This is a genomic window from Kribbella sp. NPDC003557 (assembly GCF_040610805.1).
Lineage (GTDB): Bacteria > Actinomycetota > Actinomycetes > Propionibacteriales > Kribbellaceae > Kribbella.
Map to the genome: position 1 here is coordinate 1 of NZ_JBEXMY010000002.1, position 114,587 is coordinate 114,587.

Genomic DNA, 114,587 nt, shown 5'->3' on the forward strand with positions numbered 1-114,587 from the left:
CTCCCAGGACAACCCCCAGGCCGCCAGCGCGATCAGCGCCTAACCAGACAACGACGAATCACCAGACCTCGTACACCACTTCACAGGACTTGACCCTGGCCTCCGCCGTCTCCCGACCCGCCGCAGCACAACAGCCTCCTGCCCACGGCTCCGCGAGTAGGAGGCCGTTGTGTTGCCTCGCCTCCGCCGTCTCCCGACCCGCCGCAGCACAACAGCCTCCTGCCCACGGCTCCGCGAGTAGGAGGCCGTTGTGTCGCCTGGCCTCCGCCGTCTCCCGACCCGCCGCAGCACAACAGCCTCCTGCCCACGGCTCCGCGAGTACGAGGCTGTTGTGTTGTCGGGGTCTCAGCCGGTGGCTGCGAAGTCGGCCGCTTGCTGGAGGGCAGCCTCGTCGGCCCGCCATCGCGAGCGGTCGGCGACGGTCTCCACCACGACGCCCTCGACCGCCCGCAGGCCGACGTCGGCGGATTCGGTGGGCTGGGTGGGCTGGGTGGGCTGTGTGGGCTGTGTGGGCTCGGACTCGCGCGGGCCTGTCCTGCCGCTGGGTGGTCGGGCGCGCGGCGATGCTGTGCGTCGGGCTACGGCGGGGGTGTGTGCGGGCTCGGCCCAGCTGGGGCGGGCGACGTGGACGACGCCGTCGAGGATGGTGATGGTCCAGTGGCCCCTGTGCAGGTCGACGTGGTGACGGCGGCACAGCAGTGCCAGGTTGTCGACCTTGGTGTCGCCGCCGTCGATCCAGGAGACCAGGTGATGGGCGTCGCACATGATCGGCGGCGCACCGCAGACCACGCAGCCGCGGTCGCGGGCGTCCAGGGCGCGCCGCATCGCCTTGGTGACCAGCCGCTCGCGGCGCCCGACATCCAGCGGCTCGGAATTCGAGCCCAGCACCAGCGGGATCACGTTCGCGTCACAGGCCAGCCGCCGGATCGTGGCCGCCGACAGCCCACCGCTGTAGACGGTCCGCCCGACCGCGTCCGCGGTCGCGGCCTTCAGATCCTCGAAGTCGATCGTGACCGTGATGGTCGCCTTCGCGCCGTACCCGGCCACCCGAAGATCCTTCCCCACACTCCCCGCACTCCCCGCACTCCCCGCACTCCCCGCACTCCCCGCACTCCCCGCACTCCCCGCGCTGCCCGCACTGGCGGCACTGGCGGCACTGGTGGCACTGCTCGCGGCGGCTGTGGTCGCCGCTGCAGGTCCGGGAGATCCGGTGGGCGCGGTAGGTCCGGTGGGCGCGGTAGGGCCGGTCGTGTCCCATGCGGCGGCGGCGATGCCCAGCGCGGTGGACAGGGCGTCGGCCTGGCGCTTGTCGCGGGGGCGGGGGTCGTGTTCGCCGTCGACGGTCTTGTGCGGGCGGGCCCCAGCGTGCACGACCGCACGGAGGAGCTCGGCGTTCTCGTTGGCCAAGAACCCCTTGAACTTCACGCCGTTGTCCGCAGCCGACAGCGTCAACGACTCCCGTTCATACGCCTTCAGCTCCTCGGGTTCGGGGCCGTCGGAGTCCAGCAGGTCGGCGATCTCCTTGGCCGTGGTACGCAGCTCGCCGGGCGACAGGTGAGCGGCCAGCCCGACCAGCTGTTCCGCGGCCGCGTCCAGATGCTCCACCGGCACCCGCGACCGGACCCGCTCCAGCCCGAACACGATCGCCGCCGCCTGCCCCGGCCGCAGCAACCACCCACCACCAGCACCGTCCCTGGATCCACCGTCCCCAGATCCGCCGTCGTCCGGGACGCCGTCCCCGGATCCAGCCTCCCCGGATCCGCTGTCGGGTACGTCGGCGGTACCGGTGGAGGCGGGCGAGGCGGTGCGTTCGAGGGCGGTGGATACGGCCGGGTAGTGCGGGGCGGTCTGAGCGAGGCGGAGGGTGCGGCGGGCGGTTGGTGCGTCCAGGCGGTAGCGGAAGCGCAGCAGTTCGGCGGTGTCGCGGGCTCCGAGTTCTTCGGCGTACCCGGTGGTTTCGATCGCGGCGATCACGCTCAGCCGGTAGGCCTCCAGGCGGGCGAGCTCGGACTCGAGCGTGTCGAGGGTGGACAGCAGTTCGCTGCCACCCATCGACCACGCCGGCCGTTCGCCCAGGAGTTCCATGGCATCGACTCTAGACGGTCCCACCGACAGTTTCCGGGCCGGAATCCCCTTATTTTGTGGGCAATTCGGGGGCCAACACCAGCAAACACCACGCGCCACGACTGCACCCGCTCGGCCTGCGGCGCCTGGCAGGCAAGGCCGGAAACCAACTCGCCGACCTCCTGGCGATCCAGCCCCACTGGGACTGAGACCGCGTCAACCCACCAGCGAGGGACGTGAAGTGGCCGATGGCGCGTGCGACCGCGGGCTGTACTAGCTGCTGCGTTTGCACGGGACGGTGGCGCTGGTGCCGAGACGCCGTTCCATCAGCAGCAGCATCACCTGCCGTTATGACCCTATGTTCGGCACTCTGATGCGCTGACTGTCGCTGGTCCGGCAAACCCTGCCACGCAGCCAACTCCCACTCTCTCTGAGGGCTATTCAGAAGTCACCATCCGAGGCGGTAGAACTCAAGGCGGCTGGTGGTGCGGATGATATTGGGTAGTTCGGTGAGTCGGCCGCGGAGCCGCCTGTGAGTATTTTCCAGTTCTTGAGGTGGCCGATGGCGCGTTCGACGGCGGACCTGCGGGAAGAAATTGTTCGGTCGACGGTTTCTTCGTAGCCGGTGAGGTCATGGTATTTATTGCGCTTGGACGGGACGGTCGCGGTGGTGCCGATGTAGGCATGGATGTTCAGGCCCTGCCGCAGCCGTTTGCTGGAGTAGTTGTGCTTGCTGTGCGCCCGATTCCCGGTCGGCACGAGCGGTCCCGTCGACGATGACCTCACGGTTGGCCAACACGCTGGTCAGCTCGGGTTCGTGCCGGCATAGCACCTGATCCAGTAGCGGCATCACCGAGCGACAGATCCGACCTGCCTGTACAACTCCCAAACTCGGCGGGCGGCCGCCCGGCCAACTCAGCGATCTCGTCGCGATCGAGCCCGAGTGAGGGTGATACCGCATCGACCCACCTGCATTAAGTTTTAGAGCCTGGTAACTTCAATTCTTCTCTCGCGGTGGGTCGATGTGTATCTGCCACGCCGAACCGGCGGCCGATCGGCCAACTCTCACCAGGCCAACCACCCTATATTTCTCTTACCTTTTCCTGTTCTTTCCTGCCTTCAGATCATCCCACCTTCTGAATGGCGCTCGGGCACAACGAACCGGCGCGGTGCCCAGTCGGCGCCGCGCCGGTTTGTTCGTGCGTCAGCCCTTGTGGACCGGGAGGGCTGTGCCGGGCTCGACGTCGGAGTCTTCGGGGAGGACGTGTAGGCAGCAACCCGCGGAGGCGCCGGCGAACAGGCGGATGACCTCGAGGTCGGACTCGACCGTTGCGGCGCGGGTGAAGACGCCGCCGTAGCCGTTCACGACCGTGAAGACGCCCCAGTTGACGATCCACGGCACCGGGTCGCCGTCGGGCATCGGGAACAGTTCGGGGACCGGGCGGATCCGGCGCTGCACGATCCACGGCTCGTCCAACGCCTCCCGGACCCGCTCCTCCCACAGCTCCGGGCTCGTGTCGTCGCGCCAGCCGAGCAGCACGCCCTCACCGCTGTGGCGTGAGGTCGGTTTGAGGACCAGGTCCTCCTGGTGGCTCAGCACGTAGTCGAGCAGCTCGACCTGACTGCCGTCCTCCAGCGTCACGGGGCCGGTGCGCACCATCCGCGTCCAGGGCAGGATCCGGTCCAGGCTGACCAGGGTCTCCTGGTCGAAGTACTGGCGGTTCGCCTCGTCGGACAGCATCGCCAGAGCCGCCTTGCTGGCGAACATCTCCGAGTCCATCGGCGTGAAGATCTTCACCTCGCCACGGGCGGCGGCGTCCAGGACCGGATCCATCAGGGCGTGCGCGTCCGGGTCCTCGAGCAGGTCCTGGAGCATGAACAGCCGCTGGATGATGTCGATCTTCAGGTCGCCCAGCCAGACGCCGCCGTCGCGGACCTCCAGCTGGCCGATGTGCCCGACGTGGGCGTCGACGCCCATCTCGTGCAGCCGCGTCGCGAAGTGGTGCATGTACGGTTCGAGCGTCTCGTAGCTGCTCGGCCAGTCGATGGTCGCCAGCACCGGCCGCGACCCGTACTCGAAGCCGCACTCGACGAACATGTTGTTCACCTGCTCGCGCATGGTGTCGACGTACCCGAGGCGGTGGGTCTGCGCGAACTCGGCCAGCACCGGCTGGTCCAGCAGGGCCCGGGCCATGTCGGACTGGTCGATGCCGCCGAGCGCGCTGCCCATGTTGAACTCGAGCAGCTTGAAGCCGGACTCGTCCATGTACAGGTCGGCACGGCTCTGCTTCGTGACCGTCGTACCGCGGCTGCGCAGCACGGCCGAGACCTGGACGTCGGTCAGCCCGACGGCCCGGCCGAACGCGGCCAGGTCGCCGCCGTACAGCTTGTCGGGCAGGCTGATCAGCGCGGCGTGCATGGTCAGGATGTCGTTCGCGAGCTGTTCGCACTCCTCGGCCCCGAGGAACACCGGCCGGGGCAGGTAGCGCCCGCCGTAGAACGACTGCAGCCCGACGGACTCGGGCTGGGTGCTGACGAGTTCGGCGGCGGAGATCCCGCGTCGCTTGATCTCGTCCAGGTACTGTGCTGTGAGTTCAGCTCGGCTCAAGCCGGTCTGCATGATCGGGACCTCCGGGGGTCGACGCGGAATCAGAGCGCTCCTGCTCGGTCAGAGGCGACCACCGGCGGCCGGAAATACACTGCCGTGCGGAGGTATCTGATCGCGGGACCCGCGCGCTCTTGTCGGCATGAACCTCATTTCCGACGCCGGCACCGCGACCACCACCGCCGACCTGCCGCGCGACGCCGTGATCCGGCGAAGCACCCACCGCCGGTACCTGATGTGCCCGCCGGCCCATTTCGACGTCACCTACTCGATCAACCCGTGGATGAATCCGGCCAAGCCGACCGACCAGCCGATCGCGATGGCGCAGTGGCAGCGGATCCACGACCAGCTGGTCGACCTCGGCCACACCGTCGACCTGATCCCACCGGTCCCGGGGCTGCCGGACATGGTGTTCGCCGCGAACGGCGCCACCGTCTGGGGCGACCGTGCGCTGGTGGCCCGCTTCCGGCACGCCGAGCGGGACGCGGAGTCGGCGTCGTACCTGGAATGGTTCGCCGGCCGTGGTCTGCACGTCCAGCAGGCCTCGACGGCCAACGAGGGCGAGGGCGACTACCTGACCGCCGGCCGCTGGTTGCTGGCCGGCAGCGGCTTCCGCACAGACCGCCGGGCGCATCTGGAGAGCGAGCAGTACTTCGACCGCCCGGTCATCGGCCTGACCCTCGTGAACGACCGGTACTACCACCTGGACACCGCGCTGGCAGTGCTCGACGCGGACACCGTCATGTACTACCCGGGCGCCTTCACCACGGGCAGTCAGGCGATCCTGCGGGAGCTCTTCCCGACCGCGATCCTCGCGGACGCCGAGGACGCCGCCGTGTTCGGCCTGAACGCCGTGTCCGACGGCCGTCACGTGCTGATGTCGGCCGGCGCGACGAACCTGATCGCGAAGTTGCGCGCGGCCGGTTTCGAGCCGATCGGTATGGACGTCTCGGAACTGCTGCGGGCCGGCGGCGGCGTGAAGTGCTGCACGTTGGAACTCCACGATCCGGCGGGTGGCTGATGATCGACTACAACGGCAGGAAGTTCTCCCCGGCCGGCGACGAGGCCGGGGACGGCGAGGCCACGGTCGCCTCGTACCGCCAGCACGGCGACCTGCTCTGGGCGGACTTCAGCGGCGGACGGGTACGACGGGGCGCACTCACCGGCCTGTGCCGCCCGGACGACACGCTGGAGTTCAGCTACACCATGGTGCTGGCCGACGGCGAACTCGTCGTGGGGCGGTGCGAGAGCACACCCGAGGTGCTGCCGGACGGCCGGATCCGTTTGCACGAACGCTGGGAGCGGTACGGTCCGCGGGCCGCGACCGGCGTCTCCGAACTCGAGGAGATCGACCCCGGCTGATCGGCGGGATGTATCAGACCGGCGCGGATCGCCGCTCTGTTCGTCATGGATCACGCCGCGGGGAAGGAGGTCAGCGTCGACGGCTTGTCCGTCGTGCTGACCAGCGTGTCGTCGGACTCGCACACCTGGAATCTTGTCGTCCTGCAGTTGCTGCTCGAGGAGCTCGGTCATGAGGTCCGCAACCTCGGCGCCTGCGTCCCGGACGACCTGATGGTCTCGGAGTGCCTGCGCCTGCGGCCCGACCTGATCGTCGTCAGCACGGTGAACGGGCACGGCTTCCACGACGGCCTGCGGCTGATCGGCCAGGTCCGCAACCACCCCGAGCTGGCCGGCACCCCGATGGTGATCGGCGGGAAGCTGGGGATCTCCGGACCCGGGAGCGACCGCAGCCGCGCACAGCTGACGGCCGCGGGGTACGGGGCGGTCTTCGAGGACGGCACCGGCCTGACCGCGTTCCGGTCGTACGTCGGTCGACTGACCACCGGCCGGGCTTCGTGACCGGCCCGGGCACCGGCTCGTTCGGTGACTTCGTCGCCCGCGCGCACCGGTCCGGCCGCCTGGTGGTGCAGCCGCGGATGGGGGTCAGCGATCCGGCCGCGATGCGCGCCGGTCTGCTGGCCACCAAGAGCGCGGCGGCCACGGCGGTCGGGACCATCACGCTCGACAGCTACACCCGGATGGGCGACAACGTGAACGCCCAGGCCGCGCTGGCGAACGGGATCGAGCTCAACGGGTATCCGATCGTCGCGCACGATCCGGCCACCACCCGCTCGGTCCTGGACGGTGTCGCCGAGCCCGACTTCCCCGTCCAGGTCCGGCACGGTTCGCCCTGCCCCGAGCCGATCGTGGCCGCGCTGATCCGCGCCGGGCTGCACGCGACCGAGGGCGGCCCGGTGTCGTACTGCCTGCCGTACAGCCGGATGCCGCTGTCGGAGTCGATACCGAACTGGGCCCGCAGCTGTGACCTGCTGGCCGAGGTCAGGTCGACGGGGGCCGAGCCGCACGTCGAGAGCTTCGGCGGCTGCATGATGGGCCAGCTCTGCCCACCCGGCCTGCTGATCGCGTTGAGCGTGCTCGAATGCCTGTTCTTCCGCCAGCACGGGATCCGCAGCGTGTCGCTGAGTTACGCCCAGCAGACCAATCCGGACCAGGACGTCGAGGCGCTGCTGGCCCTGCGCCGGCTGGCCGCACAGTGGCTGCCGGACGTCGAGTGGCACATCGTCGTCTACACCTACATGGGTGTGTATCCGCGCACGCCGGACGGCGCCTCCCGGCTCCTCGAGGAGGCCGCCCGGCTCGCGGTCCGGACGGGAGCGGCCCGGCTGATCGTGAAAACAGTTGCCGAGGGCTACAGAATTCCGACGTTCGCCGAGAACATCGCCGCCCTGGAGACCGCGGCGCACGCCGCCGAACACTGCCTCACGATCGCCGGCGAGACCGCCGACACCGGCATCCACGCCGAGGCGAGCGCCTTGATCGAGGCCGTGCTCGACCTCGGTCCGGATCTCGGCACGGCGCTGGCCACCGCCTTCCGGCGCGGCTACCTGGACGTGCCGTACTGCCTGCACCCGGACAACGCCGGCCGGGCCCGCAGCTACCTCGACAGCACCGGGCGGTTGCAGTGGTCGTCCGTCGGCGCGATGCCGATCCGCGGCCGGGTCGGTCCGACCGACCCCGCCGACCTGACGGCGGCGGGGCTGCTGGCCTCGCTGTCGTACGTGGAACGCACCTACGACAACGCCAGCCTGGAGCAGGAGTACCGCGCCGCACCCGCACGCACGCAACTTCCGACCCCGATCACACCGCCCCTACCGGGCGCCTCAGCAGGGAGCACAGGAGATGACCGAGACCCGGATCCCGGAGACCGAAGCCCGGCTGCCAGCCAGTCCGCGTGAGCACCTCACCTCACCTGTCACCCGCTCGGTGCTGAAGATCCAGCACCGGATGCTGGCCGCGGCCCGGCAGTTCCTCAACGCCCAGGGGTTCATCGAGCTGCTGCCGCCCGTCATCGGCCCGGTCACCGACCCCGGCGCTCGCGGCGCCAAGCAGGTCGACGTGGACTACTACGGGCACCGGTACAAGCTGATGACGAGCGCGATCCTCTACAAGCAGGCGGCGCTGACCTCGTTCGACAAGATCTTCTTCATCGCGCCGAACATCCGGCTCGAGCCGCTCGAGACCGCGTCGACCAGCCGGCACCTGGCCGAGTTCCACCAGATCGACATCGAGGTGGCGAACGCGTCCCGGGACGACGCGATGACGATCGCCGAGGAACTGGTCCGCCAGATCGTCCGGGAGGTCGTGGAGGCGCTGCCCGGCGAGTTCGAGGCCCTCGGCCGGGACACGTCGGAGTTCACCGAGCTGCTCACCGAACCGTTCCGGCGCCGCACGCACGCCGACGCGGTCGCGGACCTGCGGGCGATGGGCCACGACCAGAACCCGGACGCCGAGCTCGACTGGGAGGGCGAGGCGAAGCTGTCGGCGAAGGCCAGCCGGCCGTTCTTCGTCACCGACTACCCGAAGGGCTCGCGCGGCTTCTACGACCGGGAGAACAAGGACCTGCCCGGAATGCTGCGGAACTTCGACCTGATCGCGGCGGAGGGGTACGGCGAGCTGTGCAGCGGCAGCGAACGCGAGCAGGACTACGCGACGATCATCTCCCGGATGCGAGAGACCGCGGAGAACCCGGCGAAGTACGCGTGGTACCTGCAGATGCTCAAGGACGGCGTCCCGCCGAGCGCTGGTTTCGGGCTCGGCCTCGAGCGGTTCACCCGGTACGTCGCCGGGCTGGACTCGGTCTGGCAGGCCAGCGCGTTCCCGAAGGTGCCGGGGATCGCCTCGCCGTGACCGCCCGGTTGCAGCGAAGATGTCGCGTATGACAGAAACCACGGCGGCGGGGGCGGGCAGGCTCAGCCTCGGACAAGGTGCGGCGCTGTATATCGGAGCCGTACTGGCGACGGGCGTCATCGCGCTGCCGGCGCTCGCCGCCGACGTGGCGGGCCCGGCCTCGTTGCTGGCCTGGCTGGGACTCGCGGTCGTGTCCGCTCCGCTGGCCGCGACCTTCGCCGCGCTCGGTGCGCGCTACCCGGACGCGGGCGGCATCGCGACGTACGCGCGGCTGGCCTTCGGCGAGCGCGCTGCCGCGATCGTCGGCTGGTGCTTCTACCTGTCCGTTCCGGTCGGCGGCCCGGCGGCCGCGTTGTGGGCGGGCGGCTATGTCGAAGGGGCGGTGGGCGGCGGACGCACCACCGTCGTCGCCACCATGGTCGCGCTGCTGGTGGTCGTACCGGCCGCCAACGCCTTCGGCATCCAGGTGACGGGACGCGTCCAGATCGCCCTGGCAGGACTGCTGACGGTCTTCCTCGGTCTCGCGGTCGCGCTGTCGCTGCCGCACGCGGACCTGTCGAACCTGGAGCCGTTCGCGCCGCATGGCTGGCAGGCGATCGGGCCCGCCGCCGCCCTGCTGGTCTGGAGTTTCGTCGGCTGGGAAACGGTCACGTACCTGACGGCCGAGTTCCGGCGGCCGGCCCGCGACGTGCCGCGGGCCACGGCGATCGCGGTGATCGTCGTCGGCGTGATCTATCTGAGCGTCGCCTTCGCCACGGTCACCGTGCTGGGTCCGCGGGCCGCCGACACCGCCGCGCCGCTCGGCGACCTGCTGGCCATCGGCCTCGGCGGCAACGCCCGGGTGCTGGCCGCGATCGCCGCGCTGCTGCTCACCTTCGGCGCGATGAACGCGTACTACGCGGGCGCCTCCAAGCTCGGCGCCGCCCTGGCCCGCGACGGGGCACTCCCGGCCTGGCTGAACCGCGGCAGCTCAGCAGGCGAGGTCCCCCGACGCAGCCTCGCGGTCCTGAGCGCGATGTCGATGACGACCGCGGCGATCGTGGTGGTGGCCCGGCTGGAGCCGCAATCCCTTGTCCTGCTGACGACAGGACTCTTCGTCACCGTGTACGCCGTCGGCGTCGCGGCAGCGGTGAAGTTGCTGCCGCGACGCAGTGGTGCACGTTTCGCCGCGCTCGTGGCGCAGGGCGCCGTCGTCGTGCTGCTCCTGATGGCCGGGGTGTACCTGCTCTGGCCGTTGATCGTCACGATCGGCGCGCTGCTCTATCTGCGGCTGACGCGATCAACGGTGCCCGTAGAGCGCTCGCAGACCTAGCACGTCGCCACGGCCGAGCGTACGCATATGGCCTGTGCAACGCCGCACGCCGGGGTACATCGTCAGGTTGACGTCCTCGGCCGCACTGAGGTTGACCAGCCCGTACACGTGGCCGATCTCGTGGGTCAGCACCGACTCCACGTCGTACCGCCAGCGATCCTGGTCCGGCGGCAGGGCCGGCTGGCAGGCAGGGTCGTCGGACGGGTCGTAGGTCCACTTGTAGTCAGTGTCGTTCATCCTGATGTCGGCGGAGACGGCCATCGTCACGCCATGCCGGGTCTCGGCCCAGGTGCACGTCCAGGCCAGCGTGGCTTCGAGGAAGTCACCGGGCAGATCGCCCGCGTCGATCACGTTGCGGCCGTCGGACGTGCCGCAGGTGGTCTGGCCGTCGGCGTAGACGAAGTTGCCACGCTCGTTGGTGTGCCCCACGAACGCGCCGGCCGCATGGATACCTCCGCGCAGGCCGCAGGTGTTGCGCCCCTCGGTCATGTTGGCCGTGGCCCTGCGAGCGGCCGCGTCGAAGGCGGCCTGGCTGTGATTGGCGAGAACCGTTCCCCGCGTCGTCCGGAACAGCCACGGTTTGTACCACTTGTACGAGCGGAGGCTGTAGGTGTCCCGCTCACACGCCCCGGGTCCGGGCAGGTCGGGGAACTTGCTCGCCTGGTGGTGTGAGCCGGTGCTCACCACGCCTCGGGCGTCGGTGGCGAGGGTGAAGGTCTGGGCTCCTTCCGGATACAGCATGTCCAGTGTGACGCTGCTGCCCGGCGGCTGGACCGGAAGCGGCACACCGTTCCCGGCGTCAACGAGCCGGCCGACGGCGCCGCACTCGACCGCGGACCGGGACGCCAGGTCCTCGAGCTTCAGGACACCTCGTGGCAGGCCGCACGGATCGGCCGCGACGGCACTTCCGATGGTCAACGGCACTGCCGGGCCGACGCCGAGCGTCGCACTGACCAGCACCGCGATGGCATGCGTGTACCTCATGATGTTCCCCCCTTGGCGCTGCTACGCCGTACATCCGTGAGAGGCTCCGCGGGCGCTGCGGTGATACGGCGTATTTTCGGCGCGCCGACACCGCCTCTTCCGGTCAGAGACCGATCGAAGGAGGGCATCCTGTACGCCGATGGGTTCCCCGAAGCCGCGATCCGCGAACGCGCCAAGGCCGGCGCCGCCGACGCGTTCCCACCCGCCGAGGACTACGGCCAGGCGCTGTTCGGCGCCGGCTACGACGGCTCTGACGGTGCCGGCACGCACCTGCCGGACGACCACCTCGACCGGCTGCGGCTGGTCCCGCCGGTCTTCGTCCCGCAGCGGCTGGCCCAACTGGTCGAGCTGGCCCGCGAGCCGGTGTACCGCGACGTGCGGCTCGAGACGACGATCGGCGGGTTCCGTTCCACGCTGCCGGTCTACCTGTCGGCGTTCGGGTCGACCGAAGCGGCGAGCGTAGCTCTCGGGGTGGCCGCCGCCCGGCAGGCCGGACGGCTCGGCATCCCGATGGTCATCGGCGAGAACGTGATGCCGGTCAACAGCTACGGCCGGCTCGAGGCCGACGCGGAACGGTCACTGCTCGGCCGGATCCGCGCGTACCACAAGGAGGCGCTCGACTCCTACGGCGGTGTGGTCGTCCAGCAGAGCACCGAGGACGCCGACGCCGAGGTGTGGAACCTGGTGTACAGCGACCCGAATGTCCTTCCGTTGCTGGAATCCGGGCGACTCGCCTTCGAGCTGAAGGTCGGTCAGGGCGCCAAGCCGGGCCTGGGCGGTATGACGCTGGTCGACGCCAACGCCGCCGCGCGGCTGACGAGCGCGTACCTCATCGACCCCGTGTTCGGCGGCGACCAAGTATTGCGCAGCAGCAGCCCCGGAACCTTCACCGAGGAGATCCTGCGGCAGCAGATCCGCCTGATGCGCAACAACTACCCGCGGGCCCGGGTCTGGGTGAAGCTGCCGCCGGCCCGGGACGTGTCGGCGGCTGCCCAGGTGGCCTGGGCGGCCGGTGCGGACGCGGTTTCCGTCGACGGCGCGGAGGCCGGCACCGGCTGGGCGCCGCGAGCCTTCCTCCGCCATGTCGGGCTTCCGCTCGGCGAGTGCCTGCTGCGGATCGGCCATGACCGAAACGCGGCGGATGCCTCGTGCCTGCTGGTGTCCGGGCGGATGTGGGAAGGCGCCCGGGTCGCCAAGAGCCTGGCCCTCGGCGCGAACGCGGCCGGCCTGGGCCGGGCCGCGCTGATCGCGGTGGACACCGACCCGGAGCACGGTCTCGTCAACCTCGTCGAGTGTCTGGCACTGGAGCTGCAGTTCCTCGTCAGCGCACTCGGCAAGTACCACGTGGACGCACTCGACGTCGAGGATCTGTGGAGCCCGGCCGACCGCTGAGGTCGAGCCAGGGCCCCACAGATCCAAGCGATTGCTTTACGCCAAGGTCCTTCTGGACGCGAGATAGCGGCTCTGGTCCAACCGCGGAATGTCGGCCACGTTCGTCCGCGGACGGACCCGCACCTGTCGGCTGCGCACGAGGTTCACCAGCTCCGCCGACGGTTCGACGCCGAGCTCGGCCGCCAGGCTCCGCTCGAAGAACTCGAGCCGGCGGATCGCCTCGACCACGTTGCCCTCGGCGAGATGCACCTCGATCAGCACCCGGGTCGCGCTCTCCCGCAACGGCTCCAGGCGGACCGCGGCCATCGCGGCCTCGATCGCCTCGGCGTAGCGCCCGGTGCAGGTCAGCTGCTGGGCCGTCAGCTCGAGCGCGTGCAACTGGAGCTGGCGCAGGCGTTCCCGCCCGAGCAGGACCCAGTCGTCGTACCAGCCCGGCAGCAACTCCCCCATTGCCGCGAGCGTCGGCAGCAGCCCTTGGTCGGCTCCGCATTCGCCGTCGTTGATCACCCGGCGGATGGCGGTGATCAGCGTGTTCACGTCGACGTCCACGGACTCGTCGACGCGCAGCGTCTCGTCGCCGGTCACCAACGGCTGCACACTCAGCTGACGGAGCCGCCACAGGGCAGTCCGCAGGCAGGCCTGTGCCTTCGAGTCCGACACCTCCGGCCAGAGCGTCCCAGCCACTTCGGCACGGCTGGACCGTCCGCGGAGTGCGACGAACGCGACGACGCGACGCGCGCTGAGCGGGATGGACAAGGTTTGTTGACCATCGACGACCCAGAAGCCGTCGAGCATGCGAAGCCGCACCGTTGGGTGGGCTTCATCAGGCGGGATCTCCGGATCCGGGCGTTCCGCCGGTACAGGCTGCGCGTGCATCTATCGATCTCCCCCACTGGATGCGTATTCCTCACGACCGCCACCGATCGACGATGCTCTCCCCCAGCGAGAACCTTGGGCGGGCAGGCTCCCAGGTGCAGGCATAGACGCCTCCTCTTTGCGTGGCTGCCGAGCTACCTTCCGTGAAGTCTGAGCCGTCAACTACTCGAGTGCAAGCTGTCGGGGCGACGGATATCCCCTGCCGACGACGGCACTTGGTGTATCACCAACCACGGGTCAGCCGCTCTCGTTCGTCAGTAACAGCCCCCGGGAGGACGGCGTGACCGACAACACCGAAGGTGTCGTGCTGCAGCTGAGCAGCGGCTTCCAGCCGTACCGCGAGTACCTGATGCGAGGAGCCGCGGCCCGCGGGCCGCTGTGGCTGATCGACGACGAACCGGCCGGCTGGCAACAGCCGTACATCGCCGGCAGCTCCGTGGTCCTGCCGCTCGAGGGCGCGGGACTCGCGCTCGACATCGATCGTTTGCTTGCGGTCGCCGATTCAATCGCTCGTATCCATGGGGTTCGCGGCGTCTTCACGTACGACGAACCGTCGGTGGTCGCGACCGCTCTGGTCGCGGACCGGCTGAAGCTGCCGGGCCTGACGCCCCAAGGTGCGCAGGGCTGTCGCGACAAGGCGCGGACCCGGCAGGCGCTCACCGACGCCGGTCTGCCGCAGCCGCGGTTCGCGGTCGTCACGACGGCCGCAGAGGCCCGGGCCGCCGCCGCGAAGATCGGCTATCCGGTCGTGGTCAAGCCGCGCGGCATGGCCGCGAGCATCGGCGTCGCGGTCGTGGACGACGCCGCCGGAATCGTTGAAGCGTTCGAGCGAGCGGACAGTTCCAGCCGCAGTGGTCCGGCCGAGTATCACGGCGGGGCGCTGATCGAGGAGCTCGTCGACGGTCCGGAGATCAGCGTCGACGGAGCGGTCGTGGCCGGCGAGTACCAGCCGTTCTTCGTTGCCCACAAGCAACTCGGCGCACCGCCGTACTTCGAGGAGATCGGGCACATCGTCGACGGCGCGGACCCGTTGCTCACCGATCCCGAGCTGCGCAAACTGCTGCAGTCCGCGCACGAGGCGATCGGCACGCCGTACGGGATCACGCACACCGAGATCCGGTTCAGCGCCCGCGGCCCCGTCGTGATCGAGGTGAACGGACGCCTCGGCGGCGACCTGATCCCGTACCTCGGCAAGCTCGCGACCGGGATCGACCCCGGCGCGATCCTCGTCGACGTGGCGCGCGGCAACCGCCCTTACCTGGAAGCCGATCACCGCACCTGTGTGGGCATCCGGTTCTGCTACCCGCCCGAGGACTGCCGCGTCGTGAAGATCTCCGTCCCGGAGCCGGGCGCCGTGCCCGGCCTGGTGGAGGCGCATCCGATGGTGGCCGAGGGCGCGACGGTCCGGCTGCCGCCACGGGCGCACATCGGGCGGCACGCGTACGTCATCTGCACCGCGAACGATCCCGCGACCCTTGCCGACCGGCTGACCGCCGCGGCAGAGCTCGTCGAACTGAAGTACGACGCACTGAACGAGTCCGACTACTCGGGCCGGCCCTGGTAAGCCACGACCCTATTTGGAGCCCTCATGACCAACCACGAGGTCGAACTGCTCGCCGTCGGCGCCGGGCCGGCCAACCTCGCCCTCGCCGTCGCACTGGAAGAACTCGGTGTCGACGGCCTGGCGGAGAACTCGCTGTTCATCGAACGCGGTCAAACGGTCGAATGGCAGCGCGGCCTGCTGCTGCCCTGGACGAAGAGCCAGGTGGCCTTCGCCAAGGACCTGGTGACGCTGCGGAACCCGCGCAGCAAGTTCACCTTCCTGAACTACCTGCGCAGCGTCGGCCGGCTCGACGACTTCATCAACATGGGCAGCTTCACGCCGTACCGGGTCGAGGTGTCCGGTTACCTCCGGTGGGTGTCGGAGTCACTGCGCAAGGTCCGGCTCCAGCTCGGCTGCGACTGCGTGTCGATCGAGCCGGTCCGGAACCCGGCCGGTGCGCTGACCGGATGGCTCACCCGGCTCGGCGACGGCAGCACGATCTCCAGCCGGTACCTGGTGATCGGCGCGGGGCGCGACCCGTACGTCCCGGCCGAGTTCGCCAAGTTGCCGGCCGACCGCGTGATCCACAGCACGCAGTACCGCATGCGGGTCGCGGCACTCGACAAGACCAAGCAGCACCGGGTCGCGGTGGTCGGCGCCGCGCAGAGCGCCGCCGAGATGTTCCGGGCGACACAGATCGACCTGCCGAACAGCGACGTCAGCTGGGTGATGCGCTCGATCGGGTTGCGCGCCTACGACACGAACAAGTTCACCAACGAGCTGTACTACCCGTCGTACATCGACAAGTTCTTCGAGGCCCGGCAGGAGGGCAGGGACCAGATCCTGCGGGAGATGCACCTGACCAACTACTCCGGCGTCGAGACCGATCTTCTGCAGGAGTTGTACACGAGCATGTACCTGGACCGGCTGGCCGGCGTCGACCAGCGGCGGCTGGTGCCGATGACCGACATCGTCGGCGCGCGCAGCGAAGGGGACGAGGTCGTGCTGGAGCTGAGCGACCGCAAGACCGGCAAGGTCAGCGAGCTGCGCCGCGACCTGGTCCTGCTCGGCACCGGCTTCGTCCGGGAGATGCCGAGACTGGTCCGTGGGCTCAGCGAGTCGATCGGGCTCGACCGGATCGAGGTCAACCGGCAGTACCGCCTGCAGCTCGACGAGCCGTCGGACGCGGCCTGCTACCTGCAGGGCGTGAACGAGGCGACGCACGGCATCGCCGATTCGCTGCTCAGCGTGCTCGGCAACCGGGCCGGCGACATCGCGCAGGACATCCTCGCGCATCGCGCCGGCCGGCGGACCAACGGCGTGCACCGGCCGGCGGCCGAGCGGCTCACCGCGGTGCCGGTGTCCGCCGACGGTGCTGTCCCGGCCTGAAGAGGAGCCTCGATGGAGCGGCGCGACGGCTCGTTGTTCCCCCTGCCCGGCCGCGCCACGGCGGTCGGTGCCCTGCTGGTCGCCGGCGCGGCCGCACTGGTCGGCGTCGGCTACGCCGCCGGCTGGCTGCGGCCGGACCACACCGCCGCGGCGGCGCCCGCACCAGGCGCCGCCGGCCCCTCGGCCGCGCAACAGATGTGGCGGCTGCTGCTGGCGATCGCGGTCATCTGCGCGCTGGCGACCCTGTGCGGCCGGCTCGCCCGGCGGATCGGGCAGCCGGCCGTCGTCGGCGAGATCATCGCCGGACTGGTACTCGGTCCCTCGGTGATCGGATCGCTGGCGCCCTGGCTGTTCGACGCGATCCTGCCGGCCGAGGTCCGGCCGAACCTGGGCCTGCTGGCCCAGGCCGGGCTGGCCGTCTTCATGTTCACCGTCGGGAGCGATTTCGGCCGGGACCGGATCGGCCGGGACCGCGGCGCGATCGCCGCCGCCAGCGTCGCGATCATGGCCGTCCCGTTCGCCCTCGGCCTGCTCGCGGCGCTACCGCTGTACTCGACGCTGGCCGGTCCCACCGTGCACCGGCTGCCGTTCGCCGTCTTCATCGGTACGGCGCTCAGCATCACCGCGTTCCCCGTCCTGGCCCGGATCGTGCAGGACTGCGGACTCCAGGGGACGCGGCTCGGGTCGCTGGCCATGCTGTGCGCAGCCGTCGCCGACGTCCTCGCCTGGTGCGCACTCGCCGTCACGATGGCGATGATCCAGTCGGCCGGTCCCGGTGAAGCACTGCTGGCACTCGGCCTGACGGTCCTGCTGGGCGCAACGGCCCTACTGGTCCTCCGGCCGCTCCTGCACCGACTGGCGCAGCGGTACTCCGGCTCCGTGCCCACGCCCATCCTGGTGCTGCTGGTCCTGGGCCTGATCCTCGGCCTGGCCGCCGCGACCGACGCGATCGGCGTCCACGCGATCTTCGGCGGCTTCCTGGCCGGCGTGGTCCTGCCGAAGGACAGCCCGCCGGTGGCGGCCGTGGCCGAGCAGATCGGCGGACTGAACCGCGCCCTGCTGGTACCGGTCTTCTTCGCCTCGATCGGCCTGCAGACCGACGTCAACGCGGCGATCTCCCAGCCGCAGGTGCTCGCGGCAGGCGCACTGCTGCTGGCTGTCGCGGTCATCGGCAAGCTGGGCGGAGCCGTACCGGTGGCCCGCGCCGGCGGTCTGCCCGTGCGGTCCGCGGTCGGCCTGGGGGTCCTGATGAACGCTCGCGGGATCACGGAGATCGTCGTACTGTCGGCCGGGCTCGGTGTCGGCATCATCAACCACAGCGCCTTCACGGTGATGGTGATGATGGCGCTGATCACCACCATGATGGCCGCGCCGCTGCTGCGCCTGCTCGGGCCGACGCTGCGGGATCGGAGCGTTACCGACCGGTCGCCGACCGACACATATGCAAACGGTGACGCCACAAGCACGATTCCGTGACGAATTGACTACGTCTGCGTGACGGGTCCGGTGATCGAATAGGCGCCGAAGGCAGCACTGACGACGACCACGGGGGCATGGTGAGGCAGAGGGCCGTCCAGAGTTTTGCCGCAGCACGGCTTCCCCGAAGCCGCTGATGCCATCGGCTTTCGGGCCGGTGCGTTCGCGCACCGGCCCGATCTTCCCCTGCCCACGCGCGCTCCGTCGCCACCTGCGCGGATCAGCGAAAGGAAGTGAAGCGTGTCGACGATCTCGCTACGCAGCACTGCACGGCCGGCCGAAGGAACCCGTCACCACCGCGATTCCATCCACTCGAGCACGATCGAGGACGTCCTGAACCGCGCACTCGCCTCGGACTGGTCGGCCTGGAAGGAGCTGGAGCGCCGCTACGGCTCGCTCCTGCTGCACACTGCTCGCGGAGTCGGCCTGAGCCACAGCGACGCCTTCGACGTCGCTCAGCAGACGTGGCTGCGGTTGTGGCAGCACGGCGGCCAGATCCGTGACCCGCAGTGCCTTCCCGCGTGGCTGGCCGCGACGGCACGGCGGGAGGGTCTGCGGGTGGCGATCAGCCGGAAGCGGTACCTGCTCTACGCCGATCCGACCACCGAGCACGGCGACGGTCAGCGCGCGGCCGTGGTCGACGTGTACCCGGCCGACGGCGAGTACGAGCCGTCCACCGAGCGGGCCCTGGCCCGGCTCCCAGGGCGCTACCAGCGGCTGATCCGGCTGTTGATGTCGGACAGCTGCCCGTCGTACCTGGAGATCGCCGAGACGCTGAACCTGCCCATCGGAAGCATCGGACCGATGCGGATGCGGGCCCTGCAGATGCTGCGCCGTACCCCCGAGCTGGCCACCGCCGGCCGGTGACTCCGCGCCGCCGCGAGCTCCGGTGCCCCTGACCGGGACGCACCGGAGCTCGTCGTCCAGAAGGCGGGTTTCTGGGTTTGAGTACTGCCGTTTCTGCTGGAAAACAAGGGGTTTCACACTTGTCGTGACATGGGGCAGACTGGGGTTCCGTGACTGATTATGTGGCGGCCGAGAGCCGGTACGACGACCAGATGAGCTACCGGCGGACCGGACGGAGCGGCCTGCAGCTGCCCGCCATCTCGCTCGGTCTGTGGCACAACTTCGGCGACGACAAGCCGTTCGCGACGCAGCGCGACATCCTCCGCCGGGCGTTCGACCTCGGCGTCACGCACTTCGACCTGGCGAACAACTACGGCCCGCCGTACGGCTCGGCCGAGACGAACTTCGGGACCCACTTCGCGCGCGACTTCACCCGGTACCGCGACGAGCTGATCATCTCGACCAAGGCCGGCTACGACATGTGGCCGGGACCGTACGGTCAGGGCGGCGGCTCGCGGAAGTACCTGCTCGCCTCGCTCGACCAGTCGCTGAGCCGGATGGGCCTGGACTACGTCGACATCTTCTACTCGCACCGGTTCGACCCGGACACCCCGCTCGAGGAGACGATGGGCGCGCTCGACGCCGCGGTCCGCTCGGGCAAGGCGCTGTACGCCGGTATCTCGTCGTACTCCGCCGACCGGACCCGGGAGGCCGCGCGGATCCTGCAGGAGCTCGGGACGCCGCTGCTCATCCACCAGCCGTCGTACTCGATGCTGAACCGCTGGATCGAGGAGGACCTGCTGGACGCGGTCGGCGAGCTCGGGGTCGGCGTGATCGCGTTCTCGCCGCTGGCCCAGGGCGTGCTCACCGACCGGTACCTGGGCGGCATCCCGGCCGACTCCCGCGCGGCGCAGGGCAAGTCGCTGAACCCGGACTCGCTCACCGAGGACACCCTCAAGCACGTCCGCGCGTTGAGCGAGATCGCCAAGCAGCGCGGCCAGTCCGTCGCCCAGCTCGCGCTCGCCTGGACGCTGCGCGACGAGCGGGTGACCAGCGCGCTGATCGGCGCCTCCAGCGTCGCCCAGCTCGAGGACAATCTCGCCGCCGTCCGCAACCTGAAGTTCAGCCCCGACGAGCTCGAGGCCATCGACGCCGACGCGGTCGAGGCCGGAATCAACCTCTGGAAGAAGAGCTCCGACGCCTGACCCGCATCCGCTCCGTCACGCCCGCCGTGCCCTGTGCGCGGCGGGCGTGCGCGTTCCGGAGTACGGCTGGATTACGGAGCGGGGTGGGGCGGTTGCGGTTCGGGTGGGATGGGCACACGCTGGAGGGAGACCCTCTGGAGGTGGTTGTCGTGACCGCTTCGACGCTCGAAATGGCCCTGACCTACGAACACGCACGGATCCGGGAGCTGGCCGAGCCGGCGCATCACCCGGACGCCGCGCACCCTGAGCAGCGGCACCAGACGGACTGGTTCTACGCGATCGCGGCGCAGCATCTGGCCGCGGCCGAGGACGTGCTCCTCCCGCACGTGCGCCGGCTCCCCGACGGGGACGAGCTGGTCACCAGGTACGTCGGCAACGCGAAGGAACTCGAACGCTCGCTGCGCTTCCTGAAAGGACGGCAGTACGGCGACAGCCGGTTCGTGGATCTGCAGCACGACGACCTGTGGCGGCAGATCGACCGGCTGCTCGACGAGCACGAGTCGATCGAGGCGACGTACAGCCGCCGGATCTCCGAACAACTCGACGGCCAGGATGTGAACCGCCTGACCGAGGACCTGCTGGAGGCCGAGGAGGTCGCCCCGACCAGGGCGCACCCGTACTCCCCGCACACCGGGACCGCCGGCCGCCTGGCGCACCGGATGTGGCGGATGGCCGACACCGCGTGGGACAGCGCCGAGGGGCGCGTCGTGCCGACGAAGTACCACGCCCACCCGAAGCGCGACTCCGCGCTCTCGCACTACCTGTACGGCACGCCGATGCCGCACGAGGAGGAACACCAGTAGAGCCCGGCCCCGGCGGATGCCTCCGCCAGGACCGGGCCCGGTTGCCGACCGTCACTGCGCCTGGTTGTGGGGCCGGCGTGGGTCCCGTCCCCGCTGCGCCTGAAGTGCGGAGCCGGGGCCCTGCGTCCTCCCCCGCTGCGCCTGGTGTGCGGGGGAGGACGGTCCGTGAGCCTGGGTACCGCAACAGCTACCGGTACCCAGGGCTAACTATTTGAGTCCGTCGAGCGCCTTCTTCGCTCCCGGGTGCAGCGGCACCGGGTCGGTCTTCGCGGCGTTGTCGAGCGTGATGCCCTTCGCGGCCGCGTTCACCGCGACCAGGGCGTCCATGTTGTCGTACAGCGTCTTGGTCAGCTGCTCGGCCAGCTCGTCCTTCATGTTCTTGCGGACCAGCAGCACGTTCGGTACGACGATCGTGGCCACGTCGGCCGGTTGCTTGTAGGTCGCCGCGGGGATCGGCGCCTGCGAGTAGACCGCGCCGTACTTCTCCTGCATCTTCGGCAGCAGGTCCGCGATCGGCAGCAGCTTCACGCCCTTGCCCATGCTCGTGGTCAGGTCGGTGATGCCGCCGGTCGGCAACCCGCCGGACCAGACCAGGGCGTCGATCGACCCGGACTTCATCGCGTCCACCGACTCCGGCAGGCCGAGCCGCTGCGCGGTCACGTCGGTGGCCGGGTCGAGCCCGGCGGCCTCGAGCAGCCGGCGCGCGATCACCTCGGTGCCGGAGTTCGGCGACCCGGTCGAGACCCGCTTGCCCTTCAGGTCCGCGATCGAGTTGATGTTCGCCGAGGCCCGGACCGCGACCTGCGTGTAGTTGTTGTACAGCCGGGTCAGCGCGACCACGTCCTGCTTGGACTTGAAGCTGTTCTCGCCGTTCACCGCGTCTGCCGCCGAGTCGCCGAGCGAGAAGGCGATGTCGTAGTTCCCGCCGACCAGGCCCTGGATGTTCTGCACCGAGGCACCGGTCTCACTGGCGGTCGCGCGGTAGCCGGACATCTTCTGCGAGATCACCGAGGCCAGCGCGCCACCGAGTTGGTAGTACACGCCGGTCGTGTTGCCGGTGGCAATCGTCAGCCGGCCGCCGGACTCCGATCCGGACCCGGACGGTTCGCGCTGACCTCCGCAGGCGGCCAGCGACAGCACGGTGACAAGTGCCACTGCAACGGTTCGGAGTCTCATCAGGCAACGGTTCCTTCCTCGGCAGCGGCCTGGCGTTGCCGCCGGACCAGGTTGATGACGACGGCAACAAGAAGCAAACAGATTCCGGCGGTGATGGTTACGGGCGCGAGGTAGAGCAGCAGCGCGGCGGCCGGTACGCAGACCGCGCGCTCGAGCCAGGTCGCCCGGACGAACACCCAGCCGCCGGTGACCACGGCCAGCGCGGCCACGGCGAGCATGGAGACCAGCGTGGTCCACACCATGGCGGCGAACGAGCCCTGGCCGAGCAGGTGCGCGCCGTTGTCGGTGAGGACGAACGCGAACGGCACCAGGAACGCCGGCAGCGTGTACTTCCACGCCTGCCACATCGTCGGCATCACCTTGCCGCCGGTGATCGCCGCGGTCGCGACCGCGGCCAGCGCGGTCGGCGGCGACACCTCGGAGAGGACGGCGTAGTAGAAGATGAACATGTACGCCTCGGGCTGGCTCACGCCGAGGTTCACCAGCGCCGGCGAGATGATCACCGCGGCGATGATGAACGACGCGGTCACCGGCACCGCGAGCCCGAGGATCAGCACGGCGAACGCGGACAGCACCACGGTCAGGATCAGCACCGCGGTGTGGTTGTCGGTCAGCCCACGGGCCGCGTTGACGATGATCTCCGCGAGGTTCAGTCCCAGGCCGGTCTGCGTGGTGACCGCGACGATCACCCCGGCGGTCGCACAGGTGGCCGCCACCGGCAGCACCGAACGGGTGCCCTGGGCAAGCGCTTTGAACAGCGGCCGGCCGGTCAGCCGGTGCTCGCGGTCCAGGAACGACAACCCGAACTGCACGATCACCGCGTAGACCACGGCCTTGAACGGCGGGACGTCGACCGCCATGAACCCGATGATCACGAACAACGACAGGAAATGGTATCCGAACCGCAGGAACAGCCGCCACGCCGACCGGTCGGACACCTCGGTCGACGTCGTCCCGTGCTTGCGGGCGTCGATCTCGATCGCGAGCAGGATGCCCAGGTAGTACAGCAGCGTCGGGATCACGGCGAACCCGAGGACCTTCAGGTACGAGACCTGGAGGAACTCGGCGATGATGAACGCGGCCGCGCCGAGGGTCGGCGGGGACAGGATCGCGCCGATACCGGACGCGGCGAGCATTCCGCCTGCCGGTTCGGGCGGGTACCCGGCCCGGCGCAGGATCGGCCACGAGACCGTGCCCAGCGACACCGCGGTCGCCGTACCCGAGCCCGACACGCTGCCCAGCAGGAAGCCTGCCAGCGTGACCGTCCGGCCGGGCGCCGTCCGGCTGCGCTTGAAGGCCGCGAACGACAGGTCGATGAAGAACTTGCCCGCGCCCGAGTAGTCGAGCACCGCGCCGTAGATGGTGAAGAGCACGATGTACGACGCGGCGACGTTCAGCGGGGTCCCGTAGAACCCCGCCGTACCCATCGTGAACTGGGCGATGATCGCGTCGAAGTTGAAGCCCTGGTGCGCGAGCGACCAGGTGTAGGGCAGGTAGCCGCCGTAGTACGCGTAGGCGATGAAGACCAGGCTGAACACCGGGAGCACCCAGCCGGTCGTCCGGCGGCACGCCTCGAGCAACAGCACCAGCAACACGGCGCCGACGAGCACGTCCGTCGCCGACGGGGCCTGCCGGCGCTCGAGGTACCCGTCGAAGTCGAAGAGTGGATAGACGCACACGGCCAGCGCCACCAGCGCCAGGATCCAGTCCGTCACGCCGGGGTCGTCATGCGGGCGGGCCCGGAACGGATTGATGACCGCCGGCACCTTCCAGCCCCGGTAACACAGCAAGGTGATCGGCAGAACCGCTGCGAGAAAGATCACCAAGTAGAACTGCGTGCCTTGTGGTAAGGGCACGAACACCTGCGCGAGCACGCCGACGCTGACGATTGCGCACCAGACCGAAATCACCAGGTCCAGGGCAGGCCGGAGCCGCCGAGCGGGGCGTTCCTGCTCGTACTCGGCCAGTTCTTCCTCGGAGGGCACGGTCGCGCCACCCCCGCTGCGGATACCGACAGTCATCTAGCGGTTCCCTCCTGTGTCCGGAAGGCTAATGTTGCCGAACACTGGGTGGAGTCGCGTGATTACGTCTTTACCAAGATCTGACACATCAGGCCGTGACCTGGCCTACGATCACCGCATGAGTGGCGCGGTCCGGATTCTGCTGGTCGAGGACGATCTCGATATCGCCAATGCCCTGATACCCGCCTTGCGGCGCTACGGCCTGATGGTGACGCACGTCCGGACGGCCGCGGACGCCCTGGCGGCCGACCCCGGCGACCTGGTCCTGCTGGACCTGGGACTGCCGGACGGGGACGGCATCAACGTGTGCCGGCAGATCCGTACGGTGTCGGACGTGCCGGTGATCGCGGTGACCGCACGGGGCGAGGCGGCCGACCGGGTCCGGGGCCTGCGCAGCGGCGCCGACGACTATGTGGTGAAACCGTTCGCCATTTCCGAGCTGCTGGCCCGTATCGATGCTGTACTTCGTCGTACCGGCCTCTTGCAGCCCCGCCCCCGGGTGACCGTCGGCGACCTGACCGTGGACATCGAGGCCCGGACGGTTCAGGTGGCCGACAAGCCCATCAGTCTGACCCGCAAGGAGTTCGACGTGCTCGCAGTGCTGGCCGCGCACCACGGCCGGGTGGTCCCCCGTGAACAGGTCGCGCTGTACGCCTGGCAGTCGGTGTTCGAGGCGTCGTCGCGCACCATGGACGTGCACGTCGCCAGCCTGCGCGCCAAGCTCGGCCGGCCCGAACTGGTCCAGACCATCCGCGGCGTCGGTTACCGCCTGGGTTCGGACTGACCGTTGCGCCGTCGACTACTGCAGTCCCTCGTTCCGATGGTCGTCGCGCTGGCGATCGTCGCCGTGATCCCGCTGGCGAACTTCATCGCCACGAGCACGTCGCGCACGCTCTTCCTGTCCCGCAGCAACGACGCCGACTGGTTCGCCGCGATGGCCGAGTCGCCGTTGCAGACCGGCGACATCGCGAACCTGCGCGAGCTCGCGGTCCGCTACCAGGAGCTCTACAACACCCCGGTCTTCGTCGTCGACGTCGACTCCCGCGTCGTGGCCACCTCGGTGTCCGGTGTGGACGTCAAGGAGGACGACATCTCGGCCGCGCTGCACAGCACGCTGGCCGGCCGGCTGCCGGCCGAGCCGCCGCCGCTGTGGCCGTGGCGCTCCGGCGAGATGGTCGTGTCCCGCCCGGTCGTCAACAACGGCAGCGTGCTCGGCGCCGCCGTCCTGCGGGTGCCGACCGACAAGGCCCGTGACCAGGTGCAGAGCGGCCTGCTGCTGCTCCTCGGCGGCCTGCTGATCAGCATCGGCGCGATCATCATCGGTATCGTCCGGCCGATCACCCGCTGGGTGCTGCGGCCGCTGCAGGACCTCGACAACGCCACCCACCAGATCACCCGCGGCGCACTCGACACCCGGGTGTCGACCGACGGACGCGCACCAGAGCTCCGCCGGCTGGGCGACAGCTTCAACTCGATGGCGCTGAGCCTGCACCAGGCGCGGCAGCGTGAGCGTGAGTTCGTCGCGGACGCATCGCACCAGCTGCGCACGCCGCTGACGTCGGCCCGGATCCACATCGAGGGCTTGTCCCGGCTGTCGCCGACCGCGCGGTTCGCGCTCAGCGACATCGACCGGCTCGGCCGGATCGTCCAGCGGCTGTCCCGGCTGGCCGGCTCGGACCGCCCGTCGGCCGATGCCGAGGGCAACGAAGAGCCGCTGGACCTGGCCCAGGCGGTCAAGGAGCGCCTGGTCGGCTGGAAGGCCGTGTACGCCGCCGACGACCTGGAGCTGATCGTCGGCGAGATGGTGCCGGGCGGGGTCGCCCCGGAGCTCGAGGTCGACGACATCCTCGACGTCCTGCTCGACAACGCGTCGAAGTACGGCGCACCGCCGGTGGAGGTCTCGGTCACCCGGGACGGCACCGAAGTGGTGATGTCGGTCCGCGACCACGGCCTGGGGCTCGGCTCGCGGGACCTGAAGAAGGTCGGCGAGCGGTTCTGGCGCAGCGCGCACCACCGGGAGATGCCGGGCACCGGCCTCGGCCTGGCGATCGTCCGCTCCGAGGCGGCCCGCGTCGGCGGCCGCGTCGTCGCCCGCCCCCCGATCGGCGGCGGCCTCGTGATCGAGGTCCGCGTCCCCCTGATCGACGACTACGACGCTTAGATGTGGTTCTGCCGGTACCAGCGCTCGGCGGCGGGGTGCAGCGGAACCGGCATGGTGGCGATCGCCGAGCGGGGGTCCAGCGCGCCTGCCTCGGGGTGTTTCGGGATCAGGTCGTTCTGACGGCGGAACAGGGTGTTGACCGTCCACCAGGCCCACGAGTCCGACAGGTTCGGCTTCGCGATCAGGTAGTTCGGGATCGCCAGCGTCGGCACCGAGCTGGCCAGCCCGTACTGCGACGGCGGGATCGCCGACACCATGAACCCGCCGAACTCCTTCAGCGCGATCGCCTCCGCGACACCGCCGATGTCCAGCAGCCGGAACCCGATGGTCTTCTGCAGCTTGGCGATCGGATCGGTCGGCACCCCGCCGCTCCAGATGAACGCGTCGAGCGAACCCTTGGCGGCATTGGGCTTCGGTTGCACCGCGGCGACCATCTGCCCCAGTGACAGGTTCTTCCGGACCACGTCGACCGTGGCCGGGTCGAGCGTCGGGTTCTTCCCGATCACGTCGGCCCTGGCCTTGTCCAGGATCAGGTTCGCGACGATCTCGGTCCCGGAGTCCTTCGGGCCGACGCCGACGACCATCTTCCGCGTCGGGTTGTCCTTGCTCGGGAACAGGTCGTCCAGGCTCTTCGCCTTCGACGCCATCGGCACGACGACGTGCACGTAGTTGTCGTACACCCGGGCCAGGGCCGAGAACCGCAGCGGACCGGTGCTGAACTCACCGGTCCCCTCGTAGGCCGCCAGCGCGGAGTCCGACGTACAGAAGCCGAGGTCGGCCTTGCGGCTGGCGACCTTGATCAGGTTGTCGACCGACCCGTCGCTGACGACCGGCTTCAGCTCCATCCCGGTGACTTCGCTCACCAGGGCGCTGAGCGCCGTCCCGAACAGGTTGTAGACGCCGTCCTGGTTGCCGGTCGTGAAGATACCGGCCTCCGACGGCGCCGGCTCGTCCGCGCGGCCGCGTGAGCAGCCGGGGAGCAGCAGTCCGGACGCGGCGGCGGCACCGAGGCCGAGCACGCTGCGCCGCGTCATCCGGGCGGGGGCCGGCAGGCGGGGGCGATCCATGCAGGACAACCTAGACAACAATGAGGCCTTGCGGGTAGCCGTGTCGGCGGCCCGCAACCCAACCGCTACGCACAGAGATGCCGCACGGATGCCGCACAGATTCCACACAGCGAGAGACAAACTGCGTCTGGACGCATCCGGGGTCGGTGTGACAGCGTTGTCATCTGCGGCCGCGTCGGCCGCGTGAGGAACCTTTCCCGGAGGCTGATTTCGTGCACGACGACCGTCAACTCATCGAGGAGCGGCTCAAGCGCGCCCTGCGGGAGCGACTCCGCCCCGCGATCTACGGCGCGGCGGTCCCGCTGGACATCGAGGTGTGGCACGCACCCGGTGAGCCGGTGTCCCCCGCCGAGGCGCTCGCCCAGACCTACGAGAAGGCCGAGATCGGCCTGCCGTGGGGTCCGGCCTGGGGCACCGCGTGGTTCAAGTTCAGCGGCCAGGTGCCGGCCGAGTGGGCCGGCCAGGAGATCGAGGCGGTCATCGACCTCGGCTTCAGCGGCGGCCCCGGCTTCTCCGCGGAGGGCCTGGTGCACACCACCGGCGGCCGCCCACTGAAGGGCCTGCACCCGCGGCAGACCTACGCGCCGCTGTCGATCCTCGGCCCGGACGGTACGGCGGCCTCGCCCGGCGACCGGATCGAGTTCTACGTCGAGGGCGCCGCGAACCCGGAGATCCCGCTCGACAACGCCTACGCGAAGGTCGACATCGGCGCCAAGCTCGGTGAGACGCCGATCTACCAGCTGACCCGCGCCGACCTGGCCGTGTTCAACGCCGAGGTCTGGGACCTGATCCTGGACCTCGAGGCGCTCGACGGCCTGCAGCGCGAGCTGTCGCTGCAGGACCCGCGCCGCCGGGAGATCCTGCGCGCGCTCAGCCGCTCGCTGGACGCGCTGAACTACGAGGACGTGGCCGGCACCGCCGCGGACGCCCGCGCCCAGCTGACCGAGGTCCTGAGCCGGCCCGCGCACGCCAGCGCGCACCAGCTGTCGGCGGTCGGCCACGCGCACATCGACTCCGCCTGGCTGTGGCCGCTGCGGGAGACCCGCCGCAAGGTGGCCCGGACGGTGTCCAACGTCGCCACTCTGGCCGAGGAGTACCCGGAGCTGGTCTTCGCGTTCTCGCAGGCCCAGCAGCACGCCTGGGTGAAGGACAACTACCCGGAGGTCTGGGAGCGGCTGAAGAAGGCCGTCGCCGAGGGCCACATCGTCCCGGTGGGCGGCATGTGGGTCGAGTCCGACACCAACCTGCCCGGCAGCGAGGCGCTGGCCCGGCAGTTCGTGCACGGCAAGAAGTTCTTCCTGGACGAGTACGGGATCGACACCCAGGAGGTCTGGCTGCCGGACTCGTTCGGCTACACCGCGGCGCTGCCGCAGCTGGTGAAGCTGTCCGGCTCGAAGTGGTTCCTGACCCAGAAGATCTCCTGGAACAAGGAGAACAAGTTCCCGCACCACACGTTCTGGTGGGAGGGCCTGGACGGGACCCGGGTGTTCACCCATTTCCCGCCGATCGACACCTACAACTCCGACCTGTCCGGTCGCGAGCTGGCGCACGCGCAGCGGAACTTCCAGGAGAACGGCGCCGCGACCCGCTCGCTGGTCCCGTTCGGGTACGGCGACGGCGGTGGCGGCCCCACCCGCGAGTTCGTCGCGACCGCGCGCCGGGTGGCGAACCTGGAGTCCTCCCCGCAGGTGACGATCGAGTCGCCGACGGAGTTCTTCAGCGCCGCCGAGGAGGAGTACCGCGAGCACGCGCCGGTCTGGTCCGGTGAGCTCTACCTGGAGATCCACCGGGCGACGTACACGTCGCAGGCCAAGACCAAGCAGGGCAACCGGCGGACCGAGCACCTGCTCCGCGAGGCCGAGCTCTGGAGCGCCGCGGCGGTCGTCGCGGGCAAGCTCGACGCGTACCCGTACGAGGACCTCGACCGGCTGTGGAAGGTCGCGCTGCTGCACCAGTTCCACGACATCCTGCCGGGCTCCTCGATCTCGTGGGTGCACCGCGAGGCCGAGCGGACGTACGCGAAGATCGCCGACGAGCTGGACGCGATCATCTCCCGGGCGCAGCACGCGCTGGCCGGCGAGGGCTCGGAGCAGATCGTCTTCAACGCCGCGCCGCACGGCCGCAACGGCATCGCCGGTCTCGGCGCGGGTACCGCGGTCGCCTCCGGCCAGGCGGTCACGGTCGAGAACGGCGTGATCGACAACGGCCTGATCCGGGTCACCGTCGACGAGCGCGGCCTGATCACCTCGCTGTACGACGTCGAGGCGCAGCGCGAGGTCATCGCACCAGGTGCCGCGGGCAACCTTCTGCAGCTGCACGTGGACACCCCGAACCACTGGGACGCGTGGGACGTCGACTCGTTCTACAAGAACAACGTCCGGGACGTGACCGAGGTCGACAGCGTCGACTTCAGCACCGCCGACGGCGAGGCGACCGTGGTCGTGAAGCGGTCCTTCGGCCGGTCCGTCGTCACCCAGACGCTGCGGGTCAGCCCGGGCACCAAGCGGGTCGACATCGAGACCGAGATGGACTGGCACGAGACGGAGAAGTTCCTCAAGGCGGCGTACCCGGTCGATGTGCACGCCGACCGGTCGGCGTCCGAGACGCAGTTCGGGCACATCTTCCGGCCGACCCACCAGAACACCTCGTGGGACGCGGCGAAGTTCGAGATCGCGGCGCACCGCTGGGTGCACGTCGGCGAGCCGGGGTACGGCGTCGCCGTGGTCAACGACTCGACGTACGGGCACGACATCAACCGGACCGCGCGCGAGGACGGTGGCACCACGACCACCATCCGGACGTCGCTGATCCGCGCGCCGCGGTTCCCCGACCCGCAGACCGACCAGGGCGTGCACGTGGTGAACCACGCGCTGGTGGTCGGCGCCGGGATCGGCGAGGCGATCGAGGAGGGCTACCGGATCAACCTGCCGGAGCGTCTCGTCACCGGTGCGGCCGGCGTCGAGCCGATCGTTGCCGTCGACAACGACAACGTGATCGTGGAGGCGCTCAAGCTCGCCGACGACCAGTCCGGCGACGTCGTCGTCCGCCTCTACGAATCCAGCGGCGGCCGCTCCCGCGCGACGGTCACCCCGTCGTTCCCGGCGGCCTCCGTCACCGAGGTCGACCTCCTCGAGCGCCACCTGGCGGACCGGGACCTGACGGACAACGGAGTCACCTTCGAACTCCGCCCCTTCCAGATCCTCACCCTCCGCTTCAAGCGTTCCTGACCCACGACCGGGGTCCCAGGCCTCCACCCCTCCCCCCACCCCGGAGGCCTGGCCCACCCCACCCGAAGGCCCGCCCAATCCCCCCTGGGCGGGCCTTCCCCTTTCCCGACTCAGTGGGCGGCCGCGGCGATTGTCACGTTCGATGCCCGGCGTTCACCCGGCTGACGTAGCGTGAAAAGCATGGCTCCGACACCCTTGCTCGGTTCCCGGACGCTCGACCGTCAGACCGCCCGCACGCTGCCACCCGGCCCGAAGCTGCCGACGCTCGCGCAGACCGTGCTGTTCGCGAGTCACCGCAGGACGTTCTTTCCCCGGATGCGGGACAGGTACGGCGACGTGTTCACGATCCGCCTGGTGCCGTCGAGCCGCGTCTGCGTCGTCCTGAGCCGCCCGGAGCACATCCGGGAGGTGTTCGGCAGCCCGCCGTCGGTGATGCACGCCGGCGAGGGGAACACGGTGCTCGAACCGATCATGGGCTCGCACTCGCTGCTGCTGCTCGACGACGAGGACCACGTCCGGATGCGCAAGCAGCTGATGCCGGCCTTCTCCGGGCCGGCGCTGCGCGGGTACGCCGCGATGGTGCTCGAGCTCGCCCGCGCCGAGGTGGCGAGATGGCCGGTCGGCCAGCCGTTCAAGGTGCATCAGCGGATGCGGAACCTGACACTGGAGATCATCCTGCAGGTGATCTTCGGTGTCACCGACGTCGACCGGCTGAACACGCTGCGCCCGCTGATGGACAAGATCGTGTCCGTGTCGCCGGTGATCATGCTGGGCGGCTTCTACCCGCAACTGCTCCGTGTCCGGCCCTGGAAGACCTACCTGGACACACAGCGGCAGGTCGACGAGATCCTGTACGACGAGATCGCCGCGCGCCGCGAGACCTTCGCCGGCCGGACCGACGTCCTCTCGCGCTTGCTTGCCGCCGGCAACTGGTCGGACGTGGAGCTGCGCGACCAGCTGGTGACCCTGCTGCTGGCCGGGCACGAGACGACGGCGACCGCGCTGGCCTGGACGTTCCACGAGCTGGCCCGGCGGCCGGCCGAGCTGGAGTTCGGGCAGCGCGCCGCCGACGCCGGGGCCGACGACGAACTGGAAGCGATCGTCAAGGAGGCGATGCGGCTGCACCCGGTCGTCTACCAGGTCGGCCGGCGGCTGACCGAGACCGCGGACATCGCCGGCTACCGGCTCCCGCGCGGTACGACGATCATGGCCGCGATCGGCCTCGTCCACCGCGACGGCGAGCACTTCCCGCTGCCGCGGGAGTTCCGTCCGCAGCGCTTCCTGTCCGACGACCCGCCGGCGCCCGGCACCTGGATCCCGTTCGGCGGCGGCGCCCGGCGCTGTATCGGCGCCGGTTTCTCGCTGATGGAAGGCACCGAGATCCTCCGCGCCGCCCTGGCCGCGTACGACTTCCACGCGCCGCACCCCAGGCCGGAGCCACCACAGGCCAAGAACGTCACACTGGTCCCGCGGCACGGCGCGGAGGTCTCGGTCACTCGCCGCTGACCCGCGGCGGTCAGTCCTCCAGGTCGCCGACGTCGCCGAGGTCGACGTCGCGGTAGTTCTCCAGGTCCTGCTCGTCGTCGTCCTCGAGCTCGAAGTCGTCCTCGTCGTCGACGACGTGCACGGCCGCCTCCTCCGCGCCGGCGGCGGCGCCGTCGATGCCGACGTCCTCGGCGTACAGCTCGCTGTCGTCGTCGCTGTGCGCGCCCTCGTCCGAGGCGACCAGGCGACCGGAGCGTTCCGTGCCGACCTGCGGGCCGCCGACGTCCTCGCCGTCCTCGGCGTACGGGTCGACGTCCGGGACCTCCTGGGCGATCCGCTGGTCCAGGGACTCGCCCTGCAGCGCCTCGTCCGCGGTCGTCCCGAAGCCTTCGCCCGCGGACCACTTCTCCGGCGGCGAGTACCCCTCGTCGAGCAGATCCGCCACGCCCCGGTCGTCGAGCGTGTCCTCCGCCTGCAGCTGGTCCTCGTCGTCGACGGAGTAGCTGCCGTAGTCCTCACGGTTGTTCTCGGTCATGAGGCAACATTGGCCCCCACAGCACGGGTGAATCAAGCTGGCCGCTCACATCCCGCAGAATGGGGCGCGTGGATCCGGTCAGGCTGACGTTGGACCAGTTGCGGGAGCTGCGCGACGACATCGCGCCGCAGGCCGCGCGGCGGTCGCGCGCCTCGATCGACCGCCGGATCGAGCGCTGGCGCAGCCGGGTGTTCTTCATCGCCCAGTGCGCGCTCGCGGCCGGCGTCGCCTGGGCCCTCGCGCGTTATGTCGTCGGTCACAAGCAGCCGTTCTTCGCGCCGGTGGCCGCGATGGTCTGCCTCGGTTTCAGCTTCGGTCAGCGCCTGCGCCGGGTCGCCGAGGTGATGGTCGGCGTGGCGGTCGGTGTCGGCGTCGGCGACCTGTTCGTCCAGGTCTTCGGGACCGGGGTGCTGCAGCTGATCTTCGTGATCGCGCTCGCGATGAGCATCGCCGTCCTGCTCGGCGCCGGCAACCTGATGACCACCCAGGCGGGTGTCCAGGCCGCGATCGTCACGACGCTGCTGCCCAATCCCGGCGCCGCCTTCAGCCGCTGGCAGGACGCGGCGCTCGGCGGACTGGTCGCGCTGGCCGCCGCCACGATCGCGCCCGCGGCGGCGATCCGGCGCCCGCGGCAGCAGGCGTCCGGAGTGCTGAACGAGCTGGCCGAGATCCTGGTCGAGACCGCCGACGGTCTGCGGACCCGCGACGAGGAGGCGATCACCGACGCGCTCCGCCGGGCGCGGGCCAGCGAGTCCCGGCTGGACGACCTGCGCAGCGCCGCCGACGAAGGGGTCGCGGTCGTGCGGCTGTCCCCGTTCCGCCGCCGGCACCGCGGGCGGGTCCAGGAGATCGCCGATCTCGTCGTACCGCTGGACCGCGCGATCCGGAACACCCGGGTGCTGGTCCGCCGCTGCGCGGTGTCGGTGTGGCGCGACGAGGCCATGCCCGCCGAGTACCCGATGCTCCTCGAGCGCCTCGCCGACGGTACCCGCCTGATCGGCGAGTCGCTGTTCGAGCCGGCCGCGGACGTGGCCGCGCACCGGGTGCTGGGCGAGCTGGGCCGGCGTACGGCGGACCTGCCGCTGCCGACCGGCCTGTCCGCGGTCGTCGTGCTGGGCCAGCTCCGCTCGACGATCATCGACCTGCTCGAGCTGACCGGCACGTCGTACGACGAGGCCCGCACCCTGGTCCCGCTGCGCCTGGACGGGCTCGACGAGACGTAGTGACTCAGGTCACAACGCGGATTCCCGTCATACCTTCCGGGCGGGGGCGTCTCACCGGCATGACGATCCACCGACTGATGACCACGATGGCCACCGAGCAGGTCCGTGAGCTCGAGGACCTCCTGGCCCGGACCCCCGACGACCGGACCGACGCCGCCGCCGAGCAGTAAGGCGCCAGCCGGACGAACGGACCCGGGTGGCGCACCCGGACGGTCTTGCCCACCGAGCCAGACCGCACGGACGTCGCACACAAACGCAGAGGCGCCCCAGTGCGAAGCGCCCCCGGATCCGTTACCGGTGCACCGCCACAGAGGTGCACCACACCACCCGCCGACCGTCCTGACGCCGTTTGCGCGAGGCTCAGGCCGGCCGGCGGGTGTTTTCTTCCGAGTGGAGAGTCATACCGCATCGACCCACCTGCATGAAGTTCTAGAGCCTGGTAACTCCAACTCTTCTACCGCGATGGTCGATGTGTATCTGCCACGCCGAACCGGCGGCCGATCGGCCAACTCTCACCAGGCCAACCACCCTATATATCTCTTACCTTTTCCTGTCTTCAGGTCATCCCACCTTCTGAATAACCCTCTGCTTCTTCTCTTCTTCTTTGATCCGTCAGCCGGCAACTGTGATCTCGGTGGTCACGGAATTCGCGATGAAGCACTCGCGGTGCGCCAGCCCGTGCATCCGCTCGAGCGTGGCGGCGTCCGGGCCGGCGCCGTTCCAGACGATCTTCGGGTGCAGCGTCACCTGTGTGATCGCCAGCCGCCCGGTGGGTCCGGGCGCCATCACCCCGACCGCGTGGTCGTCGTACGCGTCGACGACCAGCCGCTTGCGGGCCGCGATCGCCAGGAAGGTGAGCATGTGGCAGGACGAGATCGCCGCCACGAATGCCTCCTCCGGGTCGACCGGGCCGGGGTTCCCCAGGTACTTCGGGTTCGCCGAGCCCGGCACCGTGACACCGCCGTCGAAGCGCCACTCGTGGTCGCGGTCGTAGGTGTCGTAGGTGAACTCGTGCCCACCACGGCTCCAGCTGACATCGACCACGTGCTCCGACATGCTCAGGTCACCTTCCCGCGACGTCTCCGCGGCACCAGGTCGGCGCCGTCACCGGATTGCATCGTACGGCGGTGTGCCCGGGCAGCTTGGCGACGAAGTCGCTGTCGTACCGCGCGGCCATGCCGGCGACCGGCCAGTCGGTCGTCACCACCTGCGCGCCGCTGGCCAGGGCGATGCCGAGCCGGCTGTAGTCCTTGTCCCGGATCGTCGCCATCGGCTCGTCGGACCGGGTCCGGATCAGGTACCCCTTCGCGACCAGCCGCTGGATCTCGGCCTGGTTCGCGCCCCGCGGGTCGTTCACCTGCGTGATCGCGGCGTCCGGCTCACCTTCGGGACCGCGGGTGAAGACCGCCCGGCCCTCGAGGTTCTGGTGACCGGTCCGGTACAGGTCGCGGAGCGCGCCCGGGCCGCCGTTGTCGAAGTAGAACAGCACCTGGCCGCGGACGTCGTCGAGCTTCGGCCAGCCCTTGGTCAGCACCGACTGCTCCAGCGTCAGGCCGGGCTTGCGGACGTCGTCCGGCGTCAGCAGGTCCTGCTCGGAGAACACCGACCGGATCTCGCGGTCGACGCCTTCGAGGTTCGGGGCGTCCCACGGCGGGGACTGCACGCCGCCGGCCGCGACCACCTTCGGGTCGGACTGCTTGAGCTCGAGGTTGATCGTGATCGGCACGTGGTTCGGGTGCTGGTCCGACCAGGACTTCACCTGCTGCAGGCAGCGCACGAAGGTGTCGCAGGTGGTGTTGTAGTCGAAGTCCGGGATGTGCATGACCTTGATCCCCGGCTGCGCCATGGCGGGATCGGTGAGCGGCCCCTGCCCGATCAGCTTCCGGATCAGCGGGTAGGTGTAGAGGCCGCCGTCCGGGTCCGGCAGCAGGTCGAGCTCGAGGGTGCGGACGTTCTGGTCCTCCAACTGCTGGGTGATCGGCGCGTGCGAGTACCAGAGGTCGACCGATCCCGGGTTCTGGGCCTGCTGGACCTTCTGCTCGGCCGGGCTGAGCTCGCGGTGGTACGAGTTGTGCGACCCGATCATCTGCACCTGGTTGAAACGCAGACCACCGCCGCTCTCGCTCGAGTGGTCCCGGCTGAGCGTCGTACCGGCGACCCCGGAGGCGGCCAGCGCGACGGACGCGAGGCCGACGACGGCGGATTTGTTGATGCGCATACGAAGTTCCCCTCCTCGTGAGCAACTGTCGGCAATCTGTCACAAAGAGGTGGCAACGTTGTCCCCTGATGCGTGGACAATGAGTGAATGGTGACTTCGGGGGCCTATCCGCTGCGCCGGACGCCGACCCAGGACCGGGCCAGCCGGCAGGTCGAGCGGATCCTGGACGCGGCCTGCGCCGAGGTGGTCGAGCGCGGGTACGACGCGGCGTCGACGAGCGGGATCGCGAAACGGGCCGAGATCGCGGTCGGCAGCGTATACCGGTACTTCCCGGACAAGCGCAGCCTGATCCAGGCGATCGAGCGGCGGAACCAGGCGCGCTACACCGACGCGGTCCGCGAGCGGCTGGCGGACGTGACCAGCTGGCGTGCGGCGGTCGACGTCACGCTGGAGACGTTCCGGGAGATGCACCGGACCGACCCGGGCTTCAAGGCGGTCGTGCTCAGCGGGCTCGGCGATCCGGAGCTGGAGGCGAAGCCGGGCGAGTTCGACGACCAGCACGCCGGCGAGTTCGCGGAACTGCTGGCGGTGCGGTTCGGCGCCCGCGACTCGCGGGACTTCCGGCTGGCGGTGACGCTCAGCATCACGATGGGCGAGGCGCTCGCGCACCTGGCGGACCGGCTGTCCGCGGACGAGGCGGAGTACGTTCTGGATCAGGGCCGGCCGGTGCTGTACAACCTGCTCGCCCCCCATCTGCCTGCTTGAGCCGGAGAGGAGGCTCAAGCAGGTGAACCGTCAGGCCGCGGAAGGCAGGCCCAGGGCCGGCCAGTGGCTGACCCGGCCGGCCAGGCGAGCCCGGCGCGGGGTCCGGACGTCGTACGCGACGATCACCCGGTCACCCTTGGCGTAAGTAATCCTGCTCCCGACCGGGAACTTGCGAGCGACCTCGTACGGTCCCTCACCCCGGCGGGTGTAGTACTCGACGATGACCTCGGTGTAGATCGCCGGGGCACCGCTCTGCAGTTGGCCGCGGACCGGGCCACGCACCCGGATCACTCGTCCCGCGGTCTTTTCTTCCGTGCCGGTGGGGATCTGGGACGGCCGAAGACCGGCCAGAACTTCGGTCACGATGAAGGCTGCGACCACCAGCACCAGGCCGAACCCACCGAGTACAACGATCGTCAACATGGCACTCACCCCCGACGCGCCGCCCGCGAGCGACGCGGTCGTTGTCGAAACTGCCTTGCGCGGCCCTTGCCGCACACCGGTGGGACGCCACCGGACTCCACTTGGTTCCAGGTAAGTACAAAAACTTTTCTACAGGACCATAGTAGAGTCCGGTGGAGTGGTGTTTCTAGAGGTAGAGTTGACCTGAAGTTGTCAGTTTCCGCCCATTCCGAACTGGTACTGCGGCGGTACTGGCCGGTGCGTGCCAAGTGCCTCCTCCGCGGCCAGCCAGTAGTCGGTCAGCGGATTCGCGCCTTCCCGGACCGTGGCCAGCTGGATCCCCGCGGCCAGCAGTTCGTGCGCCGTCGCCGGGTCTCCGGTCTGCAGCGCGTGCCGGACCCGCAGCAGCTGGATCCGCGGATCGTCGGGCGCGTGCTCCAGCATCCGCTCGGCCAGCGGTACGTCGGTGTCGAGCGCGGCCGCGACCGCCTCCTCGACGAGCGGCACCAGGTCGGGCCGGAGCGCGACGGCACGCTCGTAGTACTCCAGCTCGCCCGTGACGAGCCCGAGGTTGCGGAGCGCCCACACGTTGTCCCCTGACTGCCGCCACGCCTCGACCGCGCCGTCGGCATCACCGTCGTAGTGCCGCGCCACACCCCGGTGGTACCAGACCAGCCAGTTCTCCTCCGCCGCCTCCAACAGGTCCCGCCACGCCACCAGCGTCCCGTCCGGTACGTCGTCCGTAGCGGGCAACTCCCCGTCGAGCAGCGGCAGCCACGCCTGCTCGCGCGACGTCAGCGTGTCCTCGCCGAACGGCGTACCGTCCGACACCGTCCAGCCGGTCCGCTTCAGCTCCAGCGCGCCCCACCCGGACCCGACCGCGAGCCGCTCCACCGGCGCTGCATCCATCACGCCGAGCCACGCCTCCTCCCGGGCCGGCAGCTGGTCGAGCAACGGCTCCAGCGCCGCGGTCCCGCCGTCCCGCGCGGTCTTCCAGTCCTCGGAGTGCGCCACACCGGCGTCCATCGACAGCCGTCCGTACGCCTCCAGCCAGTGCCATGAAGTCCCACCCGGCAGCCGCAGGTGCTCCAATTGCGTCCGAGCGAGACCTGCCTGAATCTCGGCGTACCCGTCTCCATCCAACCCGGGCGACAACCACTCCTGCCAGCGCCGCCCGCCGTCTCCCTGGCCCCAGACGAAGAGCTTCCGCCCCTGGAGTCGCTCGGTCGACGCCTGCACGAGCCCGGTGCCCGATCCGTCGACCGACGCGATCCACGAGCGTTCCTGCGCCAGCGGCTCGAAGAAGTAGTCGATGGCCCGCGGATGCCGCATCGGATACGTCAGGTCGGTGGTGACGTCGACGAGGTCGAGCCGGCTGCCGTACCCGAACTGCCAGGCCTGGTCGGCCGGCACCAGCACGCGGCGGTCCGGCGACTGCGGGACCGCGATGTTCGACCACCAGTACGCCGGAACGTCGCCGTCGGACGGGTTCTGCAGCCGGACCCCGACATACAAATACTCCGAGTCCTCCGGCAGCCAGAAGTCCAGCTGGGTGACGAGGTTCCGGGTGCGTTCGAGCTCCCACAGCCGCAGGACCGGCGTACCGTCCGGGCCCTCGACGCGGGCGGCGTGCATCGGCGCGCAGGTGCCGGTCCAGTGGCCGGTGCTACCCACGTTCCACTCGACGCCGCCGGCGAACCAGGCGTTGCGCAGGGCCAGGTTCGCGGGCTGGAAGACGGGATTGCGGTAGAGCAGTTCCTCGCCGTCGTGGACGAGCGAGTAGAGCCGCCCGCCGAGGCCCGGCAGAACGGTCGCGCGGACATGGTCGTTCTCCAGGACCACCGCGGGGAGCGTGGTCTCGACCAGGGTGCGGTCGTACCCGTCCTGGTTCAGGCACGGCAGCGGGCTGTGCAGCCGCCCGTACTCGACGTTCGCCCGGAGATCGGCGGGGAGCTCGGCGATGTTCTCGACGTGGTGCGGCTCGCGCTGGGTGCGGAGCGGTGCCAGCGGGTTCTCCGAACCGAGCGAAGCTGCGGGAAGTACGACGTTTTGAACAGAAAAGATCGTCACTGCCACATCTTCCCAAGTGCGCTATACATGGTCGACATGGACGCTGATGTGATCGTCGTCGGGGCCGGACTGGCCGGTCTGGCCGCGACCGCCGAGCTGGCCGACGCGGGCCGGAAGGTGCTGCTGCTCGACCAGGAACCCGAGGCGTCGCTCGGCGGACAGGCGTTCTGGTCGTTCGGCGGGCTGCTGTTCGTGGACTCCCCGGAGCAGCGCCGGATGGGGATCAAGGACTCCCGCGACCTCGCGCTGCAGGATTGGCTCGGCTCGGCCGGGTTCGACCGGCTGGACGACGAGGACCAGTGGGCCCGGCAGTGGGCCGAGGCGTACGTCGACTGGGCGGCCGGCGAGAAACGCCCGTGGCTGCACGGGCAGGGGGTGCGGTTCTTCCCGGTCGTCGGCTGGGCCGAGCGCGGCGGGTACAACGCCGACGGTCACGGGAACTCGGTGCCGCGCTTCCACATCACGTGGGGCACCGGGCCGGGGCTCGTCGCGCCGTTCGAGCGCCGCGTCCGGGAAGCCGTCGCGAAAGGGCTGGTCGAGTTCCGGTTCCGGCACCGGGTGGATGAGCTGACGGTGACGGGCGGCGTGGTCGACGGTGTCGCGGGCAAGGTGCTCGAGCCCAGCGACGTACCGCGCGGGGTGGCGAGCTCGCGCGTCGAGGTCGGCGACTTCGACCTGAAGGCGCAAGCGGTGATCGTCACGTCCGGCGGGATCGGCGGCAACCACGACCTGGTCCGCTCGCAGTGGCCGCAGCGGATGGGTGAGCCGCCGAAGCGGATGATCAGCGGCGTCCCGGCGCATGTGGACGGCCGGATGCTCGCGATCACCGAGCAGGCCGGCGGCCGGTACGTGAACCGCGACCGGATGTGGCACTACACCGAAGGCATCCAGAACTGGGACCCGATCTGGCCGATGCACGGCATCCGGATCCTGCCCGGGCCGTCGTCGCTGTGGTTCGACGCGACCGGCAAACGGCTGCCGGTGCCGCTGTTCCCCGGGTTCGACACGTTGGGGACGCTCGAGCACATCATGCGGACCGGGTACGACTACACCTGGTTCGTGCTGACGCAGAAGATCATCGAGAAGGAGTTCGCGCTCTCCGGCCAGGAGCAGAACCCGGATCTCACCGGCAAGGACATCCGCGGCGTGCTCGGCCGGGCGCGGGGCGGCGCCACCGCGCCGGTGCGGGCGTTCATGGACAAGGGCGCCGACTTCATTGTCCGCGGCAACCTTCCGGATCTGGTCCGGGGGATGAACGACCTGACCGGCGACGGGCTGATCGACCTCGACGACCTCGAGCGGCAGATCGTCGCGCGGGACCGGGAGCTGACCAACACGTTCACCAAGGACCTGCAGATCACCGCGCTCCGCGGGGCCCGCAACTACCGCGGCGACAAGCTGATCCGGGTCGCCTCACCGCACCGGATCCTCGACCCGAAGGCCGGGCCGCTGATCGCCGTCCGGCTCAACATCCTGACCCGCAAGTCGCTGGGCGGCCTGCAGACGGACCTCGACTCCCGGGTCCTGCGGACCGACGGCACCCCGCTCCCCGGTGTCTACGCGGCCGGCGAGGTGGCCGGCTTCGGCGGCGGCGGTATCCACGGCTACCGCTCACTCGAGGGAACGTTCGTCGGCGGCTGCCTCTTCACCGGCCGTACGGCGGGACGCGCCGCCGCGAAGGCTGTGTCCTGACAGACCATCGCGGGACCTGAGGTTGTGTGTTCCGATCCGATGTCCGGGCGGAAGGACGGCTTCTAGCGTGACGCCATGCGCCGCCTTCTCGCCTTGTCCTCCGCCGTCCTGTTGCTGGCCGGTGTGACCGTGCCGGCCAACGCCCACCGACAGCTCCGGGTCCCGGGTGCCGAGTACCAGCAGCTCGCTCAGCTGGACGATCTCACCACCACCGGTACGGTCGCGTCCGGCCATACCAATCCCGCCGACTACGTGGGCCTCACGCACTCGGGGCTGCCGCAACAGTCCGGCGTACCGGGGCTGCAGATCGACGGGTACTTCCCGGACACCTCGCACACCAACACCAACCACGGCTGGAACCACGACGCGCAGTTCGTGATCCGGCTGCCGCGGCGGTGGAACGGCGGGCTGGTCGTCTCCGGGTCGCCCGGCGTCCGAGCGCAGTACGCCAACGACCGAGCGATCTCCGACTATGTGCTGTCCCTGGGGTACGCGTACGCCGCGACGGACAAGGGCAACACGGGCGCAGCCTTTTACACCGACGGCGTCCGCCCCGGCGACGCGATCGTCGAGTGGAACCTGCGGACGACGCAACTCGCCCGCGCCGCACGCGCCACCGTCGCGCAGCACTACGGCCGCCCTGCGCGCGAGGTGATCGCGGCGGGCATCTCGAACGGCGGCTACCTGGTCCGCTGGCAACTGGAGAACCACCCCGAGCTCTACACCCGCGGCGTCGACCTCGAAGGCACGCTGTGGACCGCCGCCGGCCCCAACCTCTTCACCTACTTGCCCCAGGCAATCAAAGGCTACGAGAACCACGACCAGGGCGCGATCGTCGCGGCGGGCTTCGACCCGCGCTCGGACTTCGTGTGGGACTACCACTACACGGTCTACTGGAAGCTCACCCAGCGCATCTACGCCGCCGAACTCGATCCGGCGTACACCGGCACCGAAGCGGACTACGACTACGCCCGGCGCCCGGAAGCTCACCAGGCCGTCGCCCGGATCGCCCTGACCGGAAACATCCGCAAACCGCTCGTCACGATCCACGGGACGTACGACAGCCTGCTTCCGATCAGCCAGGACTCCGACGTGTACGCCGAGATGGCCGAGCACACCGGCCTGCACACGTACCAGCGGGTCGAGGCAGGCAACCACGTCGACGGTCTCGTCGACACCTACCCCGACCGGCTGGTCCCCCTCGTCCCGTACCTCCAGCGCGCGATCAGAACACCATCGTGAGCAGGTCGGCGAACAGCTCCTGTTCGTCGATCTCCAGGCCGCGGTTGGTGAACCAGGCGGCCATGTTGTGGCAGTCGCGCAGCAGGAAGTCCATACCCTTCGGGTTGCCGACGATGTCGACCACCTGCGGCAGGTCGATCATCACGATCCGGTCGTGCTGCGCGAGCACGTTGTACGGCGAGAGGTCGCCGTGCGCCAGGCCCGCGCGGGCCAGTTCGCGCATCCCGTCGCGGAGCTGCTCGAAGTACACGCCGAGCAGTTCCTGCGACGGCCGGACCTGGGCGAGCCGCGGCGCGGCGCCGCCCTCGCCGTCGTCGATGAACTCCATCAGCAGCTCCGTGCCGTCGACCTGGACGGGGTACGGCACCGGGACGCCGGCCTTCCACAGCCGGTTGAGGGCGTCCCACTCGGCGTACGCCCACTGCCCGGCCGCGACGGACCGGCCGTGCGAGGTCTTCTTCGCCATCGCCCGGCTGTCGCGGCTGTTGCGGGTCCGGCGCCCCTCGACGTACGCCGTACTGCGATGGAAGGACCGGTGCTCCTCGGTGCGGTACCGCTTCGCGGCCAGCAGCGAGGACTTCGCCGGGTTGTCGCCGATGGCTTCGACGGCCCGTTCGAGCAGGAAGACGTCGGCTTCCTTACCGGTTTTGAGGACGCCGAGCTCGGTGTCGATCGCGGCCTGTTCCGTCACCACCCAGTCCGGGCGGGGATCAGGCCCGCGAGAGCCGCGCTCGACGTCCAGCCAGGTGGACCACCGCTGGTCCGGGCCCAGTTCTTCGTCGACCGTGTGGAACTTGAAGACGAAGGCGTCGGCCGGGTCGGGGTCTGCGTAGTTATCGGTGAGTTCGTACTCGGGAAAAGACAACGGGAATGCTCCTGAACCGTGAAGTGGGACTGACGCGGACATGCCGCAGCACAGTGATGGCCATCCGTCAGCCCTCCTTAGGTCCAGGCAGCGCATATCGCCGCTCGGGTCAAACCAGGATGCCGGGCGCCCCCGCGCCCCGCAACGTATTTATCGCAGCTGCGATCCCGCGGTCGGCCGCAGCCGCAGCTCCTGGGCCGGCTTCGCCGAGCGACAGACCAGTTCGGGCTGCACCTGCTGCTGCCACACGCGCGACGCCGCGAGCCGCCGCCGATGCTCGTCGTACGCCGCGTCGTCGGCGAACCGCGCGAACCAGGCGAGCACCACCTCGTCCCGCAACGGCAGCTGCGGGAAGTTGTTCTCGGCAACCAGGCTCTCGAACACCGCGACCGGCTCGGCGCCGGTCGCGGCCAGCACCGGAGCGACGTGGTCGGTGAAGAACTCGACGAACCCGTCGTCCTCGGCGGCACGGTGGTACACGGCCCCGGCGATCACCGACTCCGGCGCCGCGGCCGTCCGGGGCGCGTCGAGGGCCGGGTAGCCGGCGCCGAGCCGCACGGGCCGCAGCAGCAGGGCGTTGTCGGAGTCGATCATCGTCGCGTTGGCGGTCGCGGCGTGCGCGCGCCAGTCCGGGCCGAAGTAGAACGCGTTCAGCGCGTCCGCCCGGGCCGGCAGGTCGCGGAACCCGCGGATCCAGACGAACCGGTCGGGGTCGTCCAGATCGCGGAACTGACCGACGATATGCATCCCGGTCCGCTCCTGGCCGTCGACCAGGTAGGTGTCGAAGACGTCGATCAGATCGTCCCGCTGTCCGGGATGCAGGGTGTACTGGCGCAGGTCGACCACGGCGCAACACTCGTTCATGCGTGAGAGCAAACCATTGAAACCTGACAGTTACTGTCAGGCGACAAGCGTTTCAAACAGCCGTAACAGGCGGGCCCTTGAAAGGACCGGCCGAGTTTGATCTGGTGGAGACAGGTGGTTCAGCCCCCTGCCACCCGACCTGCACGACGACACGACGAGGTATCTCCCGTGACGATCGCAGCTGCCGAAGTCTCCAAGCAGAGAATTGCCGATGCCACCCACGAGCTGCTGCTCGAGGCCGACACTGTTCCCGATCCCCGCCACCAGGAGTGCCTCGACGAGGTCATCCTGCTGAACGCCCCGGTGGCCAGATCGATCGCTTCCCGCTACCGCAGCAAGGGGGTCGACGCCGACGATCTCGAACAGGTCGCGTACCTCGGGCTGGTGAAAGCCGCGAACGGGTACCGGCTGGACGCGTCGACGGCCTTCCTGTCGTACGCCGTCCCGACGATCCGCGGCGAGCTGAAGCGGTACTTCCGGGACTGCGCCTGGACCATCCGGCCGCCGCGCCGGGTGCAGGAGATGCAGGGCAGCATCGCCGCGGCCGAGCCCGAACTGACCCAGCGGCTCGGTCACGTGCCGACCGACCAGGAGACCGCCGACGCACTCGGCACGCACGCGTCCGAGGTCGCCGAGGCCACCTCGGTCCGCGGCTGCTTCAGCACCCTCTCGCTGGACGCACCCGGCACGACCGACGGCGCGACGAGCCTGATGGAGACCGTTGCCGACGCCGAGAACGGCTACGACCTGGTCGAGAACGTGCACACGCTCACCCCGGCGGTCGCGAACCTGGGCGACCGGGACAAACGCATCCTCCAGCTCCGGTTCTGCAACGGCTTCACCCAGGAGGAGATCGGCCACGAGCTCGGCGTCAGCCAGATGCAGGTCTCCCGCCTGCTCCGCGGCATCCTCGAAACCCTCCGCACCGAACTGGCCGAACAACGGGGGACCGTGAGCGGCTGAGTCGGGTACCGTCGCCTGGTGGACTTCGAGGAGGCGGCGGATGCGGTGTACGCGGCGCCGGCGGCCGACTTCATTGCTACTCGCAACGAGCTGGCCAAGCAGCTGAAGGCCGACGGCGACGCGCTCGGGTCGACCCGGCTGAAGGCGCTGCGCAAGCCGACGGTCGCGGCCTGGATCGCGAACCTGGTCGCCCGCAGGCTGCCCGACGAGCTCGACGACCTGCTCGCGCTCGGCGACGAGTTCCGGGAGGCGACCGCCGATCTCGACGGCGAGCGGCTGCGGGAGCTGACGCCGAAGCGGCACCAACTGCTGGACAAGCTGTCCAAGGAGGCGGGCCGGCTCGCGGGCGAGGAGGGCCAGAAGGTCAGCGCGGACGTCGGCCAGAAGCTCCGCGAGACCCTCGACGCGGCGCTGGTTGATCCGGCCGCGGGTGACGCCGTCCGCGAAGGTCGGCTGAGCAGCGCGCTGCGGCACGTCGGCTTCGGCGTGGTCGACGAGAACGGCGAGCCGTCCAACGTCACCCCGCTCACCGACGAGCGTCGCCAGGCGGCCCGGGACCGCCGCAAGACGCAGCAGGTGCAGGAAGCCGAGGAGACCAAGGAGTCCGCGGCAGCCACGAAGAAGCGCGAGGCCGAGGAGCGCGAGCGGCAGGAGCAGGAGGAGCGTGAGGCCGCCGCGAAGGCCGAGGCCAAGCAGGCCTTCGAGGACGCGGTCGCCGCCGCGCAGGAGGCCGAGGCGAAGGTCGAGGACCTCGACACCCAACTCGACGATGCCCGCGAGGCGCTGAGCGAGGCACAGGCCCTCGTCCACCGGCTGGGCAGCGAACTGGACGAGGCCCGCCGCGCCGCGCGGGACGCGCAGAAGGAGAGCCGCGAGGCCCGCAAGCGCTACAACCGCCTCTGACCCGTCGAGGTACGAACCGCTGCGATCTGGGTACCGGCTGGGCCGACCGGAGAGGAGCCGATCATGGCGCGGGCGATCTGGAGCGGGTACATCAACTTCGGGCTGGTCTCGGTGCCGGTCGGGCTGTACAGCGCGACCCAGGAGCACGAGATCGACTTCCACCAGTTCCAGAAGGGGACGTCGGACAGGATCCGGTACAAGCGGGTGAACGAGCGCACCGGCCGCGAGGTGCCGTACGACAAGATCGTGAAGGGGCACGACGTCGGCGGCGGGGAGTACGTGATCGTCGAGCCCGACGAGCTGGACGACATCGCGCCGGGCAAGTCCCGGTCGCTGGAGATCGACACGTTCGTCGACCTCGACGAGATCGACCCGATGCACTTCCAGAAGAGCTACTACCTCGGCCCGTCCGACGCCGAGAACGCCTCGTCGTACGCGCTGCTGCGGGACGCGCTGGCGAAGACGAACCGGGCCGGCATCGCGAGGTTCGTGATGCGCGGCAAGGAGTACCTGGCGACGATCCGCGCCGACGGCAGTGTGCTGGTGCTGGAGACGATGTTCTTCGCCGACGAGATCCGCGACCCGGACGAGGAGCTCGGCAAGCTGCCGCGGAAGTCGGGCGCCGGCAAGCAACTGTCGATGGCCGTGGACCTGATCGAGGCGATGAGCGGCGAGTGGAAGCCGGCCTCGTACGAGGACACGTACACCGAGCGGGTGAAGGAGCTGGTGAAGTCCAAGCACCAGGGCAAGGAGATCGTGTACTCCGAGGAGGAGCCGCAGGCCACGAACCCGACCGACCTGGTCGCCGCCCTCCGCGCGAGCGTCGAGGAGGCCCGCAAGTCCCGCGGCACCCGCAAGAAGACCGGTCCGGCGAAGAAGACCGCCGCCAAGAAGACAGCTGCCAAGAAGACAGCTGCGAAGAAGGCCGGGGTGAAGAAGGCCGGGGTGAAGAAGGCGGCCAAGGGCAGGAAGAAGGCGGCCTGAGCGCGGCGGCTAGAGTCTGCGGGCGTGGGTGGGCTTCTGCTGGGCAGCGTCGTACTGCTGGGAGCGTCGGTCCAGTGGATGACCGGAATGGGATTCGCGCTGGTGGCGGTCCCGGCCCTGGTCCTGGTGCTCGGCCCGCACGACGGGGTCTCGCTGGCCAACTGCGGCGCCGGGCTGATCTGCCTGGCGGGCCTGGCGGAAGGCTGGCGGCAGGTCCGGCTGCGTTCGATGCTGCCGCTGATCGTCGCTGCCGCGTGCACGGTCCCGCTCGGCGGCTGGTTCGCCCGGCGTCTGCCCGAACCCGTCCTCCTGGTCACCATGGGCGCCCTGGTGACGATCGCCGTACTCCTCCTGCTGCGTGGTCTCCGCCTGCGCGCCCTGAGCGGCGTCGGCGGAGCAATCGGCGCCGGCGCGGTCGGCGGCTTCATGAACGCGTCGGCCGGCCTCGGCGGACCGCCGATGTCGCTGTACGCCGTCAACGCGGGCTGGACGATCCGCGAATTCGTCCCGAACGCGCTCTTCTACGGCGCGATCGTCAACGTGTTCTCGGTGGCGACGAGCGGGCTCCCCGGTCTCAGCGCGGGTCATTGGGCCGCGGCCGTTGTGGGGCTGGCGGCCGGAGCGGTCGTCGGGCGGACACTCGCCGGGCGGGTGTCCGAGCCGCGGGCACGGATGCTGGTCCTGATGCTGGCGTTGGTCGGCGGCGCGACGACGCTGCTCAAAGGTGTGTGGGGCCTTCTCCCTGTGTAGGGAGCAGGTAGCGGCCCGGGTTCGCCGGCGCACCGGCGTCCAGCCAGCGGTGGAAGCCGTCGGGGTTGCGGCGCTCGAACTCGTCGAGGCAGATCCGGCGGACCTCGGCGACGGCCTGGCGGTCGCGCAAACCGGCGCCGTGCGCGAGCTGTGTGGCGGTCTCGGACCACACCCCGCAGAGCTCCTCGATGCTGAGCGGGCACTGCAGGGACGCGATCAGCCGCTCGTCCTCCACGAGCTGCGTCTCCGACAGGCGCTCCAGCTTGCGCTGCCGCCGCGACGGCCGCGGACCACGGTCAGGTACGGCGAGGTCGACCAGGACGAACAGGGCGGCGAGGGCCAGCGCGGCGGTGATCCCGAGCGCGCCCCAGGCGAGCAGCCGGACCATGCCCGGCAGGCACAGCACCGCGGTCGCGGCCGTTGCCGCGACCAGGACCGCCGAGCCGTACGGCGCGTCGTCGGTCACGTGCCGGACCACCGCGGCCAGCGGCCAGACGAGCACGAACACCACGACCAGCAGGATCGACGCCGCGAGCGGACCCAGCAGCAGGACACCGGCCATCGCGCCCGCTGTCCCCACTCCCAGACCGGCCGCGTATCCCGCCCGCCGCGCGGTCCGGGGAACGTGCATCACCACAGCTCACACACCGTCACCACACCCCACAGAGTCCCGCTCGCCAGATGAACGAACAAGCCCTCCGTACGGTTCCCCCGGGATAATCCCGGATCATGGGTGAGATGAGGACCTTCGCCGACCGCGTCCGCGGCCTCGCCCCGGCCCCGTGGGAGCACGACGCGGAGTTGCTCCGCGGTCTGTTCGACGCTCAGCTCGGCAGCCGGCACGCGGACCTCGCGGCCCGCTGGATGCAGTCCCAGGGCACCGGCTTCTACACGATCGGCTCCGCCGGCCACGAGGGCAACGCCGCGGTCGCCGCCGCGCTGCAGCCGACCGACCCGGCCCTGCTGCACTACCGGTCCGGCGCCTTCTACCTGGCGCGGGCCGCCCAGTGCGGCTCGAAGGAGGGACTGCGCGACATCCTGCTCGGTGTCGCAGCGGCGACCAGCGAGCCGATCGCCGGCGGCCGGCACAAGGTGTTCGGCCGGCACGAGCTGTCGGTCATCCCGCAGACCTCGACGATCGCCTCGCACCTGCCGCGGGCGATGGGCGTCGCGTTCTCGATGAACCGGTCGGCCAAGCTCGGCGTCCCGTCCCCGTGGCCGGCCGACGCGATCGTCGTGACCAGCTTCGGCGACGCGTCCGCGAACCACTCGACGGCGACCGGTGCGATCAACGCGGCGCTGCACGCGTCGTACCAGGGTCTGCCGATGCCGTTGCTGCTGGTCTGCGAGGACAACGGCATCGGGATCAGCGTGCGCACCCCGGACGGCTGGATCCGGCAGGCGTACGGCTCCCGCCCCGGTCTGCGGTACTTCGACGCGGACGGCACCGACCTCGACGCGGCGCTGTCGATGGCTCGGGAAGCGGCGACCTTCGTCCGGCGGAACCGCCGGCCCGCGTTCCTGCGGCTGCGCACGGTCCGGCTGCTCGGTCATGCCGGCTCCGACGTGGAGACGGCGTACCGCTCCCCGGCGGAGCTGGCCGCGGACGAGGAGCTCGACCCCCTGCTCGGTACGGCGCGTTACCTGCTCGGCGCCGGCCTCACCGCCGACGAGATCATCGAGCTGTACGACGAGAAGCAGGCCGAGGCGCTGAGGATCGCGGCCGAGGTCGCGGGCCTCCCCCAGCTGACCTCGCCCGAAGCCGTCGCCGCGCCGCTGCGCTTCCCCGAGCCGGACGCGGTGGCCGAGGCACTGCCGCGACCGACCCCGACCGCGGAGCCGTTGACGCTCAGCCAGTCGATCAACCGCGCGCTGGGCGATGTCCTCGCGTCGTACCCGGAGGCGATGGTCTTCGGCGAGGACGTCGGCCGCAAGGGCGGTGTGTACGGCGTGACGCGCGGGCTGCAGAAGGCGTTCGGCCCGGCCCGGGTGTTCGACACGCTGCTCGACGAGCAGTCGATCCTCGGCCTCGCGCTCGGCGCCGGTGTCTCGGGGCTGCTGCCGATCCCCGAGATCCAGTACCTCGCCTACCTGCACAACGCCGAGGACCAGTTGCGCGGCGAGGCGGCGTCGCTGAAGTTCTTCTCCCAGGAGCAGTACGCGAACCCGATGTTGCTGCGGATCGCCGGCTACGGGTACCAGAAGGGCTTCGGCGGCCACTTCCACAACGACGACGCGATCGGCGTCCTGCGGGACATCCCGGGCGTCGTGATCGCGTCACCGTCGCGCCCGGACGACGCGGCCGCGATGCTGCACGCGTGTGCGGCCGCGGCCCGGTCGTCGGGCACGGTCAGCGTGTTCCTCGAGCCGATCGCCCTCTACCACCGGCGCGACCTGTACGCCGCCGGCGACGAGCGGTGGCTGGCGCCGTACGGCGGCGAACCCGCGGAGATCGGGCGCGGCCGGACGTACGGCGACGGCACCGGGCTGACCATCGTGACGTTCGGGAACGGCGTGCCGATGAGCCTGCGGGTGGCCGCGCGGGTGCCGGGGATCCGGGTGCTCGACCTGCGCTGGCTGGCGCCGTTGCCGGTCGAGGATCTGTTGCGCGAGGCAAACATCACCGGGCGGGTCCTGGTCGCCGACGAGACCCGGCGCTCCGGCGGGGTGTCCGAGGGCGTCCTGGCCACGCTGATCGACCACGGGTACGCCGGGCGGCTGGCCCGGGTGACGAGCTACGACTCGTACGTCCCGCTCGGCGCGGCCGCGCACGAGGTGCTGCTCAGCGAACAGACGATCGAGGACGCGGCCCGCGAACTGCTCAGCTGAACAGGCGCTGCCAGAACGACTTCTTCCGCGGCCGCTGGTCGTCGGCGGGCTGCGGGAGCGGCGTACGGGACGGGCGGTCCATCCGCCACTGGGCGACGACCGCGTCCTCGTTCACCGGGCCTGTCGGCACGACCGGTCCGGTGGTGTCGCGGATGGCCAGCCGGATCCGCTTGTTCAGGTCGGCCAGGTACTCCCGGACCTCGGATTCGCGCCGCATCCCGCGGACCTTCTCGTGGACCTGCTGCTTCTCCTTGCGGAGCTGCACCGCGGACGGCAGCAACGCCTCGGTCTCGACGTCCTCGCGGCGGATGAACTCCTTGACCCACCAGTCGGGATCATGCTGGTCGGCGAGCCTCAGCGGCTTGCCGGCACCGGGCAGGTCCTCGAACTCGCCCTGGTTCTGAGCCAGCTTGATCTGCGACTCGACCCACTCCTGGTTGCTCATCCCCGGTGGTCTGCGCTTCGTCATGGCCACACCTCGCTGTCGTCGTCGACAGTTGCTCCGAGACCCCAGCCTACCGGCTTGTGATTGCATTCACAAGGCATACTCGTGGTGTGCAGCTGACCGACGAAGAGATCGCGGCGATGACGCCGCAGGAGCGGCGGGAGCTGATCCTGCGGCTCGCACCGCGGCCTGCCGGGCTGCCGTCGCGGCGGACGATCGACCGGATCCGCAAGTGGCGGACGGTCCTGATGCTGGTCTGCGCGGCCGCGCTGATCCCGTGGACCGTCTACCTGGCGATCACCCTGCCCAGCCACTACGTCGCCCGGAACTGGGTCGCGACCTGGGTCGGGTTCGACATCCTGCTGCTGACGATGCTGGTACTGACCGCGCTGGCCGGCTGGAAGCGCAAGCAGTTCGTCTTCCCGACCGCGTTCGCGTCCGGGGTGCTGCTGATCTGCGACGCCTGGTTCGACGTGATGACCAGCCAGCGCGGCGGCGACCTCACCCAGGCACTCCTCAGCGCGTTCCTGGTCGAGCTCCCACTCGCCGTCGTCCTGATCGCAGGCCCGCTGCGCCTGCTCCGGTACGTCGCGATCCGGCACGGCATGATCCACCCGGACTCCCACCTCTGGCGGATGCCGATCCCGATCCCCGACCTCTACCCCGACCAGAAGGTGCCGCCGCCGACCTAAGCTGAGGTATGACCGAGTTGGAGGTGCCTGCGGGCGCGGGCGAGGTCTCGGCAGCTGTCGGCGATACGGTCGTCTTCCGGCTACCGGAGAACGCCACCACTGGCTACGTCTGGTCCGTCGCCGAGCGTGCGGCCGGACTTGCCGTCGCCGATTCGATGGTGCCGACCGAGGGCACGACCGCCGGCGGGGGCGGCGAGCACGTTTTCCACCTTCGGGCCGAGCGGCCGGGTGTCTGGCGCTTGAGGTTCCGGCTTGCGCGGGAGTGGGAGTCCGCCGCTCTCGACGAGCGCTTCCTGACCGTTCGGGCCAGCTGAGACCTGGAACGGCCCGGACCCGCGCGTCCCGCCGGGTCCGGACCGTGGCGATCGTGCATCACCAGAGATAGATCTCGTAGATCATCCCGTCGGCCTCCTCGCGAAGGCTGGTGGGCCGGTTGGTCTGGCGGGCCTGACCGGCCAGCGTCACCAGCGCCAGGAAGGCGCCATCGCGAAGGTTGACGATCTTGCGCCAGCCGACACCGACGATGTGGATGAACGCGTTGCGGGGCTGATCGATCGCCCACAACGCATCGATCTGCACGTTGGTGTGCCAGGTCACGGTGACAGCACCGGCACCGGCACCGGCCGCCTCGACGGCCGCGGACGGCGTCAGGGTCGGCGCGACCGCCAGGTCGACGTTCAGCGCGGCGACCTGCTCATCGGTGATGGTCGGGGCCGACGTTCCGGCGGCACCGGACGAGGACTCCGCACCGGGAGGTGCCTGCACCGGTCCGTTCTGCGAATTGGTAGTTGTCATGTCCGGTCCCTCACCATGCGTAGATCTGCGTGACGCTGCCGTTGTTCTCGTACAGACCGACCGGGCGCCCCAGCGCCTTGGCCGCGGCGAGCTCGGACAGCATGGCGTGCGACGTGACCGGCGAAGCGCCGTCCAGATGGAGCCAGCCGCGCTGCGAGCCGTACGCCCAAATGTTTCCGTCCGCCTGGTTGCTCCACAGCGCGGTGATCAGCTGGTTGGGCAGCCACGCCGTCACCGTGACACCGCGCACCGCGCAGGTCTGGAACGACTCGATACCGCACTCGCCGTACCCGATCCGGAAGTAGCCCGAGTCGCCCCAGCCGAGGCCCCAGCTGTTCCGGGCGATCCAGCACTGCTGCGCGTCGTCGTACCCGATGAGCACCACGCAGTGGCCGCCGGCGAGGCCGCCGGTGACATGGCGGTAGACGCCACTGCGGTAGCTGAAGAAGTCCTGGAAGACGTTGAAGCAGGCGGTGATCGCGCCGTAGCTCGAGATGTCGTTCTTCATCTGTGCCGCGTTGCCGGAGATGTTGGCCCAGTCCGTGACCTTTGCCAGCTTGTTGGGCCAGTCGGGGTTGATCTTGCTGTTCCCGTCCTGGTCACCGGCGGTGTACGGGTAGTAGTCCTCGAAGGTCACCCCGGTGGCCTTCGCATGCGTCAGTGCGTGGTCCGGCCACCAACCGCTGGAACAGTTCATCCCCTCCGACCGGGCATAGATGTAGAACAACTGCGCCTCGGACAGGTCGAGCGGCATGGTCGTACGCCGCGAGTACTTGAACACGACCTCCGTGGCACCGGCGGTTCCGAACGCGACGCAGGAACCACACCCGCCTTGGTCCTTCACGGGCGAGTCGTAATTGACGCCGCCGACCGCGCGGACGTCGAAAGCAGCCGGCGCGCCCACGCTCTCGGCTTTGGCCGCGATCGCGGCCGCCGTATCGGCCTCCGCCCGGTCCTGGAGTTCCGGGCGCGCAGGGACACCCAGGCGGAGGACCCTGTCCTTCTCGTCGAGTGCCGTGATCGACGTGTACGCCATTTCCCACGGCTGGCCGGCAGCCTCCAGCGCCTCCGCCAGCTTCGTCAGGTCCAGTGAACGCGGCCGTGGATCCGAATTGTCAGCCATAGCAAAATACCCCCTCGAGTGCTGACCTTCCCCATTTCGAACATAGACCTCCTCCAGACACCCAGCAACGGGGGTGCGCCGATTATCGGAAATTGTCAATTAATGCCGATTCCCAGCCCGGTCAGGAGAAATTCCACACCGTTCCGAACATTTGATTCAGGACGGGGGTTGGCAAGCCCGGGGCCGATGACAGAGAGTGGACGGCATCCCGGCCGAACCCGAGAGGACCCCGCCTGTGTCGTCTGTCATTCTGTCCGTCGTCGCCGGAGCACGCCTCCAGGATCCCGTTCGCGTCGGACCGTCGACCAACCCCGCGCGGTTGAGTGAGGTCGTCGGGACGGTCGGTAGTGCCGGGGCGGAGGTGTTCGTGCGGGCGGCTGAGGCTGCGCGGGCGGCGCAGGGCGGATGGGCTGCGACGCCGGCGCCGCAGCGCGGGCAGGTGATCTCGAATGTCGGCCGGTTGATGACCGCCAACAAGGACCGGCTGGCCGCGCTCGTCACCCGGGAGATCGGGAAGCCGATCGCCGAGGCGCTCGGGGAGGTGCAGGAGATCATCGACACCTGCGACTTCTTCCTCGGCGAGGGCCGCCGGCTCTACGGGCAGACGGTGCCGTCGGAGATGCCGGACAAGCAACTGTTCACGTTCCGCCGGCCGGTCGGCACGGTCGCGGTGATCACGGCCGGCAACTTCCCGGTCGCGGTCCCCTCCTGGTACATCGTCCCGGCGTTGCTCTGCGGCAACACGGTCGTCTGGAAGCCGGCCGAGTACTCCGCGGTCGTCTCGGACGCGTTCTACGAGATCTTCGCGCACTCCGGCGTACCGGCCGGCGTGTTCAACGTGGTGTACGCCGACGGTGCGGACACGTTCGCCGGCCTCGAGCAGGCGTTGCGGGCCGGGCTGGTGAACAAGGTCGGCTTCACCGGGTCGAGCGCGGTCGGCACCCAGATCGGCGAGCTGTGCGGACGCCACCTGCAGACGCCGTGCCTGGAGCTCGGCGGGAAGAACCCGATGGTGATCACCGAGGACGCGGACCTCGACCTGGCCGTCGAGGGCGCGCTGTTCTCCGGTTTCGGCACGGCGGGACAGCGGTGCACGTCGCTGGGGACGGCGATCGTGCACCGGTCCGTGTACGACGAGTTCCTGGACCGCTTCGCCCGGGCGACCGCCGAGGCAGCGATGGGCGATCCGACGCGGGACGTCCTGTTCGGGCCGCTGCTGGACGAGAAGTTCGCGGCCGGGTTCGAGAAGTCGCTGGGCTGGATCGCGGCCCACCACCGGGTGATCGGCCGGGTCGGGCGGGTGACGGCGGAGAACCCGCGCGCCGGGTTCGTCGGCGATCCCGCGGCCGGGCTGTTCTACCACCCGACGATCGTGGCCGGGGTGCGGGCCGACGACGAGCTGTTCCTGAACGAGACGTTCGGCCCGATCGTCGGCGTCACGCCGTACGCCACGCTCGACGAGGCGATTGCGTTGGGCAACAAGTCCGGGTACGGCCTGTCCAGCTCGATCTACACGACCGACCCGAACAAGGCGTTCCGGTTCGCGCAGGGGATCTCGGCGGGCATGGTGAGCGTCAACAACTCGACGTCCGGCGCCGAGGCGCACCTGCCGTTCGGCGGGAACGGCAAGTCCGGCAACGGGTCGCGACAGAGCGGGATGTGGGTGCTGGACCAGTTCACCCGCTGGCAGTCGATGAACTGGGACTACTCGGGCAAGCTGCAGAAAGCCCAGATGGACACGGAAACGGTGGAGGCCGACCTGTCGTACGAGCTGCCGTGACGCCGGCCGGCCTGCCGCCGTCGGCGGAGGTGGTGATCGTCGGCGGCGGGGTGGTGGGCACGAGTATCGCGTTCCACCTGGCCGAGGCCGGCGTGCGGGACGTGCTGCTGCTGGAGCAGGACCAGCTCGGCTCGGGCTCCACCTGCAAGGCGGCCGGCGGTGTCCGGGCGAACTTCTCCGACGAGGTGAACATCGCGCTCGGCGCCCGCAGCCTGGAGGCGTTCGCGCGGTTCGGCGATCGCCCGGGCCAGGAGATCGACCTGCACCGGGTCGGCTACCTGTTCCTGCTGGAAACCGCCGAGCAGGTCGAGCATTTCCGCGAGAGCACCGCTTTGCAGAACAGGCTGCAGCAAACCGCCGGACTGCCGACGCGGATGGTGTCCGTCGACGAAGCGATCTCGCTGGCGCCGATCGTCGCGCCGGACGGACTGATCGGCGCCTGCTTCTCGCCCACCGCAGGACACTGCACGCCGGAATCGGTTGTCCTCGGCTACGCGTCGGCCGCCCGGCGACTGGGCGCACGGCTGGCCACCGGATGCGAAGTGCTGGACATCGATGCTGTGGGCAACTACATCTCGGTGGTACGGACGAACCACGGCGACGTCCGGACCGGGACGGTGATCTGTGCCGCGGGTGCCTGGTCGGCGCGGATCGGCGAGATGGTCGGCGTCGGGTTGCCGGTCGTCCCGCTGCGGCGGCAGATCGTCGTCACGGAGGCGGTCCCCGGCCTGCCGACGACCCTGCCGATGACGATCGACTTCGGCACGACGTTCTACTTCCACCGCGAAGGTCCCGGCCTGCTGGTGGGGATGTCCGATCCTGACGAGGAGCCCGGGTTCCACCTGAACCGGACCGACACCTGGATCCCCCGGCTGACCGAGGCGATGGCCCGGCGGGCGCCTTCGCTGCTGGAGGTCGGACTGAGCGGCGGATGGGCCGGCCTGTACGAGGTGACGCCCGACCACAATGCGCTGATCGGCGAGGCTGCCACGGTGTCCCGTTTCCTTTATGCCACAGGCTTTTCCGGCCACGGTTTCCTTCAGGGCCCGGCCGTCGGTGAGGTGATCCGGGACCTCTACCTCGGTCGCGCGCCGGTCGTCGACGTCGGTCCGCTGGACGCGCGGCGGTTCGAGCGGTCCGGGGCGCGCGCCGAGCGGAACATCGTCTGATGACGCTGCTGCTGACCCGTTCGGACATTCTGCGCTCACTCGAGATCCCCGCCGTTCTCGACGCGTTGCGGTCCGGCTTCCGCGCGGCCGCCGAGATCGAGCCGCTGCGCGTCCGCACCGACCTCCCCGGTCCGGGAACGGCGACCGCGCTCCTGCCCGGGCTGATTCCGGGCATCCCGGCGTACACGGTGAAGGTCAACGCCAAGTTCCCGGGCGCCACGCCGGCGCTTCGGGGTGTCGTCTGCCTTCACGACCTGACCGACGGCACCCTCCTCGCGCTCCTCGACAGCTCCACCGTCACCGCCTGGCGCACCGGCCTGGCAGCCGCTCTCGCCACGGATGTGCTGGCATCAGCAGGGACGCCCGAGGGTCCGGACGATCGCACAGGAGAACGCGCCGGGCAGCCGGACCGTCGGCCGGCGCGTGGTGTCGTCGTCGGGGTGGTCGGGGCGGGAGCGCAGGCCGCCATGGTGCTTGCCGGACTGACTGCCCTCCGGCGGGTCGACCGTCTCGTCGTGCATGACGTCGTACCGGCGCGGTCTTCGCAATTCCTTTCCGGGCAAGGGATTCCTGGCGTCGTGGCGGGCAGCGCGCGGGAGGTGGCCGCGGCGGCGGACGTCGTCGTCCTCGCCACCTGGTCGCGTGAGCCGCTGCTCACGGCGGCGGACGCGCGGCCCGGCCTTCACCTCACCACACTCGGCGCCGACGAGCCTGGCAAGGTCGAGCTCGGCGCCGACCTGTTGTCAGCCGCGCGCATGGTGGTCGACGACCGGGCACTCGCCGTACAGATGGGTGCCCTGGGCAACGTCGGTCTCGGTGCCGAAGCTGCCGTGACACTGACGGACGTGCTGACCGGTGCGGCCGCGGGACGGCGATCGGCTGAGGAGATCACCGTCTATGCGCCGGTCGGCCTCCCCTGGCAGGACCTCGCGATCGCCTGGCCGGTGTACCAAGCCGCATCCGGCCACCCCCGCACCGTCGACTTCCTCAGCTAGCCACCATCTCCGTCCAAACCGAGGCTCGCCGGTCGTGCCGGGCGAACCCTCCACCTAAGTGGGCATCCCCTCACCTGGAGGGTCGCCCACCGAGAATCCGAAGGGGCAACCGTCCAGCTCGGTGGGCAAGCTAGTTGACCACTGCGCCGGCGGTGAGGTTCAGCGCGGTGCCGGTGATCGAGCGGGCCAGGTCGGAGGCCGCGAAGACGGCGGCGGCGCCGACGTCGGACAGCGTGGCGGCCCGGTTCAGCATCGTCTGGGCGGCGGTGTGCTCGGCGACCTCGCGGCGGAAGTCCTCCGGGTAGGTGTCCGGGTTCGACTCCGGGATGCCGTTGGTCTGCAGCGTGACCACCCGGACGCCGTGCGGGCCGAGCTCGGCGGCCAGGGTCCGGCGCATCGCCTCGACGGCGCCGAATCCGGCCTGGAAGGCACCGAGGTTCGGCGCCGGGTCGCCGTACCCGCCGAAGGTCAGGATCACGCCGGAGCCCTGCTCGACCATCCGCCGGGCGGCCGCGCGGGACGTCAGGTAGAACGTCCGCAGCATGTTCCGCACCGGTTCCTCGACCTCGGCCGGCGACATGTCGATCAGCGGCGTCCCGAAGAACTGCCGGTGGCCGATCAGGTTGAACGAGACGTCGATCCGGTCGAGGGTGCCGGCGTGGTCGTCGACGGAGCGTTCGTCGAGCGCGTCGACGACCGCGATCTCGGCCTTGCCGCCGGCCGCGCGGATCTCGCCGGCCACCCGGTCCAGGCGTTCCGCCGTCCGTCCGGCGAGGTGGACGGTCGCGCCTTCGGCGGCGAACGCCTTCGCGACCGCGCCGCCGATCGGTCCGGCCGCGCCGTACACGACCGCTTGTTTGTTCTCGAGCATCATCAGTGGGCCTCCTCGGCCAGTTCGGTGACGAGGGCGTCGAGTTTCCGCATCGAGGCGCGGAGGCCGTGCTCCATGCCGCCGCCGACGTACAGGTCCCGGTCCTCGACGGCGAAGAACACGGTGTTCTGCGTCAAGGTGGTGACCCCGTCGGCCTCGTCGAAGGTGATCAGATTCAGGTAGACGGTGCCCGGCGCCTGGTCGAACTCGTACGTCTGCACGATCCGCTCCGGCGTCGGCTCCCCGTGGTACAGCCCGTGGAACGCGTAGCCCTTGCCGGCGCTGTCGTAGTGCGTCCACCGCCAGCGGCCGCCGTGCCGCGGGTCGAGCTGGTTCACGACGAGCTCGAGCCGGGCCGGCCCGAGCCAGCGCTTCACGAGATCCGGCTCGGTGTACGCGCGGAACAGCAGGTCCCGCGGCGCGCGGAACTCCCGGACGACGACCACCTGCGGCACACCGGGCTCCGCGATGATCTTCACGACTCCTCCCGCAGGTCGCCGAGCAGGTCGTCGAGACGGTCGAAGCTCTCCGTCCAGTAGCCGCGGTAGTCCATCAGCCAGCCGACGGCCTCCCGGAGCGGCTCCGCCTCCAGGTGGCTGAGCCGGGCCGTCGCGCGTTGCGAGCGGCTGATCAGGCCGGCCTGCTCCAGCACCTTCAGGTGCTTGGAGACGGCCGGCTGCGACATGCTGAACGGCGCCGCGAGCTCGGCGACCGTCGCGTCGCCGCTCTTGAGGCGGGTCAGGATCGCCCGACGGGTCGGGTCGGCGAGCGCCGCGAAGACCCCGGTCAATCCGTCTTCATAACCAGATGGTTTCAGAACCATGTGGTTAAGAATGCATGCGGACTGCGGCGGGCGTCAAGGGTGCTGCCGGCGCTCCCAGTTCGCCGGGTCGCACCAGGACGGGTCCAGACCGCGGTCGATGCAGTACTGCCGGAGGATCTCTTCCCGGGTCGACGGGCGGTCGGTCGGACGCGACGGCACGACGGTCGGCGTACTGACGGTCGCGCGGATCGGCGTCGACGTGATCCGCTCGGAGGTCCTGGTCGCGGTCGGCTTCCTGGTCGGGCGCTGGGTCGGCCGCCTGGTCGGCCGGGTGGTCTGCACCGGGATCGTCCGCGGCGGCGTGACCGCCGTTCGCGGTACGGCGGGACTCGTCGAGCCGGCCGCCGGACTCGCGGACGGCGATTCCGCCGCGAACGTCACGGCCGCCGGGTCGTCCGATCCGCCACCGAACAGCCCGATCACGGTCACCGCCCAGATGTTCACCCCGAGGAACACGAGCAGCGACGCGGCCCCGGCGTACGCGGCCCGGCGGGAGGGACCGCCGTACCGGCCGATCGGGCCGAGCACCGCCTTGCCGTTGCCGTCACGCCAGAAGTGCCAGCCCGGCGGCGCCGGCGGCCAGGACGGCTCCGGGCGCCAACTCTCCGGCGGGATCCAGTTGCGCCGGGGCGGAATCGGCCAGTTCGGCGGTGCCACGAACCGCTTCAAGAGAACTCCTCCACTCCACCGACACGACCCTCGCACCAAGCCAACGACACAGACCCCGCGCGGGCTACTTGCGTCTTCAGCACGAACTGCGTGTCGGCTGGCTTTTTCGATCAGTCCGGTAGCCGGAGGACCTCGGTCAGGAGGCTGGTCAGGTCGTCGCCGAACGGGCGGTCGGCGTCGATCGGTGGTACGGCGGCGTCGACCGCGCGCATCAGGTCCTGCAGGCCGGGTGGGATGTCGCGGGTGGAGAGCGCGAAGGCCTGGCGTACGGCGAGCAGTTCGCAGGCGATCGTCGTACGGGTCAGGCGGATCGCGTCCATCAGGTTGCCGGCGGCTTCCCAGGCGAAGGCCTGGACGTCCTCCTGGCCGTTGGAGGTCTCCGCCGTACTGATTGCCGTGGGCAACGTCAGGCGGCGGAGCTGGTGGGTGGTCGCGACGGCACGTTTGTGGACGGCGACCAGGCCGGCCTGTGGACCGGGGTCGCGGGCGAGCTGCGCCGGCAGGCCGGTCACCGCCGGATCCAGAAGCCGGTGCAGTCGGGCCGCCGATACTTCCGCGGCGTGGGCCAGCGCGGCGGCCAGGTGGTCGCAGTACGCCGCGAGCTCGATCCCGTGGAACCCGGCCGTGCTGACGAACTCGCCGTCGAGGTACGCCGGGGAGTCCGTCACGCCGCCGAACGCCCGCTCGACCGCGCCGTCCAGCTGCTCGATCGTCCGCCGTACATGTGCGACCACGTGCCCCGCCACCCGGAACGAGACCGGCGCCTGCAAACTCCGCGGCTCCGGCTCAGGCCCCGCCAGCTCCCGAATCCGCGCCAACTCAGCCGCCAGCACCTCGTCCCCCCGCCCCGCCGCCGCCCGATACGGATCCCGACTGGCCCCCACCACCGCAACAGCCCCGGCCCCCACAGCCGTGAGCTGATCCGCGACCCGCCGCCCCCGAACTACCGCAAGCGCCGCCCGCCCAGTAGCCCCAGGAACACCCGCCAGCAGGGCGATGCCTTCCTTGGGCCCTAGCTCTAACGCCGGCAGCACCCCCGCTGCCGCCACCAACCCCGCCCCAGGACAGGCCCTAGGTGGGTCGGAGGTCTGGGGTGGTGGGGGTTGGAGGCGGCCTAGGCCGACCAACGCGCCGGCCGCGTGGGCCAAGGGGATGATTTCGCCGGCCGAGCCGGCGCCTTCCATCGGGATGGCGGGGGTGTAGCCGCTGTTGATGAGGCTTACGAGTTGGTGGATGAGGGGTACCGAGACGGCGGCGTCGCCGGTGAGGAACGTGCGGAGGCGGGCCAGCAGGACGGCTCGGGCTTCGTCGGGCGGGAGCCAGGGTGGGCCGCCGACGGCGCGGGCGAGGAGCAGGTTGTGTTGGTGGCGGCTCTGTTCGGCCTCTGTCAGGCGGACCTTGCTGAGGTTGCCCATGCCGGTGTTCACGCCGTACACCGGCCTCCCGGACCCGAGCGTGTCCAGCGCGGCGGCACGGATCGCCGCGAGCCGGTCCAGGAGCTCGGGTGCGAGCACGATCTCGTCGGTGCTCGCCGGATCGAGATCCGCCGGTTCCCGGATCACCCGCACGACCATCAGTGGAACCGCAGCATCGTGCCGGTGTCGGCGGCTTCGGCGCGGCGCAGGATCAGATGCGCGATCGCGACGTCCAGCAGCGACAACCCCCGATGCCAGAAAAGGTTGCGCTCGGCATCGTTCTCGCGGCCGGGCTTGCGCCCCGCGACGATCTCGCCGATCTCGGCGTACAGAGTCCGCGGCGACAGCCGTCCGCTGTCCACGTGCCGGCGCAACGCCCCGAACCGCCCGGACTGCGCCTCCCGCCAGTCGTCCACGACGACCTTGTCCATCACCTCGAGCAGGTCGAGCTCGACCGCCGACACGGTCCCGTACGGTACGACGAACGCGCCCGGCCGCACCGCCGCCGTCCGCAGCAGCGGCTCCGGCTCGGTCAGCCGCGTCGCCTCGACGAGTACGTCGGCGCCGTCGAAGGCCTCCTCCGCCGTCGCACACACCCGCACCGGCGTGGTCAGCTCCGCGGACAGGTCCGCCGCGAACTTCTCCCGCGACTCCGGCCGCCGCGACGTCACCCGGATCTCGTCCAGCTCGAAGAGGTCGTCGAGCATCGTCACGTTCCACCAGGCGGTCCCGCGGGCGCCGGCGTGCGCGAGGACCTTGCTGTCCCGCCGGGCGAGATGCCGGGCGCCGACGGTCGTCATCGCACCGGTCCGGGCCGCGGTGATCATCGTCGCGTCCAGAACGGCCAGCGGTACGCCGGTGGTCGGGTCGAAGAGCGTCGCCATCGCGAGCTCGCTCGGCAGGCCCTTGCGGTAGTTCGGCACGAAGTCGCCGACCACCTTCACCCCGCTGATCCCGTGCTCGCCGAGGCCGTCGAGGTGCCCGCGCAGGATGTTGAAGTGCCCGATCCCGCCGTTGTCCGGCGTGAGGTGCACGCGCGGCTCGAAACTGGTCCGCCCCTCGCCGTGCTCGCGGACCGCGTCCTCCACGGCGTCGACGATCTCCCGCCGGGTCAGTCCCAACCCGTCGATGTCCGGGCCGCTGAGGAACCGCAGCCAGATCCCTTCCACCACGTGGCTCCTTCGGTCGCCGTCGCTCGATACTTTAGTTGCGCCCGCACTTCGTAGGTTCACGCTACGTTCGGGAGATGGGGTCGACGACTGCGGATCGCACGGTGATCGGGCACTCCGCCGCGGACAAGGCGATGCTGTTCGGCGGGCTGCCGCTGGCCGGGCTGGTGCTCGGCTTCTTCGTGCCGCGGATCGCGGACTGGGCCGAAGGCCGCGAGTGGGTCCCGTTCCAGGGCCCGTTGCGGCTGATCGCGGCCTGGGACAGCTGGTGGGTCGTGGTGATCTGCCTGGCCGTCGGGCTCGTGGGCGGCGTCCTGCTGGCCGGGATGGCGCTCGACGACACGCTGAAGGTGACGATCACCGGCCAGTCGGTCGAGTTCCTGAAGAACCAGACGACCGTGACGGTGCCGCGGGTGAAGGTCGCGGTGGCGTTCCTCGACGGCAAGGAGATCGTCCTGCAGGACGCGTCGTCGCGGGAGCTGGCTCGCGAGAAGCACGACCAGTTCAAGTCCGAGACTCCGAAGATCGCCGCCGCGTTCCGCGCGCACGGCTATCCGTGGTCGGAGGCCGGCGACCCGTACGCGTCCGAGTTCCGCCGCTGGGTCGAGGCCGATCCGGATCTCTCGCCCGCGGCCAACGCGCTGCTCAGGGCCCGGTCCAAGGCGTTCGACCAGGGCGACAAGGGCAAGGCCGACCTGCGCGAACTCCGCGGCGAGCTCGCGGGTATCGGCTACAGCGTGAAGGACAAGGACAAGAAGCAGTACTGGCGCGCGACCGGCTAGCCGTCCAGCAACTCAAGGACGGCTTCGGCGTACGCCTGCTCGGCGTCGTCCGCGGTGCAGGCGCCGTTGGCCAGATTGACCCGGTAGCCGTCGGGTGTGGCTTCGAGGGACCGGAAGTGCGGGCCGAGGAGCGCCCGCAGCTGCTCCTCGCGCGGCAGCCAGATGACCTCGCGCTGCTCGATGCTGTCCAGGGCCCACTCGGTGGTGCCGTTGAAGCCGATCACCTTGCTGCCCTGGTAGTCGTGCACCTCGACGGTCATGTCGCTCACCACGAACACGTCGTCGTCCATGTCGCGGTCCGGTACGACGAAACGATCCCCGGCCGAGGGGGTCCACAGCACCCCGGCCTTGCGCAGTCGTCCGGCCTGCTCGATCGTGATCACCCCTCCATCCTCCCCACGGGAGGCAAACCGCGCAGGTCCACGCGAGCCGCGACCACCGAGATGCGGCTCGCGCGGAGGACGCGGAGGGTCAGCGTTCGAGGGCGGTGCGGAGCTCCTCGGCACGGTGTGCGATGCGGTCGCGGCACTCCGTGGTGAGCGGCAGGTCGATCAGCGCGGTCGCCTGCAGGTGGCTGAGCCCGAACTCGTCGCGCAGGCGCCGTACGGCGGTCGCGCGGTCGGCGGAGGCGCGCAGGACCGCGGCCACCTCGTCGCGACGCTCGAACGCGGCCAGCACGCCGTCGTAGATCTCCAGCTGGGTGTGCGCGGACCGGTCAGGCTCCGGCATCGTGTGCTCCGTCTTGTCACCGGTCCGGATCACCTGCCGCCAGAGAGCGGGTACGGCGAGCCGGGCGCGGGTGTAGCGCCGGGTCAAGGGCTGGGCGTAGGTCATGGTCATCTCGGTGTTCCCCCTAGTGATCAATCTGGCTTGGCCACCGCGTGCGGTTCGCGCGGCGGGCACTTCGTACCGGGCGTTGTGAGCGCCTCGAAGTGCCAGGGTTCGTTGTCGTACCGGCGGCACACGCCGTACCGCCAGCCGTTCTTGTTCAGCCACGTCATGGCGGCCGTCGGACCGATGTCCACGGCCTTGCCCTGCACATGCGCGGAGTACTTCGGCGGCAGCACCCAGCGCGTCGCCGCCTTGTACGAGCCGTACTTCCGGATCGCCTCGTTCAGCAGCCGCTGCTGCTTCGCCGCGCTGCGCCGGCCGGAGGTGATCCGGATCGTGACGCCGTCCGCCTTCGCGGCCGCGATCGCCTTCGTCAGCCGCTTCTTCAGCGTCGGCGAGAGGCCGTCGATGCTCTCCTCGCGGGAGGTCTTGGCCGGTTTCTTGGTCGGCTTCCGAGTGGGCGTCCGGGTCGGCGTACCGGTCGGCGTCGTGGCGGTCCTGGATGGCGTGGACGGCGTGGACGGCGTGGACGGCGTCGGGGTCGTACGGCGGGACGGCGTCGGGGTGGCGAGCGTCGTCATGGGAGGTTCGCCGATCGCGGGCGCGCCGACGGTCGACACCACCGGCGTCTTGTCCGCGCCCAGGCCGAGCGCGTCGGTGACCTGGCCGTGCCACAGCAGCAACGATCCGGCGACCGCACCGACCCCGACGACACCGATCACCGACAGCAACCGGGTCCGCGCCGCACCGTTCGGGCGCGGCGGCAGGTCCTCACTCATGGGGTACAGCCTTTCGGATCGGGGCGGGCGACACATCGGTCCCAGGGACCGTTCTGCTGCCCCATCTGTAGCCCCTGAGTATCAGTTCGGACGCCGAGCCTCCTCCAAAAGTTGGAGCCGGCGCCCGTCCGGGCAGATGAAGCTTTGGCAAACACAGGCTGACTACGCTGGGCGACGTGAAGGGTATCTGGCGCCGATTGTCGCAGGGGCAGCAGGATGTGCTGCTCGCTGCGCTCATCGGGCTGGTCTGGTTCGTCACGCTGAACTTCGTCAACGGCACCGGTCTGCGCCCGCACAACCCGGCGGTCTCGGTGGTGACGGGCGTCTTCCTGGTCGCCACGGTCGCGTTCGTGCGACGGATCCCGCGCACGATGCTCGTGATCGTCTCGGTCCTCTACCCGTTCCTGTACGCCGCGGTCGGCACCGGCCTGGCGGCGCAGCTCGGCTTGACGATGTTCGGCCAGCCCGAGATCAGCGACGCGGCGCTGCAGTCGGAGATCCACCTGGTCCCGCTGCTCGTCGTCGGCTACCTGGCGGCGTCGGCGGGCGTCCGGCGGTTCACCTGTCTGTTCTTCACGATGGGCAGCCTGGCCGGGCTGATGATCGGGCTGCCGACCGTGGTCGCGGTCGTCCTCAGCCGCGTCAACCGCGCGATCCTGTACGGCGACCGGTACCGGAGCCTGCCGCGGGACGTGCCGAGCCTGTACTCCTACATCGACGTGTCGCTGTTCGTCTTCGCGGAGGCACTGATCTGCGGGATGGTGCTGCTCGGCGCGGACGCACGCCGGCGCCGCAAGTCCGTGGCCCTGCTCGAGCAGCGCAACGCCGAGCTGGTCCGGCTGCGCGCGGTCGAGGCGGAGCGGGCCGCCGTGGCCGAGCGGACCCGGATCGCCCGTGACCTGCACGACGTGATCTCGCACCATGTGAGCGCAGTGGTGATCCGGGCGCAGGCCGCGGACCGGGTGGCAGACCAACGGCCAGAAGTACTCCGGGAGGCGATCCGCTGGATCATTGCCAGCGGCAAAGAGGCGTTGACCGCGATGCGGGAGACGGTCCGGGTGCTGAACACCGCCTCGCCGCAGGTCGCCGGCGACACCGGGTCCGGCGGCGGGACCGCGCCGGTGCCGGACCTGGCCGACGTGGCGCGGATGGGTGAACGGCTGAAGGCGGTCGGGATCGACGTGACGATGGAGCTGCCGCCCCGGCAGCGGCAGCTCACGTCGGCGACCGACCTGACCGCGGTGCGGATCATCCAGGAAGCACTGACGAACGTGATGGTGCACGCCAAGGCGAGCGCCGCGCGGGTGACCTGGCAGAGTGGACCGCAGGGCGAACTGCTGACCATCGACGACAACGGGACCGGCGGGCCGCCGCCGGTGAACGTGCTGGAGGCCGCGCGCCGCAAGGAGAGCGGCCGCGGCAACGGACTGATCGGGATGCGGGAACGGGCCACGGCGGTCGGCGGGACGCTCGCCGTCGCGGCCGGCCCCCTGGGTGGATGGAGAGTGCAGGCATGGCTGCCGCCGCAGAAGTGAGCGAGCCGATCCGGATCCTGGTCGCCGACGACCAGGGCGTGATCCGGATGGGTCTGGCGATGATCCTGGACCACGAGCCGGACCTGACCACCGTCGCCCAGGCCGAGAACGGCGAGGAGGCGCTGCGGCTGATCGAGCAGCACGACCCCGACGTCGTCCTGATGGACATCCGGATGCCGGTGATGGACGGTCTGGTCGCCACCGAGCGGATCACCAGCGCGAACCGGGAGACCGGCCGGGCGCGTCCCGCCGTCCTGGTGCTGACGACGTTCGACGACGAGGCGTACGTGCTGGCCGCCGTCCGCGCCGGCGCGTCCGGATTCCTGCTGAAGGACACCGATCCCGATCTCCTGGTGTCCGCCGTCCGGGCGGTGCACCGCGGCGACTCGCTCGTCGATCCGGCCTCGACCCGGGTGCTGCTGGAGCGCTGCATGGAGCTGGAGCGCCAGGTCGACGGGGGTCCGGTGGCCGGCGCGCCACCGCAACCGGATGCGCGCTGGGCCGGACTGCTGTCCCAGCTCAGCGAACGGGAACGCGAGATCCTGGTGTGGATGGCTCGCGGCCTGTCGAACCGCGACCTCGCGACCAAGCTGTTCGTCAGTGAGACCACGGTCAAGACCCACGTGAGCTCGGTGTTGTCGAAGCTCGGCCTGTCCAGCCGGGTCCAGGCCGTCGTCGTCGCCTACGAGGCGGGTGTGGTCCGGCCCGGTGAAGCGGACGTGCGCTGGGACTCCTAGGTGAACAGCCAGACGGCAGCCGCGGCGGCGGCGAGCAGGATCACGACGGTTACGGCTTGGCTGAGCACCGACGCCTTGCGGCGTTGCGGCAGGAAGTCCCCGGTCATGCTTCCAGGGTGCGTCGCGGCGGCGCCGTACCCATCGGCCGTCAGGATGGTTCCGGTCTACTACCTGAGGATGACTGGTCGTTGCCAGGGGCATCCGATCGGACCGGCGGGCCGGCCGCGCGGTGGAGCCGGTCGGCCAGCGCGGTGAGGGCGGCCGAGAGTTCGGGCGCGTCGAGGACCTCGAAGTCGACGTCCAGCAGGCCGAGGTAGAGCGTCAGCATCTGCGGGGTGTCGGAGCCGAGCCGGATCAGGCAGCGGTCCGGCCCGAGCTCCTCGATCTCCACCGGCAGCGGGAGCTTGGCGCGGATCTCCGCGGCCGGCCCGTGCAGCAGGACGCGGGCGACGTACCGCCAGGTCGCGGTGCCGACGCCGCGCTGCAGCCTGGCGGTGACCTCGGCCTCCGGCAGCTCGCGGGGCGTGAACCGCGGCCCGCCGGGGATCTTCGGCGTGATCCGATCGGCCCGGAACGTCCGCCAGTCGTCGCGGTCCGGGTCCCAGGCGATCAGGTACCAGCGGCGCCCCATGACGACCAGCCGGTGCGGCTCGACCTCACGGCTGGTCGCGCGCCCGTCGTGGCTCGCGTAGTCGAAGCGCAGCCGGTGTTCGGAGCGGATCGCCGCCGCGATCGCGATCATCACGTCGGCGTCGACCTTCGGGCCGGTGGCCGGTACGGCGAGCGTCGCCGACTGCATCGCACTCACCCGGTGCCGCAGCCGCGGCGGCAGGACCTGCTCCAGCTTGGCGAGAGCCCGGATCGAGGTCTCGCCGATGCCCTCCACACCTCCGTTGGCGGCCGTCCGCAGGCCGATCGCGACCGCGACCGCCTCGTCGTCGTCCAGCAGCAGCGGGGGTAGCGCGCCGCCGGCGCCCAGCCGGTAGCCGCCGGTCAGACCGGGCGCGGCCTCCACCGGGTAACCGAGCTGCCGCAGCCGGTCGACGTCGGTGCGGATCGTCCGGGTACTCACGTCCAGCCGCTCGGCCAGCTCGGGCCCGGTCCACAGCGCCCGCGTCTGGAGCAGGGACAGCAACCGGAGCAGACGAGCCGACGTGTTCAGCATTTCTCCAGGATGGCGCACATTGCGGAAGGAAGTCTTCCGCAGTGGCTTCTACGGTCGAAGTATGACGAACACACCGCAGATCCACCCGTTCCTGATCGACATCGACGACGCCGAGCTGGCCGACCTGAGGTTCCGGCTCGAGCACACCCGCCGGCCGCGTCCGGTCCCGGGAGACAGCGACGACTGGAGCCGCGGGATCCCCTGCGGCTACCTGTACGACCTGGCCGAGTACTGGCGGACGTCGTACGACTGGCGGAAGGCGGAGCAGGAGCTCAACCGCTATCCGCAGTACACGACCGAGATCGACGGGCAGACGATCCACTTCTTCCACGTCCGCTCCCCCGAGCCGGACGCGACGCCGCTGCTGATCACCCACGGCTACCCCGGCTCGTCGGTCGAGTTCCTCCGGCTGCTCGGGCCGCTGTCGGACCCGGTCGCGCACGGCGGCGACGCGGCGGACGCCTTCCACGTGGTGGTGCCGTCGCTGCCGGGGTTCGGGTTCTCGACCCCGTTGTCCGGCGGCGGGTGGGAGCTGGGGCGGACCACGGCCGCGTTCGCGGAGCTGATGACCCGGCTCGGGTACGAGCGGTTCGCAGCGCAGGGCGGCGACATCGGCGCCGGGATCACCGGTCATCTGGGGGCGACCGTGCCCGACCGCGTGATCGGTACGCACGTGAACAGCGACCGCGGGACACTCGCGCTGGCCGGTGAGTTCGTCCCGCTGCCGGACGGCCTCGACGAGGCGGATCTGGCGGTCGTCGAGCAGGCGAAGGCGGCGTGGACGGCGGGGCGCGGCTACCTGGATCTGCAGAACCACACGCCGGAGACGATCGCGGCCGGGCTGACCGACTCGCCGGTGGCGCAGCTGGCGTGGATCGCGGAGAAGTTCCAGCTGTGGACGGACCCGGCGAAGTCGCCCGAGGAGTCCGTCGACCGCGACCAGCTGCTCACGCTGGTCAGCATCTACTGGTTCTGCCGCGCGGGCGCGAGCGCGGCCCGGTTCCTGTACGAGGCGGCCCACTCCGATCTCGGCTGGGGTGCACAGTCGTCGGTGCCGTCCGGCTGGGCGGTCTTCAACAGCAGCCCGGTGGTTCGCCGGATCGCGGATCCGGAAGGCCGCGTCCAGCACTGGTCGGACTTCGACGAGGGCGGCCACTTCCCCGCGATGGAGTGCGGCGAGTTGCTGGTCGAGGACGTGCGCGCCTTCTTCCGTACGCTTGGCCGATGAACGCATCGACCCGCGTCCTGAGCCGGCGGGAACTGAACCGCGCGACCCTCCAGCGCCAGCAACTGCTGCGCCGGGAGAGCGGACCGGTCGCCGAACTGATCGAGCGGCTGGTGGGGATGCAGGCGCAGGCCCCACTGGCCGCGTACGTCGCGCTGTGGTCGAGGCTCGAGGGCTTCGACCCGGCCGAGCTGTCCGCGCTGATGCTCGAGCGCCGCGTCGTGCGCGCCTCGCTGCTGCGGTCGACGATCCATCTCGTCACCGCCGAGGACTGCCTGATGATGTGGCCGCTGATGTATCCGGTCGCGGACCGCGGGCTGCGCGGTGCGTTCGGCAAGCAGCTGGCCGGCGCCGACATCGACGCTCTCGTTGCGTTCGGCACCGACCTGATGAGCCGCGAGCCGTACTCCCGCAGCCGGCTGCGGGACGTGCTCGGCGAGCGCTGGCCGGACCGGGACGCGAACGCGATGGCGTACGCCGTCAGCTATCTGGCCGGCACCGTCCAGGTGACGCCACGCGGCGTCTGGGGCGAGACCGGTCCGGCCGCGCTGCAGACGATCGAGAGCTGGCTCGGCCGGGCGCCGATCACGGATCCGTCGATCGACGACCTGGTGCTCCGTTACCTAGCGGCGTTCGGGCCGGCGAGTGTGGCCGACGTCCAGATGTGGTCGGGGCTGACAAGGTTGCGCGAGGTCGTGGACCGGCTGCGGCCGGGACTGCGCGGGTACGCCGACGAGGACGGGCGGGAGCTGTTCGACGTACCGGACGGGCCGGTGCCGGACGCGGACACGCCCGCGCCGATCCGGTTCCTGCCGGAGTTCGACAACCTGCTGCTGTCGCACGCGGACCGGCGGCGGGTCAACCCGGCCAAACGGACCGTCCCGCTGCCGCCCGGGAACGGGGCCGCGATGGGCACGGTCCTGATCGACGGCGACTACGCGGCCGACTGGCGGCACCACCGCGGCGCCGACGCGAGTCTGCGGGTCACCACGCACGCGCCGGTCCCGGCTGCCGTCCGGGACGCGATCGAGGCCGAGGCGATCGCCCTCCTCGGCCTGATCGGCAGCAAGGAGACGCCGGTCGTCGTGACGTCCTAGGTGCCGAAGAACTCGGCGCGGACCTTCTTCGGGACGCACATCGCCCAGGCGTCCAGGATCAGCTCGCGGAGCTCGTCGTAGTCGAGGGCGGCGAGCCGGACCTGGATCCACTTGTAGCGCTCGTCCGAGGGGCGTGGCGGGAAGAACTTGTCCGGCTCGGCGGCCAGCGCGGCGGCCCGCTCCTCGCGGGGGAAGCCGATGCCGATCGTCTCCTCGTCGCGGGAGACCGCGAGATAGACGATCTGGCCGACGCGGAACTTGATCTGGTCGCGGACCAGAACCTCGTAGCTGCGCGGGAGGTCCGCGGTGATGGCGCGGATATCGGTGAGATCGACCACCTTCCCACGATAGAACGCGATCACTGACACGTGTTGTCAGTGATTGCGGCAGTACCGTGGTCGGATGCCTGGTGTCGTGAGCGCGGTCGAAGGGGCCGAGGTGGTGTTCCGCCTCGGTGACGCTGCGCATGCGTTCACCGGGGTCCGGTTGTGGCAGGAGCTGGGACTTCCGGCCGAGCTGCTCGAGTTCAAACCGGTCGAGGACGGCTGGGAGCTGCGGCTGCCGCGGCCGTCGGTGCACCGGATGGAGTACCTGTTCGACATCGCCGACCTCGGCATGCGGACGGACCCGACCAACCCCCGGGTGGTCGGCGGCGCGTTCGGCGAGCACTCGTGGCTGCCGCTGCCCGGATATGTCGAGCCGGCCTGGATCGCCGTACCGCCGCTGCCGTCGACGCTGACGCCGCTGACCGTCGACTCGCCGGTCGGACCGGTCGACGTCCAGGTGTGGGCGCCGGACGGGATCGCGCCGGCGTTCGAGTTGCCGTTGCTGCTGTCCCACGACGGTCCCGAGTTCGCGACGTACGCCGGTCTGACGCATTACGCCGGGGCGATGGTCGCCTCGGGTGCGCTGCCGCCGTTCCGGCTGGCCTTGCTCCGGCCGACGTCCCGCAACCTCTGGTACGCCGCGAACCCCCGGTACGCCGACGCGCTGACGCAGCACGTCGTACCGGCGGTCCGGGCGCAGTACGCGAGCCGGCGGCCCGTGATGATGGGCGCCAGCCTGGGTGCGCTCGCGGCGTTGCACGCGGACTGGCATTTTCCGAACACGTTTTCCGCGCTGTTCCTGCAGTCGGGATCGTTCTTCACCCCGCAGACCGATCCACAGGAATCCAAGTTCGAGTTCTACGCCGAGGTGACCGGGTTCGTCGAGCAGGTGCTGACGGCAACCACGGCGCCGGGCACGCCCCGGATCGGGATGACCGCGGGCACCACCGAGGAGAACGTGCACAACAACCGGGTGCTGGCGGCCCGGCTGGCCGAGCTCGGGCTGGACGTGCGGCTCGACGAAACTCCCGACATGCACAACTTCACAGCCTGGCGGGATGTGCTGGATCCTGATCTGACGGAGCTACTGCGACAGACCTGGGGTGGGGCTGATGGAACGGGAACAGGTCGAACTGGAGGCGCCGGGGCTTGACCGCCGCGGCACCCTGATCCGGTACGGCCACTACGGCCGGCCGGTCCTGGTCTTCCCGAGCGAGCAGGGACGCGCCTGGGACTACGAGAACAACGGCATGGTCGAGGCGGTCGCCCCGCTGATCGACGCCGGCCGGGTGAAGCTGTACTGCGTCGACTCCTACGACCACGTCAGCTGGTCGGACCGCAGCATCCAGCTCGAGGACAGGGCGCGCCGGCACGAGCTGTACGAGTCCTGGATCCTGAACCAGGTGGTGCCGACGATCGGGACGGACTCGCCGGGCGTCGGCGACATCATCACCACCGGCTGCAGCCTGGGGGCGTTCCACGCGCTGAACTTCGCGTTCAAGCGCGCCGACCTGTTCCCGATCGCGATCTGCCAGTCGGGCAACTACGACGCGGCCGGCTGGCACGCCTGGGGTGAGCGCGGCGACGCGACGTACTTCAACAACCCGGCCGACTATCTGCCGAACCTGTCCGGCGAGCACCTGGACTGGCTGCGCAGCCGGTTGTTCATCCTGCTGACCGTCGGCCAGGGCGACTGGGAGACGCATCCGACCGGCTCGCTGCCGTCGGCCCGCGCGACGGCGGCGGTCCTGAAGGAGAAAGGCATCCCGCATGAGCTGGACCTGTGGGGGTACGACGTAGCACACGACTGGCCCTGGTGGCGGCAGCAGCTCGCCCACCACCTGCCCCGATTCTGCTGAGGAGATTCACGTGAGTGATAGATCGCGTCATCTGATCGGGTTGCTGCTCGGGGCCGAGGAGGACTGGCCGCAGGCGTTCGAGGCGCTGTTGCAGCGGGTCGGGCCGGTGACGATCGACGGGCGCGAGCACGAGTTCGGGTCCCGCCGGTTGACCATCGAGCCGTTCGACCTGACCGACCCGGTCCGGGTCGGGCTGGTGATCGACCGGCTCGCGTACTGGTACTACCACCCGCGCGAGTGGCTGAAGAAGGCCGCGCTGATGAACGGCACGTACCTGCTGAACTCGCCGTTCACGTTCCAGTCGATGGAGAAGCACTCGGCGTACTGCGCGATGCTGCGGCTCGGGCTGAAGATCCCGCGGACCGTGCTGGTGCCGTACAAGAACCCGGTCGACAACGTGCGCTGGGCGTACACGTCGGCGACGTACAACCGGCCCTTCGACCTGGACGCGATCGCCGAGGACCTCGGGTACCCGCTCTACATGAAGCCGTTCGACGGCGGCGGCTGGCGGGGCGTGTCCCGGATCAACAACAAGGTCGACCTGCACCAGGCGTACGACCAGTCCGGCGAGATGCTGATGCACCTGCAGGCCACGATCGAGTACGACAAGTTCGCGCGGGCGCTGTCGATCGGCGCCGAGACGATGGTGATGGACTTCCGGCCGGACGAGCCGATGCACAACCGGTACGCCGTCTCGCACGACTTCCTCAGCCCGGCCGCCGGGCACGAGGCGGTCGCGATCAGCCGGATCGTGAACGCGTTCTTCGGCTGGGAGTTCAACTCCTGCGAGATGCTGGTGAAGGGCGACTCCGTCCACCCGATCGACTACGCGAACGCCTGCCCCGACGTCGCGGTCACGTCGCTGCACTACTACTTCCCGTGGGCGCTGAGTGCGCTGGTCAAGTGGTCGGTCTTCTGCCTCGCGACCGGCCGGCGCTCGTCGGTCGACCTGCACACCGAGCGGTACTTCGAGATCGCGGACGACGAGTCGCTCGACTACGAGGCCAAGCTCAACGGGTACCTGGCCCTCGCCGACGAGCACTTCGAGACCGCGAAGTACCACGAATGGTGCGCCTCCCACCTGGGCGACTTCGACCTCCGGGTCCGGGACTGGGTAGCCGGCCCCGACTTCGACCGCCTTCTCCGCGAGACCGTCATGTCCACCTACCCCACCCACGAACACGAGAAGTTCTTCGCCCACTTCAAGGGCCTCACCAACCTCTGGCTGGCCGATCAGGCAGGCTAGAGGGCGTGCGTGATGCGGAGGTACCGGCGTGGTGGCGGCGGCTCGGGCTCGACGGGCTGGTGGACGTGCATGTGCACTTCCTGCCGGACCGGGTGATGAACGCGGTCTGGGCGTACTTCGACCAGGCGTCGTCGCATTACGGGACCGAGTGGCCGATCACCTACCGGACCTCGGTGGAGGAGCGGCTCAAAACGCTGGATTCGCTGGGGGTGCGGGCGTTCCCGGCGCTGGTCTACCCGCACAAGCCCGGGATGGCGGCCTCGCTGAACGCGTGGGCGCGGGACTTCGCGGCCGTGACACCTGGGTGTGTGCCGAGCGGAACGTTCTTTCCCGAGCCTGACGCGGGCGCCTATGTCCGGTCGGCGCTGGAGCTGGGCACCCGGATCTTCAAGGTGCACGTCCAGGTCGGGGACTACGACCCGCGCTCCGGTGAGCTCGACGACGTGTGGGGCCAGCTGGCCGAGGCCGGCGTACCCGTCGTCGTCCACTGCGGCTCCGGCCCGATCCCCGGCCGGCACACCGGCCCCGGCCCGATGGGCGAGGTCCTGCGGCGCCACCCCCGCCTGACCGCGGTCATCGCCCACCTCGGCATGCCCGAATACGCCGAGCACCTCGCACTCACGTCGTACCCCAACGTCCACCTGGACACGACGATGGCCCTGACCCCTTTCACCGAAGCGATGATGCCCTTCCCCCGGGACCTGATCCCCCGCCTCGCCGACCTCCAGGACCGCATCGTCCTCGGCTCCGACTTCCCCAACATCCCCTACGAGTACGCCGTCCAACTCACCTCCCTCGAAGCCCTCGACCTCGGCGACCCCTGGCTCCGCGCAGTCTGCCGCGACAACGGCACCCGCCTCCTCGGCCTTTAGATGGAGATCGAGGAACGGTCAGCGGATGACGTCGAGCTGGGAGCGCTTCTGGCGGCGGCCTTCGCGGAGCTGGTCTCGCGGTACGGCGCTGAGGGGCGGTCGCAGGTGAAGGGTGGGGCTCGGTACTTCGTGGTGCTTGATGAGGGGCGGCGTGCGGTCGGGTGTGGGGCTGTGCAGGTCTTCGGGCCGGGGAGCGAGTATCCGGGCGACGGTGAGGTGAAGCGGATGTACGTCGTCCCGGCGGCTCGTGGGCGGGGTTACGCACGCGCGCTGCTGGCCGGGCTGGAGGACGCGGCTCGGGCGGCCGGGCACCCTAGGCTCCGGCTCACCACCGGGCACCGCCAGCCGGAGGCGATCGCGCTCTACGAGTCGAGCGGATACACCCGCACCGAGGCCTGGGGAAAGTACGTCGACCAGCCCGGAACCCACTGCTATGTGAAGCGGATGCAGCTCCCGGAGCGTTGATCCGGGTCCTGGAACTGGCCGTTGCCCGCTTCATTCCAACGTTGTAAAGTGCTGCCGTCCCGCCATCGACCAGCATCACGGGAGAGCACATGTCTCAGCCTCGTGCGGAGTACCCGCGTCCGCAGTTCGTCCGGCCCGAGTGGGTGAATCTGAACGGCGAGTGGCAGTTCGAGATCGACCGGTCGGACTCCGGGCTGGAGCGCGGCCTGCGCGAACGCGAGCTCCCGCAGCGGATCGTCGTGCCGTTCGCGCCGGAGACCGAGTTGTCCGGGATCGAGGACGTCGACTTCCTGGAGGCGGTCTGGTACCGCACCACCGTGACGATCCCCGCGGACTGGGCCGGCAAGGACGCCGTCCTGCACTTCCAGGCCGTCGACCACGACGCCACCGTCTGGGTGAACGGCGAGGAGGTCGTCCGGCACCGCGGCGGGTTCACCCCGTTCAGCGCGAACCTGCGCCACGTCGCCCGGCCCGGCGAGGAGGCGACGATCGTCGTCCGCGCCCGCGACAGCCACCGCGGCCCGCAGGCCCGCGGCAAGCAGAGCCAGCTGTACTTCAACCACAGCTGCCTCTACACCCGCACCACCGGCATCTGGCAGACCGTCTGGCTCGAAGCGGTCCCGACGGTGCACCTGAAGCGGCCCCGGATCACCCCGGACGTCGCCGGCTCCAGCTTCCACCTCGAAGTCCCGGTGTCCGCGAACAAGACCGGGTATACGATCAAGGCGACCCTGAAGGACGCCGACGGCGAGGTCAGCACCGCCGAGGTCCGCGCCGACCTCGACCTGGCTCCGCGGCTGACGCTGCAGGTCCCGGCCGACCGCGTCCGCCTCTGGGACACCACCGACCCGCACCTGTACGACGTCCGCCTCGAGCTGATCGATGCCGACGGCAACGTCGTCGACGGCGCCGACTCGTACGCCGGCCTGCGGTCGGTGAGCATCAACGGCAAGGCGATCCTGATCAACGGCAAGCACGTGTTCCAGCGGCTCGTGCTGGACCAGGGGTACTGGCCGGAGAGCCTGATGACGGCGCCGTCCGAGGAAGCCCTGATCCGCGACATCGAGCTCAGCCTGGCGGCCGGGTTCAACGGTGCGCGGCTGCACCAGAAGGTGTTCGAGGAGCGGTTCCTGTACCACGCGGACCGGCTCGGCTACCTGGTCTGGGGCGAGTTCGGCGACTGGGGTTCGGGCGTCGGCCACACCGGCGACGACAACCAGCAGCCGACCGCGTCGTACGTCGCGCAGTGGCTCGAGGCGGTCGAGCGCGACTACAGCCACCCGAGCATCGTCGGCTGGTGCCCGCTGAACGAGACGCACCAGCTGCTGCACGACCGGATCACGCAGCTCGACGACGTCACCCGGGCGATGTTCCTGGCCACGAAGGCCGCCGACACCAGCCGTCCGGTGCTGGACGCGTCCGGGTACAGCCACCGCGTGCCGGAGACCGACGTCTGGGACTCGCACAACTACGAGCAGGACCCGGCCGAGTTCGCGAAGCAGATGGCCGACCTGGTCAACGACAAGCCGTACGGCAACACCGGCGGCCCCGAGGGCAAGCCGATCTCCCTGGCCTACGACGGGCAGCCGTACTTCTGCAGCGAGTTCGGCGGTATCTGGTGGAACGCCGAGGCCGCGGCCGCCGGTAAGGACGGGCGCAGCTCGGACTCGTGGGGCTACGGCCAGCGGGTCGCCGACGAGGAGGAGTTCTACACGCGCTTCGCCGGCCTGGTCGACGCGCTGCTCGACAACGAGCTGATGTTCGGCTACTGCTACACGCAGCTGACCGACGTGTTCCAGGAAGAGAACGGCGTCTACAACTTCGACCGCAGCAACAAGCTCGACGTGCCGCGGATCAAGGCGGTCCAGGACCGCCAGGCGGCCTACGAGAAGGACTGAAGTACCAGCGAGCCAACAGCGACCAGGGCCCAGAGAATCGCTCCGAGCAGGAGCGGCCTGGGCCCTGCGTCGCGGAGCTCGCGCGGTCGGAGCGAGAGACCGATCGCGGCGAGCGCGGCGGTGATGAGTAGCGTGCCGGTTAAGCTGAGGCCCGGCAGCCAGTGCTCGGGGATGAGCCCGGCGGAGCGCAGCCCCGCGGCGGCGACGAAGCCGATCAGGAACAGCGGGACGAGCTTGCGCCACGGCAACGGTTTGCGGATCGAGGCCGTGGCGCCCTGGTATGACCCCTCGCCGACCGCATCGAGCGCCCGCGCCGCGCGGTTCTCGCGCCGGATCTTCAGCGCGGCGAGCGTCAGCACGATCGGGATCAGGGTCAGCGACCGGGTGAGCTTGACGACGATCGCTTGGTCACCGGCGGCCTGGCTGTACGCGTACCCGGCCGCGACCACGGACGACGTGTCGTTGACCGCCGTACCGGCCCACAGGCCGAAGGCCTCCGGGCTCATGCCGAGCAGATGCCCGAGCGGCGGGAAGGTCAGCACGGCGACGATGTTGAAGGTGAAGATCGTCGCGAGCGCGTAGGCGACCGACGAGCGCTTGGCGCCGATCGCGGCGGTCGCGGCCGCGATCGCGGAGCCGCCGCAGATCGCCGTACCGACGCCGATCAGGGTCTGAGTGTCGCCGCGTACGCGGAGAAGCCGCCCGAACACCCAGGCGCCGCCGAGCGCGAGGGCCAGCGTGCCCAGCATGACCGGCAGCGACGAGACACCCACGCGCGCGACCTGCTGCAGCGACAGCCCGGTCCCGAGCACGACGATCGACAGCTGGAGCAGCGTCTTCGACGCGAAGTCGTAGCCGGGACGCCAGACGTCGGAGCGCAGCGCCGGGACCACGCTGCCCGCGACGACGCCGAGCAGGATCCCGAAGACGGGGCCGCCGACGAGCGGCACGAGTCGCCCGAGCGGCACCGCCACGGCGGTCACCAGCAGGACGATCCCGAGGCCGCGCAGGCGTCGCACGACCGGATCCAGGCGGCGGCGGGCGGCAGAGACGGCGGGGTGGGTGCCAGGTGTCCTAACCTCGAGCTGCACCACCAGCCGGTCCCCTCCTGCGAGAAATGTACGTACATTGAAGGTAGGAGATGACCGGACATTTGGCAACTCTGGAGGGATACCGCGTGCGCAAGCTCGAGCGAGGTGGCGGCGAGCCGCTCTGGAAGCAGTTGCAGGCGGACCTCGTCCGGCGGCTGCGGGCCGGGGAGTTCGACGACGCGTTCCCGGGCGAGCTCGCGCTGGTCGAGGAGTACGCGGTCAGCCGGCACACCGTCCGTCAGGCGCTCGTCCAGCTCCGCACCGACGGCCTGATCGTCGCCGAACGCGGCCGGCAGCCGCGGGTCGCGACCGCACCCGAGATCCGGCAGCCGATGGGTGCGCTCTACAGCCTGTTCTCCTCCGTCGAGGAATCCGGCCTGCCGCAGCACAGCGTCGTGCGGGCGCTCGACGTCCGCGCCGACGGGGTGATCGCGGCCCGTCTCGACCTCGAGGCGTCGATCCCCTTGCTGTACCTCGAGCGCCTCCGGTACGCCGGTGACGAGCCGCTTGCGCTCGACCGCGTCTGGCTGCCCGCCACCCTCGCGGAGCCACTTCTGGACGCGGACTTCACGCACACCAGCCTCTACAACGAACTGGCCGAGCGCGCCGGCATCACGCTCGACCACGGCCGTGAGGACATCCGCGTGGTGGTCCCCACGACCGCCGAACGTGCGCTCCTGCATTGCCCGCCCGAAGCCGCTGCGTTCTCGATCATCCGCCAGGGCACGTCACAGAACCGGCCCGTCGAGTGGCGCCACACCCTCGTCCGCGGCGACCGCTTCGGCCTGTCCGCCGAGTTCTCGGCTCACACCGGCTACCGGCTGACGCCGTCCCCGAACACGACCGCCCTGACACAGGCCTGGTGATCAGTGGAACGGGTCGTCCGCGGGTAGCCACGCCTTCGGGTCGAACTCGACCTTCACGTCCCGCGTCAGCGCCTCGACCGCCGCGAGTACGGCGGGGCGCTCCTCGTCGCGGCGTGCCACCAGGGCCCAGGTCCAGATCGGCATCGGGTCGACGACCAGCCGCCGGACGAAGCCGCGCGGGAGCGGAGTCGTGTCCCGCTTCGGTGAGCTGACGACCGGCCGGCGCAGGCGGCGTACATGCTCGTAGAACCCCGGCCCGGTGATGCCGTGGTCGTCGATGCGCTCCACTGACGCACCGGTGGCGCGGGCGAACTCGAGAGCGTAGATGTTCCACGAGGCCCAGGCCTCGGTGTCCGCGTCAACCAGCACGACCGTGTCGCGCGCCGGCACCGGCGCGTCGTCGCCGGCCGAGACGGCGAACAGCCGATCCGCGCCCAGCAGCGCGCCGGACAGCTCCTGCTCCGCGAGGTCGGTCGCGCGGACCCAGCAGATCGCCAGGTCGATGCTCCCGTCCGCGACCCGTGCGGCCTGCGTGTGTGACGGCATCACCCAGGTGTCCACGAGCAGTTGCGCGACACCGGACACCCGCTCGGCCAGGTCCGGCGGCCGCCAGCTGACGTACCCCAGCCGCACCGGCTCGCTCGCCGCGAAACCCCGGGCGGTACGCCGCAGCGCGTCGGCCTGCTCGAGCAACGCGCGCGTCGGCGGGAGCAACGTCTCGCCGAACGCGGTCAGCCGCACGGTCCGGCGATCGCGTTCGAACAGTGGCACCCCGAGATCGCGTTCGAGCGACTTGATCTGCTGCGACAGCGACGGACCGGCAATGTGCAACCGCGCCGCGGCCCGCCCGAAGTTCAGCTCCTCGGCGACCGCCACGAAGTACCGCAACTGGCGCAGTTCCACGCCCCGAAGCCTAGTAGGCCGGGCCTCCCAGCTGAGAGCAAACCGGTCGTGGAAAAGCCCGCATGGTTCGACAACTATCGAACTATATCCACTCGGGGGCAGCACCCCTTCCACGAACAGGAGCACCATGAACCACCGGAAAGTCGCCGTGATCACCGGAGCCTCCCAGGGCATCGGCGCCGGCCTCGTCACCGCGTACCGCAAGCTCGGGTACGCCGTGGTCGCGAACTCGCGCACGATCACGCGCTCCGACGACCCCGAAGTACTGGCTGTGCCCGGCGACCTCGCCGAGCCCGGCACCGGCGCCCGGGTGATCGAGCAGGGCCTGGACACCTTCGGCCGGATCGACACCCTGGTCAACAACGCGGGCGTCTTCGTCGCGAAGCCGTTCACCGAGTACACCGACGAGGACTACGACTTCGTCACCGGCCTCAACCTGCGCGGCTTCTTCGACGTCACCCGGCGTGCGATCGCCGCGATGCTCGAGAACCCCGACGGCGGGCACGTCGTCAACATCACCACCACGTTCGCCGACCGCGGCTTCAGCAGCGTCCCGGCGGTCCTGGCCGCGCTGACCAAGGGCGGCATGAACTCCGCCACCAAGTCGCTGGCCACCGAGTACGCCACCCGCAACATCCGCGTGAACGCGGTCGCGCCGGGCGTGATCCGGACGCCGATGCACCCGGAGGAGACCCACGAGTTCCTCGCCGCACTGCACCCGGTCGGCCGCCTCGGCGAGATCGAGGAGATCGTCGACGCGGTCACGTTCCTGGAGAACGCGAAGTTCGTCACCGGCGAGATCCTCCACGTCGACGGCGGCCAGCAGGCAGGCCAGTGACATGAAGCAGGCGCGCACAGCGGGCGTGCAGCGACGTCGGCTGGCGAGTGCGGGGCGGCGGTCGGCAGGGCCGGCACCGGTGGCGGGGCCGTCACCGGTGGCGGGGCCGTCGCGGGTGACGGGTCCGTCGCGGTCGGCGGGGCAGTGGCGGTTGGCGGGGCAGTGGCGGTTGGCGGGTCCGTCGCGGTCAGCGGGGCCGTCGCGGGTGACGGGTCGGTCCCGGTCGGCGGGGCAGTGGCGGTTGGCGGGGCAAGGTGCTGCGGCGCTGGCTGGTGGGATGGGGATCGGCCGGTTCGCGTACACGCCGATCCTGCCGCTCATGCACACGCAAGCCGGCCTGACGCCGCGTCTCGGCGCAGCGCTCGCGACGGCCAACTACACCGGCTACCTGGCCGGCGCGTTGGCAGCGATCGCCGTACCGCGACTGCTGCACTCCCGCTGGGCGCTCCGGCTGTCACTGCTGATCCTGGCCGCGACGCTCGCGCTGATGCCGCTCAGCCCTTCGCTGTGGCTCGGCCTGCGCCTGGTCGCGGGAATCGCGAGCGCCTTGGTGTTCGTGATCGCGGTCAGCGCCGTACTCCCCCGGCTGCAGAACCATCACGTCGGCTGGACCTTCGGCGGCGTCGGCGCGGGCATCGCGCTGTCAGGCCTGGTCCTGGTGGGCGGCAGTTGGCGTACGGCGTGGTGGATCACTGCCCTGCTGACGGTCGCCTGCACGATCCCGGCGTGGCACCTGACCGGCTCGCCTGCACCAGCTGCCGTTGAGGGCGGAGCCAGATCGCGTCACTTCACCGCCCTGCTCACCAGCTACACCCTGGAGGGCATCGGCTACATCATCGCCGGCACCTTCCTCGTTGCCGCGATCAACGAAACGGCGTCAGGCCCGGTCGGCAACAGCTCGTGGATCGTGGTCGGCCTGGCCGCCGTACCGTCGACCGCACTCTGGGCGCGACTCAGCCATCGCTGGTCGCGCTCGAAGCTGCTGCTGGTCGCGCTGGTCGTCCAAGCAGTCGGCATCGCGTTGCCGGCCGTCCTCCACAGCACTGCCGCGGCGCTCGTCTCCGCCGCACTCTTCGGCGCCACGTTCCTCGGCGTCGCCAACCTCGCGATCGCGCTCGGCACCGAGCTCCGCGTGCCGCACGCGGTCGCGATCCTCACCACCGGCTACAGCCTCGGGCAGATCGTCGGCCCGCTGGCCGTCGGACCCCTGCTGCACAACGGATATCACCAGGCGCTCCTGGTCAGCGCAGGCGTCGTCGCGCTGGCCACTCTCGCCGCACATCCTCTGAGGAGACTCGCATGAACCAGATCCTGACCACCGTCCTCGACCAGTGGAAGTCGGGCATCGACGACCACGACCCGGCACGCGTCGCCGCGCTCTTCACCAAAGACGCCATCTTCCAGGGCCTGCACCCGTACGGCGTCGGGCGCGACGCCGTGGCGGAGTACTACGACTCGCAGCCGCTCGGCCTGTCGCCGCAGTACCGGATCCTGGAGACCCGGGAGCTCGCCGACGACCTGATCCTCGGCTATCTGACGGTCGATTTCACGTTCACCGACCGGCCCACGCTGACCGTGTGGCTCGGCGTCATGCTGCGCAGGACCGACGAGGGCTGGCTGATCGCGCACTACCAGGTGTCGCGGTTGTAGATACTGGCCGCATGGGTGTCAAAGAGCTACGGCTGGTTGTGACAGTTGACGACTACGACGCCGCGGTGGCGTTCTACCGGGACGCGCTCGGCATGCCCGAGCGCGAGTCCTACACGACAGGCGATGCCGAGGTGATGATCCTCGAGGCCGGTAAGGCGACACTCGAGATCGCGAACCGGGCGCAGGCCGAGTACATCGACGACGTCGAGGTCGGACGGCGGGTGGCCGGCAAGTTCCGGGTCGCGCTCGAGGTCGACGACTCGGCGGAGACCACGACACGGCTCGCCGCGGCCGGCGCCGAGGTGATCGCCGAACCGACCCGGACCCCGTGGAACTCGCTGAACGCCCGGCTCGAGACCCCCGGTGGCGTCCAGCTCACGTTGTTCACCGAGCTTGACCTCAAGTGAACTGGAAGTGTTGAGGTAGCGGGCATGTGGAACATCTCGCACCTGGACCTCGACGCCTACCTGCGCCGGATCGCCCACGAACGGGTGACGCCGTCGGCCAAGGCGTTGCGGAGCCTGCACCGGGCGCACGTGCTCGCGATCCCGTTCGAGAACATCGACGTGATCCTCGGCACCCACCCCGGCATCGGCCTCGACGCGATCCAGTCCAAGCTCGTCGACCGGCAGCGCGGCGGGTACTGCTACGAGCACGCCCTGCTGTTCGGCGCCGCGCTCGAGCAGCTCGGGTTCGACGTCGTACGACGGGTCGCCCGCGTGCAACCACACAAGGCCGGGCCGCGCACGCACGCCCTGCTCAAGGTCGGCGTCGACGGGCAGGAATTCCTGGCCGACGTGGGATTCGGGGCCGGGCAGCTGTACCCCACCCCGCTGAAGGACGGCGCCGTCGTCGACCAGGCCGGCTGGGATCATCGCCTGGAGCTGGACGGCGACGTGTGGACCCTGTCCAAGAAGGCTGCCGACGGCTGGATCCCGCAACACGCCTCCAACGACGAGCCGGTCCGGCCGATCGACTACGAGGTCTACCACCACTACGTCTCCACCCACCCCAACTCGCCATTCACCCGCCGCCCGGTCGTCATGCGCGTCGCCGACGGCGTCGTCCGGCGTCTGGTCGGCAACACCCTGACGATCGAGCACGCCAACGGCGGCACCACCGAACGCACCGTCCCCACGTCGGACCTCCCCGACGTACTGACGTCCCTCGACGTGGTTCTCACCGATGAGGAAGTGGACCGGCTACGGCTGGTCTGAGCACTGGATCGCGTACGGCTGGTATGCGGTTCGGCTGGGAGCGGGAGTTGCTGGCTGGGCCGCGTTGTTGGAGGGAGTTGGTGAGCGAGCGCCCCAGGTTGCGGCGTCGCTGGCTTACGGCATGGACCATGCCTCGCGTCTGCAACGGTGCTTCCGTGTCCGCCTCGGTGCGTAAGCTGTCGGCTCGTGTTTCTGTGCGTGACGGCAGCGCGCTGGCGGTTACCCGTTCGATCTGAAGGACTGAGCTGTGGCCGAGCGACCTGAGATTGTGTGTATCTGCGGCTCTGTCCGGTTCGTGGACGAGATGCGCGCGGCGAACCGTGACCTGACCTTCGCAGGCGTCATCGTCGTTGCGCCGGGCGTCTTCCCGCGCGCCGACGATGACGGAGAAAACATCACCGACGAGCAGAAGACGGCGCTGGGCGTCCTCCACCTGCGCAAGATCGACCTGGCTGACCGTGTGCTGGTCGTCAACCCGGGCGGGTATATCGGCGAGTCCACCAGCCGGGAGATCGCCTACGCCAGCGCTGCCGGCAAGCCGATCTCGTACACGGATCCCGTCCAACCGGGTTCTTAGGTATGGCGAGGAGTTTCGGTGCGGAAGGACTCGCCTAGTTCGGAGCCCAGGCCGTAGTAGTGGCGGAAGTTGTAGATGAGGGGTGACCAGGCGGCGGGGTCGACGTATGACGTTCCTGGTACGACGACGTGCTGTTCGGCGTGTACGCGTCGGACTTGGGCCTGGGCTATCAGGAAATTGCCGTTGGCATCTAGCTGGGACTGGACGACTGTCGCCTCGAACTGCAGCGGGCACTCGGCGACTCGCGGCGGCGTGACGAGTTCCGAGGGGACCGGGGTGAGGCCGGCTGCCTTGAACTTCTCGCGTTCGTGGTGGAAGCGGGCGCGTTTGTGGTCGGGGACCGGATGCGCGGCGGTCAGGGGCGCGAGGCGTTCGACGGCTTTCCACTGGTCGGGTGACGGGTAGTTGATCACCACGTCCGGGCGTTCGCGCAGGTTGGTCGCGGTCTGGCCCGAGACGCCCACACCGAGGACCACCACGTCGCCGAGTGCCCAGGCGGACGACATCGGGGCGAGGTTGACGGTGCCGTCCTCGTTCTCCGTGCTGAGCAGGGCGACCGGCGTTCCGACGTACAGGATGGAGGGTTCGATCGTCAGGTGCGTCACGTGAATCGACGCTAGGTGCGGATCTGTTCGGCAGGCGCCTAACCGATGCAGGAGCACGAGTGCTGAAGAGGCAGTCCGCACGGGGGGGGTTTGCCACCGTCACACGATGGGAGAAACCCACCAGCTCAGTGGTTAACCCCTCAGATGCGAGGAGAGGCCGCGCCCGCAGGACGGCGGGCCTTCAACCGCCGGCGCGGGTGCACGGTCGCCAGGTGGTGGTGCCAGGGACGGGTGGGGAGGATGTTCTGCCCGGATCGGGACAGGATCCTCCCCAGCGTGTCCGCTCACCGATGCGGCCCGAGCGTTTCTTGATGAAGAACACGCCGGGAATTCCGTACGTGCTGGACTGTTCGGTAGGGGCCTAAGCGTGGTCGCGGGATGATGGGCGTATGAGTGCCGAAGGTGAGGAGTTGGCTGGTTGGGCGCGGATGCTTGCCGACGGGACGCGGGCGACGGTCTGTCTGGCGTTGCTGGACGGGCGGGCCTGGACGGCTACCGAGTTGGCCAAGCTGGCGAAGGTTTCGCGGCCGACGATCAGTGAGCATCTGAATCTGCTGGTCGGCGGTGGGCTGCTGACTGAGGTACGACAGGGCCGGCATCGGTACGTGAAGCTTGCCGGGCCAGATACGGCCGAGTTGCTCGAAGGGCTTGCGGCGTTGGCGCCGCGGCGTACCGAGGTGGTGAACAGCCTCGCCGCCCACAGCAAACGGGACGCGTTCGCCCGGGCACGGACGTGCTACGACCATCTGGCAGGCAAGCTCGGCGTGACGCTCGCCGACGCGATGACCGAGCGAGGCCTGGTCGACTGGTCCGAGGGGATCAGTCTGACGCCGAAGGGCCAAGCCTGGCTGGAAGATCTCGGGATCGAGCTGCAGCGCGGGCGCCCGGCTGTCCGGTCCTGCCTGGACGTGACCGAGCGACGGCCGCATCTGGCCGGTGCGGTGGGCGCCGCGTTGTGTGAGCACGCGCTGCGTGAGGGCTGGGTGACGCACATCCCGGGTGGCCGCGCTCTCAGGGTGAACGGCGCGGTCCAGGCGTTCGGATTCTGAGAACTGCGGCGGGGAACACGCTTTCAAGAGGCGCCGCGAGCGTTTTGCACCTAGCCTTCGGCCATGACTGAGTTCGAGCCCGGCACCGATCTGGTGTCCCGACTCCCTCTGCCCAGCCATGTCGTCGTCCTCGCGGACGGCACCTGGCGTCGCGGCTGGCTGATCGGCCGCGACCACGAGGAATCGGGATGGACCGCTCTGGTGCAGTACGAGGGCGACGACGGCCAGGAGCGGACGGAACGCCTGCCGGCTGACCGGATCGCTCTGCCCGCGTCGGACGGCCCGACTGAGCAAGCGTCCTAGGGAGGGTGCGCAACGTGAAGGCCCCCGGTGGTGATGAATCACCGGGGGCCTTCGCACGTAACGCTGCCAGGGCGCCTCAGAAGCATCGAGTACCCCGGCCCAGGCCCTTCGGGCGGTTGACCTGGGACGGGGTCCTCAGTGGCGTTACACAGGGTGTATCGCTGGTGACGGCGCGAGTGTTACAGATTTGCCAGAACTTTCTTGCGGCCGGGTCACGGCGTACGGCGACCCCGGTGCACGTCCCTGAACACCGGGGTCTGGATCGGCGGCCTCTCGAGCGACCGTCGCTCGTAAATTCCAGGTGCCCCAACAGCGCGTGAGCATTCCTGTTCAGAAACGGACCGCCAGCAACACTCGTCCGGTCTCCGAGCTGCGGATGTCCAGGGCCTGGATCTCGTTGCGCTGCAGCTTCGTGGTCGCCGCGGGCTTCACCGTCGTCCCCGGCGCGGATGTCCAGCTCGCGATCAGCTGGACCTTCCCGGACGTGTCGGTGACGTACAGCTCGTACCCGCGGGCGCGTTCGCTCGGCGTCGCGAGTTCGTCGTACCGGCAGCTGATCTCGATCGTCGTGCCCCACGGCTCCGGCACCAGCCGGGCGTCCGCGGACAGCTTGCTGGACACGGTCTGGGCGAGGACGACGTAGTCGCCCTTCGGCTCGTCGCGGGTCAGCGGGATCACGACCAGCGCGCCGATGACGGCGGCGGCGACGGCGATCCCGGTCGTCAGTGCGCCGAGCCGGATCCGCTGCCGGCGCCGGTCGCGCTGGACGGTGCGGACCAGACCGGGCAGCAGGTTCGGCGGGTCGGCCGTGACGGCGGCCATCGCCCGCTCGGCCGGCAACGCGGCCAGCACCCCCGGTACGCCGGCCAGCGACGCGACCCCCGCCGAGCATTCGGCACAGGTGTGCAGATGCTCCTCGTACAGCCGCCGGTCCTTCGCCGACATCGCGCCGAGCAAGTAGGCCGCGTCCCAGTCCCGGTACGGATCACTCACTGGCTTGTCACCCCCTTCTCCTGCAGCGCGAGCTTCAACGCCCGCAGCCCGTAGTGCAGCCGCGACTTCACGGTGCCTGACGGGATGTCCAGCTCCTCGGCGATGTCGGTGACCGTACGGCGTCCGTAGTACGCGCGAACGATCACCTGCCGGTGTTCCTCCGACAGCTGCGCCAGTGACTCGGCGACCAGCCAGGCGTCGAGTACGGCGTTGGCGTGGTCGGCGCTCGGGTTCTCCGGGAGGTCGTCGCTGGCGACCTCCCGGCTGACCCGGGCGCTGCGCCGGTCGTCGATGACGAGGTTGCGCGCCACCGTGAACAGCCAGGCCCGGGCTCCCGCCTCGTCCTCGGTCAGGATGTTCGGCCGCCGCCAGGCCCGGAGCAGGGTCTCCTGGACGACGTCCTCGGCGAGCCGGTCGTCGCCGGTCAGCCGGACGACGAACCGCCACAGCGCAGGAGCGTGCACGTCGTGCAGCTCACGCAGCAGCGTCGCCCGGTCGTCGGCCATCGGCGCTCCTGCTCTGTGAAAGTCGGACACGTCACTTGGTCACTGCGGCTGCCTGCGCTGATGTTGCCCGCTGCACCGACCAGGCGCCGTTGCCGAGGAACGCGATCAGCAGGAAGGCGAAGCAGAACAGCGCTGCCTTCTCGCCACCATTCTGCACAGGCAGCAAAGCACCCGCCTGGTGCACTGTGAAGTACGCGTAGGCCATCGAGCCGGAGCACAGCAGTGCCGCGTACCGGGTGCCGAACCCGATCATCACCAGCGCACCGCCGACCGTCTGGATCAACGATGCCCACCAGGACGGCCAGGCGAACAGCCCGACCTGCTCGGTTCCGAGGACGCCGAACAGCGCGGCCGCGCCGTGGGTCGCGAACAAGAACCCGACGACGATCCGGAAGACGCCGGTCACTTCCTTCTGATAACGCTCGAGCACCTGCACAGGGCCTCACTCCTCGCGGTGTGGTTGTGGTCTTGTGCCTGGTTCGAACGATTGAACGCTCCACATGGTTCAACGCTGGGTGATTTGAAGATCACACTCCGAATCCGTTGCCTTCCGGGTGGCGAATTGGTACCCGCGCGCGGCGACGGTCAGCCCGGCACCCCACACGATGTACGCCGGGACCGCGACCCAGAAGAAGCTGTCCGGCAGGCCGACGTCGCCGTACACGGGCTCGCCCCGGACCGCGTTGGCGATCATCTGGATCAGCCCGACCGTGAAGTACGCCGTGATGCCCGCGCCGAGCGTGAAGCCGGGGAGCAGCAGGAGCCACCGCGGGAAGTACCGGCCGATGCGGTGCACGAGCAGGAACGGCAGAAGCGTTCCCGCCAGAACGAAGCCGCCTTCGAAGAGCAGGACCGACAGGTTGCCGTCGTACGGCATCTGGTCGAACCCGACGACCACCTGCGCCGCCAACCTGGTCAGGCAGCCGGCGACCGCCAGACTGGCGCCCGCGACCGGGACCCAGTGCGGCCAGGGCTTGGCCTCGGACTGATGTGCTCTCGCCAGCCGGCCGAGCAATACCGCGCCTGCGACCGCGCCTAGCCGACTGAGCATCCCGGGCAGGTCGAACGGGATCCCTAGACCCGGCAGGACCATCGCGACCAGGTCGAGAAGGAGGAACGCGGCCGCGGCGAGCCAGCCCGCGGCGAGCGCCCAGAGCAACCGCGGCCAAACACGGATCACGGCCAACGCGGCGACGAGACAGCCGATCGCCGCGACCCAGTTCGGGACCAGCAGGTCGTCGCCCGGCAACTTCCACTCGAAAGCATGACCGGTCGCGAACCAGATCCGCAAACCGCCGTACGCCGCTGCCCACACCACAACCGCTCGCCTCATGCGGCCAGTCTGTTGAGCCCCGGACGCGGCCGGATCACCCGCGCGAGGGAACAGCCTCCACCATCAGCGGGAGTGCAGCTCCTGCAGGATGCGGAGGAAGGCCTTGCGGTCGGCCGGCGCGAGCGCGGTCAGGACCTGCTCCTCCTGCACCTGGATCTCCGTGCGGACCGCGCGGCGCACGCGCCGCCCCTGCGCGGTGATCGCGAGCAGCCGGACGCGGCGGTCGGCGGGATCCGGGGTGCGGTCGATCAGCCCTGCCTGCTGCAGCTCGTCGAGCGTCCCGATGATGCGGGACTTGTCCGCGCCGATCGCGTCGGCGAGCGCGGCCTGGGTCCGGACCGGGGTGTCGTCGAGCGCGGTGAGCACCGAGTAGCCCCACATCGAGACGTCGTGCCCCTCGAGGATCGGCATCTCCAGGGCGATCAGCTCCCGCACCAGCGGATACAGCATTGCTGCCAGATCGGGACGCTCCATGTTCGGAAAGGTAGCACTGGCGCAATAATATGCTGTCGCATATGATAAGCGCATGCCTACTATTGATTACGGACCACTCGACGCCGAGGCCGTCCGGACCAGCGTCGACCTCGTCTCCACCGCGACCCCCGCCGACCTCTCCAGGCCGACCCCGTGCCGGGCCTGGACGCTGTACGGTCTGCTCGCCCACATGGCCACCCAGCACTACGGCTTCGCGGCCGCGTCCCGCGGCCAGTCCGACCCCGCGGTGTGGAAGCTGCGCGACCTCGGCGACGACCCGGTGAAGGCGTACGTCGAGTCCGCCGAGCACGTCCTGGACGCGTTCGCGGAGCCCGGCGTCGCGGACCGCACGTTCCCGCTCGTGGAGTTCGGCGCCGACTTCCCCGCCGCGCAGGCGATCAGCTTCCACTTCATCGACTACATCGTGCACAGCTGGGACGTCGCGAAATCCCTCGGCACGACGGTCACCTTCGCTCCCGCCACACTCGAAGCGGCCCAGGCCGTGGCCCAGGTCGTCCCCACCGGCGACGTACGCCGCACGCCCGGCTCACCGTTCGCGCCCGACGTCGCGTGGTCCGGCGACGACCCGCTCGACCGCATCGTCGCGCACCTCGGCCGCGATCCACGCTGGCCCAACTAGCGGTCAGATGCTTGCCTGATCCGGCCATCCCCCGCCGTCGGCGGCATCGGCGGCCGAGCGTCGTACGCATGGATGACGAACGGTTGATGCTCCCGATCGGGCACCTCGTCGGCGCCGGCCGGGTACGGCGCGGGACCGATGTGGTCGCGCTGGACGACCGGCAGTACGCGGTCTGGGCACTCGCGCACGGCTCCCCGCATGCGGTGGCTGAACAGATCACCTGGCAGCGCGACTCGATCGTGGAGCTCGCCCGGCACACGGGCATCGCGAACGCGGCGGATCTCGTCCGGGAACTGCTCGGCATCGGGCTGCTGGCCGAGGTCGGGCTCGACGGCGAGGAGGCGCTCGACTTCGCGCGCAGCCATCAGTTGACGCCGCTGATGCTCGGGCTGGGGAACACCGCGCGCGATCCCGGCCGGTTCGCCATCGGCTTCCTCGGGCAGCCGGTGCTGCACGTCGACTTCGCCGTCTACGACCTGTGGCAGTGGTCGGCGACGGACGACACGCTCTGGGCCGTCTGTGAGAGCGCGGCGGATGTGGTTCGCCGAATTGCTGAGGACACGACGGCCGGTGTCGACGCCGAGATGCTGCTCGCCAGGTTTCTCGCGGCTCTGCACCCGCTGCTGCTGGTCAACGCGGCGTACGTCGATGTCAGCTTCCGGTTGAGTGGAGTGAGCGCATGAGCAACGCACTGATCTTCCCGGTCGGCCACTACCTCGGCGCGAACCATCCGGGCGGGCAGCACGTCGTCCGGATCGGCTGGCAGCAGTACGAGCTCGAGGCGGGCGATGAGCTGGCCCTGTGGGCGCTCGCTCACGGCGTACCCGGCACCGCCGACGCTCCCTGGACGAGGGCAACCGCCGAGGCCGTCGCCCGCGCCGGTGGGATTGCCGAGGCGCCGGCTGCGCTCGACAAGCTGCTCGGCCGCGACCTGCTCGTCGAGGTCGAGCCGGGGACCGCGGACGCGCAGGAGTTCGCGCGCAGCTGCAGGATCAGGTCGCTGCTCGTCGGCTCGGGCGAGCACCCGAGCGCTCCCGGGCGCTACGGCCTCGGCGCGGTCCCCGCCAACCCGACGGCGCGTGTCGACGGGTTCAGCTACGAGCTGTGGACCTGGGGCCATGCGTGCGACAGTCTCTGGTTGGCGTGCGAGTACTTCGCTCGCGCCGAAGCCGGGGACGGCGTCGACGCGGAGCCGATGCTCGACCGCGTTCTGCCTGCGGTCCAACTGCTCCTGGCCAACGGTGCCGCGTACCTCGACGAGGCCCGCTGAGGCTCACTTCGGTGCGCGGCGGCTCAGGGTGAGCCAGTAGAAGCCGTTGCCTTCGAGCGTGACGGCGTACGGCAGGTCGTCGATCACCCGCAGCCGCTGCGACCCGAGGATGTCGGTCGGTCGCCGCCCGGCCCAGGCACTCAGATCCAGATCGGTCGCCTGGGTCGTGCCGGCGAGGTTGAAGATCCCGAGAACCACCTCGTCACCGTCCTGCCGGGCGAACGCGAGCACGTGGCCGTTGCTGCTGTCGAGATCGGTGAAGGTGCCTACGGCAAGCGAAGGATGCTCCTTGTACGCCTGGATCAGGTCGCGGGTCCAGTGCAGCAGCGACGACTCGTCGTACAGCTGCTCCTCGACATTGATGCCGCGGAAACCGTCGGCCGGCGGCAGGTAGAGATGCCGCGGGTCCGGATCGCCGCTCGACGGCCGGTACGGCGCGGCGGCCGAGAAGCCCGCGTTGCGGTCCGGCCGCCAGGGCATCGGCGTGCGCTGGGCGTCCCGGTCCGGCAGCGCCGGGGTGTCGCCCATGCCGAGCTCGTCGCCGTAGTAGATGATCGGCGACCCGCTCAGCGCGAACAGCAACCCGTTGGCCAGCCTGATCCGCGCAGGGTCGTTGCCGAGCAGCGGCGCCAGCCGTCCGACGAAACCGTCGTTGGACTTGCGCTGCTGCGTCGGGTCGTACGTCGCGTGCAGGTACTCGCGTTCGGCGGTGCCGACCATCTCGGTGGTGCGCTCGTCGTGGTTGTCGAGGAACGTCATCAGCGCGGCGCTCGCGGGCAGCTCGGGGCGATGGCGGACGAGCTCACGGATCGGCTCGGCCACCTCGCTCGCGAGTGCCATGTACAGGCGCGGCATCAACGCGAAGTCGAACGCCATCTGGAAGCCGTCGCCGCCCTTGGCCGGGTCGCCGAAGTACGCCATCAGGTCGTCGAGCGGCTGGTTGGCCTCGCAGAGCACCATCGCGTCGTAGCGGTCGGCGAGCGCGCGCATCCGCCGGACGAAGGCGTGCGTGTCCGGCAGGTTCTCGCCGTTGGTGCCTTCCCGGACGTACAGGTACGGCACGGCGTCCACCCGGAACCCGTCGACGCCGAGCTCGAGCCAGAACTCCTGCGCGTCGAGGATCGCCTGCTGGACCGCGCGATTCTCGAAATTCAGGTCCGGCTGGTGGCTGAAGAAGCGATGCCAGAAGTACTGCCCGCGGACCGGGTCCCAGGTCCAGTTCGAGGTCTCGGTGTCGGTGAAGATGATCCGCGGACCGATCAGCGGCCTACCGCTGGACGAGGTGATCCGCAGCCAGGTCGACTCGGGATCGATGTCACGCCGTTCGCCGGTGTCCGGATCGAGGATGTACTCGCCGCCGTCCGGATCGGTGTGCAGCGGGGTGTAGAACCGCTCGGGCGTGTCCGACCAGACGTAAAAGTCGCCGTACGGGCCGTTGGGGTCGCGGCGGGACTCCTGGAACCACGGGTGCTGGTCCGAGCTGTGGTTCGGGACGAAGTCGACGATGATCCGGATGCCCCGCCGGTGCGCCTCGGCGAGCAGCTCCTTGAAGTCGTCGAGGGTGCCGGCACTCGGATGGATATCGGTGTAGTCGCTGACGTCGTACCCACCGTCCTTGAGCGGCGACGGGTAGATCGGGTTCAGCCACAGGCAGTCGACGCCGAGCAGTTCGACGTAGTCCAGCTGGTCGATCAGGCCGCGGAGGTCGCCGTACCCGTCACCGTCGCCGTCGCGGTAGGCCCGGACCAACGCCTGGTAGAACACGGCGCTCTGGTACCAGTGCCGCTCGCCGCCGGCCTTGGGGTAGACCACCTGGCCGATCTCCTCGGGCATCAGCACCTGATGCGCTTCGATACCGCGGTAGACGTCGACGGTCTGCTGCGCGATGACGTCCCAGTGGTACATCGGGGACAGTGCCTTCTCCCGGGCGGCCTCGGCCCGACGGGCAGCGCCGGCCGGGTCGTCGAGTACGCCGAGGATCGCGCCGGCCAGCTCTTCGACGTCACCGGCCGGATATGCCAGACCGTTGCTCTGGTCAACGAATCCGATCTGGTCGGAGGCGACCAGCGGTAGCCCCGCGGTGGCCAGTTCGTTGGCGACGACGCCGAACGGCTCGTAGCGGCTGGGGATCACGCCGACATCGGCACTGGCCACCAGTTCCGGCAGGCCCTCGGCGTGGCCGATCCGGCCGAGGAAGACGACATCCCCGGCGGCAAGGCGCCCGTCGGTCACCATTGCGGACACCAGTTGCTTCAGCTCGGCCGCGTACTCGCCCGTGTCATCGCCGACCACGCGCAGCTTCGCCTCGGGGTAACGCCGTTGGACGGCCGGCAACGCGGCGATCAGGTCCTGGACGCCTTTCTCGTTCGCCAACCGGCCCTGGTAGTAGATGACCGTGTCCTGCGGCCCCGCCTGCAGCCGGGCGCGCGCCGCATCACGATCCACTGTGGAGCGATCGATCTTCCACCGGCTCGGGTCGGTGCCGTTGGGGATGATCGTGACGCGGTCCGGCGACAGCTGGAAGGCCGTGACCGCTTCCTCCTTCATCTTGGGCGAGTTGACGATGACGTGGTCGGCACGACGTACCGTGCGCCACTCCAGCGCGTGGATCTTCCGGCTGGTCTCGGTGTCCAGGCGGCCACCCCGCCGGCCGATCTCGGTCGCGTGCACGGTCAGCACCACCGGCACGCCGTACGCGTCGGCGAGGTCGAACGCGGACCGGGTCATCCAGCCGTCGTGGGCGTGCAGTACGTCGGGCAGCTGGTCGGGGTGCGCGGCCAGGTACTCCTGCCAGGCGGCCAGTGTCCGGTCGCTCATCGCATCGGACCAGCCGACCTCGTCGGCCTTGAGGTGGTCCTCGGTCCGATAGCCCTCGGGCGGCGGGATCAGCATCACCTGCAGACCGCGGCCCTGGCTGACCAGCTCGGTCAACCCGGCCGCACCGAAGCCGAACAGCTGCCTGGTGACGTTGAGCGCAGAGTGCCCGAGGCCGACCTGCGCGGGAAGCAGCGCCTTGACCACCGATCCCAGACCACCGACCTGCGCGCCGAGGCCTTGTAGTGCCGATTCCCAGGAGTTGTGCGCGATTCTCAATGGTCGCGCCACGGCGGGTGTCAACGACACCGCGGCCACGTCCTGCCCGTCGACGCGCGCCACGACCCGATCGATCACAGGGATCAGCTCAGGCTCCAGAAGGGCCAGGCGCTCGGTTTCCGGCAACAGACCGAGGCTGGTGACGGTGTCGAGCAGGGCGAGATCGGCACGTACGCCGGCCTTCGGGTCGGACTCCGGCACCTGGTCGGCCACCCAGCCCAGCATCGCCAGCTGCGTCTCCTGTCCGCGTTCGTGCGCGCCGTCGGCCGGGGTCCCGGCCAGCAGCTCACCGATCTCACGCAATTCGTGCGCAACCGCCGGGAGCACCTCGACGGCGTCGATCAGCAACCGGGACACGGTCACGGTGACCGTGTCCCCGTCGGCCTCCCACTTCGCGGGCGCATGGTCCTCCACGTCACCCACCACGAACATCAGCTGCTGCGAGCGCTGCCCGCGCTCCACCCGGGGCCGCATCGGATCGGACGGATCGAGGTCGATGGCGTCGAGCTTCGTCAGCAGCTCCAGCAGTCCCCTCGACCTCCCGTCGGCGAGCACGCCGGCCGTCATCCGGGCGACCTCGGCCGTGTTGTCCTCGGTCCGGCCTTCGGTGGTGAACAGCCGTCCCAAGGCCGCCGCGTTGCCGCGCTCGTGGTCCAGCACCGCCCGCAGCGCGCGCTGCTTGGTCTTGCCCTCGGCGATCGCGCCCTCGGCCATCCGGTGGTAGCCCTGCAGTGCCTGCTTGCCCGCGCGGAACCAGTTCAGCGGGTAGTGGCCGGCGGTGCCGGTGATGCTGGTCAGTACGGCGTTCACCGAGCCGGTCGTGACCTCGTCCTTCGCGTGCTCCCCGGCCCCCGTGGCGGCGGCGACGGTCGATCCCAGCGCGCTGACCGCCGCGAACTCGCCGATCCCCGGGAGCAACGCGGTCAGCGGGAAGATCTTCCGCCAGAACGGCGGCATGATCGGAGCCTGCGGTTCGGCGACGACGAGGTCGGCGACGACCTCACCCGGCACAGCAGGCCGGGTCGCGCCGGAATCCGTCAGCGCTGACCAGACCAGGTCGTGGACCCCGCCGAGCAGCCGGTCGTCGCCCTGGCGGCTGCGGACCAGCGACGCGTGCGCGAGCTGGGCGGACGTCAGGTCGGTGTAGTGCGTGTCCAGGTCGCCGTACCCGCTCTCGACCATGGCGTTGATCCACGTGTTGACGATCGTGTTGCCTGCCTGGACGGCCGCCACCACAGGGCTGACGAACAGGCCGATCGCGGTCCCGACCGCGCCCGGCGCGAGGATCGTCGGGTACCTGACGTCCAGCACCTGACCGATGTCCAGGCCCCGGTTCGGGCGCCGGTCGAACACCGGGCGGCCGAGCTGGTCGTCACTGATCCGGCACGCCAGCAGGGTGGTCGCCGCGGCCGGCGGCGTGTGCCCGGCGTCCCGGATCAGCGCGCTGATGCCGAGCTGCAGGTTGTGGGCGCGGACGGCCTCCTCCTGCCGGCGGGCGTGGATCCGGCGTACGTCGTCGAACTGGCCCTGGCGCAGACGATTCGCGACGTCGTGGCGGGTCCGGCGTCGCTCGCCGAAGGACGCCCCGACGTACCCGAGCCCAGCGGTGACCCCGAACACCGCGGCCAGGGCCCACTGCCCCGCGCCGGCTCCGACCAGCGCTATGGGTTCGATCGTCGACATCACGCCGTACGGCAGGTTGGACCACAGGTGGTAGCGCTGCGATCGCTGCAACACCCAGGGTTCGCTGTCGTACGCCGACCAGCGGCGCGCTGCCGCGGCCGGTCGCGCGGGTTCTGCCGTCGGGACCCTGACCACGTTCTCGAGCAGCGGCCGGATCACGTCCCGGACGTCGTCGCGCAGCGAGACAGCCTGGACCGCCTCCCGCCCGGCGCGCAGGGCGGCGTCGCGGCCCCGGACAGCCTGCTCGAGCGTCTCGCCGGCCAGCTGGCCGCGGTACATCAGGTAGCCCTGCCCGCAGCCCTCCGCCAGGCCGTAGCCGATCGCGAAGGTTGCCCCGAGCCACGACGAGTTGTGGAACACGGCCAGGCCGAGCGCGGCGTTCCCGACGCCGATGAGCAGCTTGTCCAGCGCCATCCCGCCCAGGAAGACAGCGCGTCGCGGCACCCGGGACGGCTCGGGTTCACCGCGGTCGAGGCGGTCCTCGAGCTGCTCGGCCATCGCCTGGGCGGAGCGTGCCCTGCCCCGACGGGCCAGGGCTCGCCGTAGGGACACGGGAATGAGGTCGTTGAGCTCTGTCAAGGCCTGCTCGTCCAGGCCGAGCTCGGCCAGATGCTCGGTCAGGTCCTTGACCAGCATCCGGAACGTACGCCAGCCGGCTGCGGAAACCAGCTGCTGCTCGAAGCGCGCGAGCACCGCCGCGATTCCGGGCGGCAGTGCGGTGGTGCTGTCCAGGTGCTGCGCGACAACGGCGTACAGACCTTCGATAGCGAGTCGCTCGCCGCGCAACTGGTCGACACCCGGTGGCGTGCGGACGTGGTACGTCGACGGTTCGGCACCGCGCACGACCTGGCCGTGCCGAGCGGCGAGGCCGGCGGCCTGCTCGACGACGACGGTGACGATCTCCGGCGAGCCGTCGGCCCGCGGGACTGTGATCGCCACGGTGTTCTCGCCGGTTGGCGCGAAGGACAGCCGCCGACCGCGGGGTCCTTCCTCGAAACGGTTGAGCCAGGACGCCAGCCGGACCAGGTCGCTGCCGTCGAACACCGGGATGGCCGCACGGCTCGGCTCGACCCCGGCCTCTCCGAGTGGGCGGGTCTCGATCAGCCGTCGGACGCTGGTCACCCGGCGCGCGCCGTTGTGCCTCAGCACATAGTCCGCGAGCTCGCGGTCCGCGTGCCGCAGCGCGGCGAGTTTGCGCTGATAGTCAGGGCTGTTGGGCAGCAATCCCTTCTGGTACAGGAATTCCCGCAACGCCCGGGCTTCCCGCCAGCTCGGGTCGGCATGGTGCAGGCTGAAGCTGCGCAGCCATCCGATCGCGGCCTGATCGTTGAGACCGAACTCGTTGCCGGCCTGGCCGCCCAGCGCCTGCCAGGTCAGCAGATCCGGAGCTTTGGAGTCGCCTGACCGGTGGCCCGCGATCGCCCTGGCCACCCGTCCGGCGAGCTCGTGAATACTCGGATCAGCTTCGCGTTCCGCCTCGAAGGGCACCACGACATCTGCGACCGGTTCGGCAGAGAGCTGGGCTTGCCCGTCCAGACGAACCGCGAGAGTGAAGGTTTCGTGTCCCTGAGCCTGGACCGTGACCACACCGGCCTGCGCGGTCGGCACCAGCGTGGCGCCCACGGCTTGCTGGAACCGCGGTCGGCGCAACGTCTCGCTGAGCCATCCGGCGTCGACGGTCACGGGAAGGCCCGCGACCAGACCCGGCCTGGCGCCGTACTCGAAGGCGAGCTCGACCACGCTGCCGTAGCCGGAGCGGTCGAGCAACCGGAACCGGTCGAAATGGTTCACGGCGCCGATGTCGAGCCCGGCCGCGGACACCGCCTCGCGCAGCCTCGCCCGGCGCCGACGGTTCAGTCGGCGACTGTCGTACCGGCCCAGGTCGCTCGACGGCCCGGCGTTCAGCCGTCGGTGCCGGATCTGGAGTTTCGTCGCGGTCAGTACGTCAGCCGGCGTCAACCGGTCCGGTACGTCGTATCCGCGGCGCAGAGCCGGGCTTCCCCCGAGCTGCGCGGCTGCCTGGTCTGCGGCGGCAGCCAGCTCGTGCAGAGCGGCCGCCCCTGGCGCCGGGACCAGGGCTTGGGCCGTCCGCAGACGGTCGGCGGCGAGGGCCAGGTTCGCCGGCTGGTACGGATCGTCCAGTCCCGCGCGGACATCGGCCAGGGCTTCGCGCACCGTTGACCAGTCGACCAGCGAGACATCGGCCGGTGGCAGGGCGAAGTGGTCCGCCGCTGCCAGCAGACGGGCTCGGATCGGCTCGACGATCTCAAGCTGCGCCGCGAGAGCAGCAAGGTGCCCGGCGGCGGCCGCTTCGACCCAGTCGGCGTCCAGCTCGCTGTCGATCCGCTGCCCGAACGTCAGATCGGCCAGCTCACGATCGATGCCTTTAGCAACAGTAACGACGAAGCCGGCCGCGGCGCGGTCGCCGACGCGCTCGACCGTCACCTCGCCGTGCGCAACAGGCCCCCGCCGTACGCCGGCCAGGAAGTTCAGGCCGCTCCGGGTGGTGACCCGCAGCCAGCCGGGACCGACCGGCTCGATCGCGGCCACGTTCTCGATCGCGCCGGGCAGCGCCGGGGCGTCGCGCCAGAACCGCACCAGGCTGTCGTCCGCGGGCGCACGCATGGCGGAACCGCGCTCGATCCGCGCCAGGACGGCCGCGTGCTGGTCGGCCGGTAGGTGCAGCAGTTCGTCCGGTGAGACGGGCGTCTCGGCGCCGTACTCGTTGTGGGCACCGATGGGCCTGCCGGCGAACGGCACCGGCGTACCGTCGGGATCCAGGACGAGGGCCTCGACGCTGACGACATCCGACCGGGCCTCGCGGAGGACGACGCTGCGATCGACGTCCTGCTGGTTGTCGTCGACGTACCGCTGCTTGGCGCCGTCGTTGTGCAGGACGAGCCGGCGGCTGGATCCGTCCTCGCGCGTCAGCACGACGAATGCCTGACGACCGGCCGTGACGGTGGTCTCGAGCTGATGCATTGCCGCGAGCACCGCGTCGTGGGCGAGCTGTCGGCCAGCCTCCTCGCGGCGGAGCACGAACGCGTCGGCGGCGGCGTCGAGTGCTTGCTCCACTGCGGGATCCGGCAAGGCATCCTGCTCCAGAGCCACGTTCCACGCCTCGATGGCCTGATCGAGCCGCTCCTGGGCGGCCGCCAACTGCCGTTGCGCCCGAGCACCCTCCAGCGTCGGATGCGCGGCCTGCATGTCCACGATCAGCTGCAGCGCACCGCCGCTGCGGCTTACTGCCTGGGTGAAGCCATCGGGTTGCGCACTGCCGAGGCTTGCCCTGTCCTGGTGGTAGTTGCCCGGATGAATCGCCCGGTGCTTGCGCAGGCCTTCGACCGCGGTCCTCAGCACTTCGTAGAGCGGGGCAAGGTCATGGTCCCGGCGGGTCCTGGCGGCCTTCAGGACCTCGGGACTGACCAGACCGAGCCGGACACAGATCCGGCCGAAGCTGCCGGTGACGACGCCGTCGAGCCAGCTCCGCAGCGCGGAGGGTACATCACCGAACTCGTTGACCACCTCTGCGTACGCCCTGGCGAACACGTCTTCGTTGACCAGCCGGCGCGATGCCCCGGCGTACAGCTGGGTGATCTCCTGCCGCCACTGCCGGACGAGCGGCGTGTCCGGGATCCGGTCGATGTCGTGGTGCAGCTCGACCTGTTCCGCCGGACCGGCCGCGGCGAACACGAGATGGCCGACCTCGTGCAGCACGGTGTCGACGATCGCCGCGCGCGTCAGGTTGGCGTCGAGGTTGACCACCACCTCGGCGCGCCCGTCCGGCGCCGGCAGGAAGTGGCCTCTGCGGACCTCGCCGATCCGCTCGACCTGGCGATACCGCTGGTAGAACGCGTCCTGGGTCGTGGGCGTGACCAGCTCGATCCGTTCCCGGACGCCCTTCGGCAACTTCAGTCGCTCGAACGCCTCCCGCGCGATCGCCTCCCGCTCGGACAGGGACAGGACGTCGTCGCCGGTCACGGCCGCGGCCAGCAGCGACCGTTCACCCTGCCGCCATTTCGCGTTGGTGACGGCCGCGTCGAGCAGTCCTTTGCGTACGGCGCGGGCGACGAACGATCCCATCCCGTGACTGTCGAGGGCATCACGACGAGCTGCCGGGTCCGTCGGCAGCTTCGCGACGAACTCGCAGTCGATCGGCCGGAGGTTCCCGTCGCCGTCGACGAAAGTCTGCAGGTCGGTCCGGATGTAGTAACCCGCGTCCTGCAGCCGCTGGAGGTACTGGTCGAGCTGACGCACGGTATCGAAGGTGACGGCCGCACGCCACGGCACGGTCTCCGCCGCCGGTGCGGGGGCGACAGCAATCGTGTCGATGAAGCCGCCGGGCACCAGCGCCATCGCGACACCCGCATAGTCCTGCCCGTCGATCGTGGCCCGGACCAGCCCGTACGGCGTCGGCCCGTAGCCGGTCAAGGCGGCGCCGTACAGGCCCTCGTTCTCCGCGATCGCCTGCCCCCGGGAACGCTCGCCGTCGGGCCACAGCTTGACGACCCACTCGCTGCCGTCGGGCCGCCCGATCAGATAGACCCCCGAGTGAGACGCGAGCCGCGCGACGGACCCGAACTCCCCCGCACTACTCATCCGCTGCATCGACGCCGGCAACTCACCGAGGTCGGTGGCGTCGGCCCAGCTCGCCGGCACCGCCGCTACGCCCTGCGGCACCTGCGGCGCCCCAGGAACGTCGACACCGAACGCGACCCCCTTGCCGAACACGTCCGCATACTCGAGCCCTGTCCAGCTTCCGACCTCCGCTTTCAGCCCTTCAGGACTGAGCGCCCGGAACCCGGGGCTGTCGAAGACAGACCTGAGCCCGTCCAGCAAGACAGCGTCGTTCCCGGTGACCGCGTCGACGATGCCAACGAGCCGCCGCTGATCCTCAACCCTCAGCTGCCGGTACGACGACAGCTGCGCGAAGATCTCCGCGACACCGCCGTCACGTTGCCCGGGTACGCGCTGGGTGGATTCGCCGCTGCTCGCCGCTCGCTTCACGTTCTCGATCGCGGCCGCAAGGAGCTCGTCGCCGAGCGGGCCGCTGCCCGGCTGCGTCTCGGCGAACTCGACGGGACGGAAGTTGCCCTGATCGTCGACGAAGCCTCGGACGTCGCCGACCTGATGGTTGCTGAGGGCATGCAGTCGGCGAACGTAGTCGTGGAGCTGCAGGACGGTGTCGAGCGTCACCGCACGGCGCCGGCGGGTGGCCTCTGCCTGTGCGTCCGGGTCACCGCTCGGTGCGGTGATCGGGCCGCCGTCGACGGGCTCGGTCGCGAGGCCGACGTACCTGATGCCGTCGATCTCCGTCGTGACGAGGCCTCTGGGCGTCGGGCCGTAGCCGGTGCGCGCCGCGGCGTACACGCGTTCGAGTTCCGCCACGGCCCGGTCTCGAGCCTCAGGAGTGTCGGCGTACAGCCGCACGTGCTGGTCGGCGGTTCGGTGGAGGCCGGCACCGGTCGGCCGGGTGGGCAGCTCATCCGGTGTCAGGTGCGTGGCCGCGGTCCAGTCGTACGACGGGGGTTCGAGGGTCTCGTTGCGGGGCGGGGCGCCACGAACCGCGGCGGGTGGGCTGAACGTCCCTTCGGCGCCGAGACCGTCGGCGGCCCAGGCGATCCAGGCGTCGATGACTTCGAGCGGATTCGAGCCCGCGCGGCTGAACACGGCGAGGCTCACCCCCTCGGGGGCGGCCGGCAGCGGCGAGGGCAAGGGGCGGGTCCGGCCGACGTCGTACGCCCAGAACCGGCCGTCCGGGTCGATACCGAACTGGAGGTCGGTGATGACCAGGTTGTTCTCGACGAAGAACGCGCGGATCGCGAGCAGACTGTCGAGGGTCGCCTGCGTCGGGCGGAGCACTTGCGGCCCGTCGAAGTCCGGGATGCTCGCCCAGACGTCGCGGCTGATGGTCGGGAACCGGTCGGCGACGAAGGCGTCGCGCTCGAACACGGTGGTGTAGCGGAGCGGGGCGACGACCTCGGCCGCGCCGGGTCTGGTGAGCAGGTCGAGGGTCCGGTTGAGCTGTTTGAAGAACGAGACCTCGATCGTCGGAAGCGCGATCAGCACGACCTTGTCGTAGAACGCGAAGGCTGCCTTCGAGCCACCGACGCCGAGCAGGCGGCCGAGGTGCGGCTCGAGGTCGTCGATCGGTATGCCGTCGGGGTTGTCCGGCGTACGCAGGATCAGAGTGTCGTCGGGGCCGAACTCGACGGTTCCGTCCTGGTGCGGCATCGCGTTCGGCCGCAGCGTCTGCCAGCTGTCCGGCGTACGGACGACGATGTCGACGCCCATGATGTCGGTGAGCCGCTGAGCCAGTTGCCGGGCTTGCGGCGCGTTGGTGTCGAGGACGATCGATACGTTGCGGTAGAGGTCGGCCATCACTGCGAGGTGGTGGGGGGTGAGCCGCGCGCCCTCGATCGTGAAGTGGCTTTCGTCCGCGTCCGTGACCAGGAACCGCCTGACCTTGCTGCCTTCCGGGACAGCCGCGGCGAGGGCTCGCTCATCAGGCGTGCCGTCCAGCAGATCGTCGTACGCCGTCTCGACCAGTCCGCTGGTGAACGCGGGCAGCCCGCCACCGTCGTACCGATTCTGTTGAGCCGGTCGCATCCGCGAGATGTTGGGCCCGGAACGCGCGATGCGGGACCGGGGAGCGGCGTTGAACTCGTGCACCGGCCGACCGCTACGGACAGCTCGGACCAGTGTGCGGAGGATCTTGTAGAGCGGTTCGAGATCGTGGTCGCGGCGGGCACGGTCGAGCGTTTCGTTGCTGATGACACCGATTCGGAGGAAGGCGTCGCCGATGCGCGTCGCCAGCAGACTGTTCCAGGCCTGCCGGAGACGAGCGGGTACGCCGTTCTCCGCGAGAGCTGCGAGAAACTCCTCGTCGCGGGCCTCCACCGGCTGGTCGGGGTACAGCTCGTCGATCTCGGCCGAGAGCTCGGGGTCGAGGCCGCGCAGCTCGTGGACCGCGGCGAGCACCTCGCTGCGCGTCTCGGGGCTGAACAGCCGCCAGCCGAAGTGCCCGACCACCTCGTGCCAGACGGACGCCGCCACGTCGTCCGGCGACAAGTGATCGTAGGCGGACAGGTAGACGACGCCAGTACCGTCCTCCATCCGGAAGTACGCCGGCCGCGGGCCGTCGGCGGCCTCGATGCCGTACTCCCGCACCAGCGCGTCATTGTCAGCACCGACGACAACCTCGACCGCCAGCCCATCCGGCAACCGCATCCGCCGCCGCACGTCCCCCACAGCCCGCCGAACCTCACCGACCCTCATCCCATCCCAGGGCTTCGCCTCACCCACGGCAGCGACCGCATCGGACGTACTCGAAGCCGCACGCGCCTCAGTCCGCCCTGCAGGCTCCGCCGCCCGCCGGCGCCGCGCCTGACCGTCGTCCGACGCCTTCGGACGCCGGGTGATCCGGGAGGGTGCCTTCCTTGCAGACGGCGGTGCGGGCGTGGGGGTGGAAGGGGTTGGCTGTTGGGAGTGGGCCCAGGTGAGCCAGGCGTTCAGGGTGGTGAGGGCGGGGTCTTGTGGGCCGGTGATCTGGCGGGTGCCGGAGATGTCGTAGGCGAGGAAGCGTCCGTCGGGGGTGATCGCGAACTGGAGGTCGCCAGGGAGGACATGGTTCTCGATGGCGAAGGCGTGCAGGGCCTCGAGGCTCTCGAGGGTTGCTTGGGTGGGAAGACCGGGATGGGTGATGTGGGAGTCGGGGTCGGGGGCCTCTTCGTCGAGGATCTCGTGGCTGGTGGTCGCAAAGCGGTCGACGACGATCGCGTCGCGGCCGAAGAGGCTGGTGAACTGGTGGATCGGGGCTATGACGTGTTCGCCGCCGGGCAGGCTGCGGAGCTGGTTGGTCTGCTCGACCTCCGCGGCGAGGGACACACCCGGGTGGGCGACCAGGACGACCTTGTCGTAGAAGGCGAACGCGGTCTTCGAACGGCCGGCGCCCAGGCGAGCGCCAAGGTGCTCCTCGGTGATCTCCACCTCGATGCCGTACGCCGAGGCCGCGCGAGGCTTGCGGACCAACTTGCCGTCCTCGTGGACGACGACACCGTCGGAGGTTCGGTCGGCGTCGTCGGCCGAGGTAAGCACCTGCGTGTCGCTCGGCGAACGCAAGACGACGTCCTGCCCGGTGATATCGGCGAGCTTCTGCGCCAGGGTGACGGCGGCAGCGGTCAGGTCGTCGGTCACGACCTGGGGGTTGCCGAAGCGCGCGAGCGAGGCGAGCTCGTGGGCCGACACGCGCCGGTCGCCGTACAGAAAGTGATTGTCATCGGCCACGGATACACGGGCCGCTCCACCAGGCAGCTGAGGATGCGCACCACCCCGACGAACCCCGGCAAGCACGTCCTTCGAACGAGCCGGCCGCGGCCGCCCACTGCCATCAACCACCGGCGCCCCGCGCCGCACAACACGCCTTCCGGCGGCTGACCCGACCGACGCGCCTCCAACAACCGACGCGGCAACAACCGCACCCTGGCCGATCGCCTCGCCTTGCCGGCCGCCACGAGCCTCCACAGCCCGAGCCTCCGCCACCTGCTCTTCCGCACCACGAGCCACCACCTGCGCTTCCGCGGCGTCAGCCTGCGCCGCCCGACCGTTCGCGGGTAGAGCTTCCGTAGCATGAGCCTGCGTCGCGTGGCCTTCTCCAGCCTGACCGTCCGTGGTACCAGCCTGAGGCGCCTGAGCTTCAGCAGCAGGAGCCTGTGCGGTGTTGCCTGCCTCGGCCTGGGCCTGGGCCTGGGCAGCCTGGTCTGCCTCGGTGCCAGCCTGCGTCAGCTGGCCTTCCGCGGCATCCGCCTGCGGAGTAAGACCGTCGGCGGTGTCGGCTCGTGCAGCGGACTGTGCCTGCGGCGCGCCGGCCTCGGGGGTTTTCAGGTGTTCGTCTGTGGGGTGGTCGGGGACGTTGTCGTTGGGTGGGGTGGATGAGGTTCGGCGGGCGGCTGGCTCTTGGTCGGCGCGGGATTGCTGGGTTGGGGTGGATGTGCCGGCCTGGGTCGGGCGGGTGGTTGTAGTGGTGGGTGTTGCGGTTGTCTGCGTGGCGACTCCGCCGGCCGGCGCCAGCATGTCGTGCGCCGAGTTCTGCGCCGCGTTCTGACCAGCGTTCTGACCAGCGTTCTGACCAGCGTTCTGACCAGCGTTCTGATTGGTGTTCTGGGTCGCGGTCTGACCGGTGTTCTGGGTCGCGGTCTGGCTGGCTGCTGTCCCGGCGTCCTGGGGTGCGGATTGGAGTTGGCCGCCGCCGTCGGGGCCGCCGCCGGGGGGATGTCCGCCGGGGACCGCGGAGATGATCTTGTTGCCGATGTACTCGCCGGCCTTCTCGCCGATCGACTCCAGTGGGCCGTGCACGTCGCTCGGTGTGGAGTTGCGGACGGCGCCGTGAGCACCGGCCAGCCAAGCCTCCTGCAGCGTCGGGTTATGCCAGCCTTCGCCGAACGCCAGCGCGGTCAGCGAACTGGACAGCGGCGAAGTGATCGAGTTGTTGACGAACGTACGCCCGATCTTCCCGAGCCCCGGCACCTTCGCCAGCCCGGTGCCGAGCCCGTGGGACAGCGGTACGCCGACCACGGCCCCGACCGTGGTCATCGCCGTGCCCCGCCAGTCCCAGTCGTGCGTGGTGACGAAGTTGCCCTCGGCATCTCTCACCGGGCGGCCGTTGCCGTCGACGACCAGCCGCCGGTCGTGGCCGGTCACTTCGCCCCACCAGCCGGCAAGCGTGTGCGGGATGACCTCGTCGGCGACCTCGGCGCCGACCAGCCCGAGCGCCTTCGGCACCATCTGCCGGCTGAACACGAACTTGCTGGTCTGCTGGGCCGCGTTCGCCACCATCTCGCCGACCATCCGGGCCTGCAGCTTCTTGGCCTCCCGGTTCACCAGCTTCTTCAGCAACTGGAGGAGCAGCCGTTTGACGCCTTCCTGCCCGAGCTTGCGGATCAGCGTCCCCATGATCGGGCCGAGACCGGCCAGGATCGTGATCCAGCTGACGATGCCGATGATCAGCAGCTCGCGTTTGGTCCGCAGGATCGTGTCGCCCATCGTCCGCAGGAACTCCGCGACGTGCTTGACGTCGTCCGCCATCGCCGCCGGCCCGGCGGCCTGCGGATCGGCCGCGTACCTGCGCAGGTACTCGCTCAGCACTCCCCCGGCCTCGCCGAGGTACGCCGCACCGAACCCGTTGCCGGCCGCCTGGATCGCGGCCGCGAGCTCACCGGCGAGGTAGGCGGCGCACGCGTCGTACTCGTCGGCCAGTGCGTAGAGCTTGTCCTCGTCGGCCTGCGGCTCGTACCCGCCTTCCAGGATCGCCTTCAGCCACCCCGGCAGATGGAAGCCCACGGCAACTAGTCCTGACCCTGCGGAGCCGGCTCCCAGTGGTCCGCGACGCGCGCCAGCCCGAGATCGGTGGCTCGGACCTGCTGGGACGCGTCCGCGTCGGTCGCCTCGGTCCGGTCCGCGCAGCCGCTCATCTGGTAGCCGCGACCGAGCAACTCGGCCTCGATCGACTTCGCCCCCTCGGGGAACTGGGCGGCGCCGCTGTTGACCCACCCGTCCGTGATCTGCTTGCCGTAGTCGTCGTGACCGGCGGCGCTCTCGATCGCCTCTCTGGTCAGTCCGAGCATCAGACCGGTCAGCTTCGCGCGGGCGTCGCCTCCGGCCTGACGGCAGGCCTCCGCGGCACTGTCCACGCCGTTCAGGTCGACCTGGATGCGGTCAGTCATCGAGGTCCTCCTGGAAGGACTCGTACGCCGCCTGCATCTTGGCGGCGGCCGCGGCGTGCGCCTGACCGAGGGTCGCGAGGATCGTCGCGGCCAGCGCCTGCGGATTCTCGGTACGGTAGATGCCGGGGTCGAACTCCATCTCCCGTACGTCGCCACGCCCGGTCACCGTGACCTTGACCATCCGGTCGGGCGAGACGGCGGTCACGGTCACCTCGTCGAACGCACGGTCGAGCGCGACCGCTGCCGCGGTCAGCCGCTCCAGTCCGTCGTCCAGGCCGAGTGCGGCCAACTCCTGGCCTGAGTAGAGCTTCGACATGTCCATGATCGGCACCTCCGAGTCACCAGGGTCGGTGGTCGGCGGCAACGCGGTCAGGCGTTGGCCACAAGGGGTCAGAACCCGTGTCACGATCGGGCCGCGACGTACGGTCCGGAGCGTGAAGACTGTCAGAGCAGCAGCGGCAACGGCCGTGCTGGGAGCACTCACCGCCACCGCGACGCCGGTCTGGGCGGCACCGCCCGCCGGACAGTGTCAGTCGGCCGAGGCCGGCGGGCCGACGGTAAGCAAGATGCCCTGGGCAACCACCTGGCTGGCGCCGGAACGCGTCTGGCCGACGAGCACCGGCCGTGGCGTGACAGTCGCGGTCATCGACTCCGGCGTGGACGCGGATCACCCGCAGCTTGCCGAGCCCGGCGCGGTGCTGCCGGGCAAGGACGTCCTGACGCCGGGTGACAAGCGCGCGAACTTCGACTGCGTCTCACACGGTACGGCGGTGGCCAGCATCATCGCGGCGCGGCCGGTGACCGGGATCGGCTTCCGCGGCGTCGCCCCGGGCGCGCGGATCCTCCCGATCCGGGTGAGCGAACGGGACGCGAGCGAGCAGCAGGGCGCGGCCGTCGACGCGACCGTGTTCGCCGGCGCGATCCGGTACGCGGTCGACGCCGGCGCGACCGTCGTGAACATCTCGCTGTCGCTGTACGCCGACCAGAAGCCGGTCCGCGACGCCGTGCGGTACGCCCAGCGCCATGACGCGCTCGTCGTCGCCGCGGCCGGCAACAACCACCGTCAGCAGGGGCCGGATCCCGTCACCTATCCGGCGGCGTACCCGGGTGTCCTCGGTGTCGGCGCGACGACGATCGACGGATCCCGGCTCCCCGGCTCGCAGGTGGGGTCGTACGTCGACGTCTCCGCGCCGGGCGGCGGCGTACTGGCCGCGACCCGTGTCAGCGGTCACCGCTACTACGACGGCACAAGCTTCGCGACCGGCTTCGTGAGCGGTACGGCGGCCCTGGTCCGGGCGGCCGATCCGAAGCTCACCGCAGCGCAGGTCGCCGCCCGGCTGATCGCCACCGCGACGCCGGCTCCGGGTCCCGCGGATCAGTACGGCGCCGGCGTCGTGAACCCGTACCGAGCCGTGCAGGACGTCCTGGACGGCGCGCGGCCGGCGGTACTGCCACCCGTGAAGCCCACGAAGGCGGATCCGGTCGCGGAACGACGTGCGGCCGCATGGGACGCCGCCGGCCGGACGGGCCGCCGGATCGTCGTGCTGGCCGGGATTCTCGCCTCGTTGCTGGTGGCGGCCGCGGTCGTCGTACCTCTCGGTCGCCGCCGCGGCTGGCGCGCCCGCTGAAACAAAGACGCGGAGCCCGGCCCCCGAAGGTCAGGGGCCGGGCTCCGGTCGTTCGGTCAGACGTCCAGCGCGTTCGCGGCCGAGCGGTCCGCCCGCGCCATCCGGATCCAGGCGTCCTCGAGCGCGCTGCCCCGACGGCCGAGGATCAGGTTGATGTCCTCGTTGGCCTGGAGCCACAACTGCTGCACCTGCTGCAGCTGCGGCGAGCCCGCCTCGCTGCGCCAGGCCGCCAGCAGCGCCTGCATGGCGGTCTGGAACTGCGTCTGCAGCTCGGTGACCTGGCGGTTCGCGGTGGCCATGTCGACGGAGCCCTGCACCATCGCGGAGCCCGGGTAGTTGATCATCATGACGGCGTCCTCCTGGAGCCTAGAGCTTGGTGACGTCGAGGACGGAGCCGCCGGTTCCGCCCAGCTGGTTGAACGCGGCCTGGCTGCCGGTGTCCTCGGCCTCGTAGCCGGTCTTCGAGGTGTTGATGCCGTCCGACATCTGGTGCAGCTTCGCGCAGAGTTTGCCCACCGCGTCGAGGTGGCTGTTGTGCCCCTGCCAGAAGACGTTCTTGATCTGTCCGTCCATCGGTGTGAGGCCGCCCATCGCGTTGTCGAGCGCAGTCATCACCGCCTTCAGGTTGTCGCCGATCGTGGCGGCCTCATGGGCCGTCCGTTGCATTCGCTGGAGTTCGGTCTCCACACCGGCCATGGTGTTTCCTCCTCGCTGGTTGCCGGCGCGTGATCACCGGTCGATGTCACGCTAGGTCCCGGTCCCGCGTCCCCCGGACGCGTTCCGGATGCGGCCACGGAATGGCCCGTTGTGCCGTCAGAGCTTCCACAGCTCCTCGTCCAGCACGTCTTCGGTGGCGGCCCGACGCGACAGTGCGGACCTCCTGCGCTTGAGCGGCGGAGGCGCTCCGGACGCTGTCCGTCGTTCGTTGTTCGTCCGGCCCTGCAGGTCGGACTGCACGCCCTGGCGGCTCAGCCGCTCGGACGCGGTGGGCTCGGTCGGTACGGCGAAGCCCGGCTTGGACGCTGCCGCACCCGGCCGGATCTCACCGCGGGCGGTGGGGGCGCTGGCCCCTGCACCGTTCATCGGCGGGTACATCGACGGCGTGCCGGACTGCGTGCCGGTCGCGGCGGTGGTCGCCGTACGGCCGCTCAGGGTCGGCTCGGCGCCGGTGCTACCGGCCGTAGTTGCTGAGCGCAACGATGCTGTCCCGCGCTCCGTCGTACCGCCGGGCAGGCCCGTGTGGCCGCCACCGCCGCCGGTGATGGGCAGGCCGATCGAGCCGAGACCGCCGCCGCCGAGACTGCTGTGCGGGGTCGACGGCGCGTAATGGGTCGGGTTCAGAACGGGCTCCGCGCCGGTACTGCCCGCCAGTGCGGGCTCGTCCACCGGCAGCCCGTGCGAGCCCGAACTGCTGTCGTCCGGAATGGTTGTCGACGGCGTGTCCGCGCCGAGCAGGTCCTTCCCGTGCTGCGCCAGCGTCAGCCACTTGTCGAGGTTCTCCGGCACCTTTCCGGTCAGATCGATGCCCTTGCCGATGACATCGATCAGCTTGCCGGCTTCCTCCACCGGATCCTTCTCCTCCGGCGTCTTCGGCGACGACGGCTGCTCCGGCGTACCAGGGCTCGCATCTCCGGGCGCGGCTCCGCCACCCCCGGCGTCCGCACCTGGCCCCCCGGCGTCCGCACCTGGCCCCCCGGCGCCGGGCGCCTGTGCCCCGTCACCGGTGCCGGGCGCCTCGGGACTGACCGGACCGCCCGGAGCCGCGCGCGGGCCGACCCAGCGACCGGGACGTTCCGGGTCCTTGTCGGTCAGTGATTCCTTCATCAGCTGTGCGACCAGTTGCATCCGGCCGCGGGCAAGGTCGTTGAGACGGTCGATCTCCGTGCTGGCGGTGTTCCGTGCACCGACGTCGTCCGCGGCGGCGTCGCGGATCCTGATCTGCTCGGCCCGTGCGTCGGCGAAGCCTCGCATCGCCGGCTGCGCCGCGGCGAGCACACTGGCCACGGCCTGCAGCCGCAGCATCACGATGACGCCGAATTGGTTCCACCGTTTCAGTACGTCGAGATCACGGGTGATGCGCTGGTCGAACGCCGCCTCGGCCTTCGAGTCGTTGCTCTGCTGCCAGACCGTGATCTCGCCGCTCGCCGACGAGATGCCGGCCTCGACGTTGTTGGCCAGGACCGCCGTCTTGCCCCACGCCTTCGCCGCCGCGGCCCACGCGTCGGGACGCTCGGTGGCGATCAGGTCGGACAGCTCCTGGGCGTTCATCTTGCCGTACTCCATGGCGGTCGCCTCCGCTACTTCGGCGCGGGTTCGGGGAGCTGCGGGAACAACGGCGAGACCTCCTGCGCGAGGTAGGACTCGACGTGGCGGAAGGTCTCGTTGACGGCCCTCTCACGGGCGGCGTTGTCGCCGTCCACACCTGTGTAGGTGGCGATGACGTGGTCCGCGAACTGGCGCAGCGCCTCGATGCCCAGCGGTACGTCGGTGCCGAACGACTCGAGGTCGTGCAGCAGCGCGAGATGGATCCGCTGGATGTTCTGGCTCTCCTCCATCCGGCCGGCCAGGTTCGAGCCGTCCTTGATCAGCCCGGCCACCTCGGTGAAGTCCGCCGGCGGGAGCTTGTCCCGGAAGTTGTGGACTTCGTCCGTGTCGAACAGCAGGCTCATGCGCTCTCCTCCGTTGCCGGGCAGTTCACGAGTTGGATCAGGTCGGGGTTGCCGCGGCGGTCGACGAGCAGGCCGCGGCCGGGCGGCAGCGACTGCGGTTTCGTCGTGCCGAGCAGCGGGCCCTCGGACTTGTCGCCGCTCATCACCAGGCCCGGCGTACCGAGGTCGCGGAGTCGCGCGATCAGCGGTTCGAAGATGGCGCGGCCGGCACCGCCGGATCGGCGGGCGACGATCAGGTGCAGGCCGATGTCGCGGCCCTGGGCGAGGTAGTCGACGAGACCGGACAGCGGGTTCGAGGTGTTACCGGCGACCAGGTCGTAGTCGTCCACCACAACGTGGATCCGCGGTCCGGTCCACTCGCCGGACAACCTGCGATCGAGGACCGGGACCAGGTCCGCGACCATCGCCTCGACGCCGCGCGGATCCGTGAAGGTGCCCATGACGTGCTCGGCGTCGACGGCCAGTGAGCGCCGGTAGCCGACCAGGATGATGCGTGCCTCGGTCGGTTCGTAGCGGTCGACGAGCGAGCGCGCGATCCAGCGCAGGAACCCGGTCTTCCCTGTCTCGGTGTCGCCGAACACGAGGAAGTGCGGGTCGGCGTCCAGGTCGAGGTGTATCGGGCCGAGGTCGCGTTCTGCCAGACCGATCGGCAGTCCTTTGGCCGTCTGCGGCTGCCTTCGCAGTACTGCGGTCAGCTGGTCCGCCGGCAGTTGCAGTGGGAGGAGCCGGACGCGGGGGGCGCCGGAGACGGGCCAGGCCGCAGTTAGTTGGGGGCCTAGGTCGGGGTTGGGGGTGGCGACGACGAAGTGCTGGGCCTTGTCGGCGAGGCCGCGGCCGGGGCTGTCGGTCGGTACGCTCATCGCGGCCCGGCGGTCGACGATCGAGTCGGACGGATCGCCGAGGCGGAGTTCGACGCGGGTGCCGAACAGGTCGCGGATCGTGCCGCGCAGGTCGAACCAGCGCGAGCAGCTCGCGATTACGTGCACGCCGTACGCGAGACCGCGGCCGGCGATCTCCGCGATCGTGGCCTCCAGCTCCTCGAAGTCCGAGCGCAGGACGGGCCAGCCGTCCACCACCAGGAAGACGTCGCCCCACGGGTCGTCCGCGAACTCACCGGCCGCGCGCCGCTCCCGGTACGACGCCATGCTTTCCACACCGTGATCCGCGAAGTAGCGCTCCCGGGCCGCCAGCACCTGCTGGATCTCCGCGACCGTCCGGCGGACGGCGCCCGCGTCCAGACGGGCTGCCACGCCGCCGATGTGCGGGAAGTCGCGCAGCGCGGCGAGTGAGCCGCCGCCGAAGTCGAGGCAGTAGAACTGCACCTCGCGGGGCGTGTGGGTGAGCGCGAGCGCCGAGACCAGCGTGCGGATCGCCGTACTCTTGCCGCTCCGGGGGCCGCCGACCACCACCGCGTGCCCGGCGCCGGCTGAGAGGTCGACCACGAACGGGTCGCGGCGCTGCTCCAACGGCTTGTCGATCAGGCCGATCGGGACCCGCAGGGCTCCGCGGGCCCGTGCGGCGGCGACCGTGAGGCCGCGGTCCGGGTCGACGGTCAGGGCGGGCAGCAGGCTGGTGAGCGACGGCGGGTCGTCCAGCGGCGGCAGCCAGATCTGGTGGGCCGGTTTGCCCTTGTTCTGCAGGCGATCGACGAGGATGTCGAGCAGCTTGTCTCCGACACCGTCGTCTTCGGGCTCCTCGTCCGGGGCGACCGCTGCGGCCGGCATCGACACGTACGCACTGGTGTACTCGGACACGTCGTCCGCCACGTCGTTACCGGCGGCAGAGCTGACGGCTGCGCGGTGCACGCCCGACACGTAGGCGGAGCGGAACCGGACGAGTGTCTCGGTGCCGATCTGCAAGAACCCGTGGCCGGGTGCCCGCGGCAGCTCGTACGCGTCCGGGATGCCGAGCACCACCCGGCTGTCCATCGCGGAGAAGGTCCGCAGACCGATCCGGTACGACAGGTGCGCGTCCAGACCGCGCAGTCGGCCCTCCTCGAGTTTCTGGCTGGCCAGCAGCAGATGTACGCCGAGGGCGCGGCCGAGACGACCGATCTGGTTGAACATGTCGATGAAGTCGGGCTTCGCGGACAGGAGCTCGGAGAACTCGTCGCAGATCACCAGAAGCGTCGGTACTTCCGGCAGGTCGGCACCGGCGGCCCTGGCGAGCTCGTACTCGCGGACCGACTCGTAGTTGCCGGCCCGTCGCAGCAACTCCTGACGGCGGATGAGCTCGCCGCCGATCGCGTCGGACATCCTGTCGACGAGCGCGAGCTCCTCACTGAGGTTGGTGATCACCGCGCTGGTGTGCGGCAGCCGGTCCAGCTTGGTGAACGTCGCACCGCCCTTGAAGTCCACCAGGGCGAAGTTCAGGCTGTCGGAGGGGTGCGTCGCGGCGAGCGCGAGCACCAGTGTCCGGAGCAGCTCGCTCTTGCCGGACCCGGTCGCACCGATCAGCAGTCCGTGCGGTCCCATGCCGTCCTGGGCCGACTCCTTGAGGTCCAGCTCGACGGGTGTGCCGTCCGCGGTGACACCGAAGCGCACGCGCAGCCGGTCCCGGTTCGGTCTGGGGCCCCAGTGCCGGGCGGGGTCGAAACTGTACGGGTCGCCCAGGCCGAGCAGGTCAGTCAGGCCGAACGCGGACGCGAAGCTCTCGTCGCCGTCCGTTCCCGCCGACAACCGTAGCGGCGCCAGGAGCCGGGCCAGGGCTTCCGCATCCTGGGCCGTGAAGCCGTCCGCCGTACCGACCTCTGACTCGCCGTCAGCGGTGACGCTGGTCAACGCGCCGTCGTCCGCTACATCCAGCAGCACGCTGGAGCGGTCGAGCAGCCGGGGCGGCTGCGTGGTCAGGTCGATGACGCTGACTCCTTCCACGCCGCTGCCTGTCATCAGGTGGTCAGAGCCGGCAACGTCGCCGCCGTCGATCAGTACGACGACATGCGGCCCGTCGACACGGCCTGTCGCTCCCGGGTCGAAGCGCGGCCGCTGGGCCAGCAGGTCGTCCAGCACCGACTCCAGGTCCGGCACGCTCTTGCTGATCAGCCGGATCGGCCCTAGCGCGTCAGCCTTCTCGGGATGGTGCGCGTGCGGCAACCACTTCAGCCACTCCCAGTCTGCTCTGGTCTCCGGACCGACCACAGCCGTGATCAGCAGGTCGTCCGGTGAGTGAAAGGTCGCCAGCTGCGCCAGCAGCGCCCTGGCCAGGCCGCGCACGCGGTCCGGCTCGCCGTCGACGTACACGCGTGCGAAACCGCGCAACGCCATCGCGACCGGCAGCCCCGGCACCGACGAGTACGTCGTGATGAAGCGGCGCAAAGCCCCAGCCGACAGGGGCTCCAGCTCTTCCAGTGGGGCTGTGTCGGGCGGAGCGACCGGAGTGGCCAGCGGTTGCGCACCGGTGCCGACACGGACGATCGCGAAGTCGGCGTCGTTGCGGCGGCGCTCCCAGAGCCGGTAACTCTCCACGAGAGTCCACAGCTGGGTGGGATCGGGATGCAAGTACGACAGCGCCGTCCGTTGCTGGGAGACGGCCCGCCTGGCCCGGATGCGCTGCTGGGACAGGTGCCGCAGGTAGCCACGGCGTGCCCTGGCCATCTCGCGCCGCGGCGCACCCTGCCCCGCGAAGGCGAC

Annotated in this window: 101 protein-coding genes and 2 pseudogenes (1 of these 103 running past the window's edge); 55 read left to right on the forward strand and 48 right to left on the reverse strand. The window is 70.1% G+C overall.

The genetic code is table 11. From position 1 onward, the window contains the following. Positions 1 to 345: 345 nt before the first annotated feature. The 3 genes from ABZW60_RS05955 to ABZW60_RS05965 form a co-directional block, all read right to left on the reverse strand. Entirely contained in the window at positions 346 to 2,085 is a 1,740-nt protein-coding gene (locus ABZW60_RS05955; protein ID WP_355474505.1) for a DUF222 domain-containing protein, read from the reverse strand. A 420-nt stretch (positions 2,086 to 2,505) separates the two neighbouring features. After that, entirely contained in the window at positions 2,506 to 2,823 is a 318-nt protein-coding gene (locus ABZW60_RS05960; RefSeq protein WP_355474507.1) for a transposase family protein, read from the reverse strand. Positions 2,824 to 3,268: 445 nt separating this feature from the next. Next, positions 3,269 to 4,684, reverse strand: coding sequence for a hypothetical protein (locus ABZW60_RS05965; RefSeq protein WP_355474509.1), 1,416 nt, complete (start codon positions 4,682 to 4,684; stop codon positions 3,269 to 3,271). A gap of 127 nt (positions 4,685 to 4,811) precedes the next feature. Here ABZW60_RS05965 and ddaH point away from each other — a divergent pair, with 127 nt between their 5' ends. From ddaH to ABZW60_RS05995, 6 genes are read left to right on the forward strand one after another with little or no spacing between them, the layout of a single operon-like run. Beyond that, positions 4,812 to 5,690 (forward strand): dimethylargininase, encoded by an 879-nt coding sequence (ddaH, locus tag ABZW60_RS05970; RefSeq protein ID WP_355474511.1) that lies wholly within the window; start codon positions 4,812 to 4,814, stop codon positions 5,688 to 5,690. Further along, positions 5,690 to 6,031 (forward strand): hypothetical protein, encoded by a 342-nt coding sequence (locus ABZW60_RS05975; RefSeq protein ID WP_355474513.1) that lies wholly within the window; start codon positions 5,690 to 5,692, stop codon positions 6,029 to 6,031. Before ddaH ends, ABZW60_RS05975 begins: the two co-directional genes overlap by 1 nt. A gap of 45 nt (positions 6,032 to 6,076) precedes the next feature. Then, on the forward strand, positions 6,077 to 6,529 hold the full coding sequence (locus ABZW60_RS05980; RefSeq protein WP_355474515.1) for a cobalamin-dependent protein: 453 nt from the start codon (positions 6,077 to 6,079) through the stop codon (positions 6,527 to 6,529). After that, positions 6,526 to 7,926: a methylaspartate mutase gene (locus tag ABZW60_RS05985; RefSeq protein ID WP_355474517.1), complete on the forward strand. Its 1,401-nt coding sequence runs from the start codon at positions 6,526 to 6,528 to the stop codon at positions 7,924 to 7,926. The genes ABZW60_RS05980 and ABZW60_RS05985 overlap by 4 nt, the downstream gene beginning before the upstream one ends. Beyond that, positions 7,871 to 8,878 carry an asparagine synthetase A gene (locus ABZW60_RS05990; protein ID WP_355474519.1) on the forward strand — a complete coding sequence of 336 codons (1,008 nt, stop codon included), beginning with the start codon at positions 7,871 to 7,873 and terminating at the stop codon, positions 8,876 to 8,878. Before ABZW60_RS05985 ends, ABZW60_RS05990 begins: the two co-directional genes overlap by 56 nt. A 28-nt stretch (positions 8,879 to 8,906) precedes the next feature. Continuing rightward, positions 8,907 to 10,190, forward strand: coding sequence for an amino acid permease (locus ABZW60_RS05995; protein ID WP_355474521.1), 1,284 nt, complete (start codon positions 8,907 to 8,909; stop codon positions 10,188 to 10,190). Here the strand turns inward: ABZW60_RS05995 and ABZW60_RS06000 are convergent. Next, positions 10,158 to 11,174 carry a matrixin family metalloprotease gene (locus ABZW60_RS06000; protein WP_355474523.1) on the reverse strand — a complete coding sequence of 339 codons (1,017 nt, stop codon included), beginning with the start codon at positions 11,172 to 11,174 and terminating at the stop codon, positions 10,158 to 10,160. The two genes, ABZW60_RS05995 and ABZW60_RS06000, sit on opposite strands and share 33 nt — an antisense overlap. A gap of 60 nt (positions 11,175 to 11,234) precedes the next feature. Here ABZW60_RS06000 and ABZW60_RS06005 point away from each other — a divergent pair, with 60 nt between their 5' ends. After that, positions 11,235 to 12,566: a glutamate synthase-related protein gene (locus ABZW60_RS06005; RefSeq protein WP_355474525.1), complete on the forward strand. Its 1,332-nt coding sequence runs from the start codon at positions 11,235 to 11,237 to the stop codon at positions 12,564 to 12,566. A gap of 36 nt (positions 12,567 to 12,602) precedes the next feature. On the opposite strand, the gene ABZW60_RS06010 is transcribed toward ABZW60_RS06005, so the two are convergent. Beyond that, positions 12,603 to 13,373 carry a BTAD domain-containing putative transcriptional regulator gene (locus ABZW60_RS06010; RefSeq protein ID WP_355474527.1) on the reverse strand — a complete coding sequence of 257 codons (771 nt, stop codon included), beginning with the start codon at positions 13,371 to 13,373 and terminating at the stop codon, positions 12,603 to 12,605. A gap of 349 nt (positions 13,374 to 13,722) precedes the next feature. Here ABZW60_RS06010 and ABZW60_RS06015 point away from each other — a divergent pair, with 349 nt between their 5' ends. From ABZW60_RS06015 to ABZW60_RS06040, 6 genes are all read left to right on the forward strand, one after another. Continuing rightward, entirely contained in the window at positions 13,723 to 15,006 is a 1,284-nt protein-coding gene (locus tag ABZW60_RS06015) for an ATP-grasp domain-containing protein (protein WP_355474529.1), read from the forward strand. A gap of 24 nt (positions 15,007 to 15,030) precedes the next feature. After that, entirely contained in the window at positions 15,031 to 16,374 is a 1,344-nt protein-coding gene (locus tag ABZW60_RS06020; RefSeq protein WP_355474531.1) for a SidA/IucD/PvdA family monooxygenase, read from the forward strand. 12 nt (positions 16,375 to 16,386) lie between these two features. After that, complete coding sequence (locus ABZW60_RS06025) at positions 16,387 to 17,850, forward strand: cation:proton antiporter (protein ID WP_355474533.1); 1,464 nt, start codon at positions 16,387 to 16,389, stop codon at positions 17,848 to 17,850. A 240-nt stretch (positions 17,851 to 18,090) separates the two neighbouring features. Further along, positions 18,091 to 18,717, forward strand: a complete 627-nt coding sequence (locus ABZW60_RS06030; RefSeq protein ID WP_355474535.1) for a sigma-70 family RNA polymerase sigma factor — start codon at positions 18,091 to 18,093, stop codon at positions 18,715 to 18,717. 149 nt (positions 18,718 to 18,866) lie between these two features. Beyond that, entirely contained in the window at positions 18,867 to 19,901 is a 1,035-nt protein-coding gene (mgrA, locus tag ABZW60_RS06035; RefSeq protein WP_355474537.1) for an L-glyceraldehyde 3-phosphate reductase, read from the forward strand. A 149-nt stretch (positions 19,902 to 20,050) separates the two neighbouring features. Beyond that, positions 20,051 to 20,704 carry a hypothetical protein gene (locus tag ABZW60_RS06040; protein WP_355474539.1) on the forward strand — a complete coding sequence of 218 codons (654 nt, stop codon included), beginning with the start codon at positions 20,051 to 20,053 and terminating at the stop codon, positions 20,702 to 20,704. 207 nt (positions 20,705 to 20,911) lie between these two features. On the opposite strand, the gene ABZW60_RS06045 is transcribed toward ABZW60_RS06040, so the two are convergent. Together ABZW60_RS06045 and ABZW60_RS06050 are read right to left on the reverse strand one after the other, a co-directional pair. Next, positions 20,912 to 21,880 carry a TAXI family TRAP transporter solute-binding subunit gene (locus ABZW60_RS06045; RefSeq protein ID WP_355474541.1) on the reverse strand — a complete coding sequence of 323 codons (969 nt, stop codon included), beginning with the start codon at positions 21,878 to 21,880 and terminating at the stop codon, positions 20,912 to 20,914. Continuing rightward, positions 21,880 to 23,901, reverse strand: a complete 2,022-nt coding sequence (locus tag ABZW60_RS06050; protein WP_355474543.1) for a TRAP transporter fused permease subunit — start codon at positions 23,899 to 23,901, stop codon at positions 21,880 to 21,882. The genes ABZW60_RS06045 and ABZW60_RS06050 overlap by 1 nt, the downstream gene beginning before the upstream one ends. A 118-nt stretch (positions 23,902 to 24,019) precedes the next feature. Here ABZW60_RS06050 and ABZW60_RS06055 point away from each other — a divergent pair, with 118 nt between their 5' ends. Together ABZW60_RS06055 and ABZW60_RS06060 are read left to right on the forward strand one after the other, a co-directional pair. After that, entirely contained in the window at positions 24,020 to 24,685 is a 666-nt protein-coding gene (locus ABZW60_RS06055) for a response regulator transcription factor (RefSeq protein WP_012918592.1), read from the forward strand. Positions 24,686 to 24,721: 36 nt separating this feature from the next. Further along, complete coding sequence (locus tag ABZW60_RS06060) at positions 24,722 to 26,062, forward strand: HAMP domain-containing sensor histidine kinase (protein WP_355474545.1); 1,341 nt, start codon at positions 24,722 to 24,724, stop codon at positions 26,060 to 26,062. On the opposite strand, the gene ABZW60_RS06065 is transcribed toward ABZW60_RS06060, so the two are convergent. Beyond that, positions 26,059 to 27,129 (reverse strand): TAXI family TRAP transporter solute-binding subunit, encoded by a 1,071-nt coding sequence (locus tag ABZW60_RS06065; protein ID WP_355474547.1) that lies wholly within the window; start codon positions 27,127 to 27,129, stop codon positions 26,059 to 26,061. The two genes, ABZW60_RS06060 and ABZW60_RS06065, sit on opposite strands and share 4 nt — an antisense overlap. Before the next feature lie 212 nt (positions 27,130 to 27,341). Between ABZW60_RS06065 and ABZW60_RS06070 the strand changes: the two genes are divergently transcribed. Both ABZW60_RS06070 and ABZW60_RS06075 read left to right on the forward strand, forming a co-directional pair. Then, entirely contained in the window at positions 27,342 to 30,356 is a 3,015-nt protein-coding gene (locus ABZW60_RS06070; RefSeq protein ID WP_355474548.1) for a glycoside hydrolase family 38 C-terminal domain-containing protein, read from the forward strand. Between the two features lie 180 nt (positions 30,357 to 30,536). Beyond that, on the forward strand, positions 30,537 to 31,862 hold the full coding sequence (locus ABZW60_RS06075) for a cytochrome P450 (RefSeq protein ID WP_355474550.1): 1,326 nt from the start codon (positions 30,537 to 30,539) through the stop codon (positions 31,860 to 31,862). Positions 31,863 to 31,872: 10 nt separating this feature from the next. Here the strand turns inward: ABZW60_RS06075 and ABZW60_RS06080 are convergent, their stop codons facing one another. Then, entirely contained in the window at positions 31,873 to 32,376 is a 504-nt protein-coding gene (locus ABZW60_RS06080; protein ID WP_355474552.1) for a DUF5709 domain-containing protein, read from the reverse strand. Positions 32,377 to 32,444: 68 nt separating this feature from the next. Between ABZW60_RS06080 and ABZW60_RS06085 the strand changes: the two genes are divergently transcribed. After that, a complete protein-coding gene (locus ABZW60_RS06085; protein ID WP_355474554.1) occupies positions 32,445 to 33,599 on the forward strand; it encodes an FUSC family protein in 1,155 nt (384 codons plus the stop codon). 612 nt (positions 33,600 to 34,211) lie between these two features. Here ABZW60_RS06085 and ABZW60_RS06090 read toward each other — a convergent pair. Then, positions 34,212 to 34,655: an OsmC family protein gene (locus ABZW60_RS06090; RefSeq protein ID WP_355474556.1), complete on the reverse strand. Its 444-nt coding sequence runs from the start codon at positions 34,653 to 34,655 to the stop codon at positions 34,212 to 34,214. 7 nt (positions 34,656 to 34,662) lie between these two features. Then, on the reverse strand, positions 34,663 to 35,817 hold the full coding sequence (locus ABZW60_RS06095; protein WP_355474558.1) for a phosphatidylinositol-specific phospholipase C1-like protein: 1,155 nt from the start codon (positions 35,815 to 35,817) through the stop codon (positions 34,663 to 34,665). A gap of 87 nt (positions 35,818 to 35,904) precedes the next feature. Between ABZW60_RS06095 and ABZW60_RS06100 the strand changes: the two genes are divergently transcribed. After that, on the forward strand, positions 35,905 to 36,522 hold the full coding sequence (locus tag ABZW60_RS06100; protein ID WP_355474560.1) for a TetR/AcrR family transcriptional regulator: 618 nt from the start codon (positions 35,905 to 35,907) through the stop codon (positions 36,520 to 36,522). Between the two features lie 30 nt (positions 36,523 to 36,552). Here ABZW60_RS06100 and ABZW60_RS06105 read toward each other — a convergent pair whose 3' ends face one another. After that, positions 36,553 to 36,945 carry a DUF3592 domain-containing protein gene (locus ABZW60_RS06105; protein WP_238151433.1) on the reverse strand — a complete coding sequence of 131 codons (393 nt, stop codon included), beginning with the start codon at positions 36,943 to 36,945 and terminating at the stop codon, positions 36,553 to 36,555. Positions 36,946 to 37,137: 192 nt separating this feature from the next. Continuing rightward, entirely contained in the window at positions 37,138 to 38,994 is a 1,857-nt protein-coding gene (locus tag ABZW60_RS06110) for a DUF5107 domain-containing protein (protein ID WP_355474562.1), read from the reverse strand. Between the two features lie 36 nt (positions 38,995 to 39,030). Between ABZW60_RS06110 and ABZW60_RS06115 the strand changes: the two genes are divergently transcribed. Then, positions 39,031 to 40,686, forward strand: coding sequence for an FAD-binding dehydrogenase (locus ABZW60_RS06115; RefSeq protein WP_355474564.1), 1,656 nt, complete (start codon positions 39,031 to 39,033; stop codon positions 40,684 to 40,686). A gap of 75 nt (positions 40,687 to 40,761) precedes the next feature. Beyond that, complete coding sequence (locus ABZW60_RS06120; protein WP_355474566.1) at positions 40,762 to 41,928, forward strand: tannase/feruloyl esterase family alpha/beta hydrolase; 1,167 nt, start codon at positions 40,762 to 40,764, stop codon at positions 41,926 to 41,928. Here the strand turns inward: ABZW60_RS06120 and ABZW60_RS06125 are convergent. Together ABZW60_RS06125 and ABZW60_RS06130 are read right to left on the reverse strand one after the other, a co-directional pair. Next, positions 41,912 to 42,793 carry an RIO1 family regulatory kinase/ATPase gene (locus ABZW60_RS06125; RefSeq protein ID WP_355474568.1) on the reverse strand — a complete coding sequence of 294 codons (882 nt, stop codon included), beginning with the start codon at positions 42,791 to 42,793 and terminating at the stop codon, positions 41,912 to 41,914. The two genes, ABZW60_RS06120 and ABZW60_RS06125, sit on opposite strands and share 17 nt — an antisense overlap. A 150-nt stretch (positions 42,794 to 42,943) precedes the next feature. Next, a complete protein-coding gene (locus ABZW60_RS06130; protein ID WP_355474570.1) occupies positions 42,944 to 43,657 on the reverse strand; it encodes an NIPSNAP family protein in 714 nt (237 codons plus the stop codon). 168 nt (positions 43,658 to 43,825) lie between these two features. On the opposite strand from ABZW60_RS06130, the gene ABZW60_RS06135 reads away from it, so the two are divergent. From ABZW60_RS06135 to ABZW60_RS06150, 4 genes are all read left to right on the forward strand, one after another. Continuing rightward, positions 43,826 to 44,620 (forward strand): sigma-70 family RNA polymerase sigma factor, encoded by a 795-nt coding sequence (locus tag ABZW60_RS06135; RefSeq protein WP_355474572.1) that lies wholly within the window; start codon positions 43,826 to 43,828, stop codon positions 44,618 to 44,620. Between the two features lie 18 nt (positions 44,621 to 44,638). Continuing rightward, a complete protein-coding gene (locus ABZW60_RS06140; RefSeq protein ID WP_355474574.1) occupies positions 44,639 to 45,523 on the forward strand; it encodes a hypothetical protein in 885 nt (294 codons plus the stop codon). A 63-nt stretch (positions 45,524 to 45,586) separates the two neighbouring features. Next, positions 45,587 to 46,507: a Ku protein gene (locus ABZW60_RS06145; RefSeq protein WP_355474575.1), complete on the forward strand. Its 921-nt coding sequence runs from the start codon at positions 45,587 to 45,589 to the stop codon at positions 46,505 to 46,507. Positions 46,508 to 46,531: 24 nt separating this feature from the next. Beyond that, on the forward strand, positions 46,532 to 47,257 hold the full coding sequence (locus ABZW60_RS06150; RefSeq protein WP_355474577.1) for a sulfite exporter TauE/SafE family protein: 726 nt from the start codon (positions 46,532 to 46,534) through the stop codon (positions 47,255 to 47,257). Here the strand turns inward: ABZW60_RS06150 and ABZW60_RS06155 are convergent. Continuing rightward, entirely contained in the window at positions 47,226 to 47,888 is a 663-nt protein-coding gene (locus ABZW60_RS06155; RefSeq protein WP_355474579.1) for a hypothetical protein, read from the reverse strand. The two genes, ABZW60_RS06150 and ABZW60_RS06155, sit on opposite strands and share 32 nt — an antisense overlap. A gap of 98 nt (positions 47,889 to 47,986) precedes the next feature. Here ABZW60_RS06155 and ABZW60_RS06160 point away from each other — a divergent pair, with 98 nt between their 5' ends. Continuing rightward, complete coding sequence (locus ABZW60_RS06160) at positions 47,987 to 50,086, forward strand: thiamine pyrophosphate-dependent enzyme (RefSeq protein WP_355474581.1); 2,100 nt, start codon at positions 47,987 to 47,989, stop codon at positions 50,084 to 50,086. On the opposite strand, the gene ABZW60_RS06165 is transcribed toward ABZW60_RS06160, so the two are convergent. Then, positions 50,079 to 50,555, reverse strand: a complete 477-nt coding sequence (locus ABZW60_RS06165; RefSeq protein ID WP_355474583.1) for a DUF1992 domain-containing protein — start codon at positions 50,553 to 50,555, stop codon at positions 50,079 to 50,081. The two genes, ABZW60_RS06160 and ABZW60_RS06165, sit on opposite strands and share 8 nt — an antisense overlap. A gap of 86 nt (positions 50,556 to 50,641) precedes the next feature. On the opposite strand from ABZW60_RS06165, the gene ABZW60_RS06170 reads away from it, so the two are divergent. Further along, positions 50,642 to 51,223, forward strand: coding sequence for a hypothetical protein (locus ABZW60_RS06170; protein WP_355474585.1), 582 nt, complete (start codon positions 50,642 to 50,644; stop codon positions 51,221 to 51,223). An 8-nt stretch (positions 51,224 to 51,231) separates the two neighbouring features. Next, a complete protein-coding gene (locus tag ABZW60_RS06175) occupies positions 51,232 to 51,537 on the forward strand; it encodes a protease inhibitor I42 family protein (RefSeq protein WP_355474587.1) in 306 nt (101 codons plus the stop codon). Positions 51,538 to 51,595: 58 nt separating this feature from the next. Here ABZW60_RS06175 and ABZW60_RS06180 read toward each other — a convergent pair whose 3' ends face one another. Both ABZW60_RS06180 and ABZW60_RS06185 read right to left on the reverse strand, forming a co-directional pair. Further along, on the reverse strand, positions 51,596 to 52,018 hold the full coding sequence (locus ABZW60_RS06180; RefSeq protein WP_355474589.1) for a hypothetical protein: 423 nt from the start codon (positions 52,016 to 52,018) through the stop codon (positions 51,596 to 51,598). A 10-nt stretch (positions 52,019 to 52,028) separates the two neighbouring features. Then, positions 52,029 to 53,141, reverse strand: a complete 1,113-nt coding sequence (locus tag ABZW60_RS06185) for a C1 family peptidase (RefSeq protein ID WP_355474591.1) — start codon at positions 53,139 to 53,141, stop codon at positions 52,029 to 52,031. Between the two features lie 235 nt (positions 53,142 to 53,376). On the opposite strand from ABZW60_RS06185, the gene ABZW60_RS06190 reads away from it, so the two are divergent. The 3 genes from ABZW60_RS06190 to ABZW60_RS06200 are packed head-to-tail and all read left to right on the forward strand — an operon-like array spanning position 53,377 to position 57,085. Then, positions 53,377 to 54,921 (forward strand): aldehyde dehydrogenase family protein, encoded by a 1,545-nt coding sequence (locus ABZW60_RS06190; RefSeq protein WP_355474592.1) that lies wholly within the window; start codon positions 53,377 to 53,379, stop codon positions 54,919 to 54,921. Next, the gene (locus ABZW60_RS06195; protein ID WP_355474594.1) at positions 54,918 to 56,090 is read left to right on the forward strand and encodes an FAD-binding oxidoreductase; all 1,173 of its coding nucleotides are present in this window, start codon (positions 54,918 to 54,920) and stop codon (positions 56,088 to 56,090) included. Before ABZW60_RS06190 ends, ABZW60_RS06195 begins: the two co-directional genes overlap by 4 nt. After that, on the forward strand, positions 56,090 to 57,085 hold the full coding sequence (locus ABZW60_RS06200) for an ornithine cyclodeaminase family protein (protein WP_355474596.1): 996 nt from the start codon (positions 56,090 to 56,092) through the stop codon (positions 57,083 to 57,085). The genes ABZW60_RS06195 and ABZW60_RS06200 overlap by 1 nt, the downstream gene beginning before the upstream one ends. Before the next feature lie 130 nt (positions 57,086 to 57,215). On the opposite strand, the gene ABZW60_RS06205 is transcribed toward ABZW60_RS06200, so the two are convergent. From ABZW60_RS06205 to ABZW60_RS06230, 6 genes are all read right to left on the reverse strand, one after another. Next, positions 57,216 to 57,959 carry an SDR family oxidoreductase gene (locus ABZW60_RS06205; protein ID WP_355474598.1) on the reverse strand — a complete coding sequence of 248 codons (744 nt, stop codon included), beginning with the start codon at positions 57,957 to 57,959 and terminating at the stop codon, positions 57,216 to 57,218. Then, entirely contained in the window at positions 57,959 to 58,435 is a 477-nt protein-coding gene (locus ABZW60_RS06210; protein WP_355474599.1) for an SRPBCC family protein, read from the reverse strand. Before ABZW60_RS06210 ends, ABZW60_RS06205 begins: the two co-directional genes overlap by 1 nt. Then, a complete protein-coding gene (locus ABZW60_RS06215; RefSeq protein WP_355474601.1) occupies positions 58,432 to 58,746 on the reverse strand; it encodes a metalloregulator ArsR/SmtB family transcription factor in 315 nt (104 codons plus the stop codon). Before ABZW60_RS06215 ends, ABZW60_RS06210 begins: the two co-directional genes overlap by 4 nt. Positions 58,747 to 58,812: 66 nt before the next feature. Continuing rightward, entirely contained in the window at positions 58,813 to 59,448 is a 636-nt protein-coding gene (locus tag ABZW60_RS06220; RefSeq protein ID WP_355474603.1) for a hypothetical protein, read from the reverse strand. 110 nt (positions 59,449 to 59,558) lie between these two features. Further along, on the reverse strand, positions 59,559 to 61,010 hold the full coding sequence (locus tag ABZW60_RS06225) for an aromatic amino acid lyase (RefSeq protein ID WP_355474604.1): 1,452 nt from the start codon (positions 61,008 to 61,010) through the stop codon (positions 59,559 to 59,561). An 11-nt stretch (positions 61,011 to 61,021) separates the two neighbouring features. Beyond that, the gene (locus tag ABZW60_RS06230; protein ID WP_355474606.1) at positions 61,022 to 62,032 is read right to left on the reverse strand and encodes an ornithine cyclodeaminase family protein; all 1,011 of its coding nucleotides are present in this window, start codon (positions 62,030 to 62,032) and stop codon (positions 61,022 to 61,024) included. 77 nt (positions 62,033 to 62,109) lie between these two features. Here ABZW60_RS06230 and ABZW60_RS06235 point away from each other — a divergent pair, with 77 nt between their 5' ends. Beyond that, the gene (locus ABZW60_RS06235; RefSeq protein WP_355474607.1) at positions 62,110 to 62,814 is read left to right on the forward strand and encodes a hypothetical protein; all 705 of its coding nucleotides are present in this window, start codon (positions 62,110 to 62,112) and stop codon (positions 62,812 to 62,814) included. Here ABZW60_RS06235 and ABZW60_RS06240 read toward each other — a convergent pair. The 3 genes from ABZW60_RS06240 to ABZW60_RS06250 form a co-directional block, all read right to left on the reverse strand. Beyond that, complete coding sequence (locus ABZW60_RS06240; protein WP_355474609.1) at positions 62,811 to 63,197, reverse strand: pilus assembly protein CpaE; 387 nt, start codon at positions 63,195 to 63,197, stop codon at positions 62,811 to 62,813. The two genes, ABZW60_RS06235 and ABZW60_RS06240, sit on opposite strands and share 4 nt — an antisense overlap. A gap of 88 nt (positions 63,198 to 63,285) precedes the next feature. Beyond that, entirely contained in the window at positions 63,286 to 63,654 is a 369-nt protein-coding gene (locus ABZW60_RS06245) for a hypothetical protein (RefSeq protein WP_355474611.1), read from the reverse strand. 20 nt (positions 63,655 to 63,674) lie between these two features. Further along, on the reverse strand, positions 63,675 to 64,424 hold the full coding sequence (locus tag ABZW60_RS06250; protein ID WP_355474612.1) for a M15 family metallopeptidase: 750 nt from the start codon (positions 64,422 to 64,424) through the stop codon (positions 63,675 to 63,677). A 176-nt stretch (positions 64,425 to 64,600) separates the two neighbouring features. Here ABZW60_RS06250 and ABZW60_RS06255 point away from each other — a divergent pair, with 176 nt between their 5' ends. Together ABZW60_RS06255 and ABZW60_RS06260 are read left to right on the forward strand one after the other, a co-directional pair. Further along, a complete protein-coding gene (locus ABZW60_RS06255) occupies positions 64,601 to 65,959 on the forward strand; it encodes a histidine kinase (protein ID WP_355474614.1) in 1,359 nt (452 codons plus the stop codon). Then, a complete protein-coding gene (locus tag ABZW60_RS06260; protein WP_355475835.1) occupies positions 65,956 to 66,696 on the forward strand; it encodes a response regulator transcription factor in 741 nt (246 codons plus the stop codon). The genes ABZW60_RS06255 and ABZW60_RS06260 overlap by 4 nt, the downstream gene beginning before the upstream one ends. Positions 66,697 to 66,844: 148 nt before the next feature. On the opposite strand, the gene ABZW60_RS06265 is transcribed toward ABZW60_RS06260, so the two are convergent. Next, entirely contained in the window at positions 66,845 to 67,861 is a 1,017-nt protein-coding gene (locus ABZW60_RS06265) for a transcriptional regulator (RefSeq protein ID WP_355474616.1), read from the reverse strand. Positions 67,862 to 67,922: 61 nt separating this feature from the next. On the opposite strand from ABZW60_RS06265, the gene ABZW60_RS06270 reads away from it, so the two are divergent. Together ABZW60_RS06270 and ABZW60_RS06275 are read left to right on the forward strand one after the other, a co-directional pair. Continuing rightward, entirely contained in the window at positions 67,923 to 69,089 is a 1,167-nt protein-coding gene (locus ABZW60_RS06270) for an epoxide hydrolase family protein (RefSeq protein ID WP_355474618.1), read from the forward strand. Beyond that, positions 69,086 to 70,183 (forward strand): winged helix DNA-binding domain-containing protein, encoded by a 1,098-nt coding sequence (locus ABZW60_RS06275; RefSeq protein WP_355474620.1) that lies wholly within the window; start codon positions 69,086 to 69,088, stop codon positions 70,181 to 70,183. The genes ABZW60_RS06270 and ABZW60_RS06275 overlap by 4 nt, the downstream gene beginning before the upstream one ends. Here the strand turns inward: ABZW60_RS06275 and ABZW60_RS06280 are convergent. After that, on the reverse strand, positions 70,180 to 70,521 hold the full coding sequence (locus tag ABZW60_RS06280) for an MmcQ/YjbR family DNA-binding protein (RefSeq protein WP_355474622.1): 342 nt from the start codon (positions 70,519 to 70,521) through the stop codon (positions 70,180 to 70,182). The genes ABZW60_RS06275 and ABZW60_RS06280 overlap by 4 nt on opposite strands. A 64-nt stretch (positions 70,522 to 70,585) precedes the next feature. Between ABZW60_RS06280 and ABZW60_RS06285 the strand changes: the two genes are divergently transcribed. The 6 genes from ABZW60_RS06285 to ABZW60_RS06310 all read left to right on the forward strand — a co-directional run bounded on the left by ABZW60_RS06285 (position 70,586) and on the right by ABZW60_RS06310 (position 76,849). Further along, the gene (locus ABZW60_RS06285; protein ID WP_355474624.1) at positions 70,586 to 71,662 is read left to right on the forward strand and encodes an alpha/beta hydrolase-fold protein; all 1,077 of its coding nucleotides are present in this window, start codon (positions 70,586 to 70,588) and stop codon (positions 71,660 to 71,662) included. Beyond that, the gene (locus ABZW60_RS06290; RefSeq protein WP_355474626.1) at positions 71,622 to 72,368 is read left to right on the forward strand and encodes an alpha/beta hydrolase-fold protein; all 747 of its coding nucleotides are present in this window, start codon (positions 71,622 to 71,624) and stop codon (positions 72,366 to 72,368) included. The genes ABZW60_RS06285 and ABZW60_RS06290 overlap by 41 nt, the downstream gene beginning before the upstream one ends. A 10-nt stretch (positions 72,369 to 72,378) precedes the next feature. Then, the gene (locus ABZW60_RS06295) at positions 72,379 to 73,614 is read left to right on the forward strand and encodes a hypothetical protein (protein WP_355474627.1); all 1,236 of its coding nucleotides are present in this window, start codon (positions 72,379 to 72,381) and stop codon (positions 73,612 to 73,614) included. Between the two features lie 5 nt (positions 73,615 to 73,619). Next, positions 73,620 to 74,486: an amidohydrolase family protein gene (locus ABZW60_RS06300; RefSeq protein WP_355474629.1), complete on the forward strand. Its 867-nt coding sequence runs from the start codon at positions 73,620 to 73,622 to the stop codon at positions 74,484 to 74,486. Then, entirely contained in the window at positions 74,487 to 74,951 is a 465-nt protein-coding gene (locus ABZW60_RS06305) for a GNAT family N-acetyltransferase (protein ID WP_355474631.1), read from the forward strand. Between the two features lie 89 nt (positions 74,952 to 75,040). After that, on the forward strand, positions 75,041 to 76,849 hold the full coding sequence (locus ABZW60_RS06310) for a sugar-binding domain-containing protein (RefSeq protein ID WP_355474633.1): 1,809 nt from the start codon (positions 75,041 to 75,043) through the stop codon (positions 76,847 to 76,849). On the opposite strand, the gene ABZW60_RS06315 is transcribed toward ABZW60_RS06310, so the two are convergent. Then, entirely contained in the window at positions 76,834 to 77,868 is a 1,035-nt protein-coding gene (locus tag ABZW60_RS06315) for a putative sulfate exporter family transporter (RefSeq protein WP_355474635.1), read from the reverse strand. The genes ABZW60_RS06310 and ABZW60_RS06315 overlap by 16 nt on opposite strands. A 158-nt stretch (positions 77,869 to 78,026) precedes the next feature. On the opposite strand from ABZW60_RS06315, the gene ABZW60_RS06320 reads away from it, so the two are divergent. Further along, entirely contained in the window at positions 78,027 to 78,806 is a 780-nt protein-coding gene (locus ABZW60_RS06320) for a GntR family transcriptional regulator (protein WP_355474637.1), read from the forward strand. Here ABZW60_RS06320 and ABZW60_RS06325 read toward each other — a convergent pair whose 3' ends face one another. Beyond that, positions 78,807 to 79,709 (reverse strand): LysR family transcriptional regulator, encoded by a 903-nt coding sequence (locus tag ABZW60_RS06325; RefSeq protein WP_355474639.1) that lies wholly within the window; start codon positions 79,707 to 79,709, stop codon positions 78,807 to 78,809. Between the two features lie 127 nt (positions 79,710 to 79,836). On the opposite strand from ABZW60_RS06325, the gene ABZW60_RS06330 reads away from it, so the two are divergent. The 6 genes from ABZW60_RS06330 to ABZW60_RS06355 all read left to right on the forward strand — a co-directional run bounded on the left by ABZW60_RS06330 (position 79,837) and on the right by ABZW60_RS06355 (position 83,991). Beyond that, positions 79,837 to 80,547: an SDR family oxidoreductase gene (locus ABZW60_RS06330; protein WP_355474641.1), complete on the forward strand. Its 711-nt coding sequence runs from the start codon at positions 79,837 to 79,839 to the stop codon at positions 80,545 to 80,547. A gap of 277 nt (positions 80,548 to 80,824) precedes the next feature. After that, positions 80,825 to 81,850, forward strand: coding sequence for a YbfB/YjiJ family MFS transporter (locus tag ABZW60_RS06335; RefSeq protein WP_355474643.1), 1,026 nt, complete (start codon positions 80,825 to 80,827; stop codon positions 81,848 to 81,850). After that, entirely contained in the window at positions 81,847 to 82,197 is a 351-nt protein-coding gene (locus ABZW60_RS06340) for an SgcJ/EcaC family oxidoreductase (RefSeq protein WP_355474645.1), read from the forward strand. Before ABZW60_RS06335 ends, ABZW60_RS06340 begins: the two co-directional genes overlap by 4 nt. 11 nt (positions 82,198 to 82,208) lie before the next feature. After that, positions 82,209 to 82,604, forward strand: a complete 396-nt coding sequence (locus ABZW60_RS06345; RefSeq protein ID WP_355474647.1) for a VOC family protein — start codon at positions 82,209 to 82,211, stop codon at positions 82,602 to 82,604. A gap of 24 nt (positions 82,605 to 82,628) precedes the next feature. Then, the gene (locus ABZW60_RS06350) at positions 82,629 to 83,414 is read left to right on the forward strand and encodes an arylamine N-acetyltransferase (RefSeq protein ID WP_355474649.1); all 786 of its coding nucleotides are present in this window, start codon (positions 82,629 to 82,631) and stop codon (positions 83,412 to 83,414) included. Between the two features lie 304 nt (positions 83,415 to 83,718). Continuing rightward, the gene (locus tag ABZW60_RS06355; protein WP_355475837.1) at positions 83,719 to 83,991 is read left to right on the forward strand and encodes a hypothetical protein; all 273 of its coding nucleotides are present in this window, start codon (positions 83,719 to 83,721) and stop codon (positions 83,989 to 83,991) included. Here the strand turns inward: ABZW60_RS06355 and ABZW60_RS06360 are convergent. Then, positions 83,988 to 84,596 (reverse strand): flavin reductase family protein, encoded by a 609-nt coding sequence (locus tag ABZW60_RS06360; RefSeq protein ID WP_355474650.1) that lies wholly within the window; start codon positions 84,594 to 84,596, stop codon positions 83,988 to 83,990. The two genes, ABZW60_RS06355 and ABZW60_RS06360, sit on opposite strands and share 4 nt — an antisense overlap. 389 nt (positions 84,597 to 84,985) lie before the next feature. Here ABZW60_RS06360 and ABZW60_RS06365 point away from each other — a divergent pair, with 389 nt between their 5' ends. Next, positions 84,986 to 85,645 carry a helix-turn-helix domain-containing protein gene (locus tag ABZW60_RS06365; protein WP_355474652.1) on the forward strand — a complete coding sequence of 220 codons (660 nt, stop codon included), beginning with the start codon at positions 84,986 to 84,988 and terminating at the stop codon, positions 85,643 to 85,645. 63 nt (positions 85,646 to 85,708) lie between these two features. Continuing rightward, positions 85,709 to 85,948, forward strand: coding sequence for a hypothetical protein (locus ABZW60_RS06370; RefSeq protein WP_355474653.1), 240 nt, complete (start codon positions 85,709 to 85,711; stop codon positions 85,946 to 85,948). A 330-nt stretch (positions 85,949 to 86,278) separates the two neighbouring features. Here ABZW60_RS06370 and ABZW60_RS06375 read toward each other — a convergent pair whose 3' ends face one another. From ABZW60_RS06375 to ABZW60_RS06395, 5 genes are all read right to left on the reverse strand, one after another. Further along, the gene (locus ABZW60_RS06375; RefSeq protein WP_355474655.1) at positions 86,279 to 86,941 is read right to left on the reverse strand and encodes a zf-HC2 domain-containing protein; all 663 of its coding nucleotides are present in this window, start codon (positions 86,939 to 86,941) and stop codon (positions 86,279 to 86,281) included. Next, entirely contained in the window at positions 86,938 to 87,447 is a 510-nt protein-coding gene (locus ABZW60_RS06380) for a sigma-70 family RNA polymerase sigma factor (RefSeq protein WP_355474656.1), read from the reverse strand. Before ABZW60_RS06380 ends, ABZW60_RS06375 begins: the two co-directional genes overlap by 4 nt. Positions 87,448 to 87,478: 31 nt before the next feature. Further along, positions 87,479 to 87,877 (reverse strand): DoxX family protein, encoded by a 399-nt coding sequence (locus ABZW60_RS06385; RefSeq protein WP_355474657.1) that lies wholly within the window; start codon positions 87,875 to 87,877, stop codon positions 87,479 to 87,481. Between the two features lie 75 nt (positions 87,878 to 87,952). After that, on the reverse strand, positions 87,953 to 88,780 hold the full coding sequence (locus tag ABZW60_RS06390) for a hypothetical protein (protein WP_355474659.1): 828 nt from the start codon (positions 88,778 to 88,780) through the stop codon (positions 87,953 to 87,955). 63 nt (positions 88,781 to 88,843) lie between these two features. Next, positions 88,844 to 89,254 carry a MarR family transcriptional regulator gene (locus tag ABZW60_RS06395; RefSeq protein ID WP_355474661.1) on the reverse strand — a complete coding sequence of 137 codons (411 nt, stop codon included), beginning with the start codon at positions 89,252 to 89,254 and terminating at the stop codon, positions 88,844 to 88,846. 52 nt (positions 89,255 to 89,306) lie between these two features. Between ABZW60_RS06395 and ABZW60_RS06400 the strand changes: the two genes are divergently transcribed. From ABZW60_RS06400 to ABZW60_RS06410, 3 genes are all read left to right on the forward strand, one after another. Next, positions 89,307 to 89,894, forward strand: a complete 588-nt coding sequence (locus ABZW60_RS06400) for a TIGR03086 family metal-binding protein (RefSeq protein ID WP_355474663.1) — start codon at positions 89,307 to 89,309, stop codon at positions 89,892 to 89,894. 68 nt (positions 89,895 to 89,962) lie between these two features. Continuing rightward, the gene (locus ABZW60_RS06405) at positions 89,963 to 90,577 is read left to right on the forward strand and encodes a hypothetical protein (protein WP_355474665.1); all 615 of its coding nucleotides are present in this window, start codon (positions 89,963 to 89,965) and stop codon (positions 90,575 to 90,577) included. Beyond that, a complete protein-coding gene (locus tag ABZW60_RS06410; protein ID WP_355474667.1) occupies positions 90,574 to 91,164 on the forward strand; it encodes a hypothetical protein in 591 nt (196 codons plus the stop codon). Before ABZW60_RS06405 ends, ABZW60_RS06410 begins: the two co-directional genes overlap by 4 nt. Positions 91,165 to 91,167: 3 nt before the next feature. On the opposite strand, the gene ABZW60_RS06415 is transcribed toward ABZW60_RS06410, so the two are convergent. From ABZW60_RS06415 to ABZW60_RS06435, 5 genes and pseudogenes are all read right to left on the reverse strand, one after another. Beyond that, the gene (locus ABZW60_RS06415; protein WP_355475839.1) at positions 91,168 to 91,692 is read right to left on the reverse strand and encodes an alpha-glucosidase C-terminal domain-containing protein; all 525 of its coding nucleotides are present in this window, start codon (positions 91,690 to 91,692) and stop codon (positions 91,168 to 91,170) included. Between the two features lie 3 nt (positions 91,693 to 91,695). After that, positions 91,696 to 92,997, reverse strand: a pseudogene (locus ABZW60_RS06420) (alpha-amylase family glycosyl hydrolase); the annotation flags it as partial. Positions 92,998 to 93,096: 99 nt separating this feature from the next. After that, positions 93,097 to 106,023 (reverse strand): annotated as a pseudogene (locus ABZW60_RS06425) (glycosyltransferase); the annotation flags it as partial. A 260-nt stretch (positions 106,024 to 106,283) separates the two neighbouring features. Then, positions 106,284 to 106,661, reverse strand: a complete 378-nt coding sequence (locus ABZW60_RS06430; RefSeq protein WP_355474668.1) for a hypothetical protein — start codon at positions 106,659 to 106,661, stop codon at positions 106,284 to 106,286. Continuing rightward, on the reverse strand, positions 106,654 to 106,983 hold the full coding sequence (locus ABZW60_RS06435) for a YbaB/EbfC family nucleoid-associated protein (protein ID WP_355474669.1): 330 nt from the start codon (positions 106,981 to 106,983) through the stop codon (positions 106,654 to 106,656). The genes ABZW60_RS06430 and ABZW60_RS06435 overlap by 8 nt, the downstream gene beginning before the upstream one ends. A gap of 112 nt (positions 106,984 to 107,095) precedes the next feature. On the opposite strand from ABZW60_RS06435, the gene mycP reads away from it, so the two are divergent. Beyond that, positions 107,096 to 108,289, forward strand: coding sequence for a type VII secretion-associated serine protease mycosin (mycP, locus tag ABZW60_RS06440; protein WP_355474670.1), 1,194 nt, complete (start codon positions 107,096 to 107,098; stop codon positions 108,287 to 108,289). Between the two features lie 56 nt (positions 108,290 to 108,345). Here mycP and ABZW60_RS06445 read toward each other — a convergent pair whose 3' ends face one another. The 5 genes from ABZW60_RS06445 to eccCa form a co-directional block, all read right to left on the reverse strand. Then, positions 108,346 to 108,636, reverse strand: coding sequence for a hypothetical protein (locus tag ABZW60_RS06445; RefSeq protein WP_355474671.1), 291 nt, complete (start codon positions 108,634 to 108,636; stop codon positions 108,346 to 108,348). 19 nt (positions 108,637 to 108,655) lie between these two features. Continuing rightward, the gene (locus ABZW60_RS06450) at positions 108,656 to 108,985 is read right to left on the reverse strand and encodes a hypothetical protein (RefSeq protein ID WP_355474673.1); all 330 of its coding nucleotides are present in this window, start codon (positions 108,983 to 108,985) and stop codon (positions 108,656 to 108,658) included. A 117-nt stretch (positions 108,986 to 109,102) separates the two neighbouring features. Beyond that, positions 109,103 to 110,572 carry a hypothetical protein gene (locus ABZW60_RS06455; RefSeq protein ID WP_355474675.1) on the reverse strand — a complete coding sequence of 490 codons (1,470 nt, stop codon included), beginning with the start codon at positions 110,570 to 110,572 and terminating at the stop codon, positions 109,103 to 109,105. Between the two features lie 14 nt (positions 110,573 to 110,586). Continuing rightward, a complete protein-coding gene (locus ABZW60_RS06460; protein WP_355474677.1) occupies positions 110,587 to 110,958 on the reverse strand; it encodes a hypothetical protein in 372 nt (123 codons plus the stop codon). Further along, positions 110,955 to 114,587: the 3' portion of a type VII secretion protein EccCa gene (eccCa, locus tag ABZW60_RS06465; protein WP_355474679.1), read on the reverse strand. The gene runs 252 nt beyond the window's last position; 3,633 of the gene's 3,885 nt are visible here — the last part of the coding sequence; its start codon lies off the right edge, out of view; its stop codon occupies positions 110,955 to 110,957. The genes ABZW60_RS06460 and eccCa overlap by 4 nt, the downstream gene beginning before the upstream one ends.

Coding starts and splice junctions, on each gene's coding strand:
- ABZW60_RS06155 (WP_355474579.1), bottom strand. CDS start 47,888: ATGCACGTTCCCCGGACCGCGCGGCGGGCGGGATACGCGGCCGGTCTG.
- ABZW60_RS06345 (WP_355474647.1), top strand. CDS start 82,209: ATGGGTGTCAAAGAGCTACGGCTGGTTGTGACAGTTGACGACTACGAC.
- ABZW60_RS05965 (WP_355474509.1), bottom strand. CDS start 4,684: ATGCAGACCGGCTTGAGCCGAGCTGAACTCACAGCACAGTACCTGGAC.
- ABZW60_RS06235 (WP_355474607.1), top strand. CDS start 62,110: ATGGGGTCGACGACTGCGGATCGCACGGTGATCGGGCACTCCGCCGCG.
- ABZW60_RS05995 (WP_355474521.1), top strand. CDS start 8,907: ATGACAGAAACCACGGCGGCGGGGGCGGGCAGGCTCAGCCTCGGACAA.
- ABZW60_RS06290 (WP_355474626.1), top strand. CDS start 71,622: ATGGAACGGGAACAGGTCGAACTGGAGGCGCCGGGGCTTGACCGCCGC.
- ABZW60_RS06460 (WP_355474677.1), bottom strand. CDS start 110,958: ATGAGCCTGCTGTTCGACACGGACGAAGTCCACAACTTCCGGGACAAG.
- ABZW60_RS06075 (WP_355474550.1), top strand. CDS start 30,537: ATGGCTCCGACACCCTTGCTCGGTTCCCGGACGCTCGACCGTCAGACC.
- ABZW60_RS06430 (WP_355474668.1), bottom strand. CDS start 106,661: ATGACTGACCGCATCCAGGTCGACCTGAACGGCGTGGACAGTGCCGCG.
- ABZW60_RS06175 (WP_355474587.1), top strand. CDS start 51,232: ATGACCGAGTTGGAGGTGCCTGCGGGCGCGGGCGAGGTCTCGGCAGCT.
- ABZW60_RS06050 (WP_355474543.1), bottom strand. CDS start 23,901: ATGACTGTCGGTATCCGCAGCGGGGGTGGCGCGACCGTGCCCTCCGAG.
- ABZW60_RS06435 (WP_355474669.1), bottom strand. CDS start 106,983: ATGGACATGTCGAAGCTCTACTCAGGCCAGGAGTTGGCCGCACTCGGC.
- ABZW60_RS06350 (WP_355474649.1), top strand. CDS start 82,629: ATGTGGAACATCTCGCACCTGGACCTCGACGCCTACCTGCGCCGGATC.
- ABZW60_RS05990 (WP_355474519.1), top strand. CDS start 7,871: ATGACCGAGACCCGGATCCCGGAGACCGAAGCCCGGCTGCCAGCCAGT.
- ABZW60_RS06000 (WP_355474523.1), bottom strand. CDS start 11,174: ATGAGGTACACGCATGCCATCGCGGTGCTGGTCAGTGCGACGCTCGGC.
- ABZW60_RS06250 (WP_355474612.1), bottom strand. CDS start 64,424: ATGAGTGAGGACCTGCCGCCGCGCCCGAACGGTGCGGCGCGGACCCGG.
- ABZW60_RS06080 (WP_355474552.1), bottom strand. CDS start 32,376: ATGACCGAGAACAACCGTGAGGACTACGGCAGCTACTCCGTCGACGAC.
- ABZW60_RS06105 (WP_238151433.1), bottom strand. CDS start 36,945: ATGTTGACGATCGTTGTACTCGGTGGGTTCGGCCTGGTGCTGGTGGTC.
- ABZW60_RS06055 (WP_012918592.1), top strand. CDS start 24,020: ATGAGTGGCGCGGTCCGGATTCTGCTGGTCGAGGACGATCTCGATATC.
- ABZW60_RS06380 (WP_355474656.1), bottom strand. CDS start 87,447: ATGGCCGACGACCGGGCGACGCTGCTGCGTGAGCTGCACGACGTGCAC.
- ABZW60_RS05975 (WP_355474513.1), top strand. CDS start 5,690: ATGATCGACTACAACGGCAGGAAGTTCTCCCCGGCCGGCGACGAGGCC.
- ABZW60_RS06160 (WP_355474581.1), top strand. CDS start 47,987: ATGGGTGAGATGAGGACCTTCGCCGACCGCGTCCGCGGCCTCGCCCCG.
- ABZW60_RS06045 (WP_355474541.1), bottom strand. CDS start 21,880: ATGAGACTCCGAACCGTTGCAGTGGCACTTGTCACCGTGCTGTCGCTG.
- ABZW60_RS06060 (WP_355474545.1), top strand. CDS start 24,722: ATGGTCGTCGCGCTGGCGATCGTCGCCGTGATCCCGCTGGCGAACTTC.
- ABZW60_RS06275 (WP_355474620.1), top strand. CDS start 69,086: ATGAACGCATCGACCCGCGTCCTGAGCCGGCGGGAACTGAACCGCGCG.
- ABZW60_RS06090 (WP_355474556.1), bottom strand. CDS start 34,655: ATGTCGGAGCACGTGGTCGATGTCAGCTGGAGCCGTGGTGGGCACGAG.
- ABZW60_RS06120 (WP_355474566.1), top strand. CDS start 40,762: ATGCGCCGCCTTCTCGCCTTGTCCTCCGCCGTCCTGTTGCTGGCCGGT.
- ABZW60_RS06395 (WP_355474661.1), bottom strand. CDS start 89,254: ATGGAGCGTCCCGATCTGGCAGCAATGCTGTATCCGCTGGTGCGGGAG.
- ABZW60_RS06330 (WP_355474641.1), top strand. CDS start 79,837: ATGAACCACCGGAAAGTCGCCGTGATCACCGGAGCCTCCCAGGGCATC.
- ABZW60_RS06310 (WP_355474633.1), top strand. CDS start 75,041: ATGTCTCAGCCTCGTGCGGAGTACCCGCGTCCGCAGTTCGTCCGGCCC.
- ABZW60_RS06165 (WP_355474583.1), bottom strand. CDS start 50,555: ATGACGAAGCGCAGACCACCGGGGATGAGCAACCAGGAGTGGGTCGAG.
- ABZW60_RS06340 (WP_355474645.1), top strand. CDS start 81,847: ATGAACCAGATCCTGACCACCGTCCTCGACCAGTGGAAGTCGGGCATC.
- ABZW60_RS06410 (WP_355474667.1), top strand. CDS start 90,574: ATGAGCAACGCACTGATCTTCCCGGTCGGCCACTACCTCGGCGCGAAC.
- ABZW60_RS06415 (WP_355475839.1), bottom strand. CDS start 91,692: ATGGGCGACACCCCGGCGCTGCCGGACCGGGACGCCCAGCGCACGCCG.
- ABZW60_RS06115 (WP_355474564.1), top strand. CDS start 39,031: ATGGACGCTGATGTGATCGTCGTCGGGGCCGGACTGGCCGGTCTGGCC.
- ABZW60_RS06455 (WP_355474675.1), bottom strand. CDS start 110,572: ATGGAGTACGGCAAGATGAACGCCCAGGAGCTGTCCGACCTGATCGCC.
- ABZW60_RS06450 (WP_355474673.1), bottom strand. CDS start 108,985: ATGGCCGGTGTGGAGACCGAACTCCAGCGAATGCAACGGACGGCCCAT.
- ABZW60_RS06180 (WP_355474589.1), bottom strand. CDS start 52,018: ATGACAACTACCAATTCGCAGAACGGACCGGTGCAGGCACCTCCCGGT.
- ABZW60_RS06130 (WP_355474570.1), bottom strand. CDS start 43,657: ATGAACGAGTGTTGCGCCGTGGTCGACCTGCGCCAGTACACCCTGCAT.
- ABZW60_RS06370 (WP_355474653.1), top strand. CDS start 85,709: ATGACTGAGTTCGAGCCCGGCACCGATCTGGTGTCCCGACTCCCTCTG.
- ABZW60_RS06025 (WP_355474533.1), top strand. CDS start 16,387: ATGGAGCGGCGCGACGGCTCGTTGTTCCCCCTGCCCGGCCGCGCCACG.
- ABZW60_RS06200 (WP_355474596.1), top strand. CDS start 56,090: ATGACGCTGCTGCTGACCCGTTCGGACATTCTGCGCTCACTCGAGATC.
- ABZW60_RS06305 (WP_355474631.1), top strand. CDS start 74,487: ATGGAGATCGAGGAACGGTCAGCGGATGACGTCGAGCTGGGAGCGCTT.
- ABZW60_RS06145 (WP_355474575.1), top strand. CDS start 45,587: ATGGCGCGGGCGATCTGGAGCGGGTACATCAACTTCGGGCTGGTCTCG.
- ABZW60_RS06285 (WP_355474624.1), top strand. CDS start 70,586: ATGCCTGGTGTCGTGAGCGCGGTCGAAGGGGCCGAGGTGGTGTTCCGC.
- ABZW60_RS06390 (WP_355474659.1), bottom strand. CDS start 88,780: ATGAGGCGAGCGGTTGTGGTGTGGGCAGCGGCGTACGGCGGTTTGCGG.
- ABZW60_RS06265 (WP_355474616.1), bottom strand. CDS start 67,861: ATGCTGAACACGTCGGCTCGTCTGCTCCGGTTGCTGTCCCTGCTCCAG.
- ddaH (WP_355474511.1), top strand. CDS start 4,812: ATGAACCTCATTTCCGACGCCGGCACCGCGACCACCACCGCCGACCTG.
- ABZW60_RS05955 (WP_355474505.1), bottom strand. CDS start 2,085: ATGGAACTCCTGGGCGAACGGCCGGCGTGGTCGATGGGTGGCAGCGAA.
- ABZW60_RS06445 (WP_355474671.1), bottom strand. CDS start 108,636: ATGATGATCAACTACCCGGGCTCCGCGATGGTGCAGGGCTCCGTCGAC.
- ABZW60_RS06270 (WP_355474618.1), top strand. CDS start 67,923: ATGACGAACACACCGCAGATCCACCCGTTCCTGATCGACATCGACGAC.
- ABZW60_RS06205 (WP_355474598.1), bottom strand. CDS start 57,959: ATGATGCTCGAGAACAAACAAGCGGTCGTGTACGGCGCGGCCGGACCG.
- ABZW60_RS06100 (WP_355474560.1), top strand. CDS start 35,905: ATGGTGACTTCGGGGGCCTATCCGCTGCGCCGGACGCCGACCCAGGAC.
- ABZW60_RS06335 (WP_355474643.1), top strand. CDS start 80,825: ATGGGGATCGGCCGGTTCGCGTACACGCCGATCCTGCCGCTCATGCAC.
- ABZW60_RS06405 (WP_355474665.1), top strand. CDS start 89,963: ATGGATGACGAACGGTTGATGCTCCCGATCGGGCACCTCGTCGGCGCC.
- ABZW60_RS06095 (WP_355474558.1), bottom strand. CDS start 35,817: ATGCGCATCAACAAATCCGCCGTCGTCGGCCTCGCGTCCGTCGCGCTG.
- ABZW60_RS06355 (WP_355475837.1), top strand. CDS start 83,719: ATGCGCGCGGCGAACCGTGACCTGACCTTCGCAGGCGTCATCGTCGTT.
- ABZW60_RS06365 (WP_355474652.1), top strand. CDS start 84,986: ATGAGTGCCGAAGGTGAGGAGTTGGCTGGTTGGGCGCGGATGCTTGCC.
- ABZW60_RS05980 (WP_355474515.1), top strand. CDS start 6,077: ATGGATCACGCCGCGGGGAAGGAGGTCAGCGTCGACGGCTTGTCCGTC.
- ABZW60_RS06185 (WP_355474591.1), bottom strand. CDS start 53,141: ATGGCTGACAATTCGGATCCACGGCCGCGTTCACTGGACCTGACGAAG.
- ABZW60_RS06400 (WP_355474663.1), top strand. CDS start 89,307: ATGCCTACTATTGATTACGGACCACTCGACGCCGAGGCCGTCCGGACC.
- ABZW60_RS06065 (WP_355474547.1), bottom strand. CDS start 27,129: ATGGATCGCCCCCGCCTGCCGGCCCCCGCCCGGATGACGCGGCGCAGC.
- ABZW60_RS06245 (WP_355474611.1), bottom strand. CDS start 63,654: ATGACCATGACCTACGCCCAGCCCTTGACCCGGCGCTACACCCGCGCC.
- ABZW60_RS06020 (WP_355474531.1), top strand. CDS start 15,031: ATGACCAACCACGAGGTCGAACTGCTCGCCGTCGGCGCCGGGCCGGCC.